The following is a 110,005-nucleotide window of genomic DNA, read 5'->3' as shown; positions in this document are numbered from 1 at the left end:
GCGGGTCCAGCATGTCGGGCTATACGCTGTGTACTTGAGGGCTAACCTCACTGTACGGGCTTGTATGGCGTTTTAGTATTAGGACTTGCTAAGTTGTCTCGTGATTTACGGGGTTCAGACCCATTAGCAATTGCTTGCGTCACAGAGACATTAGGAGACTCATACAGCGCGTTCAGCGTGAAGGGGCAACTGCCTTGCTTCCGTTTCTTCACCGCAACCAGTGAAGCGTTTACGGGCGCCATAGGTCGAACACCCCCTACAGCCAACCACAATTTAATTATAACAGCACGTACCTAATTTTTTGCAATTCTAGTATTTGCTCTAAATAGGTGAGCGCCCGAATAAGTCACTCACCTATTTGAGACAATCAGGCAATCACGTCAGCCTGAACTAGCGGTGTTTGTTCTGCGTGAACATGAACTCTGAACCCCTCGAATGGTTCGTCATCCTTATCCGTCTGTATTAGCCGCAACTGTACAAGGAATCGATGGAAGTCAGTCGTATCACCACGTGTGTGTGTCCGAAAGCGATGGTTTTTATCTTCATCGCCATTGTCGTCCATCGTGCTTTGACCGAGCGAGATTATCACTGAACCTGTAGCCGTCTGGTTCGCGATCTCGACCACATGTGCCACCCGATGATACGTGATCACAAAACGACTGTTCGTTACCGGGCAGTCGGCCTGATATGGCTCATCATCCAGTAATGCAAGATCGGCAATATCCGGGGTGATCCGAACAAACTCCTCATAAGTCGGATCATCTCGCTCTATGCCATCCTCGTATTCACGTTCTGAAAGCACCATGAACAGTCTGACTGCCGCAAGACTCACTCCGAGTTCGTTGAAGCCATCTGCTATCTGCTCCATTAGGTCACCGGATACTTGAGTTTGAAAACTGTTGCAGCGCCAGCCTCAAGCAGTGCCACGTGCAGCAAACGGCTGTAATCGTTCATTGCCGGATAACAAGCAGTTCCGTATATCGTGCTTAGCCGGATTTTGCCCTTTGTACCCAACATCACGCCCGCATCGAATTCCTGAAACAACTCATGCAATTCGGCATCAGTCGTATTATCCGGGATATTGTACCATTGTTCCAATACGCTTCCCGTTGACCAACTTGATACTGCTTTCCACACCGTAGTCTTGCTATGCGGAGATTGCGTCTTGCATCTATGACGCTTACGCACGACACTCCAGTCTTCCCCGAAATTGCGCTCCGTTACGGACGCTTCAATCTGGAATTCGCGTGCGCTCATCGTCCTAAACAGGAGTTCTTTGACTTCCTGTTGTGTCAGAGGGGTATCTAGGTTCATTGCGTGTCTCTCATTTCGCTCAAATCGTACAAGGGTGCCAAAACGAGGTAAGCCGGGCACAAACCCGGCTTAGTCCGTGAACTTTTAATGTTGCGTTACAACGCAGGGTTAATCGATCATCGCTTCCAACGAGCACTAGCCCCGCATGTTCCAGGTGGGTCTTGTGGCTGCATCGCACAACAAAGCACGCTCACGATCGACAAAATCATCACACACTTCCCATGTGACAACCACATTTGCTTCGCGGCACAGCGCTTCGTTTATCTTTGCGTTTGTCCGGCATTTTTGCAGTTGTCCCCCGGAAAATGGGTGGCGCGGTGATACATTACCGTACTGCGTAGATAACCGATTATGAAGATTTGCAGCACGGCCAATGTAAACGAGCGTTTCGTCAACGAATATTCGATAAATTCCGGGCTTCTTTGGTGCTGAAACTCTAAATGAGCAATAGTAGACGTCGTGTGTGGGGCTCAGTGTGTAGCCGTTTCTATTCGTGAAGCGATCTTGAGGACGCAGATTCGTAACCCCTGTGATCCGCTGATGGGTTATTTCCTCGATGGGGTCTGTCACTAGCATGTCTCGCGCTTCCATAGTCCGCACGCTATAGAATTCGTCCAAACGGTACAACCGTGCAGTGAGTATGCTAGTTAAGCATCTGTGTTTGCTTCGGGCTTGATTTCGATGGCGTCGATGACCTCTCCCTCAAGCATTTGGTGTCGACGGTTCGCTTTCAGTAGGAAGTCGTCAAAGCCGGTTAAATCGTGCTCGTGCTTATGCTCGTGCTTTGTCGTGGCCTTAGCCAGCACGTATGACATCATCGCCTCGATGGCCTTCACGACGCTTGCCTCGTTCTTCCCGTTGTAGGCGATATCCTCCAGACGGTCGATCAACTCTGGCAGTTTTTGCCGGATACGTGCCTTGAGCGCATCGTCTTCAAGAGGGCGTCCCTTTGGATTTCCGCTTTTTCCCTTTTGAAAGCCTTGGCGTTTCAATCGCTCTCTATGCTCATCAGTTATCTCCCGCTTCTTCGCCATCAATCCACCATCTCTCTTCCGCCCAACTGCTTTTGAAATTCTCGGGCATCATCCTCGTATGTGAAATCCACAACGAATGATTGTTCGGTTATTCCGTGTATGGTGAAATCCGATCCCAGATTGGATCGGATCCAGTTCCCGTATGCGGCATCCACGAATGCCTTAGTCGCCTCCACCTTGCTCATATTTGCATTGCCGTCTGCGATTCTTGATATGCGATTGCTCTTGTATCCGTTCGCTATTTGCATATAGATTTTCATGCTCTATGTTCCCGCTTAATTCGCTTTACCGCTTATTTAATCAAAACCGACTAATCACGCGGCCCACGCATATAGGAGACCCATAATGAGTATCGATATTCGGGCAATGTTTAAGGCCAAGAAGGCTGAGGCACCCGCAAAGGGGCAGCGTGACGCAATCTCGCTGTTCAAAGGTTCAGCACGGACACAGATCAAGAAGATCGAGGAACTCAAGAAGGACCCACTCGCAACTATCGCGGCCACGAACTGGTTTAAGCGCTACGATGGTGGCTATCGCTTGCAGTTGGGCAGGAAGCCGCTGGAACTTGATGGTGCCAGGTACTGGCAGGTCAGCGATCTGGACGAAGCGCTCGCATTGTTCGAGGGAGCAATCGAATTGGCCGACACGGATCAGGAGTTCCAAGAGGCCATTCGAAGCGCGAAGAAGCCGAAAGAAGTTGATCCGGCAAAGCCAAAGCGCGGACGCAAGCCGAAAACAGCATAATAAGATGGCCCCGATTTGGGGCCATTTTCATTTGAGGCCCAATATGAGAGGGCGCCAATAAATACCACCGGATACAATAACCGGTTGATATTTAATGGCATTAAACACAGAGCAACAGGCGCTATTGCAGCGCCTGCTTGATAGATGGCGCGTCGATATTGCAGGATTTGCACACGACGTATTCGGGTCAAAACTAAGACCCAAGCAGATTGAGTTCTGCCAAGCCTTCCAAGCAAACAGACGAGTTACATTCAAAGGCGGCGTTGGTTTCGGCAAAACGCACGTTCTTGCGATCATAACGTGGTGGTCGCTGTTCTGTCATGATCGCGTGAAAGTCACGATCTTCGGGCCGAACGAAGCGCAGTTGAAATCCGGCGTATGGAACGAACTGCAAAGCCTCTATGGCCGCATCGACGGCCAATCCCTGAAAATCTTCAAAGATGCATGGGATGTAACCGCAACACGCATCAGCCGAAAAGCGAACCCAGCGGACTGTTACGCGGAGTTTCGCTTAGCCAGTAAAGATAACATCGCTGGTGCGCGCGGTATTCACGCAGACAATAATTTCATCCTCGTTGACGAGGCGACTGGTGTTCCAGACGAGGTATTTGAAGGTGCGCTAATAAACCACCTCACCACGGATCTCAATCCGAAACTGATCCTCATCAGCAACCCGAACGCCACGAGTGGTTTCTTCTGGCGGACGTGGAACGATGACGAAATCAGCGACATGTGGACGAAAGTTCACGGTCGCATGGCTGATAATCCGAACCTGACGCCGGAAGAACTGCGAAATGCCGAAAAGCAATACGGGGGTAAGGGTACAAACGGGTATCTCATTCACGTTGAGGGGGATTTCCCATCGGATACCGATGATGGTTTGATCGCTTCGGAGTTGATCAACCAAGCCATCGACAACGAATTCGTTATTCCTAGCCCAAAGCGGCCGGTGATCTGGGGTATCGATCCTGCTGGTCCCGGTAAAGACAGAACCGTAATCATCAAACGGCATGACAATCGAGTTATCGAACAACCGATTGAGCGCCGTGGGTTCACGATCACCCAGTTAGCGTATCTGATCCGCGACATGTATCAGGCGCTACCTCAAGCGCAGCGGCAGAGCGTCATTATGGCGGTGGACGCTAATGGGCTTGGCCGAGGTCTCTACGATACGTTACGCGAATTTGGGCTTCCTGCGCGCGCCGTGACTACACAGAGCAGCCCGACAAAGGGAAGAGACGCAAACGGCAATAGCAAGTTTGCAAAACTGCGCGATCAATTGTGGTGGGAGGTGAAAGAGTGGTTTGCAACGGAAAACGTGAGCATTCCGAATTGTATCCCTCTTATTCGCGAATTGAAATCACCAACATATGATTACGACGCAAAGGGATCAATCAAAGTCGAAGGCAAAAAGGAAATGAAGAAGCGACTAAAGATGTCACCTGACTACGCAGATGCGCTGTGTCTGACATTCGCGGTCGATGAAACAAGATACGTTGGAAAATACAGTTGGTCTAAGCCAATCGATTATGGCGACCTGAGACATTTGGAGTGATCCCACTAAATACGAAGTGCACAAAAACAAGACCGTGAAAAGCGGCAAAGGACGACATGGAGAAGAAGAAAAAGAACTCGCTAAGCGAGCAAGATATTGCATCCAAAGTTTCCGTGATGCTCCAAGACGCGGTCGATTTCTCGACCAGCCATATCGCAAACAAGCATGAGCAAGCGCTAAAACTGTATAAGCGTGATCCGCTACCGGGCGATGAGAAACTTCATGGCCGTTCGAAGTGGGTAAGTCCTGATGTGATGGAGCGCGTTGATTGGTCAGTGGCGTCGATGACGCGCTTGTTCGATTCAACGGCAATGCCAGTTCAGTTTATGCCGAATGGCCCAGAAGACGAACCGCTAGCCGTACAGATGACCGACGCTTGCAACTTCGTTGCTCGCTCCAAGAACTCGCATGTCGCGGTGTTGGAACCTTGGCTGAAGAATGGATTCATTACGGGCCTCGGCATAACGATGGTCGAGTTTCGCACATGCAGGGAAGAAGGCTTGCCTGAATTGCTCAAGGGCGTTCCTGACGAGCAACTGGTCCAACTGACGCAACAGGAAGAAGCAGGCCAGATCATCATCGTCGAAGCAGGGGAGCCATACTCGGCCTTGCCTCCGATGCCTGATCCGAATGTCGCATCTGAAATGTCACAGATCGTCCAGGCTATGGCACCGATGGTGCGCGACTTGAAAATCCGTCGCATCAAGAACATGCGCCACATGGATATCACGAATCTACCGCCAGAGGATTTCATCGTCTCGAAGGACGCGCAGTTTGATCGTGAGCGCAACGAAGAGCCCACGGCTTCCGTGATTGACTGAATAGGCTTCCGGCTGTCGGTCAGAACTTTTGCTTTGCCCGCTTCGGCATAAAATAGGCTCGGATCTTGACGAGCGCTTCGGCGACGGCAACGGCATCCTGACGGGTCGCGTTCCGTTTTGCCTCGCCGAGCTTGCGGATGGGCGCGACGATATCCCCAGTGACGGCATGACCTCCAAGGACGGGCTGCCAAAGCTTGGGCGCGTACCTTGTTCCCAATAGAAAGCAGAGGTCCCAAGCGAAGGGATCAAAGGTTTGATCATCGATCTTGGTGAACCTGGGCCGATGATCTTTCGGCGTTTCGGCGAGGCTTGCCGATATCCGGTTGTATTCCGCAACGATGGTCTGGACGGCTCGATGCTCGGTTGTTTCCATTGGCAGGTTCAGGGCATCCGGGCCAGTCAGCTCCGGGATCCACTGACGCGGGTCGATAAACCTCGGGCCGATGATGAGAGCCGTGAGATAGCCGTCGAGGCCGCTCATCGACCAGATCGGCGAGACTGGACGGCGTGCCCTGATAAACGCCTCGAACGCCTCGTCATCGAGCTTCGGTCGTGCCGTAGCCCCTTGGCTGTTCTGTGTCATGCCGCCCGTCGCTCCTGATCTGCAATGCTCTCGCGGTTGGCCTTCCAGGTCCATGGAAAGAGCGTATCCATCTGGTTCGCGGTCACCTTGCCGGAGATGATGCGCTCGAGCACGTCGGCAAGCCAAGCTTCGGGGTCTACACTATTGAGCTTTGCCGTGTTGACGAGCGATGCGAGGACCGCGAACGTCTTGCCACCGCGTTCGCTGCCCACGAACAACGAGTTCTTCCTCGTCAGAGCCACCGATTTCATCGAACGCTCGACCACATTGGAGTCCACTTCGATCCGGCCATCCTCCAGGAAGGCTGCCAGTCCGTTCCAGTGGTTGAGCGTGTAGGTGACGGCCTTGCCAAGCGCCGATTTCGACGACACCTCGTCGCTCAGTTCGGTGAGCTGGGCCTTCAGTTCGCTCATGATGGGCGCTGCCTCGCGACGCCGCACCGTGAGCCGGGTATCGGCATTTTCGCCGCGCAGTTTCGCTTCGATCCGATAGAGCTCGGCAATCCTGGCAAGGATCGACAGGGCCTCAGCAGACCCGGTCATCTTGACGATTTCGACGAACTTGCGTCGGGCATGGGCAAGGCAGAAGGCCAGCCGCATGGGAGCGACATTGCTCCTCCCCCGGCGCTTGGCCAAGGTTTTATAGGCTTGGTACCCATCGACCTGGAGCACGCCGGCAAACGACGACAATTGCCCCTCGACCTCGCGCGCGCTGCGGCTTTCGGCAAAAGTATAGGCCACCGCCGGCGGCGCCGGACCATTCCATGGCCGATCGTCGACCGCCTGCGCCCAAAGTTGGCAGACCTTGGTTCGCTTACGCCCCGGATCAAGCCGCGGGAGCGGCGTCTCATCACAGAACACCCTTGGCTGGGAGCGGATGAAGGCAAGCAGCGCGTCATAGAGAAGCTCAAGCCACCAGGCGACCCGCGTCACCCAGGCCCCGAGCGTGCCGCGATCGATGATCACGCCGCAGGAGGCAAGCATCTGCGCCTGGCGATGAAGCGGCAAATGCCAGGCGAACTTCGAAACGGCGACATGGGCGGCAAACGCCGTGGTCACCATGCCGCCGTCCATCACACGCGCCGGCGCTGGCGCTTGCACAATGGCACTCTCGCAGGCCCGGCATGCGTAGCGCGGCCGGATCGTCCGCTTCACCCGGACAACCGCCGGCACGATGTCGAGCGCCTCACTGACGTCCGTGCCGATGCAATGCAGCTCGAACGAGCAGCACGGGCAAATCTTGCTCTCCGGCTCGATGAGCTCTTCATACCGTGGGAGATGCCTGGGTAACCGGCCGATGTTGCGCGCCGGCGATCGCCGCTCCTGCTTTCGGCCGTCAGCCACGGGTGCAACATCGTCATTGGCCGCCGCGGGAATGTCGCTGAGATCGCCAAGCTCAAGCGTCGCCTGCTTCGGGTCGATCGCCGTCATCTTCTCCGATTTCGGCCCAAAGAGCTGCCGCTCCAGGAAGGCAACGCGCGCCTTGAGGTCGGCATTCTCTGCATCGAGCGAGAGAATGATTCGGCTCAATTGCGCGGCATCCTGAGGTAAAGGGTCGGGTCGAAGCGGCATGGCAGACCCTAGCACATGACCCTGAATCTTCAAGCAAATCCAATAGGATCAGCCTGCTTTCGTTGGCCGCTTTACGGTGTTTCGCCTGACCCGCGTCCAGTCGATACCGGCCAGCAAAAGGGAGAACTCCTGGCTACTCATCTGCATCGCGCCATCACGGATCGGTGGCCAAACGAACGTGCCAGCCTCCAGCCATTTCGTCGCCAGGATCATGCCTGATCCGTCCCAATAAATGCAGCGCAGGCGATCGAGACGCTTGGCGCGGAACACGAACACGTCACCACAGTAGGGATCAGCTGCAAGCGCTGACGCCACCAGCGCAACAAGCCCATTCATGCCGCGCCGGAAGTCGACCGGCTGCGTCGCCACCATGATCTTCACTCCACCAGGCGAAAGTCCAATCACCGGCGTGCTCGCAACGTTGCCACGATCGCCTGCGCCAATTCGGGCGCCACCGAGCCGATCACGGTCATACGCGCGCCAGCAATCTCGATCTCAATACGCCCCGCGGCGTCATGGGCGACATCCGACGGCGAGTTCTCGCAAGACGTTCTATCGCCAACCACCGTCACCGGCACGAACATGGCCTGCTGTGCGCCGGCTTGCGCGGATCGTCGAGAGGTCAGCCCGGCTTCGCGCCGCCAGACGTTCAGCAGGCCGCGATTGACGCCCCAGCGCCGGGCGATCGCCGAGATGTTCACGTCAGGTTCTGCACTTTCGGCAAGGATCCGCGCCTTCTCCTCGTCGGTCCAATTCCGCCGCTGGCGTCGACCCGTGATCACCTCGATCCGACGATACTTTCCCTCATGCCTGGCTTCATGCATGCCTTCATCCATGGCTTCAAGCATGGCATCAGCGCGATCTTCGACCATCCCGTTCCGCTCCTATCGGTGAAGGAGCTGTTCTCGCGGCCGCGATCGCAAAAGGAAAGGTGGGGTGTTCGTCGCGCTCACGTTTGATCAGCAGACCGGCGGCATCAAGGCTCGCCTGCAGGGGCATAGACGCATCATTGCCCGTGCCGATCTTATCGAGCAGGGCTTTGACGCCGATAAAGTCGCTCGCATTCCCACAGCCCATGACAAGTCTGAGGGCATTGCAATGGAACGTGCAAGCCAGACCGACTATGATCAGGGCGTTAGCGAAGTCGAAGAAGATGTAACCGTTTATGAGGTGTACACGCGCATTGCCATCGATGACGTAAAGCGCCGGCACTACCGTATCACGCTCGGCGGCGACATTCTCAGTTCACCCGTGTTGCTCGCGTATGAGGAAGTAAGCAAGTTCTATCCCTACGCGGCTTTTTGCCCGTTTCCGATCCCAAACACGCTATTCGGCTACGGCATCGCTGATCGTATTGGTGATGACCAAATCTTGGTTTCCAAGATGCAACGCGGTGTCCTGAACAGCCTTAACCTGCATATTGATCCCATTAAGATCGTAAATCCTGAAACCACCAGCATTGACGATACCCTGAATGTGTTTCCCGGCGCTGTCATTCGGTCCAGCGATCCGAGTGGTGGTATCTCGTATAACCAGCCACCATTTTCGGGTGCCGCTGCAATGCCGGTGATCGATCAAGTCAAGAACGGCTTGGATTTCGTAACAGGTGTCGGCGGTGGCATGCAGGCCGTCAATGCAAGCGACTTGCAGAACACGACAGCGACGGCGACAAGCCAACGCGCAAACTCGTCTCAGTTGTTCGTGGAAATGATTGCTCGTCAGTTCGCGGACACGGGCTATCGCTACTTGTTCAAGGTGCTGATCGATCTCTTTGTGCAGTACCCGGAGGATGCACAAGCATACATCACGCGCCTCACGAACCAGTACGTCCCGATCAAGGTGGACGAATGGGATCCAGATATGGACGTGACAACGACCGTTGCGTTCGGCGTGCTGAACAAGGACTTCAACGCTGCAACCCTTCAAATGATACTGGGTCAGCAGCAAAGCCTATTGCAACAGGGGTCGCCGATTGTGGCGCCTCAGAATGTCTATTCGACATTGACTAAGATCGTTGAGAATGCCGGTTTCAAAAACCCATCTGCCTTCTTTGTTGATCCTTCGACGGTTCCACCTCCGCCGCCACCGCCGCCGCCAGTTGATCCGAATGCGGGCCTTATCGAGGTCGAGCGCGTTAAGGCCGAGTTGAAGGCCCAGGCAGAAGCAGCAGCACGTGAGTTCGATTTGATCCGTTTGCGTGTTGAAGATGATCGCAAGCGTGACGAGATGGCACAGGACTTCGCACTTAAGCAGGCTGAAATTCAGGCCAAGTATGCGGCGCAAGTCGATATTGCTCGTATCCAGATGGCGCAAGCCGCGCAACGCAATGACGTTGATCTCGCTATCCAGTCTCAGCAAGCGCAGCAGGCAGCGTTAGAGCAGCAGGCACAAGCACAACAGCAGGCCGAAGCACAAAGGCAGCAGCAGGAACAGGCAGCACTAGCGCAGATGCAGCAGATGCCACCGGAAATGATGATGCCGCAACAAGGAATGCCACCACAAATGTAAGTGAGGAAATATGAACGAAGAAATTATGGAGCGTGGACGTATCGCGAAATCGATTGCTGACAACTTAGAATTCAAAAAACTGATCGAGGAAATCAAGATGGACCTGTTCTATCAGTTCTCACAAACCGGTGTCATAGACGAGGAAAAGAAACAGGAAATAAACCTCACGATGGCAGGATTCAATCTACTCGTAAAGAAGATTAACACGTATATTTCATTGGCGAATTTCGAGGCTCAAAAGCCTTCTGCATCGGATTGAGCGCAATAATCGTATAATCGCATAAATACCCGCATGAACAACAAACATGTGAGGTATACATGGAATTGACCAACAATCCCGCTGAGGGAACTGGTTATACGCCGCAAGAAGCGGCAGACCAAATCGCAGACATTTTGGACTCCAATGGAACAACCGAAATTGTAGATGCTGATAACGAGATTGAAGAATCTCAAACCGTTGACGAAACTGATGAAGTTGAATCTGAACTCGACGCTGATCACGGTGAGCAGGACGAGACAGAAGCAGAAGTAGGCGACGAGGAATCCGAAGAAGCAGAGACTTCCGAACCTGATCCGAGCGAAATCGTATTTGACCTAGATGGCGAAGCGATCACCCGCGACGAAGCACGCAAAGGATATCAGCGACACAAGGATTACACGCGAAAGACACAGGAACTTGCTGAACAGCGCAAAGCGTATCAATTACAGCAATTTGATGGTTCACAAATTCGCGAACAAGTCTCGCAAGCACTTAATGGACTCATGCAGCAAGTCGCTGTCGAGTTCCGTGGGATGCAAGAACCAGATTGGGCTTATTTGGCAGAAAATGAGCCGGGTGAATACGTTCGTGAAAAGGAACGTTGGTCTAAGCGAGAGGCTGCGGTCAAGCAATTGTACGATGCGCAGCAGGAAGTCGCACGTAAGAATGCGGAATACGAACAGTTTCAGCGTGGAGAAGCAATCAAGAACGCACGCGAAGAACTGATTAAGCGTTATCCAATTGAATTTGGTGATGCAAAGACGGCTAAGAAAACTCTGGACACGGTAACTTCGTATTTGTCCGAAAACGGATTTAGTGCGGAGGAAATCAACAATACGGCAGATGCTCGTATCATTGATCTCGTTTATCGCGCGTACAAGTACGATCAAATCCAGAACAAAGTTCCCACTGCCGTTAAACGGATCGAGCAGAAGCCAGCGCTTACAGCACCGGGCAATACTCGTCAAAAGGCATCGACACAATCAGACGCATATAAGCGCGACTTGAACAGACTTAAAACTACGGGATCGTTCAATGATGCGGTCTCCGTAATCAGCAGACTACTATAACAAGGAGAAGCCAAAAATGGCCACACTAACTACAGGTGACGTGAAACACGTCCGCGAAGACCTCGCAAATGTAATCAGCATGATTTCCCCTGAAAAGACACCCTTCAAGACGGAAATCGGTAAGACAAAGGCAACGTCAACACGCCACGAATGGCTTTCTGACGAACTCGCAGCGGCTAACAAGGACAACGCAGCAGCAGACGGTGCAGCAGCAGCAACGGCTAGCGGTTCTGGTCCTGCTCGTCTCGGCAACTACACTCAGATTTTCACCAAGTCTCTCAGCGTTTCCGGCACGTTGCAGGCAGTGAATACGGCTGGCACCAACAACGAACTTTCGCGTCAGGTCACAAAGGCTGGTTCTGAAATCAATCGAGATATTGAAGCGGCCATTGTTTCGGCTAATGGCTCTGTCGCATCCGGCACACGTAAGTTGGCTGGTGCCGAGGCTTGGATCAAGACAAATGCTCTTCACAACGGCGCTGGTGCAACCGCTGGCTTCGATTCCGTTACTGGAGTTGTCGGTTCAGTTACCGCAGGTACAGCACGCGCAATTACCGACGAGTTGATCAACGATGTTGCTCAGAAGGTATGGGCTGCTGGTGGTGATCCAACGAAGGTAATTGCTCCGGGTAAAATCAAGCAGGCAATTTCTAACTTGGCTTCGGGCAACGGCGTTTGGAACATGGATGCGTCGAAGGCGACTATCTATGCAGGCGTTGATTACTATGTTTCTGATTTTGGTCGTCACCAGATCATCCCGCATCACTTCATGTCGCAATCGACAGTGATCTTCTTCGATCCCTCTCTATGGAATCTCGCTACGTTGCGTTCGCTCAAGATCAACGATCTAGGCCGTTCTGGTGATAGCACTGAGAAGCAGATGGTTGTTGAAGTGACGCTAGAATCGCTCAACGAAGCCGGTAACGGAAAGATCGCAGATATCGATCCGACGCTGGTTGTTGCCCCAGAAGAACCAGAGGAATAAGAACCTCAAATGTGCTCCCGGCCAACGAGCCGGGAGCATCATAAAAGCCAATAAAAACAATAATGAACGAGGCTAATGATGGATATCAATGAACTCGAATTTGGTGATCTAGTTCTCGATGGGCAGACACTCGTTTACGAAGACACTGCTGATTACACGATCTATCTCATTCGTGAAGGCGACTACATTCGCATTAGACGCGATTTCAAAAACGTTCGCGCCGTGCTTGAAGCCAATGCACGTGCAGCAGCCGAATTCAATTCCACCGGACAACTAGGCGAATTCGTGAAAGTCGCGAGCGTGCCAGTTGGCATGCATTATCAATGGGACCAAGAAGGCATTCTTGACGATCCCGTTGCTCTAGCACGCCGCCTGAATGACGCGGATTTTAGCAAGGTTCGTACGAATAATTTGAGGGTGTAACGATGACACTCTCAACTTATGTCGATCTACAAAACACGGTTCAGGAATATGCAATTCGCCCAATTCCGGTTGCCTCGCTCATCGAACGAGCCGAGGCAGACTTACAGCCGGTTCTAAAACACTATCTGATGGAAAAGACCATCGAGACGAATACGGCTTTGGGCACTGTGCCGTTTCCCGTCGATCTTGTTGAGTTTCGCACCATTTGCGTTGATGGCGTCGTAGCGAAGCCCATTAGCCCGTACAACGCGGTTCTTTATCCGGGTGAAGTTGGGTACTATTTCAGTGGTAGCAACGTCGTCCTGGCGCTCCAGAAGCAAGGCCCTGTTGATGTAGTGCTCGACTACTACGGTCGCTTTGAACCACTGTCCGATGAAAATCCCACAAATTGGCTCCTTACCAAATTCCCATCCGTATACCTGCACGCAACGTTAGCGCGTGCTTATCGATACCTACGTGATCCAGAGGCCGAGGCAGGGGAGAAGGCAAGTCTGGGCGATGCGCTCGGCACTGTTGCCGCTGACCATGCCCGCGTAACACGAAGCGGCAACGCAATCATCATGGAGGGGCGTCCATGGTAATTGATGGTGTGTTCGGCCCATGGCGTCCTGATTTGCCGGTTCTCGATAATCCCGGTGTCATCACTGCTCGTAACGTCACGCCCGGTATCGGCAATTCGGCCGGGGCCGTTACGTATTACCCTTTGCGACGTGCAAACCTGTATTCGGCAACCACATTGTCCAATCGACCGATCGGCACGATTGTTGCGCAGGATAAATTCAAAAATGCTAAAGTGTATGCGGGTGATGCTGGTGATCTCTACAAGATCAATCCGTCAGACCGATCATGGGTAAGCATTGGCCGTACTGGCGGATATACGACGACAGAAGGGGAGCGTTGGAACTTTGCCGATTTCGGTAGCCTCGTCATCGGAACCAATTTCTCCGATGATCCCCAATACATCAACAAGAACGACGATATCCAGTTCGACGCCCTAACGACGCTTACGCGTGGTCGCCATTTGGCAATCGTGCGTGACTTCCTCGTTATCGGCAACACCTATGACGGTCTGGATGGTGAAGTGCCGTTTCGTGTTCGCTGGTCCGCATTCGGCAATCCATTCGATTGGTCTTTCTCGCAGCAAACCCAAGCCGATTTTCAGGACATTTTCAATGGTGGTGCTGTTCAGCACATCGTTGGTGGCGAAGCCGGTTGGATTCTCTTGCAGAATGCAATCGTGAAAATGACCTATATAGGCGCACCATTGATTTTCCAGTTTGACGAAGTCGTCACCGGTAAAGGATGCGCAGTTCCAGAGAGCGTGATCACCGTTGAGGGAAGAACCTTTTTCCTGTCAGCAGATGGCTTCTACGTATTGCAGGGCGATCAGATTGCACCAATCGGCGCAGGAAAGGTCGACAATCATTTCCTTGGGACTGTCGATACGAGCCAATACAAATACATGACCGTGGCGAGCGATCCCGAAAACACGCTGGTCTATTGGATGTATTCGAGCCTCGAATCCGTTGATGGCGTTCCTGATAAAATGATCATCTACAACTATCAGACCGGTGAATGGTCAGAGGGTGATGCAACAGTCACCTATATATTCAATTCCCAAACACTGCCTTGGACAATTGAGCAGTTGGATATCTACGGCACCATTGAAGAGGTGCCTGCAAGTTTTGATAGTCCGATATGGTCAGGCGGAAACGCAATGCTGTGGGGTATGGATATTGACGGAAATATCTATGCATTTGGTGGTGACAACATGCGTGGCATCATCGAGACGCAGGAGCAGTTTCTTAGTGAGTTGATTAAGCGCGGTAGCAAAGAGCCAATACGTGGTGATGTTACCTTGATCTCAGGCGTTCGACCCCTAACGCATGGTGAAGGCGAAATCCAAGTTCGCGCGGGATATCGAGATAGTCCAAATGCTTCGACAACATACACGAGTTTAAAGCAGATCAATTCACAGACGGGATTTGCATACTTCCGGCATACAGGACGTTTTCATCGTGTGCGCATTGCGCTTGATGGCGATTGGGAAAGTGCAATGGGATATCAATTAGAGGCGACGGTCACAGGTCAACGATGATCGTGAAATAATAGAAAACACGTAAATACGGGAATAAAGGCTAAAGATGCAGGCATTGAGAAATCCAAATGATCCAAGACAGATACAGGAAGTCGTGAATAACGTTGTGAAGCAGTTCGACAACTACGGTTTCGTAGCGCTTCGCGTATCACAGACGACGACAGTGATCATTAATGGAAAGATCAATAGCGGTAGCCTCGTAGTGATTCAACCAATTGGATCATTGGCGGCGGCTGCATATGCATTAGGAACAACATATGTCAGCGCAGTTGGCGACGGTCAGTTCACGATCACACACCCTAGCGCAACGACAGAGCGTAAATTCGGATACGTAATTCACGGAGTGTAATGGCAGTAACGAAGGTAGATACAGCAGAGCAATTTGACACGGAATATCCTCGTGTTCGCGACTGGCTACTGGAAGCACTAAGGTATACCCGAAATTCGATAACAGAGGTTGATCTTCTCAAGTCACTATATGACCGAGACTATCAACTTTGGACAACCGAAAATGCCGCGTGTGTCACTTCGATAACGGAGTGGGAAGGCAACTCGGTTTGTTGCTTGTTCCTCATAGGCGGAAACAAAGGCTGCGCCATGCGTGAAATTCTTCACGTGGGGCAACCAGTCATCGAAGCGTATGCACGTAAGCACAACTGCAAAGGTCTGTTCGGTATCGGGCGTGTGTTTTGGGGGCGAGTTTTACCGCAGCACGGATTCATTGTGAAAGGTGATCAATACTTTAAGGAATTGTAATTATGGCGAGCACACCAAAGGAAACAACAACAAAAACAGAACCTTGGGATGGTGCGAAGCCATATATCCTAAAGTATCTTGATCAAGCCGATAAACTCTACGACGAGGGAAAGCCTGAATATTATCAGGGTCAAACCTATGCCGATCAGAGCAAGGCAACGCTGGACGCGCAAAAACTAACCGAGAAAACTGCGCGTCAGGGAACTGATCTTTTCGGAAACGCTCAGAACGTCGCGAACGGCGTCATGACGGGATCCGCATATAGCGGTCAGTCCGGTAAAACACTCGGTCAAGGTCAGGCCTGGGTGAATCCGGCACTCAGTATGCAGCAGACCCAAGCGCAGAATCTTTCTGGTTCGAATAACCCGGCTATGTCGATGCTACAGCAGACCGCTAACGGGGATTTCCTAAATAGCAATCCATACTTGGATCAGGCGATTAGTAACGCGAACGCGCCGTTAATCCAGCAATTCAAGACGCAGATTGCACCGGGTATCGATAGCAAGGCGGCACTGGCAGGCCGAACAGGCTCAGGTGCTGCGTCATTCCTGCGTAATGATGCAGAAAGCACTCTTGCAAATGCAATGAGCAAGAACGCTTCTGATATCGCGTATCAGAATTACGGAAATGAGCGCACGAACCAACTCAATGCGCAGAACTCGATTGGCAATTTCTATAACACTGATGTCGGAAATCAGATCAGCGCCAATCAGGCGATTGCGGGCACGGCCGCGCAACAGCAGGGTTTGCGAATGGACGCGGCAAATAGTCAGTTTCAGAACGAGAATGCACAAGCCAATACGCAACTTCAAGCGGCTGGAATGTCCGACTATCTACGTGGCCTTGATTACTACGATGCTGATAAACTTGCAGGCGTTGGTGCACAGAAAGATGCTTGGAATAATATGGTGAAGCAGGCTGATATTGCGCAGTGGGACTATCAGCAAAATCAACCACTCAACAACATCGCTAATATGATCAATTTGGCAAATGGTGGTGGCTACAATAACCAGACAACGCCGGTCTACTCGAACAGCGGCGCACAGGTACTCGGTGGCTTATCAAGCATTCTCGGCTTGTTCATGTCTGATATTCGTAGCAAGCGCATTCTTTCGCATGTTGGCGAAACACCAAACGGCATTCCTATGTACCAATTCGTGTATCGCGAAGACCCGGAGCAGAGAATCTACATCGGTCCAATTGCTCAGGAAATGCAAGAAATCAAGCCCGACTCGGTCGTTGAAATTGATGGAACTTTGTTCGTTGATCCACGTGCATTTGAGGAGGCTCCGACATGGCACTAACACTTACAGAATTGTTGAAACGCCTCACTGGCGGCGCATCTAATGGTGGCGACAGTAGGGCGCCAATTGAACAGGTCGCGCTCGGATCAACGAGCGTTCCGACAAAACCGCAGGAAGACAGCGGTTTGTTCTCGCAGTTGTTTCCCTCTGATCCGGCAAAGAAATCCGCACTTGGACGTTCATTGCTGCAAGGTGGTGCTGGCATGATGATTGCCGGCGGGCCATCACGTAACCCTACTAACCTCCTGCAAGCGATTGGTGCTGGTCTCGCATCTGGTGGGGCCGCGTACGACACAGCGCTTGAGGCAGGACAGAAGCAACACGCCGAACAGGTCAAACTTGCTCAGGCAAAGAAACTCCAAGACATGCAGGCTAGCCTGTTTGGTGGTGCTGGCTCGGCTGGAGCGCCTTCTGGCGACAACGGCGATTTCGGCTACAGCATCGCTGAGTTGAAAAAGTACCTCCAATACCAGATCGCAGCAGGCGACGATGCTGGCGCTCGTGACACACTCGGCATGATTCAGAAGTTGCAGCAGGAAGCAGCAAGCAAGGGCATGGTTGTCGGGGAAGGCGGAACGCTTGAAGCGGCTCCCGGTTACAATGAGGGTCTTGGCGCAACTGAAGAAGTGAAAGCCGGTGGTCGTGTTCGTGGTGAAGAGGCTCATCGCCAGACCGACGATATTCGCGAATACAATCTTTACGTCGAACAGACTGAGGCGGCGGGTGGCGTGCCAGACGATTTCACAACGTGGATGCGTGCCGGTAAGGCAGCAGGCGCGATGAAGATCAATATGGGTGAGAACTCTAACAAATTCGGTGAGAAGTCAGACGAGGAAGCGGCAAAGCGCATTGCGGGCTATGTCGAAGAAGGAGCAAGCGCACCTCAAATGATCGGTGACATGCAACTGTTGATCGATCTTGGAAAGAACATCGGAACAGGAAAGATCGCAGAATTCAAACTTGCGTTGGGTCCATATGCGGAAATGGCCGGTATCAAGATTGATGGTCTCAGCGATGCGCAAGCCTATGACGCAGTGACTTCGCGTCTAGCGCCGCAGATGCGTCCAGCGGGTGCCGGTGCAACGTCTGATTTCGATGCAAAGCAATATTTGAAGAGCATTCCATCGCTCGGCTTAACGCCGGAAGGCAATGAGATCATTGCAGGGACAATGCAGTCGGTCGCACAGAATAAGTTGGATGCAGCCGAGATTGCGGCACGTGCACAACGTGGTGAGATTTCTTGGCAGGATGCAGAGACGCAAATTCGTGCTTTGCCTAATCCGTACGAGCGTTTCAAGCAGTTCCAAAAGGAGCAGAAGCAAGGGAAGTCCGATAAGAAGAAGGACAAACCGGTTGAGGCAGATTCAAACGGAAACATTAAACCGGGTTACGAGGAAGATGGGTATATTTTCCAGGGTGGTGATCCGGGTGATCCGAACAATTGGATATCAAAGAACCTGCTATAAAAATAAGAATAATAGGGTGATGATTTGGCAATCAATGACAATGCGAGATATGCATACCGATATCTACAAGAGCGTTATAAATTAACTCCGGCTCAAGCCGCTGGTGTCGTCGGCAATCTCGTTCAGGAGAGCGGTTTACGTACAAGCGCTCGTAATCGTGGCGATGGCCGCGATGGCTCTGATAGTATCGGTATCGCGCAATGGAACGGCGAGCGTGCCAGAAACCTCCATGCATTTGCCAAAGATGGCGGTCGCGATGCCGGTAATCTCGACACGCAACTCGATTTTCTCATGCATGAGTTGAATGGCAAGGACGGCAAGTACGGCGCTGGATCGGAAAGTGCGGCATATCAGAAACTCATAAATTCGCAGACGCACACGGACGCCACTAAAGCGTTCATCGGGTACGAAAGGCCGCAAGGATGGTCAGCGAAGAATCCCACTGGTGGACATGGTTGGAAAAACCGGCACGATTATGCCGGTCAAATTCTCGGTTTGTCGCCCGATGAGATCGCAGCAGCACGTGGGACTAGCAGCGAACTAGGTCCGGAAACAGCAGCGGCGATTGCTCCATCGTCTGGTGAAGCAATCCAGCCCGTACAGACCACCGAGACAATCGAGCCCGAAGAAAAGAAGGGCCTTTTCGGCATTACATTGCCGGATGAAATCGCAGGCATCAATACAGAAACGGGCATTGGTGCGCTCGGTGATCTTGCCAAATTGTTTGCTGCTCAAGATGCATCGGTGAACCAGCAAGCCCCACGTGGTGGCCGTGCTGGGTCCCAAAATGTTGAACTTATGCAAGCCAATACAGGCGGCTTGCTTGGCGGTAATGCGCAGGGCCAGCAGCAAGCGCAGTTGATGCCGTGGGAAATGGAATTGATGCGGTTGCGACAGAAGATGGGAAGTGCCGGCGGCCTTGGTGGTCTCGGTGGTATGAGAGGGTTCGTGTAAATGGCTGGTCCTTGGGAAAAATATAAGAAGCAGACACCGGCTATTCGGGTCGAAGAGGAAATCACCGAAGTTCCAGCGGGTAAGCCTTGGCTAAAATATCAGATGCGGGAACAAGTGGAGCCAGAGGTTGAGGCGGAACCAGTAGAGCAGGGGATGCTGTTGCCGATCAGCAAGGACGCCGATGGCAACACGCGCTTCGACAGTGATGCTGGTTTGCTCGGCGCTTTGAAGCGCTCCTTCATGCTGCCTGGCGAGGTCATGGACGGTAAAGTCGATCCATTGAGCCCAGAGGGCGTCGAGCGAGCGTTTGAATTCTCAAGCACGCTAACTCCGGCTGGCGCTGCTCAACGCGCTGTAGGGCGCTCTGTGCGTCAAGGAGCGCGTATTGCGAAGGAACAAAAGGGTACACTTGGCGAGCGTATGCTAGTGGATCGTGCCGACGATCCAACGCTTGCCGGTAAGCGCGCCGATGATTTCGCGAAAATTAGTGCAGAACCTACAGCGGGCATGGTCTCCAATTCCGAGCGTCTTGCCACTCGTGAACATGTGCTTGCCGGCACGCGCCAAGGCAAAGAAATTCAGAAGCGCATTGAAGGTGCGTTCGGCGCGATGGACAACGAGTTTGATCGTATCGTTGAGGGAACGGCCGGTGCATCAAATAACGGAACTGGTATTGCTCGTTCTCGTCAGGAACTCGGCACGCTCCTACAGGATCAGGCCGAGGCAGCAAAGCAGGCTGGTTTCGCTCGCTCTAAGCAGTTGTACGACGATGTCACTGACAAGGCCGGTGGCGTGAATGCCGATGGCACACACGTTAACGAATATCTCAAGCAACTTACAAAGCAGAAGAAGGGTCTCAGCAATAGCGACAAACTCGCATACGGTTCTGAACTCGACAAGACGATTGCGCAGACAAAGGCGATTGTCGATGACATCAAGAATGGTAAAGTTGATATAGGCAAATTGCGTGAGGTGCGTACTCGCGTTTCCGAACAATTGTACGATAAAGAGATTTCATCCGATAAACGCAAATTGCTTTCCGGTTTCCGCGACACATTGACGAAGGAAATGGAACTAACAGCGGAGAAGGCTGGACCAGAAGCGCAACAGGCTTTCCGCAAAGCAAATAACCAATATCGACGCCAGATCGATCCCGAAACAGGTTTCGGCAAAAAATCACCAATCAACACGCTCGCTAATATGCAATCACCTGAGAAGGTTGCTGGTTGGGTAATGCAGCAGGGCAAAGAGGGTGGAACACGTATCAACACGTTGCGTCGTCAAATTGACCGTGCCGAGGGGAAAGAGGCATGGGACGCGCTAACATCGAATGTCGTTGACCGAATGGGACGCAAGATCGACAGCGATGGTGTCGAGGCATTCGACGCAAGCAAGTTCGTTCGCGAGTGGAATTCGTTGTCTCCCGAGGCAAAAGACGCCTTGTTCAAGGGAACCGCTCGCCAACAGTATCGTGAGGATCTAGATCGGCTTTCTCGTGTTGCGGACACCATGGGGAAATACAATCGCAAAGCGAACCATTCGAATACGGCGAAACACCAAAGCATGGCATCGGAACTCAATCCCTTCGATGCGCAATTCCTGCTTAGTACGGTAGTCGGTGGAGCAACACTGGGGCCATGGGGTGTCGCTGGTGCTGCGGCAGGTCAAGTAGGCCGAAAGGCAGCAGCGGCAGGAGCAAGATCGTACAATGCGAGATTGCTTACCGATCCCAAGACCGTAAAGTGGCTAGCAGATATTCCGAAAGCGGAAATGGCTAAAGGCGGTCTTCGCGCTCACGTTGGAAAACTACGCGATATCGCTCGCGATGAGGCTCCGGGTTCAGCGCTGGCAATCGCAATTAGCGAGTATCTGCGCGACGTAGGCATAGAGGACTGAAGACACGCAGTTTCGCATAAATATCAATGATCCAAGAATCAAAAATAATAATGGTGATCAATGGCAGACCTAACTTCGAGTTCCTGGAATCAGGAAGACAATCTAAATATCAGTTCCCCGCCAAACGGTATGCCGACCGGCTCAAAGCCAAGCGAACTTGCGCCGACGCTTCGCGCGATTATGGGAGGAACAAAGCGAGCGTTCGACCATATCAATGCGATGGTTGTTTCTGCGGGTACTGCTACTGCATTTACACTCACTTACGATGTTGCGATTTCCGCATACACGAAGGGCGAAATCTTCACCTTCTTTGCACATTTGGACAACACTGGTGCCCTTACCCTAAACGTTAGCGGAAGAGGTGCACGTGCTGTCGTTCGCAATGATGGTGCTGCGCTTACAGCAGGGCAGATCAAAGCGGGACAATCGGTAATGGTAGTCTACGACGGAACGAGTTTTCGTCTTCTAAGCCCATTGTTCAATAATCCGACATTCACCGGTACTTTGACTGTACCGACCATCAATTCAAGCGGTCAGATTACGGCAGGCACGTTTAGCGGTGACGGCGCGGGCGTCACCAATGTTGACGCGGCAACAGTTGACGGCATTTCTCCCGCATCCATCGTCCAAACTTCAAGAACCCTCACTGCTGGAAATGGCTTAACAGGTGGTGGTAACCTTAGCGATGATCGCACCGTTACACTTGGAACCCCCGGAACCATCACCGGCAGCACGACAAATGCTGTAACGAGCACAAGCCACACGCATTCTCTCACCCTAGTCAACAGTGATATCACTGGTGCACTCGGCTATAACCCTGCATCTGGTGCGCGAACTGTATCGGCGGGCAATGGGCTGACAGGTGGCGGAACGCTGTCAAGTGATCCGACGATCACGATGGGAACTCCGAGCAACATTACGAACAGTTCGTCAAACAGCGTGTCCGGCACAAGCCATACCCATGCATTGGGCTTTACGGCTGCTGAAGTTTACACCGGCTCCGCTCAAACACAGACGAATTTACCAGTGGGTCACGTTGTAACGGCGCGCACGTCTGGTGGCACCACGCGGAATGCGACCGCTAATATTCGCCTCGATGAGAGCGACAACGCCAGATACACATCGACCGGTTCAGGGTCAGCATTGACCGGAACTTGGCGAGCGAGAGGTTTGTCGACCAGCAACGATCACATTTTTCAAAGGACAGCATGATGATAGAGAGCGCTAATACGGGTGTTTTGCACGAAGTTTTCCAAGTACGGGCAACGAGCGATCAAGATGCTTATCTGCTTGACGTGGATTTGACTGATATGAACGGAGAACGTTATCGCTGCAACTACGTGAGTAGACCGGGTGATGAACATGGATTAAATCCGGCCATTCAACAGTGGCTCGTTGACAACAAGGGCTCATATGAGATTGTAACGTATGTGCCGCCGACATCGGAGGAAATCCGTGCGAGCATGTCTCCGCTAACTCGCGTAGCGTTTCGTACAGCCTTCAAAAATGCGGGAATGACAACCGCTGTTATCGCCGCTGCGATCTTTTCCGTCGAAGACGAGAGCGAGCAGGAAGATTTGCAGATTGCGTGGGAAGACAGTGTTTCGTTCCAGCGTCTTGATCCGCTCGTGCTTCTGATCGCTGATCGTACAGGCAAGACCCCGCAACAGATCGACGCTATTTGGACGGCGGCAGTTTAAGCGGCTGCTTGGAGTTTCGTGTGAACGTCCTTCGCTTGCGCTATTTCGGCTTCGCTCGCTCCATCTGCGCGCATGACCTTCTCAATCTCGGAGAACGGCATTGCTGCACCATTGACCGTTGTGATCAACGTGCCTTCACGATCAAACATGTAAATCCGGGTATACCCGCCGACGTAGACAAACGCGATCTGTTGGGAGAAGTTCACGACAATGCGTGATATGAACTTGCGCAGCGAATTCGAAACCCTTGCCCGACTCTCATATACTTCTGCATCGCTTCCAGATGGCCATGTAGCGCGTTCCATTGCAATTCTGCTGCTGACATCGTGAAGTGCTGCTTGCTGTTCCGCGAGCGAAGACTGGCGTTTTATTAAGTCGCTAAGTTGCGCTTTTTCATCTTCGATCCCTCGTCGAAGTCCGATAGTTCGATCTTTAATCCGAATACGTTCATCACGATCATTTGTGATTTCGGCGAGGTCGAGCAAGTTTTCTCTGCGTTGTTCAAGATCGGTGATTTTGGCTTCAGCCTTCGCAATCATCAATGACAGTTCGCTTGAACTTAGCGTAGCGGCATTCGAACCGAAAATGGCGTCGGATTGGAACTCGGCAACGTGATCGAGAATAGCGTTTTCCAGCGCGTTATAGCGAAACATCTTCGCTCCTGCTTCACACGTTGCACCATGCGTTCGCTGTTGCATACAGCCGTAATAGGAGTGTCGGTTGTGCTTACGGCCACCGTAGTACATTTTCAGCACATTGCCGCACGCAGAGCACGCCGTATTGCGTGCAAACAGATTGGAGAAACGTTCGCCCTTTCGGCCTGAATTCGGGTGCGTCGGTCGGTTACGTTGAACCCTCCAAAACTGCTCCTCGCTGATCACAGCCGGGTAATAGTTCTTGATTGGCTCACCCATCACCACACGCTTACCATCGATTTCTTCGAACAGCGTCAACGTACCGATACAGGTTTCGTCCTTGATGATCCGTGCAATTGCTGCATCACGCCATTGCTCTTTTGGATTGATGCCACGACGTAGAACCGGGCGTTTCTCCTGATTCATGATGCGAGCGATCTTGTGTGTTCCGATCCCCATTTCGATCAGATCAAAAATCCGCTGTATCGTCGGACCGTGCTGGTTGATTTCATATCGCCATTCGGAACTGTCTCCGATCCGAATTTGATCGATCCATCCGGCGATGTTCTTATTGTAGATGGCATTACCCGCCAACGCGTCTTCTTTGCGTTTACGGATGCGCTCCTTCGCTCGAAACGACTTGGTTGCGCTTTCCTCATGCGCTCGACTCATGATCGTCAGCGAAATGATAAGTTGGGTGAAATCCTTGTCTTCGCTGTAGACGGCTCCGTCGATCAGCGTGACAACGGTAATACCGGCCTTCAAAAGATTGAGAAGTTGAAGTTGCGCATCGATGACTGCTTCGCGAGACAGACGGTCGAGACTTTCAACAATCAGGAACGATCCTTTATCGACATCGCCCCGTTTGACGAGTTCGAGAAATCCACCGAGCGCCCCGAACTTGACGTGCTTGCCGTGATAGCCCGATCCGACGTCTTGCAGCGTCTCATCAAGTTCCAGGTCATGTGTGTCGGCGTATTCACGCGCAGCACGTATCTGACGGTTCAAGCCATCACCGGCTATTTGACCGGCTGACGAGATACGTATGTAGGAATAGGCTTTCGGCTTGATTTGCATCGTCTTTCCCTGCTTGGGCGCAAGCATATGCGCGGGGCGTTAAAAATGCGCTGCTGGTCGTGCACACAATCCAACAACTAGGGAACTCGGCAAATGGAAACATGCGCAGGAGACCTGGGACATGCTGCAATTCGGCCTGCGCCTCGGCGACGATCCGCGCGTGCTGGTGACGACGACGCCCCGGCCGGTGCCGCTTTTGCGGGGGCTGGCGGGCGATCCGAAAACCGCGGTGCGGCGCATCCGCACCGACGACAATGCCGGCAATCTCTCGCCGGGCTTCCTTGCGGCGATGGCGGAGCGCTACGGCGGCACGCGGCTGGGGCGGCAGGAACTGGACGGCGAGCTGATCGCCGACCGCGAGGACGCGCTGTGGAACCGGGCGCGGCTGGAGGGGATCCGCCAGCGCAATCCCGGGCCGCTGTCGCGCATCGTGGTGGCGGTCGATCCGCCGGCGACGGCCTCGGCGGCCTCCGTCTGCGGCATCGTCGTGGCGGGGCTGGACGGGGCGGGGCGAGCGGTGGTGCTCGCCGACTGCTCGGTGACGGGCGCAAGCCCGGCGGGCTGGGCGGGCGCCGTGGTGCGCGCCTTCCGGCGCTTCGACGCGGACCGGGTGGTCGCGGAGGTCAACCAGGGCGGCGACATGGTGACGGCGATGCTGAGAAGCGTCGACGCCAACCTGCCGGTCGCAACCGTGCGGGCGACGCGCGGAAAATTCCTGCGCGCCGAGCCGGTGGCGGCGCTCTACGAACAGGGGCGGGTGGTCCATGCGGCCGCCTTTGCCGAGCTGGAGGACCAGATGTGCGATTTCGGGCCGGACGGGCTCTCCTCCGGCCGCTCGCCGGATCGGCTCGACGCGCTGGTCTGGGCGCTGACGGCGCTGGTGCTGGAGCGCGCCGGCGAACCGCGGGTGCGGGGGATTTGAGATGGCAATCGACCGCAAGGCCTTTTTCGACGCGGCGCGCGGGACGCTCTATGGCGGACGGCTGGCGAGGGCGCAGGTCGCGGGGCTGACGGCGCTGCTCGACCGGTTCGAGCAGGGCGGCGAAACGCGGGACCGGCGCTTTCTCGCCTATATGCTGGCGACGGCCCATCACGAGACCGGCGGACGCCTGCAGCCGGTGCGCGAGACCTTCGCGGCGACGGACGAGGCGGCCATCGACCGGCTCGACCGGGCCTTTGCCGCCGGGCGGCTGCCGCAGGTCTCCGCGCCCTACTGGCGGCGCGACGGCGAGGGGAAGAGCTGGCTCGGGCGCGGGCTCGTGCAGATCACCCACCGGCGCAACTATGCGCGGCTGGCGGTGCTGACCGGCATCGATCTCGTCGGCCGGCCGGAGCTTGCGACGGAGACGGCGGCGGCGGTCGAGATCCTGTTCGTCGGCATGCTGCGCGGGGCTTTTACCGGGCGGCGGCTCGCCGATCATTTCTCCGATGCGAGGGCCGACTGGGTCGGGGCGCGGCGGATCGTCAACGGGCTCGACCGGGCGGAGAAGGTGGCGGGCTACGGGCGGGCGTTTTTCGCGGCGCTTGGCGGGTAGCGGGCGGCACACCGTCCAACCCATTGGCGAATCGACACAATCGGAGGGCACCATGAAATTACCATCCTTTCTCTCCCGGCAGCGCCGGGCGGCCGAGACGAAGGCGTCGGGCTTTTTCGCGCTGACGGCCGAGGGGCGCGCGCACTGGTCGTCCCGCTCCTATGCCTCGCTGTCGCGCGAGGGGTTCATGAAGAACCCGGTGGCGCACCGGGCGGTGCGCATGATCGCGGAAGCGGGGGCCTCCGTGCCCTGGCTCGCCTATCGGGGCGAAGAGGAGCGGCCGGACGAGCCGTTGCTGTCGCTGCTGTCGCGGCCGAACGGGCGCCAGGCGGGGACGGATTTCTTCGAGACGCTCTACGGGCACCTGCTGCTTTCCGGCAACGCCTTCGTGGCGGGGGTGCGGGTGGGCGAGGATCTGCGCGAACTCCATCTGCTGAGGCCCGACCGGATGCGCATCGTCGAGGGGCGGGACGGCTGGGCGGAGGCCTATGAATACCGCGTCGGCGGCCATGTGCGCCGGCACGCTGCGGGCGAGGGGCAGGCGATCCTGCATCTGCGCCTCTTCCATCCGCTCGACGACCAGCTGGGCTTCGCGCCGCTGGAGGCGGCGTCCATGGCGCTCGACCTCTCCAATGCGGCGGCGATCTGGAACAAGGCGCTGCTCGACAATTCGGCGCGGCCCTCCGGGGCGCTGGTCTACCAGCCGAAGGAGGGCGGCAACCTGACGCCCGACCAGTACGGTCGGCTGAAATCGGAGCTGGAGGAGGGCTATTGCGGGCCGGCGCGGGCCGGGCGGCCGATGCTGCTGGAAGGCGGGCTCGACTGGAAGGCGATGGGGCTTTCCCCGCGCGAGATGGATTTCGTCGAGGCGAAGAACGGGGCGGCGCGCGACATCGCGCTCGCCTTCGGCGTGCCGCCCATGCTGATCGGCATTCCCGGGGATGCTACCTATGCCAATTACCAGGAGGCCAACCGCGCCTTCTGGCGGCTCACCGTGCTGCCGCTCGTGCAGCGCACGGCCGCGGCCTTCGCGGGGTGGTTTTCCGAAGGGGCAAATGACGGGCTGCGGCTGGTGCCGGATCTCGACCAGGTAAGCGGGCTGGCGGACGAGCGCTCGGAACTGTGGGCCCGGGTGGGCGCGGCGGGGTTCTTGACGGACGAGGAGAAGCGGGGGGCGGTGGGGTATTGAAGGGGGAGGGTGGCGCTCTACCCCCCTCTGCGATTTCATTGCTCAAACAAACGTTTACGGCACCTGCGTGAATCGTTTTGGCATCAACCGGACTCGACCTGTGAAAACCCTGACCCGGTTTGTGAAAGACGCGCCGCAAGGGATTCAAAAGACTCGCTAATCGACCCGGCCTTCCGTTGCGGAAAGCCGGCGCTTTTGGCCGCGTGCGGCCTGATGTCTCGGATTTCCATAATAATCTGAAAGGCTTAACAATGGCTGACTTCGGAAACGACGGCGGGCTTTGGACGGCCCGGGTGATCGGCGCGTCGGCGGGCGCGGCCGTCTCGCTCATCTATCTCCTGCCGAAGAGCCGCCGCGAGGCGGCGTGCCGGTTCCTCACCGGGCTTGCCTGCGGCCTCGTCTTCGGCGGGCCGGCGGGGCTGTGGATCGCGGTGCGGCTCGGCATTGCCGGCTATCTCGGGCCGGCGGAGGTGCTTGTGACCGGCTCTGCGGCGGCCAGCCTTTCGGCCTGGTGGGGGCTGGGGGTGCTGGCGCGGCTGGCGGAGCGGATGAGGCAGTAGCCAATAGGCAGTAGGCAGTAGGGAATTGGTGGTTGGGCCGCGCTGCGCCCATCCCTACCGCCTACTGCCTACTCCCCCCTTCCATCATCGGAGAAAACCATGATCACCGACGACCTGCCGGTCTGGCGGACGAAGAAATATGCCGATCTGACGCTGGCGGGCGTTTCCGGCGACGGGGCGTTTTCCGGCTATGCGAGCCTCTTCGGCGAGGTGGACCTCGGCAAGGACGCGATCGCGCCGGGCGCCTTTGCCCGCTCGCTGGAAAAGCGCGGCGCTCGCGGCGTGCGCATGCTGTTCCAGCACGATCCGGCCGAGCCGCTCGGGCGCTGGCGAACGATCCGCGAGGACGGGCGCGGGCTCTATGTCGAGGGCGTGCTTTCGCCCGGCGTGGCGCGGGCCCGCGAGGTGCTGAACCTCATGAAGTCGGGCGCGCTCGACGGGCTTTCCATCGGCTTCCAGACAGTGCGCTCGAAGACCGACCGGACGAGCGGCGTGCGCCGCATCCTGGAGGCCGACCTCTGGGAGATCTCGATCGTCACCTTTCCCATGCTGCCCTCGGCGCGGGTGTCGAACGTGAAGAATGCGCGGTGGTTCCGCGACCGGGAGACCGAGCTGGTGCGCCTCATGCGCCGGGCGGCCCGGATGATGAAACGATAGGCTTTGTTTTTACCGCATTATCCGACGCCGAAGCGGTTTCGCTTCGGCTGGAAATGCTAACCCGAAAAGGAAGACAGCATGGAGACCCAGAAGACCGCGCCGGAAATCAAGGGCGTGCCGGAAACGATGACCGCCGCCTTCGACGATTTCATGGAGGCCTTCGAGGCCTTCAAGGAGACGAACGACCGCCGGCTCGGCGAGATCGAGCAGAAGCTGACCGCCGACGTGGTGACGCGCGACAAGGTGGAGCGCATCAACCGCGCGATGGACGAGCACAAGCGCGTCATCGACCAGCTGGCGCTGAAGAAGGCGCGCCCGGCGCTCGGCGGCGGCGAGGGGAGCTTCGAGGCGGGCGAGCACAAGGCGGCCTTCTCCGCCTATATGCGGCGCGGCGACGAGAGCGCGCTCAGGGCGCTGGAGGGCAAGGCCATGTCGGTCGGCTCGGCGGCGGACGGCGGCTATCTCGTGCCGCCGGAGACCGACACGGAGATCGGCCGCCGGCTTTCCGCCGTCTCGCCGATCCGGGCGCTGGCGACCGTGCGCCAGGTCTCCGGCACGGTGCTGAAGAAGCCGTTCGCGACGGGCGGCATGGCGGCGGGCTGGGTAGCGGAAACCGCCGCGCGGCCGCAGACGGGCAATGCGCAGCTCGCCGAACTCTCCTTCCCGACCATGGAGCTCTACGCCATGCCGGCGGCGACGGCCGCGCTGCTCGACGACGCGGCGGTGGACGTGGAGGGCTGGATCGCCTCGGAGATCGACACGGTCTTCGCCGAGCAGGAGGGCACCGCCTTCGTTACCGGCGACGGCACCAACAAGCCGAAGGGTTTTCTCGGCTACACGGCCGTCGCGGACGCGAGCTGGAGCTGGGGCAATATCGGCTATATCGCGACGGGCGCGGCCGGAACCTTCAAGGCCACGAGCCCCTCCGACACGCTGTTCGACACGGTCTATTCGCTGAAGGCGGGGCACCGGCAGAACGGCACCTTCGTGATGAACCGCAAGACGCAAGGGGCGATCCGCAAGTTCAAGGATGCGGACGGCAACTATCTCTGGCGCCCGCCGGCCTCGGCGGGGCAGGCGGCCTCGCTGCTCGGCTTCGCCATCGCGGAGACGGAGGACATGCCGGACGTGGCGGCCGGCAGCCTCTCCATCGCCTTCGGCGACTTCCGCGCCGGCTACCTCGTCGTCGACCGCACGGGCGTGCGCGTGCTGCGCGATCCCTATTCGGCGAAGCCCTATGTGCTGTTCTACACGACCAAGCGCGTCGGCGGCGGGGTGCAGAATTTCGAGGCGATCAAGCTGGTGAAGTTCGCGGAGAGTTGAGCGACCCCATCCAACAGCGCCGTCATCCTTCGGGTCGAGCCCGAGGATGACGCAAAGTGTGCACCGGCGGCGTTCCCTGACGCCGGTGCCGGCGGGCGCGGTTTCCTCCCGGCCGCGCCCGCATCCTTTTCTCCATCGCGAAGGACGATCATGACCATTGCGGAACTGTTGCCGCCGGCCGTGGAGCCGGTGACGCTTGCCGAGGCGAAGGCGCATCTGCGCCTCGATACGGCCGACGAGGATGCGCTGGTCTCGGCGCTGATCCGCGCTGCGCGCGAATATCTGGAGGCCGCGACCGGGCTTTGCCTGATTGCGCGGCCGTTGCGGCTCTATCTCGACGACTGGCCCGAAACGCGGGTGATCGGGATTGCCAGGGGGCCGGTGCAAACCATCGAGACGGTGACGGTTTATGACCTTGCCGGGCTGCCGGTCGATGTCGATCCGGCGGGCTATGTGCTCGACGGTGCGGCGCGGCCGGCGCGGCTGGTGCTGCCGGCGCGCCCGGCGACGGAGCGTGCGGTCAACGGCATCGAGATCGATTTCACGGCCGGCTTCGGCGAGAGCGGCGCGGATGTGCCGGACGGGCTGAAGCGGGCCTTGCTCTTGCATGTGACGGCCATGTTCGAGCTGCGCGGGGTGCTTTCGCCTCAGGACCAGCCGGGCACGGTGCCGGCGGGCTACGACCGGCTGGTCGCGCCCTACCGGCTGCGGAGGCTGTGATGGCGAAGGCAAGGATCATCGATCCCGGCGCGTTCTCCGCGCGGCTGACGCTGGAGGGGCCGGTCGAGACGCCGGACGGGCAGGGCGGCGCCGAACGCGGCTTTGCGGCGCTGGCGACGCTCTGGGCGGCGATCGAGCCGGTGGCGGCGCGGGCGGACGAGGCGGCGGGCACGCTGCCGGTGTCGGTGACGCACCGCATCCGGCTGCGGCATCGGAGCGACCTTGCCGGCGGCATGCGGCTGCGCAAGGGCGGCCGCATCTTCGCCATCCGCGCCTTCCGCGATCCGGACGAGACGGGGCGCTATACGCTCTGCGATTGCGAGGAGATCCGGCCATGAGCGCGGCATCGGCCCTGCAGACGGCGATCTTCGCGAGGCTTTCGGGCGATGCGGCGCTGACGGCGCTGGTCGGCGCGAACGGCATCACCGACCGCAGGCCAGACCGGCCGGCGGCGCCGCTGCTCGTCATCGAGGGCATCGACAGCGCCGACCATTCGACGGCGAGCGAGGCGGGCGAGGCGCATGTGGTGACGCTGGAGGCCTGGTCCGAGGCGGCGGGGCACCGAGAGGTGCAGGCGATCGCCGCGGCGGTGCGCGCGGCGCTTCACGACGCGGCGCTGGCGCTCGCGGGGCACCGTCTCGTCCTCATCTTCCACCGCGATACGCGGCTTGGCCGCGACGGCAAGTCCCGCTTCCACCGCGCGCACATGCGCTTCCGGGCGGTGACGGAGCCGGAGGACTGACATCCTATTTTCGGAAAGGACCTTGCCATGGCGGCACAGAAGGGGCGGGAGCTCCTCATCAAGATCGACAACGGGGCGGGCTTCGTCACCGTCGCGGGGCTGCGCTCGAAGCGGCTGTCGTTCAATGCGCAGCTCGTCGACGTGACGGACGCGGAATCGGCGGGGCGCTGGCGCGAACTCCTCGGCGGGGCGGGCGTGCAGCGCGCGGCGCTGTCGGGCGCCGGCATCTTCAAGGACCAGGCCTCGGACGCGCTGGTGCGCGCGCTGTTCTTCGCCGGCACGATCGCCGCCTGGCAGATCGTGATCCCGGATTTCGGTACGGTCGCGGGGCCTTTCCAGATCGCGGCGCTCGACTATTCCGGGGCGCATGACGGCGAGGTGGTCTTCGAGATCGCGCTGGAATCGGCAGGCCTCCTCACCTTCGGGGCGCTCTGATGGGCGCGCGGGCGAACCGGCACCGCGGCGAGATCGAGGCCGTCCTCGACGGCGAGCGGCGCGTGCTGTGCCTGACGCTGGGGGCGCTGGCGGAGCTGGAGACGGCCTTTGCCGTCGACAGCCTGACGGGGCTGGCCGAGCGCTTCTCCTCCGGGCGGCTGAAGGCCGACGATCTCATCCGCATTCTCGGCGCGGGGCTGCGCGGCGGCGGCAACCTCTTTTCCGACGAGGACGTGGCGGCGATGGCGGCGGCGGACGGGCTCTCCGGTTTCGCGCGCATCGCGGCCGAGCTGCTGCAGGCGACCTTCGGCGCGGAGGCGCGGCCGGAAAACCCTCCGGGGCCGCATCCGGGCTGAACGGGGAGAGGGCGGCCTTTCCCTGGGAGGCGGCGCTCCATGCCGGGCTCGGCCGGATGCGGCTTTCCGCAAAGGATTTCTGGGCGATGACGCCGCGGGAACTCGCCTTTGCGCTCGGCACGCTGCGGCCCCTGCCGCCGGCGCCGGGGCGCGATGCGCTCGCCGCGCTGATGCGCGCCTTTCCCGACCACAAGGAGTGAACCATGGCGGATATGGACGACAGGCCGCTTGCCGGCACGCTGGACGATGCCGGGCAGCTTGCGGCGGTCTTCGACGACCTGGAGGCGCGTTCGCGCTCCTTCGGATCGGCGCTGACGAATGCGCTGAAGGGCGCGGTCGTCGACGGCAAGGGGCTGGAGGGCGTGCTGCGGGGACTGGCGCTGCGCATGAGCGACATTGCGCTTTCCGTGGGGCTGAAGCCGCTGGAAGGGTTCTTGTCGACCGGCTTTTCCGGGCTGCTCGGCGGCGCGACGCCCTTCGCCAAGGGCGGGGTCGTCGCCTCGCCGACCTATTTCGGCACCGGCGGCGGGCTCGGGCTGATGGGCGAGGCGGGGGCGGAGGCGATCCTGCCCCTGAAGCGCGGGCCGGACGGGGCGCTGGGCGTCGCCGGCGAGGGCGGCGGGACGCGCATCGTCTTCAACGTGACGGCGCAGGATGCGGCGAGCTTCCGCAAGTCCGAAGGGCAGATCGCGGCCATGCTGACGCGCGCCGTGGGGCGCGGGCAGCGCAGTTTGTGAGGGCGAAGCCCCTCATCCGGCTGGCGGGACCGTCACCCCGAGGGGCAGGGCTATCGCGTATGGAATTCGATGTTGCCACACCCCCTTCTCCCCCGCGGGGAGAAGGTGCCGGCAGGCGGATGAGGGGGATGGCGGAGGCGTAAACGATCCGTCAGAGCCACCCCCTCATCCGACCCTTCGGGTCACCTTCTCCCCGCTGGGGAGAAGGGACGAGCGGCGCCGTCGAATTGCATAGGCGATGGTCCTGCCCCTCGGGGTGATGGTCGGGGCCGGGACATATACGGAGAGATGGGCATGGCAGGGTTTCATGAGGTGCGGTTTCCGCTGCGTGTCGCGCTCGGCACCAGCGGCGGGCCGGTGCGGCGGACGGATATCGTCAGCCTTTCCAACGGGCGGGAGAACCGCAATCGCCGCTGGCACGATGCGCGGCGGCGCTACGATGCGGGCTCGGGCGTGCGCTCGCTCGCCGATCTCTATGCGGTGCTCGCCTTCTTCGAGGCGCGGGCGGGGCAGTTCTTCGGCTTCCGTTTCCATGATCCGGTGGACCACATGTCCTGTGCGCCGGGCGGGGCGGTGAGCGCCGCGGACCAGGAGATCGGCACGGGGGACGGCGCGACGGCGGCCTTCCAGCTCGTCAAGCGCTATGCGGATGCCGGCGGGGAGACGGTGCGCACCATCGACAAGCCGGTTGCCGGCACGGTCGTCGTCTCGGTGGCGGGCAGCGTGCGGCCGGCGGCGGACTATACGGTGGACCATGCGACGGGTGTCGTCACCTTCAAGCCGGGCAAGATACCGGCTTCGGGCGCCATCCGGGCGGGCTATGCGTTCGACGTGCCGGTGCGCTTCGACACGGACCGCATCGACATCGACCTCGCGCAGTTCGATGCCGGGCGCATTCCGTCCATCCCGCTGGTGGAGATAAGGCCATGAGGACGATCCCGGGCGGATTGCAGGCGCATCTCGACGGCGAGGCGACGACGCTGTGCCATGCCTGGCGGGTGACGCGGCGCGACGGCGCGGTGTTGGGCTTCACCGACCACGACCGCGACCTTGCCTTCGGCGGGCTCGCCTATCTGGCGGCGAGCGGCTTTGCGGCAAGCGAGACGGAGGACGGCAACGGGCTTTCGGCCGAGGGCGGCGACCTCTCGGGCGGGTTTTCGGCAGAGGCGATCCGCGCCGGGGACCTTTCGGCGGGGCGCTATGACGGGGCGAAGGTCGAGGTCTATTGGGTCAACTGGCAGAACCCCGCGCAGCGGCTGCTGCTGCGCACGGCCGAGCTTGGCGAGGTGCGGCGCGAGGGCGGGCTTTTTCGCGCCGAACTGCGGCGGCTGACGCACCGGCTCGACCAGGTGCGCGGGCGCATCTACGGGCATCGCTGCGATGCGGTGCTGGGGGACGGGCGGTGCGGGAAGGATGTTTCCGGGGCGGCCTTTCGCGCGGCGGCGACGGTGGATGCGGCGCTGGACGACATGCGGCTGCGGGTGAGCGGGCTTTCCGGCTTTTCCGAGCGGTTCTTCCGCTACGGGGTGCTGACCTTCACGAGCGGCGCGGCGGCGGGGCTGACGGCGGATATCGAGGACCAGCGCAAGGTTTCGGGCGGCGACGAACTGACCTTCTGGCTGCCGGTGCCGGCCGGGGTGGCCGCGGGCGATGCGATGCAGGTGACCGCGGGGTGCGACAAGCGCTTTGCCACCTGCAAGGCGAAGTTTGCCAACGGGCTGAATTTTCGCGGGTTTCCGCATATGCCGGGCAGCGACTTCACCTACGGCTATGCCGATGGCGAGACGGTGCATGACGGGAGGCCGCTCTATGCGTGAGACGCTGCGGGGTGAGAGGCCGGGACAGGATACCGGCGGTCGCGTCGTCGCGATCGCCCGCAGCTTCATCGGCACGCCCTACCGGCACCAGGGCGCGCTGAAGGGGGTCGGCTGCGATTGCCTCGGGCTGGTGCGCGGGGTCTGGCGGGAGCTTTACGGGGCGGAGCCGGAGGTGCCGGGGGCCTATGCGCCCGACTGGGCGGAGCGGGCGGGCGAGGAGCGGCTGCTGGAAGCGGCGGCGCGGCATTGCGGGGCGGCGCTGCCGATCCCGGCGCTGCGGCCGGGCGATCTTCTCGTCTTCCGCTGGCGGGCGCGCGCGGCGGCGAAGCATGCCGGCATCGCGGTACCCGACGGACATTTCATCCATGCCTACGAGCAGGCGGCGGTGATCGAATCGCCGCTCGTGCCCGCATGGCGGCGGCGGATCGCCGGCGTCTTCCGTTTTCCGGAGATTTCCTGAGCCATGGCGACACTTCTCTTCCAGGCCGCGGGCGCGACGCTCGGCGGCCTCTTCGGGCCGTTCGGCGCGATGCTCGGCCGGGCCGTCGGGGCGCTGGCGGGCTCGGCGGTCGACCGCTCGCTGTTGGGCGGCATGACGAGGATTCCCGGCGCGCGGCTGAACGACGGACGCGTGCCGGGGGCGGAGGAAGGCACGGCGATGAGCCGCGTCTACGGCACGGCGCGCGTCGGCGGCACGCTGATCTGGGCGACGCGCTTCGAGGAGGACGTCTCCGTCGAGCGCGCGGGCGGCAAGGCGAGCGGGCCGCGGGTCGAGACCTTCAGCTATTTCGCCAATTTCGCCGTCGGCGTGTGCGAGGGGCCGATCGCCGGCATCAGGCGCGTCTTCGCGGACGGGCGGGAGATCGACCTCACCGGTATCGAGATGCGCGTCCATCGCGGCACCGCAGACCAGGCGCCCGATCCGCTGATCCTCGCCAAGCAGGGCGCGGATAACGCGCCGGCCTATCGCGGGCTTGCCTATGTCGTCTTCGAGCGGCTGCCGCTCGACACGTTCGGCAACCGCATTCCCATCCTGCAGTTCGAGGTGCTGAGGCCGGTCGGCTCGCTGGAGGGCAAGGTCCGGGCGGTGACGGTCATTCCGGGGTCGAGCGAGCACGGCTACGATCCGGAGCTGGTGACGGAGAAGATCGCGGCCGGCAAGGCGCGCAACATGAACCGCAACACGCTGGTGGCGGCGACGGACTGGGTGGCCTCGATCGACGAATTGCAGGCGCTGTGCCCCGGCCTCGAACGGGTGGCGCTGGTGGTCGCCTGGTTCGGCACGGACCTGCGGGCCGGTGCGTGCCGCATCCTGCCGGGGGTGGAGGTTTCCGGCCGGCAGGAGGAGAGCAAGCCGTGGAGGGTCTGCGGCATCGCGCGGGAGGACGCCTATGTGGTGAGCCGCATCGAGGGCCGGCCGGCCTATGGCGGCACGCCTTCGGATGCGAGCGTCATTGCGGCCATCCGTGACCTGAAGGCGCGGGGGATCGAGGTCTATCTCTATCCCTTCCTGATGATGGACGTGCCGAGCGACAACACGCTTGCCGATCCCTATGGCGGCGCGCGGCAGGCGCCCTATCCCTGGCGCGGGCGCATCACCTGCCATCCGCAATCCGCCGACGGCACGGCCTCGGCGCGCAGCCAGGTGGATGCCTTTGTCGGCGCGGCGGGGGCTGGGGGCTTTTCCGTTTCGGGCGAGGAAATCACCGGGCCGGCCGGCGACGAGGGGTTCCGGCGGCTGATCCTGCACTATGCGCTGCTGGCGGAGGCGGCGGGCGGGGTGGACGGGTTCCTGATCGGCTCGGAAATGCGCGGGCTGACCTGGCTGCGCGACGGGAGCGGGGACTTTCCCTTCGTCGAGGCCCTTTCGGACCTTGCCGGCGACGTGCGGGCGATCCTCGGGCCGGGCACGAAGATCACCTACGGGGCCGACTGGAGCGAATATTTCGGCTACCGGCCGCCGGGCGGCAGCGGCGAGGTGCGCTACCATCTCGACCCGCTCTGGGCATCGCCCGCGATCGATGCGGTGGGCATCGACAATTACATGCCGCTCTCCGACTGGCAGAATGCCGATACGCTCAACGGCAATCCGGACGGGTTTCGCCATTCCGAGGACATGGCGGCCATGCGCGCCATGATCGCCGGCGGCGAGGGGTTCGATTGGCATTATCCCGACGCGGCGGCGCGGGCAGCGCGCGAGCGCGTGCCTATCACCGACGGCATGGCGGGAAAGCCCTGGGTGTTCCGCTACAAGGATATCGAGAACTGGTGGGGCAACCGGCATTGCGAGCGCGGGCCGGGCGGGGCGGAGCTTTCCGGCCACACCGCCTGGGTGCCGCGCTCCAAGCCGATCTGGTTCACCGAACTCGGCTGCCCGGCGGTCGACAAGGGGGCGAACCAGCCGAATGTCTTCGTCGACCCGAAAAGCGCGGAGAACGCGCTGCCCTACCATTCCGGCGGGGCGCGCAACGACGCGGTGCAGCGGCGCTTCCTCGATGCGCACCATGGCTGGTGGCAGGGCGGCGGGCCGGAGGCGGGCATGGTCGATCCGGGCCATGTCTTCCTGTGGACCTGGGATGCGCGGCCCTATCCGGCCTTTCCCGAGGACACGGCGCTCTGGTCGGACGGGCTGAACTGGCAGCGCGGGCACTGGCTGAACGCGCGGCTCGGGGCCGGGACGGTGGCGGATGTCATCGCGGCGATCCTGAAGGATCACGGGTTTTTCGATTTCGACGTTTCGGGCGTTTCGGGCGATCTTTCCGGCTTCGTGCAGGCGGAGCAGACCTCGGCGCGCGCGCTGATCGAGCCGCTGATGGAGGCGTTCCAGATCGATGCGCTGGAGGCGGGGGGCAGGCTCGTCTTCCGCTCGCGGCTGAGATCCGCCCTGCCGCCGGTGGAGATCGCTGTTCTCGCCGAGCGGCCGGAGGAGGCGCCGTTCGAGGAGAGCCGCGGGCATGCCAGCGATTTCGCCGGCGAGGCGATCCTCGACCATTTCGACGATTCGGGCACCTATTCGCGCGTGACGGCGCGTTCGCGCCGCATGGCGGGGGAGAACGACCGCGTGCTGCGGCTGGCGCTGCCGGCGGTGCTGCATGCGGGGGCGGCCGCGGCCAGCGCCGAGGCGGCGCTGCGCGACCAGCGGGCGGGGCAGCGGCGTCTGACCTTCCGCCTGCCGCCGACCGCGATGGACGTGACGCCGGGCGATATCGTGCGGCTCACCGACGGGCCGGAAGGACGCTTCCTCGTCACCGGCATCACGGACGGCCTGGTGCGCGAGGTGGAGGCGCGGGCGATCGCGGCCGGGGACAGCCCGGCGCCGCTGCTTCTCGACGGCCGCGGGCGGCCGGTGAGCGGGGCGGGACCGGGGCCCGGCGATGCCTTCGCGCCGGACGTCGTCTTTCTGGATTTGCCGGTCATGGGATCGGGCGGGGCGCAGGATTTCGCGCGCGTCGCGGCCTATGCGCAGCCCTGGCGGTCGATGATCGTATCGAGTTCCGGCGGCAGCGAGGGCTATCGCAGCCGCGTGCGGCTGGACCGGCCGGCGCGGATCGGCACGCTGGCCGAGCCGCTTATGACGGGCGTCGTCGGCAGGTTCGATGCCGGGCGGGCGATCGAGCTGGACCTGCCGTTCGGCGGACTTTCCGCGGTGGACACGCTCGCCATGCTGAACGGTGCGAACCGGGTGGCGATCGCGGCCGGCAACGGGGCCTGGGAAATCGTCGGCTTTGCCGGGGCGACAGAGATTTCGCCGGGCCGCTGGCGGCTCACGGGGCTGCTGCGTGCCCTGCACGGCACGGAGGATGCGATGGCGGCGGGCCATGCGGCCGGGGCGCGGGCGGTGGTGCTGGACGATGCGGTCCTGCCGCTCGGGCTCGACGTGGAGGAGGTGGGGCGGCTGTCGAACTGGCTCGTCGAGCCGATCGGCATGACGCCGGGACAGGCGGGGCCCTTCGCCTTTGCCGGCGGCGAGCGGGCGCTGACGCCGCTGGCGCCGGTGCATCTGCGCGGCATTCGGGGTCTCGACGGAGTGGTGCGGCTGTCGTGGATCCGGCGCGGGCGGATCGATTCGGACGGCTGGACGGCCGTGGACATCCCGCTCGACGAGCCGGTGGAGGCCTATCGCCTCGATATCCTCTCCGGCGAGACGGCGGTGCGCAGCGTCGAGACCGCGGCGCCGGCCTTCACCTATCCCGCCGACCAGGAACTGGCCGATTTCGGCGCGCCGCAGGCGGCGCTCTCCATCCGCGTGCGCCAGCTCGGCCGGGCCATTCCGCTCGGCCTTGCGGCGCGGGCGACGATCATTCTCTGAAGGAAGGAAAGACCATGAACGACGATGCAAAAGCCTGGTATCTGTCGCGCACCGTCTGGGGTGCGCTGATCGCGATCCTCGCCTCGCTCGCCAATGCGGCGGGCGTCGAGGTGACGGCCGGGGACGAGGGGGAACTGGCCGATCTCGTCGTGGCGGCGGCGGGCACATTGGGCGGGATCGTCGCGCTCTACGGGCGGATTTCGGCGCGCCGGCGCGTGCGGTGAGGCGGCTCGACGATCCACAGGGCATTCATTTGCCATTCAGCGAGGATCGTTTATTGCTTGCATCACACTGATCCACACCCGAAAGTATATTCATGGCCTCGCCACTTCTCATAACCGCCCTTGCGGCCAGCCTGATCCTGCCGGGTCCCGTCGAGACGGGTGCCCTGCGGGACGTCGTCGCGGTCGCCGGCGATTGCAGCGACGCGGCCGCGCAGGTGGTCGCCCAGACGGGGGGCGAACTGCTCTCGGCGCAGCCGAAGGGCGATACCTGCGTGGTGACGGTGCTCGTGCCCGGCAAGGGCAATGCCCGGCCGCGCAAGGTGACCGTGCGCGTGCCGATGTAGGGCCGCCGGGCCTTTCGTGATGGAACGAGAGAGATAGGAAAGAGGGCGGATGCGCATCCTGGTGGTCGAGGACGACGTCAACCTGAGCCGGCAGCTCAGCGAGGCCCTGAAGGAATCAGGCTATGTGGTGGACCAGGCCTTCGACGGCGAGGAAGGCCACTATCTCGGCGACACCGAGCCCTATGACGCCATCATCCTCGATATCGGCCTGCCGGAAATGGACGGCATCACCGTTCTGGAAAAATGGCGCGCCGACGGCAAGGCCATGCCCGTCCTCATCCTGACCGCCCGCGACCGCTGGAGCGACAAGGTGGCCGGCATCGACGCCGGCGCCGACGACTACGTCGCAAAGCCCTTCCATGTCGAGGAGGTGCTGGCCCGTATCCGCGCGCTGATCCGCCGCGCGGCGGGCCATGCGAGCCCGGACATCGTCTGCGGGCCGGTGCGGCTCGACACGAAGGGCTCCAAGGCGACGGTCAACGGCGAGACGCTGAAGCTGACCTCGCACGAATACCGGCTGCTTTCCTACCTCATGCACCACATGGGCGAGGTGGTGTCGCGCACCGAGCTGGTCGAGCACATGTACGACCAGGATTTCGACCGCGATTCCAATACGATCGAGGTTTTCGTCGGGCGCCTGCGCAAGAAGATCGGCGTAGACCTGATCGAGACCGTGCGCGGCCTCGGCTACCGGATGCAAGCCCCCGCCAATGGCAAATAAGGCCAGGCGCTCCCGCTCGCTCACCTTCCGCGTCCTTCTTCTCGCCTCGCTGTGGGCGGCGGTCGCGCTCATCGTCATCGCCGTGGTCATCTCGACCCTCTACCGCCAGAGCGCGGAGAAGAGCTTTCGCGATCTCCTGCGCGCGCAGCTCTACAACGTCATCAATTCCGTCTCGGCGGACGAGGAGACGCGGCTGACCGGCACGCCGCAACTCGGGGACCTGCGCTTCTTCCAGCCGCAATCGGGCTGGTACTGGGTGGTCGAGCCGATCGGCGGGGCGCTGGCGAGCGAGACGCTGACCTCGTCCTCGCTCGGCACGGGGAGCATTCCGATCCCCGATACGGACAGTATTCCCTTCGACACGCGCTACGAGCGCTTCTACACGACCATCGATTCCTTCGGCAACGAGGTGGAGGTGGGCGAGACGGAAGTGGTGCTCGACGACGAGGGGCGCACGGCGCGCTTCCGCGTCGTCGGCAATCGCGACGTGCTGGAGGGCGATATCGACGACTTTTCCGGCAGCCTCTATCTGGCGCTGGCCGGTTTCGGTGTCGGCAGCCTGCTCCTCAACGCGGCGGCGATCCTCATCGGCCTGAAGCCGCTCGACCGGGCGCGCAAGGCGCTGGAGAAGATCCGCGCGGGGGAGAGCGAACAGCTCGACGGCGATTTTCCAAGGGAAATCCTGCCCTTGGCGAGCGAAGTGAATGCGCTGATCGACAGCAACCGGCGCATCGTCGAGCGGGCGCGCATGCAGGTCGGCAACCTTGCGCACTCGCTGAAGACGCCGATCGCGGTCCTGCTCAACGAATCCCGGCTGCTCGCCGCCCCGCAGGGCGACCTCGTGCGCACGCAGGCCGAGGCCATGCAGAGCCAGGTGCAATCCTATCTCAACCGCGCCCGCATCGCCGCCCAGCGCGAATCCGTGCTGGCGCGCACCGAGGCGCAGGCCGTGCTGGAGCGGCTGGTGCGCGTGATGCGGCGGCTCAATGCCGAGCGGCAGTTTCCGCTGCGCGTCGATCCGCCGGGGCTGGTGCTCGCGATGGAGCAGCAGGACGTCGAGGAGACCGTCGGCAACCTCCTGGAGAACGCCGCGCGTTATGCCCGCACGACGGTGGCCGTGCGCGCCTTCATGGCGCCGGCCGAGGTGCGCGGCAACGACGACGCGCGCCGGAACTGGATCGTCATCGAGGTGGAGGACGACGGGCCGGGGCTGGAGCCGGGCGAGATCCGCGAGGCGATGAAGCGCGGCAAGCGGCTGGACGAGAGCAAGCCGGGCACCGGGCTCGGCCTTTCCATCGTCAGCGAGATCGCCTCGGAATACCACGGAACCTTCGGGCTTTCACGCGGGGCCCGCGGCGGACTTCTGGCACGGCTCGTGCTTCCGGCCATCACAAAGGATGTTGCCTGAGGCCGCGGACAATGCAACAAGAGAGGGCTCGCGACTATGAGGATCGCGGGATGGACGACGTGGCGGGGCGGGGTGCCGCTTCCCGAACACCTCCAGCGTGAGCACGCTGCGGTCTTGCGACCGGACATGCGTGAAAACAGAAAGCTAGAGCGTTTTTACCGGCGGGTGAAGGCGCTCTCTCATGAAGAGAGACGGTCCCAGCGGATGAAGACGGGTTTGCGCGGCGCCTTTTTCCCCCTCCTTCTGGCAACAGCGACGGTTTCGGGATGCACGACCACGTCGGGCGGCACCGGCGGCACGGCCGTTCCGGCCGGAGCGGGCGTCTATATCACCGCGCTGCAGGGTGGGCTCGTCAGCCGCAATGCCGGCGGCGCGCAGCTTTCCAAGGCGGACATGCAGCGGGCGCTGGAAGCCGAATACCGCGCGCTGGAGGCCGCGCCAGGCGGCCAGCCGGTCGTGTGGCAGGGCAAGGGCGTCAGCGGATCGGTGGTCGCGGCCGCGCCCTACCAGGTCGGCTCGCAGAACTGCCGGCAATACAGCCACACGCTGACCGTCGACGGCCGGGACACCGCGACGCGCGGGGCGGCCTGCCGCAATGCGGACGGGGCCTGGGCGCCGCTGTCGTAGGCCAGATCGGCCGGCAGTTGCGGCGAAACGCCTCAAATTCACGTCATCGTTCCCTGGGGAATTGGAAACGTCCGCGTGTTCCAGTATTTGAACGGTCATGTTCTTCTGGATTCTCGTCGCCATCCTGACGGCCGCCGTGGCCGCCGTCCTGCTCCTCCCCCTGCTGCGCCGGCCACCGGCGGCGGCGGGCGACGCCGGCCATGACGTCGAGGTCTACCGCGACCAGCTCGAGGAGCTGAAGCGCGACGAGGCGACCGGGCTCATCGGCGCGAACGAGGCCGAGCTTGCCCGCGCGGAGGTCGCGCGCCGGCTGATCGCCGCCAGCAAGGCGGAGGCGAAGGGCAAGGCGAGCCCGGCCGAACGCCGCAACCGGCTGGCGCAGGTCTTCGTGATCGTGCTGCTGCCGGCCGTCGGCCTCTGTCTCTACGTTACGACCGGCCGGCCGGATCTTCCGGCCCAGCCGCTCGCCGAGCGCCTTGCCAATCCCGGCAGCGACATCTCCATCCTCATCGCCAAGGCGGAGAACCACCTGGCGCGCAATCCCGACGACGGCGCGGGCTGGGACCTGCTGGCGCCGATCTACTATCGCAGCGGCCGGGTGGAGGATGCGGTAAACGCCTTCTCCCAGGCGATCCGCCTGCTCGGGCCGACGCCGGAGCGGCTGGACGGCTATGCGGAGACGCTGATCGCCCGGTCGAACGGCATCGTGACCGCCGAGGCGCGCGCGCGGCTGGAACAGTCGCTGACGCTGCAGGCGGACAATCCGCGCGCCGAATACTACCTGGCGCTGGCGCTGGAGCAGGAGGGCAAGCGCGCCGAGGCGCGCGCCGCCTTCGAGGCGATGGCGAAGGACGCGCCGGCCGATGCGCCCTGGCTGCCGCTCGTCAACCGGCATATCGCCGGGCTTGCCGGGGGAGAGGGCGGCGAAGTCGCCGGCACGCTCGGCAATCCCACGGCGGACGACGTGGCGGCCGCTCAGGACCTGTCGGCGGGCGACCGGCAGCAGATGATATCGGGCATGGTGGAGAGCCTTGCGGCGAAACTTCAGGAAAATCCCGACAATATCGAAGGATGGACGCGCATCATCCGTTCCTATGTTGTGCTGGATCAAAGGCCGAAGGCTGAAGCCGCGCTACAGACGGCGCTGAAGACCTTCCCGGCCGACAGCGCCAACGGCAAACAGCTTCTGGCGCTTGCCCGGGACCTATCGATTTCGGCTGAGGGCAGCACACCATGACACGCAAGCAGAAACGTCTGGCGGTGATAAGCGGCGGCATCGCCTTCCTGGTGGCGGCGGTATTGCTCGTCATGTTCGCCTTCAGCCAGTCGATTGCCTATTTCTACGTGCCGGGGGACCTGGCCAAGGCCAATGTGTCGCCGGGGACGCGCATCCGCCTCGGCGGGCTGGTGGAGGCCGGCACGGTGAAGCGCGGCGAGGGCTCGACGATCACCTTCACGGTGACGGACACGCTTTCCACGGTGCCGGTGACCTATACCGGCATCCTGCCGGACCTCTTCCGCGAGGGGCAGGGCGTGGTGGCGGAAGGCGCCTTCGGCACGGACGGGCTGTTTACGGCCGACACGGTGCTCGCCAAGCACGACGAGACCTACATGCCCAAGGACGTCGCGGACCGCCTGAAGGCGCAGGGCGTCGAACTATCCGGCAAGGAAACGATCAAATGATCATCGAGCTCGGACACTATGCCCTGATCCTGGCGCTGGCGACCGTCATCGTCCAGTCGATCCTGCCGCTGGTCGGCACGATCCGGGGCGACCGCGCGCTGATGGCCGTGGCGCCCGCCGCGGCGCTGGCCGGCTTCCTGCTCGTGCTGTTCTCCTTCTCGGTGCTGACCTTCGCCTATGTCGTCTCCGACTTCTCGGTGAGCAATGTCTGGCAGAACTCCCATTCGCTGAAGCCGGCGATCTACAAGATCACCGGGGTGTGGGGGAACCATGAGGGCTCGATGCTGCTCTGGCTCCTCATCCTCGTCTTCTTCAGCGCGCTCGTCGCCACCTTCGGCGCCAACCTGCCCGAGCGGCTGCGCGCCAATGTGCTCGCCGTGCAGGGGCTCGTCTCGACGGCCTTCGCGCTGTTCATCCTGCTCACCTCCAACCCGTTCCTGCGGCTGCAGCCGGCGCCGGCCGAGGGGCAGGACCTCAACCCAGTGCTGCAGGATATCGGCCTCGCCATCCACCCGCCGCTGCTCTATCTCGGCTATGTCGGCTTCTCCGTCAGCTTCTCCTTCGCCATCGCGGCGCTGATCGACGGGCGGATCGACGCGGCCTGGGCGCGCTGGGTGCGGCCGTGGACGCTGGCGGCCTGGAGCTTTCTTACCGCCGGCATCGCCATGGGGTCCTACTGGGCCTATTACGAACTCGGCTGGGGCGGCTGGTGGTTCTGGGACCCGGTGGAGAACGCCTCCTTCATTCCCTGGCTCGCCGGCACCGCGCTCCTCCATTCGGCGCTCGTCATGGAAAAGCGCGAGGCGCTGAAGATCTGGACGGTGCTGCTCGCCATCCTCACCTTCTCCATGTCGCTGCTCGGCACCTTCCTGGTGCGCTCCGGCGTGCTGACCTCGGTGCATGCGTTCGCCACCGACCCGACGCGCGGCGTCTTCATCCTCGCCATCCTCGTCTTCTTCATCGGCGGCGCGCTGTCGCTCTTCGCCTTCCGGGCGGCGACGCTGAAGGCCGGCGGGCTCTTCGCGCCGATCTCGCGCGAGGGCGCGCTCGTCCTCAACAACCTGATCCTGACGACGGCGGCGGCGACGGTGCTGACCGGCACGCTCTATCCCTTGGCGCTGGAAGCGCTGACGGGCGAGAAGATCTCCGTCGGCCCGCCCTTCTTCAACCTCACCTTCGGCCTCCTGATGCTGCCGCTCCTGCTGGCGGTGCCGTTCGGGCCGCTGCTCGCCTGGAAGCGGGGCGACGTCTTGGCGGCCGGCCAGCGGCTCTTCGCGGCGGCGGGTATCGGCCTCGTCTTCGCGGCGGTGGTCCTCTACATCCAGAACGGCGGGCCGGTGCTCGCCTATTTCGGCCTTGCCATCGGCTTCTACATGATCGCCGGGGCCATCACCGACCTGTGGCTGCGCGCCGGCATCGGCAAGGTGGCGCGCAACGTCGCCTTTCGCCGCTTCGTCGGCCTGCCGGGCTCGGCCTTCGGCACGGCGCTCGCCCATATCGGCATCGGGGTGACGGTCATCGGCGTCATCGCGGTGACGGCGTTCGAGACCGAGCATGTCGTCGAGATGAAGCCCGGCATGCAGGTGGAGGCGGGCGGCTACACGCTGACCTTCGACGGCATGCGCCGCGGGCAGGGGCCGAACTATTCCGAGGAATCCGGCCACTTCACGGTGGCGCGCGGCGGCGTCACCGTCGCCGACGTGTGGTCTTCCAAGCGGCTCTATTCCGCCCGCCGCATGCCGACCACGGAAGCGGGCATCCGCACTTTCGGGCTCAGCCAGCTCTACGTCTCGCTCGGCGATGCGATGGCCGACGGCGGCATCGTCGTGCGCGTCTGGTGGAAGCCGATGATCCTGTGCATCTGGATCGGCGCGCTGATCATGATGGCCGGCGGTTTCGTCTCGCTTTGCGACCGGCGGCTGCGCGTCGGCGCGCCGCAGAAGGTGCGCAAGGTCAAGCCCGTGCTGGAGGCGGCGCAATGATGCGCCGCCTGCTCCTCGCCGCGGCCTTCCTCCTTGCCGCTTTCCCGGCCTTCGCGGTGAACCCGGACGAGGTGCTGGCCGATCCGGCGCTGGAGGCGCGGGCCAGGGCGCTCTCGGCCGAACTGCGCTGCATGGTGTGCCAGAACCAGTCGATCGACGATTCCAATGCCGAGCTTGCCCGCGACCTTCGCCTTCTCGTGCGCGAGCGGCTGAAGAACGGCGACAGCGACGAGGCGGTCATCGACTATGTCGTCTCGCGCTACGGCGAGTTCGTGCTCCTGAACCCGCGCCTGCGCGGCGAGACGCTGCTGCTCTGGGGCGCGCCGATCGTGCTCTTCCTCGCGGGCGCGGCGGCGATGGCGCTCTTCGTGCGCAAGCGTGGCGGCAAGCCGACGGGAACGCCGCTTTCCGAGGCGGAGAAGGCCGAGCTGGAAAAGGCTCTGGAGTGAGGAATCGGGGATGAGGCAGTAGGCAGGAAGATATTCCTACTGCCTACTGCCTTCCTTCCCAACATTACCAAAAATTCATGCTGCGGATAGTGCGCTGTAATGTGCACGGGCCTATCTCTTCGTCATCGGCTGCGAACGCAGCCATGAAATGAGAGAAAAGGTGCAAAGAATGTCCAAGATTTCAGCATTCCGTCCGGGCCTCAAGACCGTCCTGAAGACGACCACCGTCGCCGGGCTTGCGGCCGTCATGCTTGCGACCGGCATTCCCGCGCGCGTCACCGAGAGTTTTGCGGAGGCCGTTTCCGTCGAAGGTCCGCAGGTCGCGAGCTTCGCCGATGTCGTGCAGGCCGTCTCGCCGGCCGTCGTTTCCGTTCGCGTCCAGTCCGACGTCAAGCCGGCCAACGACGAGAGCAATTTCAGCTTCAACTTCGGCGGCCGGGGCTTCGACGATCTTCCCGACGATCATCCGCTGAAGCGCTTCTTCCGCGAATTCGGCGGCCCCGACCAGTTCCACGGCGACCGCGGACCGGATCGCCGCTTCGGCGATCGTGGCGACCGCCGCGGCCGTGACCGCAAGCCGCATCTGCGCCCGACCTCGCAGGGCTCCGGCTTCTTCATCTCGGAAGACGGCTACATCGTCACCAACAATCACGTCGTCAACGACGGCAGCGCCTTCACGGTCGTGATGAACGACGGCACCGAGCTCGACGCCAAGCTCGTCGGCAAGGACAGCCGCACGGACCTCGCGGTCCTGAAGGTCGAGGAGAAGGACAAGCGCAAGTTCACCTATGTGAGCTTCGCCGATGACAGCCAGATCCGCGTCGGCGACTGGGTCGTTGCCGTCGGCAACCCGTTCGGCCTCGGCGGCACGGTGACGGCCGGCATCATCTCGGCCCGCGGCCGCGATATCGGCTCCGGCCCCTATGACGACTACCTGCAGGTGGACGCCGCCGTGAACCGCGGCAATTCGGGCGGCCCGACCTTCAACCTCAACGGCCAGGTCGTCGGCATCAACACCGCGATCTTCTCGCCGTCGGGCGGCAATGTCGGCATCGCCTTCGCCATTCCCGCCTCCGTCGCCAAGGGCGTCGTCGCCGACCTGATGAAGGACGGCAAGGTCGAACGCGGCTGGCTCGGCGTGCAGATCCAGCCGGTGAGCCGCGACATCGCCGATTCGCTCGGCCTTGCGGACGCCGCCGGTGCCCTCGTCGTCGAGCCGCAGGCCGATTCGCCCGGCGCCAAGGCCGGCATCCGGAAGGGTGACGTGATCACGGCGCTCGACGGCGAGCCGGTCAAGGATCCGCGTGACCTCGCCCGCCGCGTGGCCGATATCGCCCCCGGCAAGAAGGTCGAGCTTTCGGTGTGGCGCGACGGCCAGTCCGAGACGATCGCGGTCGAGATCGGCACGCTGGCCGGCGAGCAGATCCAGGCGGCGGCCGGTGCGGAGGAAGCCGAACCGGAAGCCCCCGCCAGCGAGCAGGCGCTTGCCGACCTCGGCATCTCGGTCACCCCCGACGACAAGGGCCTGACGGTTTCCTCCGTCGACCCGGATTCCGACGCCAGCGACCGCGGCCTGAAGCAGGGCGACCGCATCACCTCCGTCAACAACCAGCCCGTCAAGTCTGCCGACGACGTGGTGAAGGTGCTCGACAGTGCCCGCAAGGACGGCCGCTCCAAGGCGCTGTTCCAGATCGAGACCAATGACGGCAGCCGCTTCCTGGCGCTGCCGATCGACCAGGGCTGAGCGGCTCCGTAATCCGCTTTTCGGCGCCGCGAAATCGCAAGGTTTCGCGGCGCTGCCATATCGGGACCGCGCACTCTGGCCAAGTCCCGCCGAACATGCTGTAAGGTCCTGGCGATGAAGATATTGATTGTGGAAGACGATCTGGAGGCGGCGGCCTATCTCTCGAAGGCCTTTCGCGAGGCGGGCATCGTGCTCGACCATGCGAGCGACGGCGAAAGCGGGCTCTTCCTCGCCACGGAAAACACCTATGACGTGCTGGTCATCGACCGCCTGCTGCCGCGCCGCGACGGCCTGTCGCTGATCTCGGAACTGCGCCGCCGCAACATCCATACGCCCGTGCTCATCCTCTCCGCGCTCGGCCAGGTCGACGACCGCGTGACGGGGCTGCGCGCCGGCGGCGACGACTACCTCCCGAAGCCCTACGCCTTCAGCGAGCTTCTGGCGCGCGTGGAGGTGCTCGGGCGCCGCAAGGGCACGCCGGAGCAGGACATGGTCTATCGCGTCGGCGATCTCGAACTCGACCGGCTGTCCCATACGGTCAAGCGCGCCGGCCGGGAGATCCTGCTCCAGCCGCGCGAATTCCGCCTGCTCGAATACCTGATGAAGAATGCCGGCCAGGTGGTGACGCGCACCATGCTCTTGGAAAACGTCTGGGACTACCATTTCGACCCGCAGACCAACGTCATCGACGTCCATGTCTCGCGGCTGCGCTCGAAGATCGAGAAGGACTTCGACCAGCCGCTGCTGCGCACCGTGCGCGGCGCCGGATACATGATGAAGGACGAGGCGGCGGGCTGACCCCATGCATAGACTGCTCGGCAGGCTCACCGCCCTCTATCGCACGACCGCGGTGCGGCTGTCCGCGGTCTATCTTCTGCTGTTCGCCATCTGCGCGGCCTTCCTCGTCTTCTACGTCTCCTCCATGTCGGAGCGGCTCCTGCGCCAGCAGATGCGCGAGGCGGTGACGCAGGAGGTCGAGCAGATCGAGCGCGTCTTCGAGAACAACGGCATGAACGGCCTCCTGCGCACGCTGGAGCGGCGGGCCCGCCAGCCGGGCGCCAATCTCTACATCATCGCGAGCCCGACGGGCGAGGTGCTGGCCGGCAACGTCGCCTCGCTGCAGCCCGGCGTACTGGATGCCGAGGGCTGGACGGAGACGCCCTTCCGCTACCAGCGCTTCCAGGAGGAGGCGCGCGGCAACAAGCGGCCGATGGCCTATGCGCAGGTCATCGTGCTCACCAACGGCCTGCGCGTGCTCGTCGGCCGCGATCTCGGCGAACCGGAGAATTTCCGCTATCTGGTGCGCCAGGCGCTGATGGTGGCGCTCGGCGTCATGGGCTTCGGCGCGCTCGCCATCTGGTATCTGATCGGGCGCAATGCGCTGAAGCGCATGGACCGCATGTCCGGCGCCAGCCAGCGCATCATGGCGGGCGACCTCTCGCAGCGCCTGCCCACCAGCGGCTCGGGCGACGAGTTCGACCGGCTGTCGGAATCGCTCAACACCATGCTCGGCCGTATCGAGAAGCTCGACGAGGGCCTGAAGCAGGTCTCCGACAACATCGCCCACGACCTCAAGACGCCGCTGACCCGGCTGCGCAACAAGGCGGAGGCGGCGCTTGCCGGCGGCGAGCAGGCGGATTACCGCACGGCGCTGGAGGAGATGATCGGCGAATCCGACCAGCTCATCCGCACCTTCAATGCCCTCCTGATGATCTCCCGCGTCGAGGCCGGCCAGGCGCCGGCGGAGATGAGCGCGATCGACATCAGCGGCATCGCCCAGGACAGCGCCGAGCTTTACGAGCCCGTGGCCGAGGACAGCGGCCTCAGGCTGGTGACCGGGGTTGCCGAAGGGGTCGAGGTCAAGGGCAACCGCGAGCTGGTCGGCCAGGCGCTCGGCAACCTCATCGACAATGCGATCAAATATGCCGAGGGCAGCGGCGGCGAGCCCGATATCCGCATTTCCCTCGAACGGCGGGAAGGGGAGGTCGTGCTCTCGGTCGCCGACAACGGCCCGGGCGTGCCCGACGACAAGCGCGAGGACGTGGTGAAGCGTTTCGTGCGGCTCGACGCCAGCCGCTCCAAGCCCGGCACGGGCCTCGGCCTTTCGCTGGCCGGCGCGGTCATGGAAATGCACCACGGCCGCCTGGAGCTCGACGCGACCCATGTCGAACGGGAAAACAATCGGGGGCTGACGGTCAGGATGGTTTTCCCCGTCGTTGCGGACTGATACACCTTTTCGCGCCGGCCTTTCATCGGCCGGGCGAGGCGAGGAGACATCATGAGCGCAACGGCAACGACGCGGTTTTCCGATCTTTTGGCGAGCCCCGTGCGGCCTCTCAGCCAGACGGAGGCCAAGTCGGTTCTGTCCGATCTCAAGGACTGGGGCAGGGACCACGCCGCCATCGCCCGGCTCCTTGCCGAAGAGGGGCCGCTCAAGGATTTCATCGTCGCGACCCTGTCGCTCTCGCCCTATCTACGCGACACGGCCCGCATCGATCCCGGCCTGCTCGCCCGCGCGCTCGAAGAGCCGATCCTTCCCGCCGTGCAGGCCGCCATCGACGGCGCCCGCAAGGCCTGGCGGGCGGACGACGGCGAGGTGACGGAGGCCGTGCTGATGACGCGGCTGCGCCGTGCCAAGCGCGAGGTCGCCTTCTTCACCGCCCTTGCCGACCTTGCCCGCATCTTTGACGCGCGGCGTACCACGGCATTGTTGACGGATCTTGCCGAGGCGACCACCTCCGCCGCCATCGACCACCTGCTTTTATCGGCGCATGAGAGCGGCAAGCTGAAACTGCCCGACCCCGCCCGCCCGAGCGAGGGTTCCGGCCTTATCGTGCTCGGCATGGGCAAGCTGGGCGCGGCGGAGTTGAATTACTCCTCCGATATCGACCTCGTCGTCTTCTTCGATCCGATGGCCGGCATCGCCGTCGATCCGAGCGAGGCCGTCGAGACCTTTTCCCGCCTCGTGCGCCGGCTGATCCGCATCATGCAGGAGCGCACGGCGGACGGCTATGTCTTCCGCACGGACCTGCGCCTGCGTCCCGATCCCGGCGCCACGCCGCTCGCCATCTCGGTCGATTCGGCGATGCTCTACTACGAGGGCAGGGGGCAGAACTGGGAACGCGCCGCCTTCATCAAGGCAAAGCCCGTCGCCGGCGACATCAAGGCCGGCGAAGCCTTCCTCAAGGACCTCACCCCCTTCGTCTTCCGCAAGTATCTCGACTATGCGGCCATCGCCGACATCCATTCGATCAAGCGGCAGATCCATGTCCACAAGGGGCACGGCGAGATCGCGGTGAAGGGCCACAATGTCAAGCTCGGCCGCGGCGGCATTCGCGAGATCGAGTTCTTCGTGCAGACGCAGCAGCTCATCGCCGGCGGGCGCGTTCCGGCGCTGCGCCTGCGCGCCACCGAGCCGATGCTGGCGGAACTGGCCAGGGCGAACTGGATCGACACGGCGACGGCCGAGGAACTGACGGAGGCCTACTGGTTCCTGCGGGACGTCGAGCACCGCATCCAGATGGTGCGCGACGAGCAGACCCATGTGCTGCCGGAGACCGAGGCCGAGCTGAAGCGCATCGCCTACATGCTGGGCTTTGCGGACACGGCCGCCTTCTCCGCCCGGCTGGTCGAGGTGCTGAAGACCGTGGAGCGGCGCTATGCGGCGCTGTTCGAGCAGGAGGCGAAGCTCTCCTCCGAGACCGGCAATCTCGTCTTCACCGGCCAGAAGGACGATCCGGACACGCTGGAGACGCTGAAGCGCCTCGGCTTCGAGCGTCCGGCCGACATTTCCCGCACCATCCGCACCTGGCACTACGGCCGCTACCGCGCCACCCAGTCCGTCGAGGCGCGCGAGCGGCTGACGGAACTGACGCCGGAACTGCTGCGCGTCTTCGGCAAGAGCAAGCGGGCCGACGAGGCGTTGCTGCGCTTCGACAATTTCATCTCCGGCCTGCCGGCGGGCATCCAGCTCTTCTCGCTGCTCGGCAACAATCCGGCGCTGCTCTCCCTCATCGTCAACATCATGTCCTCGGCGCCGCGGCTTGCCGAGGTGATCGCGGCAAAGCCCCATGTCTTCGACGGCATGCTCGATCCGGGGCTGCTCGCCGAACTGCCGACCCGCGCCTATCTCTCCGAGCGCATCGACGGTTTCGTCTCCGGCGCGCGGCATTACGAGGAGATTCTCGACCGCCTGCGCATCATCGCCGCCGAGCAGCGCTTCCTCATCGGCATCCGCCTCTTGACCGGCGCGATCACCGGAAAGCAGGCCGCCCGCGCCTTCACCCATGTCGCCGATCTCATCGTGCAGGCGGCCTTCAAGGCGGTGCTGGAGGAAATAGAATCGGCGCACGGCAAATTCCCCGGCGGGCGCGTCGCGCTGGTCGGCATGGGCAAGCTCGGCAGTTTCGAGCTGACGGCGGGCTCGGATATCGACCTGATCCTGCTCTACGAGCACGACGGCGACGCCTTCGAATCGGACGGCGCCAAGCCGCTCGACAACGTGAAGTATTTCACCCGCATCACCCAGCGGCTGATCGCGGCGCTCTCCGCGCCGACCGCCGAGGGCGTGCTCTACGAGGTCGACATGCGGCTTCGCCCCTCCGGCAACAAGGGGCCCGTCGCCACCCGCATCACCGCCTTCGCCAAGTACCAGGCCGAGGAGGCCTGGACCTGGGAGCACATGGCGCTGACCCGCGCGCGCGTCCTGTGCGGCGACGAGAGCCTGGTGCGGCAGGCCGAGGAGATCTTCCGTGGCGTGCTGGGCCGCACGCGCGATGCCGGCAAGGTCGCCAGGGATGTGGTCGAGATGCGCACGCTGATCGACGAGGAGAAGCCGCCGAAGGACATCTGGGACCTGAAGCTCATCGCCGGCGGGCTGATCGACATCGAGTTCATCGCCCAGTTCCTGGCGCTGGTCGCGCCGGCGCGGGGCATGGCCCAGCCGGAGGAGGCGCTGCCGACGGGCGACGTGCTGGCCCTCATCGGAGAGGGCATGATGGACCCGAACGACCTCGACACGGTGCGAAGGGCGCTTGGCCTCTATACGGAAATCTCGCAGATCGTGCGCCTCAGCGTCGACGGCGGCTTCGACCCGAAGGAAGCTCCCGCCGGCCTCGTAGACCTCGTCTGCCGGGCCGGCGACTGCCCCGATCTGCGCACCTTGGAGGCGGAGATACGGCGTGTCTCGAAGGCGGTGCGGAAGATCTTTCAGGGGGTCGTGAAGGGATAGCGACGGGTTCGGGAAGGCCTCCCTCCAACTTCTCCTCCGTCATCCTCGGGCTTGACCCGAGGATCCACGCGTCACGGTACATGTTGCGTTTGTGGCATGGATCCTCGGGTCAAGCCCGAGGATGACGTGGGCGGGTGGGGTCGCGGCCTCAGGCCGCCGCCAGGTGCAGCGCCGCCAGGCGTTCCCGGTCGGGGATGCGGACCGAAATGATCGTGCCCTTGCCCTCGGCGGAACGGATGCGCATGGCGCCGCCGTGCAGGTGGGCGAGCGAGCGGGAGATGGCGAGGCCGAGGCCGGAGCCGCCCTTGCTCTTGGCATACTGGCTCTGCACCTGCTCGAAGGGCTGGCCGATCTTCTGCAGCGCGGATTTCGGGATGCCGATGCCGGTATCGGCAATCGTCAGCGTGACGGCGCCGTCGACCCTTCGCGCCCGCACCTTCACCCTGCCGCCGGCATTGGTGAACTTCATGGCGTTCGACAGGAGGTTCAAGAGGATCTGCTTCATCGCGCGCCGGTCGGCGACGGTCAGGAGCCGGTCGGGGCAGGCCTGCTGCACCGCGATATGCTTCTTCTCGGCCTGGAGCATGGTGAGGCGCAGCGTTTCCTCGATCAGCGGGGCGAGGTCGACCGTCTCGCAGCTGATGCGCATGTGGCCGGCCTCGATCTTCGACATGTCGAGGATGTCGCTGATGACGTTGAGCAGGTGCTTGCCGCTCTCGTGGATGTCGCGGGAATATTCGCGGTACTTGTCCGAGCCGATTGGGCCGAACATCTGGTTCTGCAGGATCTCGGAGAAGCCGAGGATGGCGTTGAGCGGCGTGCGCAGCTCGTGCGACATGTTGGCGAGGAATTCGGATTTTGCCCGGTTGGCCGCCTCGGCGCGGTCCTTTTCCGCCTGGTAGTTGGCATTGGCGAGGGAAAGTTCGGCTTTCTGCCGCTCCAGCTTGGCGCGGGAAGCCGAGAGGTCGCCGATGGTCGCCATCAGGCGGCGCTCGGATTCGCGCAGGCGCACCTGGTGGCGCTTCATCATGGTGATGTCGGTGCCGACGGAGACGAGGCCGCCGTCGCGGGTGCGCCGCTCGTTGATCTGCAGCCAGCGCTCGTCGGCAAGCTGCACCTCGCTGGTCTGCGAGGCGCCCGTGCCGTCGGCATCCGCGATGCGCCGCTCGATGACCGGCCGGGCCGCCGCGGCATGCACCGTCGCCCGCTCCGTGCCGGGAACGAGCACGTCGTCGGGAAGGCCGTAGGCCTGCTGGTAGTGCGCGTTGCACATGACGAGCCGGTCGCTCTTGTCCCACAGCACGAACGCCTCGGAGGTGCATTCGATCGCGTCGGCGAGGCGCTGGTCGGCCTCCTGGTAGCGCTGGGCGAGCCGGTGCTGCTCGGTCACGTCCATGGCGATGCCGATCATGTGCATGCGGCCGGAGGCCATGCGGATGAGCTGGGCGCGGGCGCGCAGCCACACATAGTGGCCTTCGGCATGGCGCATGCGGAACACCTGGTCGACCTGCTTGGCCTCGCCGCGCGCGACGGCCCGGGCGACCTGGTAGATGCCGTCGTCGTCGGGATGCATCAGCCTTGCGGCATCGCCGAAGGACAGCACGCTGTCGCGCGCCTGCATGCCGAGCATTTCATACATGGAGCGCGACCAGAACAGACGCCGGCTCGACAGGTCGAAGTCCCACAGGCCGCAGCGGCCGCGGGCGAGGGCCGTCTCGACGCGCAGGTTCGATTCCGCGAAGATCGCATCCGCGTCGCGCGCGCGCTTTGCCTGGATGTAATAGGCATAGAGGATGACGAGCAGGATCGCCGAGATGCCGGCAAACAGCGTGACGTTCAGTGCCACCTCGTCGCGCCAGAAGGTCGCGATCTGTCCCAGCGGATTGGCGACGACGACGAAGCCGCCCTTCTTGGGCATCTGCACGAGCGAGGCATAGTAATCCTGGCCGTCGATGCGGGTGCGGAAGACGCCGGCCGGATCGCCGAAATACTGGGTTGCCGCCAGCTCCGGCGCGAACCGCGCGAGCGACAGGCCGACATAGCGCGCCGCCCCCAGCGAGGCGCCGAAGACATGCCCCTTCTCCGCCACGAAGAGAACCAGCCCGCCCGGCTGCATGCGGTCCTGCGGCAGGTGCAGCGACAGCGCCGCCTCGACCGCCATGCGGTCGGATTTCGCAAGGCTGTCGGCCATCGGCCCGGAGAACACCGCCTCCACGGCCATCGCCGTCAGCGAGGCCGTGTCCCTTACGGCGGCCTCCATCCGGTCGTGCTCGACCAGGATGCCGCCCAGGCGCGAAATGGCCACCACGAACAGAAAGGCGATGATCAGGATCGGTATCGATCGCTTCAGCACGGGCTCGGCCCGTGTCAGATGCCGTGCGGCTGGCCCGGCGAAGATCTTCGCCTGTCCCGTCAGCTCATCTTCCCAGGCCGCCATTCCCGGAAATTTGAGGTGAGTCCACCCGCCGGCTGCGCGTCCTCGTTGCGCGTCCGTCATAATCCCCAACCTTATACCTTCTCGCGATTCGGCGCGCCGCTCGCCCGAACCTGTCCTAATGAATCAATTGTGATTCGGCTTGTCCAGAGGAAAAGGTAACCAAGTCTTAACCATTTCTTATGGTTGGGAAATTGGGGTTCGGTCGCCCCTTATCCCTTCAGCATGCGCTCCACGATATCCGAGACGTCCGAGGACAGTCTCTCCCCGGCGGCGACCGTGCGCAGCGCGTTGCGCGCATGGTCGGAGCGGCCATCCTCGAGCGCCCGCCAGGAGCGCATGGAGGTGAGGATGCGGGCGGCGAGCTGCGGGTTCTTCGGGTCGATCTCCAGGATCTGCTCGGCGAGGAAGCGATAGCCCGCGCCGTCCGCCCGGTTGAAGCCGGTCGGGTTGGAGAAGGCGAAGGTGCCGACGAGCGCGCGCACGCGGTTCGGGTTCGCCCTGTTGAAGTGCGGGCTTTCCATCAGCGCCCTGACGCGGTCCAGCGCGTCGTCGCCCGGAATGGTCGACTGGATGGAGAACCACTTGTCGATGACCAGCGCATTGTCGGCAAAGCGGGCGCGGAAGGTTTCGAGCGCCGCCGCCGTCTCCGGCGCGTCCGGGAAGCGATGGGCGAGCACGGTGAGGGCCGCGCTGAGATCGGTCATGTTGTCGGCGGCGGCGAAGGCTTCCGCGGCGCGGGCCGGCGTGCCGTCGGCGACGGCGAGATAGGCGAGCGCCGCATTGCGCAAGGCCCGCCGGCCGGCGCTCATCGCATCCGGCGTGAAGGCGCCGCTGGTGCGGTGGTCCGTAAAGAGCGCGGCGAAGACGGCGGGATCGCGGTTCGCCACGAAGGCGAGCACGGCTTCGCGGCCGGTGCGGATGGCGTCCGGGTCGTTGTTGCTGGCGAGTTCGCGGGCGATGTCGGATTCGGAGGGGAGGGCGAGCGCCTGCGCCCGGAAGGCCGGCTCCAGCGCCGCGTCGGCCGCGATGGCGATCAGCGTGTCGGCAAGCACCGGGTCGGCCTCGACCGCTTCGCCTCCCCGCGCCTTGCGCGCCGCCGTAACGAGGTTCGGCAGGGCGAGGTCGTTCAGCGCCTGCCAGCGGGCGAAGAGATCGCTGTCGTGGCGGGCGATATGGGCAAGATCCGCGGGCGCCTGCTCGAAATGCAGGTTGATCGGCGCGGAGAAGCCGCGGTTGAGCGAGACGACCGGGCGCGAGGCGATGCCGGAGAAGGCCACCGTCTGGCGGCGCTCCTTGAGGTGCAGCACGTCGCCGGTCACGTCGGCGCCGCTGACGGCGCCCGGCAGCGCTTCGGAACCATCGGCGGAAAGAAGGCCGAAGCGCAGCGGAATGTGCATCGGCTCCTTGGCGGCCTGGCCGGGCGTCGGCGGGATCATCTGTTCCAGCGACAGCGTGAATTCGCCCTTGCCCTGGTCGTAGCTGGACGAGACGCTGACGAGCGGCGTGCCGGCCTGGGTATACCAGAGCGAGAACTGCGCGAGGTCGACGCCGTTCGCCGCCTCGAAGCATTTGACGAAATCCTCGATCGTCGCGGCATCGCCGTCGTGCCGTTCGAAATAGAGGTCCATGCCCTTCTTGAAACCGTCCCTGCCGACGATGGTCGCGATCATGCGCGTCACCTCGGAGCCCTTTTCATAGACGGTCGTCGTGTAGAAGTTGTTGATCTCGCGGTACTTCGTCGGGCGCACCGGATGGGCGAGGGGGCCGGCATCCTCCGGGAACTGCTCGGACTTCAGGTGCCGCACCTCGGCGATGCGCTTGACCGCGCGCGAGCGCTGGTCGGCTGAGAATTCGTGGTCGCGGTAGACCGTCAGGCCTTCCTTGAGGCAGAGCTGGAACCAGTCGCGGCAGGTGACGCGGTTGCCCGTCCAGTTGTGGAAATATTCGTGGGCGATGATCGCCTCGATGTTCGCATAGTCCTGGTCGGTGGCGATCTCGGGATCGGCGAGCACGTATTTGTCGTTGAAGACGTTGAGCCCCTTGTTCTCCATGGCGCCCATGTTGAAGTCGGAGACGGCGACGATCATGAAGATGTCGAGGTCGTATTCGCGGCCGAATACTTCCTCGTCCCATTTCATCGAGCGCTTCAGCGCATCCATCGCATAGGCCGCGCGCGGTTCCTTGCCGTGCTCGACATAGATCTTCAGCGTCACCTCGCGGCCGGACATGGTGGTGAACGTGTCCTCCACCACGCCCAGGTCGCCGGCGACCAGCGCGAAGAGGTAGGAGGGCTTGGGGTGCGGATCGAACCAGGCGGCGAAATGCTTGCCTTCGCCATAGCCGGCACCGCCGAGGAAGTTGCCGTTGGACAGGAGAAGCGGGCAGCCTTCCTTGTCGGCGATGATGTTGACCGTATAGACGGCGAGCACGTCCGGCCGGTCGGGGAAATAGGTGATGCGGCGGAAGCCCTCGGCCTCGCACTGGGTGCAGTAGACGCCGTTGGTGCGGTAGAGGCCCATCAGCTGGGTGTTGGCCTCCGGGTTGATCATCGTCGTGACGGTGATCTCGAAGGGGGCCGTCGCCGGCAGGTCGCGGACCGTCAGGCTGTCGGGCGTGGCGTCGTAGCGCGCCTTGTCCATCTCCATCTGGTCGAAGAGCAGGCTCGTCATGACGAGCTCGTCGCCGTCGAGGACCAGCGGGGCGGCGGGGTCGACGCCCTCGCGGCGGTGGAAGATCAGCCGCGCCTCGACCTTTGTTTCCGTCGGATCCAGTTCGAAGGTCAGGTCGACGCGCTCGAGAACGAAGTCGGTCTGGCGATACTCTGCCAGATGAATGATCCGGCCGTTCTCTGTCCGCATGATATGTCCTGCTCGTTGCCGTCCGGCCGTATCGTTTTCGTACAACGCTACGGGCAGTATGGACGGTCTGCCCCCAAATTCCATGGATTGATAAGCTTATTGGCTTAACATCTCATTTCCATGAGACCTCAAATTGCAATTTTATGCCGTATCGGGACAGTCGAACCCCGTCGCCGATCCGATCAAAATTATCCGCGACGCATCACCAGAATTGATCCCATCCGGCAAGCGATCCGGCTACACTCCGGCCCAGCCTGACCCGGTTCTCCGGTCCCTCCGCAACGCCCGATGCCACGGCCTGCCGGCCGTGACGAGTTCTCCATGGACACGCAATACCCCAACCCCATGCGGGGCATTTCGCTCAAGGTCACGTCCGTGGTGATCTTCCTGTGCATGTCCGCCCTCATCAAGGCGGCCGGCAAGGATATCCCGGCCGGGCAGATCACGTTCCTGCGTTCCGCCTTCGCCATGGTGCCGATCGTCGTCTTCCTCGCCGTGCAGGGCCAGTTGCGCGATGCCTTCCGCACCAACGACATCTTCGGCCATTTCAAGCGCGGCTTCATCGGCATCCTGTCGATGGGCTTCGGCTTCTACGGCCTCGTGCACCTGCCGCTGCCCGAATCGATCGCGCTCGGCTATGCGCTGCCGCTCATCACCGTCGTCGTCGCCGCGGTGTTCCTGAAGGAGAATGTCGGCATCTATCGCTGGACGGCGGTGCTGGTGGGGCTTCTGGGCGTCGCCATCATCAGCTGGCCGCGCCTGACGCTGTTCCGCGAGGGCGGCATCGGCTCCTCGGAGGCGATGGGCGCGCTCTCCATGCTGGCCTTCGCCATGCTCGGCTCCATCGCCATGGTGCTGGTGCGCAAGCTGGTGCAGACCGAGCGCACGCCGACCATCGTGCTCTATTTCTCGCTGTTCGCGTCGGTCTTCTCGCTGGGCACGCTGCCCTTCGGCTGGAACGCGCTCGGCTGGCCGTCGCTCGGCCTGATGGCGCTGGCCGGCTTCTGCGGCGGCATCGCCCAGCTCCTGCTGACCGCGAGCTACCGCTATGCGGATGTCTCCACCATCGCGCCGTTCGAATATATCTCGATCGTGCTCGGTCTCATCATCGGCTATGTCGTGTTCGGCGACGTGCCGACCGAGACCATGCTGGTCGGCACCGCCATCGTCGTGGCCGCCGGCATCTTCGTCATCCTGCGCGAGCACCATCTCGAACTGAAGCGCCGGGCGGTCCTGCGCCACCAGACCCTTCAGGGATAGGCATCAGCGCCATTCCGGCGTCGTCGTGTCCTCGATGCGCGCCTCCGTCGCCGCATCCGGCTGGAGCGCGGCGGCGGCGGCATCGGCGCCGAGCGGCTGGGCGGCCATCGCCTGGTAGTCGGTCTTGACCACGAGGCCGTCGTTCTCCTCGCGCCGGCTGATGCGCCAGGCGGCATAGGCGCCGTAGAGCAGGAAATAGGTCGCCAGCACGACGAAGAGCGCGCCCGGCCCGAACCGGTCCATGATCGGGCCGACCATGATGGGGCCGGAAATGGTGCCGACGCCGTAGACGATCATCATGCCCGAGGAGACCTCGACATATTCGTCGGGCTGCGCGCGGTCGTTGGCATGCGCCACGTTCAGCGCATAGATCGGGAAGATGACCGAGCCGACGAAGGCGGCGACGACGTAGAGCAGCGCCGGCGGCCCGCCGGCGACCGCCGCCATGGCAAGGCAGGAGATCATGCCGACCGCGCCGCAGGCCACCATGACGAGGCGGCGGTCCATCCGGTCGGAGGCGCGGCCGATCGGGATCTGCGAGAGGGCGCTGCCAAGGAGCACGCAGGCAAGCAGCGTCGCGCCTTCCGCCGTGGAAAGCCCGCTGCGCTGCGTGAACACGCCGCCGAGATTGAGCCAGGCGCCGGACATCGCCCCGGCGAGGAAGGCGCCGACGACGGCGACCGGCGAGCGCCGGTAGAGTTTGGCGACATCGAAGCGCGCCTGCGTCGGCGGGGCCGGCAGCGGCGAGGAGGTGAGCGCCGTCGGCAGGAGGGCGACGGAGAAGATGATGCCGCAGAGGATGAAGAGCGAGGTATTGGACGGGTCGCCGAGCGGCACGAGATATTGCCCGCCGATCGTGCCCACCATGGTCGTGATCAGGTAGACGGAGAAGATCGAGCCGCGGTTCTCGTTGGTCACGCGCTCGTTCAGCCAGCTTTCGATGATGAGGTAGCTGCCGGAAATGGCAAAGCCGGATATGGCGCGGAACGCCATCCAGGCGCGCCAGTCGACGACGAGGGCGCAGAGCAGGATGCCGATGGCGAGCAGCGTGATCAGCGCCACGAAGACCCGCACATGCCCGACCAGCAGCACGAATTTCGGCGTGACGATGCAGGAGAGCGTGAAGCCGATCGTATAGCCCGTCGCGATCATCGAGATCGTCTGCGTCGACCAGCCCTCCGCGACGGCGCGCACCGGCACGACATAACTCTGAAGCCCGAAGGCCACCATCATCAGGAGAGTGGACAGCATCAGGCTGAGAATGGAGACGAGGCTCGCCAGCATGGGGGCTCCGGGAGAAGGCGCGTTCGGTGTCGGAGTGTCGCTCTATTGCGCCGGACGCGCGCTGTCCACTGCGACAGCGGCTGGCGTAAAGCGAGAAGATTGCCTGGTGGGTTCGGGACGTGGCGAAATTCCCGATAAAGTTGTGTTATGAAGAGCTGCCAAGGTGGACCTTGGCATCATGAAAGGAGCTGAGACGCTTGAAATTCCGGCTTACAGTTGTCGTTAGGGTATTGGGTTGGCGCCTGACACTAACGATGACTCGATAAGAAAACGGGGATCGGGCTTCGGCCCGGTCTCCACCGGAGGAAAGGGCGTCTCACCTCCTCACGACGGAGACAATAGCACAGCGCCGGCCGCCTTCAAAGTCGCACAGGACTATTTTGCGTCGCCGGAGCGGGCGGGAAACGCGGGCTGGTTGTGCTATGAGGAGGCGCCAGGCCAAAAAAGCCGCGGCAAAACGAAAGGAGGTGAGACGTTTGCGAATCCGGCTTACGCTGACGATCAGGTTCAGGACTTGGCGGTTCACCCTGACGATCAGCTAAGAAAACGGGGATCGGGCTTCGGCCCGGTCTCCACCGGAGGAAAAGGCGTCTCACCTCCTCACGACGAAGACAGTAGCACAGCGCCGGCCGGCTTCAAAGCCGTGGCCGGGCTCAGGTCGGCAGGAAGGCCTTGAGCGGGTCGCGTTGCGCGGCATCGCGCGGCAGGGAAGCCAGCACGGAATATTCCCGGGCGGCGTTCACGGCGGCGCGGATATCGGCAATGTCGGACATCAGCTTGCGAAAGGCGGCCATGGCGTGGCTCCGGGGATCGGTCGGTCTCGAAGAGCGCGGGTCCGCGCCTTGCATCGGTTCAGCGCTGGATGAACTCGGCGAAGAGTTGGACGGGGCGGTTGATGCGGGCGAAGCCGGCGGCGGTGAGCTGCTCGTTGGCCGGGGCGGCGATGCCGCCGAAGTCGTGTCCGGTGCGCAGACCGGAATGGCGGAGCGTCTCGAAGCTCGAATGGATGGGCCGAAAGCGGGCGGTCATGAATCGATTCCTTAAATCCTGTCCCTCCCGTATCGTCATATTGCGCCGCAGCATCGATTTTGCAATGCGACATTCTGCCCGGCAGATATGTGCAAATCGCATGACTGCTGAAACATTTTGTTCATGCTTGCGGCATGATTCTGGCGGGCCTGCCGATCAATCGCAAGGCTTGAGGGCTAAGCCATTGAAAAACATGAAGTTGACTCTGGTCGTCAGCCCCTGAGCCCTGCACGGAAAGCAAGCAGGTCCTGCCAGGCGAGGCGCTTGCTGACCGGGGCGGTCACCAGATCCTGCGGGTGCAGCGTCGCAAAGGCCGCAATCGTGCGGCCGGAAACCGCCACTTCCCGCCATTCTCCCCGCAATTGATGGATTGTGTCGTTGGAGCGCAGCAGGAAGCGCGCGGCGAAATTGCCGAGGATCAGCAGGTGATTCGGTTCGGCGAGCGCGATCTGCCGCTCGATGAACGGCCGGCAGATATCGGCCTCGCGCTGCGAGGGCGGGCGGTTGCCCGGCGGACGCCAGGGAACGATATTGCTGAGGAGGAGATCGGCCCGGTCGAGCCCGATGCCCGCGAGCATGCGATCGAGCATCGCGCCCTGCCGGCCGGAAAAGGGCTGGCCGTCGCGGTCGTCGTCGGCATTCGGCATGGCGCCGATCACCATGACAGACGGTTTCGCATTGCCCTCGGCGAAGACGAGGCAGCGGGCGCTGGTCTTCAGGTTGCAGCCGTTGAAGGCCTCCATCGCCGTGCGCAATTCGTCCAGCGAGCGGGCGTTGCCCGCCGCGAATTCGGCCTCGGCCACCGCCTGGCTGTCCGGTATCGCGACATTGGGCAGGGCATTTTGCTGGGGCGCGGGGGCCGCGGCGCGCGTCGGCTCCTGCCGGGCCGGCACCAGCCGGGCGCTCTGCTGCGGGGAGGGGGCGGTTTCCCGCGCTGCCTGCAGGCCGCGCGCCGCGCGCATCGCCTCGAATTCGGCGATGCGGTCGACGGCCTCTTCCTCCAGCAGCCATTCGACGCCGGCATCCGCATAGAAATGCAGGAGCGATCGAAGCTGTGCGGGGTCGAGGGCGTTCGCGGTGGTCATGGCCGTACCTTAGCGAAGCGGCTTGCCGGAGGAAAGCGCCGCCGTCATCTTCAGGCCGCCCATTGCGCCACGTCGTCGCTCTCGCCGATCAGCGCAAGGCCGTGGGCGATCGACAGCAGTTCGCCGCCGCTCTCGATGCGGTCCGCGTCGAAGCGGCGGGTGAAGATGCGCCTGACGGCCGGCACGAAGGAGGTGCCGCCGGTCAGGAACACCTTGTCGATGGCGCCGGGCGCGATGCCGGTCTTGTCCAGCACCTCGTCCAGCGCACGCTCGATGCGGGCGAGATCCGGCGCGATCCAGTCCTCGAAATCGCTGCGCCTGACCGTCTTGCGGCCGGCGGCGCCGAGCGGGGCGAAGTGGAATTCCGCCTCGTCCGCCGCCGACAGCGCCATCTTGGTGGCCGAGATCGCCTGGTAGAGCGGATAGCCCTCGTCATGCTCGACGAGATCGATGAAGAGTTCCAGCTTCTCCGGCGCGAGCGACGAGCGGACCAGCGACTTGAGGTCGGCGAATTCGCGCGTCGTCTTGAAGATCGAGAGCTGGTTCCAGCGGGCGAAGTTGGCATAGTAGCCGGACGGCACCTCCAGCACCTTGTCGAAGCTCTTGAAGAAGCTGCCCTTGCCGATCTCCGGCGCGACGAGGCGCTCGATCATGCGGGAATCGAAATGGTCGCCCGCGATGCCGACGCCCGAATGGCCGATCGGCCTTGCCGTCAGCCGGCCGGCCTGCCGCTCGAAGCGGATCAGCGAATAGTCCGTCGTGCCGCCGCCGAAATCGGCGACCAGCACGGTGGCGTCGCTCTTCAGCGTCTGCGCGAAATAGTAGGCGGCCGCGACGGGCTCGTAGACATAGTGGATCTCCGGAAAGCCGAGCCGCGTCAGCGCCGCGTTGTAGCGTTCGAGCGCGAGCGCCGGGTCGGGGCTCGCGCCGGCGAACTGCACCGGCCTGCCGGCGATGACGCGCGAGACGTCCGCCGGCCATCCGTCGCCCGCATAGGCCTTCAGCCGGCGCAGGAACACCTCCATCAGGTCGTCGAAGGCATGGCGGCGGGCAAAGACCAGCGTGCCCTGGAAGAGGGCGCTCGCGGCGAAGGTCTTGATCGACTGGAGGAAGCGGCAATCGCCGGGATTGTCGATGAACTGGCGGATCGCGGCCTGTCCCGCCTCCACCTTCAGCGCCTGCGCGCCGACGACGGGATCCTTCATGAAGGACAGCGCCGTGCGCATCGTGTCGGTGACGCCGACGCTGCTGGTGAAGGTCATGGACCGTGTCGCCGCGGCGTCTTCGGAAAGCGCCAGAACCGTGTTCGTCGTGCCGAAATCAAGCCCGAGTGCCCGCGCCATCGCCGTGCCCCTCCGATCGTCGAAAATGTGTTGAAGCGGGGCGTAAGCCCCGCGCGAAAGGCGCGTCGGCGCGCCCGGAAATGGGAGAGCGCGCCAGATGGCACAGGCGGGCGGGGAAGGCAAGGGGGGAGGTATGATTGCCCCTCGGCCTGATCTTCTCCCCGAGGCGGGAGGCCTATTGCCTATGGAGTTTGGCGTTGCCCCATCCCCTTCTCCCCCGTGGGGGAGAAGGGAGAACGGCAACGGTTTCCTTCCATGTGCGATGGGCTGCCGGACGAGGGTTGGCCCCCGATGCCTCAGACCGACCGCGCCGCCCCGCCGTCGCAGCGGATGAGGCTGCCGGTGACGTAGCTGGCCGGCGCGCTGCACAGGAAGGCGGCGGTGGCCGCGAATTCCTCGACCGCGCCGTAGCGCCGGGCCGGGATCGCCCGTTCCGAGGCGGCGCGCACCTCCTCCACGCTCCTGCCGCTGCGCTCGGCGGCGGCGGTGTCGAGGCTCTTCAGGCGGTCCGTCATGATGCTGCCGGGCAAAAGCATGTTGCTGGTGATGCCGTATTCGGCGACCTCGCTTGCCAGCGTCTTCGACCAGCCGGCCAGCGCCGGGCGCAGCGTGTTGGACAGCGCCAGGCCCGGGATCGGCTCGATGACGCCGGAGGAGGCGACCGTCAGGATGCGCCCCCATCGCTGCTCCTTCATGACGGGCAGCAGCCGGTTGGTGAGCGTGATGATGCGCAGCACCATGGACTGGAAGTAGCCGGCCAGCTTTTCCGGGCTCATGTCCTCGGTGGAGCCGGGCGTCGGCCCGCCGGAATTGTTGACGAGGATATCGACCCCGCCGAGCTTTTCCCGCACCGCCTGCATCAGCGTCTCGACGACGTCCTCGTCGCTAAGATCGGCCTGCACCCAGTCGGCCCGCCCGGGACCTTCCGCATTGATGGCCGCGCAATTCTTCGCCAGCGTCTCGACGCTGCGCCCGCACAGGAGGACATGCGCGCCTTCGCGGGCGAGCGCTTCGGCAATGCCCTTGCCGAGGCCGCGGGAGGAGGCGAGGACGAGGGCGCGCTTGCCGGAAATTCCGAGATCCATGGGGTCTGTCCTATGTTCGGGGCGTATCGGTGCGATAGGGCACCTTGCCCGGATTGAAGAGGTTTTTCGGGTCGAGCGCGGCCTTGACGGCCTGCGCCACGGCGCGGCGCGATGCATTGCCGTAGCTCAGATAGGCACGGCGCTTTTCCGTTCCCACCCCGTGCTCGGCGGAAAAGCTGCCGCCGAGGTCCGCAATGCCGGCATAGACCGCGTCCTCGATCGGCGCCTTGGGGCCCGGGGCGGAATAGCCATTGCCGATGACGGAAATGTGCAGGTTGCCGTCCGCTATATGGCCGTAGACATAGGCGTCCAGGCCGGGATCGACCGCTTTCAGCCGCTGCCGCAGGCCGGCGACATAGCCGTCGAGCGCGCCCGGCGGCACGGAGACGTCGAAGGAGGAGGCGGCCGGGAAATGCCGGTACATGAAGTCGCCGTCCTCGCGCAGCGCCCAGAAGCGCCGTGCCTGGTCGAGCGAGGCGGCGACGGTGCCGCAGGTCAGCCCGTGCGCCTCCCAGAGGGCGGCAAGGCCGTCCTCCAGCGCCGCGCGGGCTTCCGTCTCGCTGCCGGCGGAGATCTCCATCAGCAGGATCGCCGGCGTATCGGCCTCCAGCCAGCCGAGGTCGAAGCCCTTGTCCGCCGCGCTGTCACGCAGATAGCGCTGCCACATCAGTTCGGCGCCTTCCAGTTGCAAGGCGGGCCGGCCGCGGAAATGGGCGATGAGGGCGAGGGCGGCCGTGGCATCCGGCACGCCGACGAGCGCGGTGGCGCGCATCGGGTTGAAGCTTTCGAGCTTCAGCACGGCGCGGGTGACGAAGCCGTAGGCGCCTTCCGAGCCGATGAGCAACTGCTTGATGTCAGGCCCGGCGCTGACCTTCAGCACGCGCGTCAGGTCGCAAAACAGGCTGCCGTCCGGCATCACCGCCTCGATGCCGAGCACCTGGTGGCGCATCACCCCGTTGCGGAAAGCGAGGATGCCGCCCGCATTGGTGGCGATCATGCCGCCGATGGTGGCGCTGCCGCGCGCGGCGATATCGATGCCGGGAATGAGGCCGATCTCCGCCGTCGCCTCCTGCAGGGCCTGGAGCGTGACGCCGGCGCCGACCGTGACGGTGCGGGCGAGGGGATCGATGGCCTCGATCCGGTCGAGGCGGGCGGTGGAGAGGATGAGCTCGCCCGGCTGGCTGACGCTGCCGCCGACGAGGCCCGTGCGCCCGCCCTGCGGCACGACGGGCACGTCGTTTTTAATGCACCAGCGCACCACGGCGGCCGCCGCCTCGGGCGTTGCCGGCACGGCCATGGCGCCGGCGCCGAAATTGCTGGCATGCTCGCCGGGATGCCGGTCCGCCAGCCGGTCGCCGCCGATAAGGTGGAGCGCATCGCCGAAATCGTTCAAGTCGCGTTGGAGGGATCGGATAATCTCGGACATGTTCCCGTTTCCTCTGCCGATGGGCCGGCTCGAATGCGTAGTGCGGGGGGAAGGCGGAATCAAGCAGGCAAGGGGCGACGCCGACGGTAATCGATTGACGTTCACGTTAAGGTCAATAAACTTCCGGCCCTGTCATGACGTCATGCGCAAATGCAGGGAAAGTCTGTCGCAGAACGGCTCGACAAGACTTTCGGCATTTGTCATGACAGGCCGACCCGAGGGAATTGCCGCGGCTTTTGAGGGGTTGCGGGGTGGAGAGACGAATGAGCGAACACATGGACCTGCCCGAACGCGAAAGCATGGAATTCGACGTGGTGGTCGTCGGCGCGGGACCTGCGGGCCTGTCTGCTGCGATCCGGCTGAAGCAGGTGAACCCCGACCTTACCGTCGTCGTCTTGGAAAAGGGCTCGGAAGTCGGCGCCCATATCCTCTCCGGCGCGGTCGTCGATCCGATCGGCATCGACCGCCTCCTGCCCGACTGGCGCGAGGATGCCGACCATCCCTTCAAGACCGAGGTGACGGACGACCACTTCCTGCTGCTCGGTCCTGCCGGTTCCGTGCGCCTGCCGAACTTCGCCATGCCGCCGCTGATGAACAACCACGGCAATTACATCGTCTCGCTCGGCAATGTCTGTCGGTGGCTGGCGACCAAGGCGGAAGAGCTCGGCGTCGAGATCTATCCCGGCTTTGCCGCGACCGAAGTGCTCTACAACGACGAGGGCGCCGTCATCGGCGTCGCCACCGGCGACATGGGCATCGAGCGCAATGGCGAGCCCGGCCCGAACTACACCCGTGGCATGGCGCTCTTGGGAAAATACACGCTGATCTCGGAAGGCGTGCGCGGCTCGCTCGCCAAGCAGCTGATCCAGAAATTCGATCTCCAGAAGGATCGCGAGCCGCAAAAATTCGGCATCGGCCTGAAAGAACTCTGGCAGGTCAAGCCCGAGAACCACAGGCTCGGCCTCGTGCAGCACTCCTTCGGCTGGCCGCTCGGCATGAAGACCGGCGGCGGCTCGTTCCTCTATCACCTCGAAGACAACATGGTCGCCGTCGGCTTCGTCGTGCATCTCAACTACAAGAACCCCTATCTCTTCCCCTTCGAGGAGTTCCAGCGCTTCAAGACGCATCCGGCGATCCGCGGCACCTTCGAGGGCGGCAAGCGGCTTTCCTACGGTGCGCGTGCCATCACCGAGGGCGGCTACCAGTCGGTGCCGAAGCTCTCGTTCCCGGGCGGTGCCTTGATCGGCTGCTCGGCCGGCTTCGTCAACGTGCCGCGCATCAAGGGCAGCCACAACGCCGTTCTCTCCGGCATCCTCGCCGCCGAGAAGCTGGCGGATGCGATTGCGGCGGGCCGGGCCAATGACGAGCCGATCGAGATCGAGCAGGGCTGGCGCGACAGCGCCATCGGCTCGGACCTGAGGAAGGTGCGCAACGTCAAGCCGCTGTGGTCGAAGTTCGGCACGGCGGTGGGCGTGGCGCTCGGCGGCCTCGACATGTGGACCAACACGCTCTTCGGCTTCTCCTTCTTCGGCACGCTGAAGCACGGCAAGACGGATGCGCAGTCGCTCGAACCCGCCGCAAAACACCAGCGCATCGACTATCCGAAGCCGGACGGCGTGCTGACCTTCGACCGCCTCTCCTCGGTGTTCCTGTCGAACACCAACCACGAGGAGGACCAGCCGGTCCATCTGCAGGTGAAGAACCCGGAACTGCAGAAGACGTCGGAACTCGACGTCTATGCCGGCCCGTCCACGCGCTACTGTCCGGCGGGCGTCTACGAATGGGTGGAGAAGGACGGCAGGCAAGTCTTCGTCATCAACGCGCAGAACTGCGTGCACTGCAAGACCTGCGACATCAAGGACCCCAACCAGAACATCAACTGGGTGCCGCCGCAGGGCGGCGAAGGGCCGGTCTATCCGAACATGTGAGGAGTGGGGAGCCGGCCAATCCGCCGGCTCTTCCCCGCCACGCTCGGTCCTCGATTTTTCGCAGTTTCCTTCGACTTCCGCTTAGCTTTCCAACTCCAACTTCATTTCCACCTTCCCTTCCTCCATCCTCCTCCCTCTCTTCCGTCATCCTCGGGCTTGACCCGAGGATCCACACCCCCGGGCAGGCCCTGACTTCGTGGCATGGATCCTCGGGTCAAGCCCGAGGATGACGGAGGTTGGGGAGAGTGTCTGTGGACACATGTCCTCATGCGCATGTCCGCGCTCGCCCTTCCGTCAGCGACGGGCGAGGCGGGGAGGATTGCGCGTCTGCGGACATACGGCCCGCTTCCGATGCCGCCCTTTTCCCGCCACGCCCCTTAACGCTCTCTGCAACCCTCGCGGGCCGCTTAACGCTCGATTAACCATAACCGCATAATTTCCGGCCCTGAGGACGAAAATTCAAGGGGCTTTAACCATGTCGATTTCCCGCCGCGGATTCCTGCTCGGCGCATCCGCATTGCTCGCCGGCTGCGCGACGAACGGCACCGGCGACCGCGCCAATTACGGCGACCGGCTGGACGAGAAGTTCCCGCTGAAGGCGATTCCGCTCGACAAGATCAAGCCCGACCTGCGCCGCCAGGAAGTCGCCTATGCCACCGGCCATGCGACCGGCACCGTCGTCGTCGACACGCCGGCCCGCCGGCTCTACTACGTGCTCGGCAACGGCCGGGCGATGCGCTACGGCATCGGCGTCGGCCGGCAGGGCTATTCGCTGGCCGGCAACGCCACTATCGGCCGCAAGGCGGAATGGCCGACCTGGACGCCGACGCCGAACATGATCCGCCGCGACCCGAAGAAGAACCTGAAATATGCCGGCGGCGTGCCCGGCGGGCTCAACAATCCGCTCGGCGCCCGCGCCATCTACCTCTACCAGAGCGGCAACGACACGATGTTCCGCATCCACGGCACCAACCAGCCGTGGTCGATCGGCGAGGCCATGTCGAGCGGCTGCGTGCGCATGCTCAACCAGGACGTGATCGACCTTTACGCCCGGGTGCAGCCCGGCGGCCGCGTCCACGTCATCCAGGGCCGCCGCCAGGCCTGACGGGCAACACGGTTGCGACATCGCGCCTTTGCGGGCGAAAAGGACGGGTCGGCTTTCGCCGGCCCTTTTTGCGTTTTCATTCTTTGAAAAAGCTGAATTGCATCATAACATTGCCGTTGCGGCCCAATGCTTGGACAAAGTCGGGGCCGTCGCGCGAATTTGACCTTTCCATGACGCATAGGGGTCAATGGCAGACGCATTCGTAGCGGCATTCGAACCCGTAGCTGCAAAAGTCGAGGCTGCGGTATCGTGGAAAGAGAAGGCCCTCGACTGGCCCTGTCCAAGAAGGATCCGCATGGGATCACGGGCCCGGCGCCGGCGGTGCAGCGGGCCCTTGTCGGCACAATGACACCGCCGAAATGAGGGAACGGATATGAAACATCTTCTTGCTTCCACCTGCCTCGTCGCCGGCCTCATGGCCATGACGGGTGCGGCGCGCGCCGAATGCGGCGACGTGACCATCGCCAGCATGAACTGGCAGAGCGCCGAGGTTCTCGCCGCGCTCGACAAGTTCATCCTCACCGAAGGCTATGGCTGCAACGCCGAGGTCATCGTCGGCGACACGGTTCCGACCATCACCTCGATGATCGAGAAGGGCGCGCCGGACCTGGCGCCCGAAGGCTGGGTCGACCTGCTGCCGGACGTCGTCAACCGCGGCATCGAGGAAGGCAAGCTGATCGGCGCCGCCGTGGCGCTTTCCGACGCCGCCGTGCAGGGCTGGTGGATCCCGAAATACGTCGCCGACGCCCATCCCGACATCAAGACGATCGACGACGCGCTGAAGCATCCCGAACTGTTCCCGGATCCGGAAGACAGCTCCAAGGGCGCCGTGCACAACGGCCCGCAGGGCTGGGGCGGCACGGTGGTGACGAGCCAGCTCTACAAGGCCTATGGCGGGGAAGCGGCGAACTTCACGCTGGTCGACACCGGTTCGGCCGCCGGCCTCGACGGCTCCATCGCGAAGGCCTACGAGCGCAACGAAGGCTGGGTCGGCTACTACTGGGCGCCGACCGCCCTTCTCGGCAAGTACGAGATGGTCAAGCTCGACCACGGCGTGCCCTATGACGCCGCCGAGTGGAAGCGCTGCAACACGGTCGCCGATTGCCCGGACCCGAAGAAGAACGACTGGCCGAAGGACAAGGTCCAGACGCTCGTCACCAAGAGCTTCTCCGAGCGTGCCGGCGCCGAGGTGATGGACTATCTCAACAAGCGCGCCTGGTCGAACGATACGGTCAACAAGCTGATGGCCTGGATGACCGACAACCAGGCGAGCGGCGACGACGGCGCCAAGCATTTCCTGGAGGAGAACGAAGCCCTCTGGAAGGACTGGGTCTCGCCGGACGCGGCCGAGAAGATCAAGGCCGCTCTCTGATCGGCGGCCGATGAACGGGGCGGCGCGTCGCGGGCGCGCCGCCCTTCGCCTTCGTTTTAGCGCATGCCTTTGGTGCAAATCGCCGCGCACTTTCCCTCGGCATGCTTCAGGGTAGGCTCATATAAGCCGGCGCAAGACCGGCCGGAGCCGAAGGGGATCGACATGGACTGGTTTACGAAATTTCCGACGATGGACGCGGGCGCCTTGCGCGACCTCAAGAAGCTGATCGACGAGGGCTTCCGCGGCTTCACGCGCGCTTATGGCGACAGCATCGAATCGATCTTCGTGCCGCTGCAGCATTTCCTGATCTGGTCGGAACGCTTCATGACGCGCACTCCCTGGCCGATCATCCTGCTGCTGATCGCCGTCATCGCATGGTTCGCCAGCCGCAACTGGAAGATCGTCGCCGGCACGATCGCGACGCTTCTGGTGATCGGCTATCTCGACATGTGGGACGATACGATGAAGACGGTCTCGATGATCTTCGTCTGTACCGTTCTGTCCATCGCCATCGGCATTCCGATGGGCATCCTCATGTCGCGCTCCGACCGGCTGCAGAACGTGATCAACCCGATCCTCGACGTCATGCAGACCATGCCGAGCTTCGTCTATCTCATCCCGGTCGTCATGCTGCTCGGCATCGGCAAGGTGCCAGGCCTCATCGCCGTCGTCATCTACGCCATCCCGCCGATGATCCGCCTCACCAATCTCGGCATCCGCCTCGTCGACAAGGATGTGCTGGAAGCCGCCGACGCCTTCGGCTCGTCGAGCTGGCAGAAGCTGAAGAACGTACAGATGCCGCTGGCGATGCCCACCATCATGGCCGGCATCAACCAGACGATCATGATGGCGCTCGCCATGGTCGTCATCGCCTCGATGATCGGCGTGCAGGGCCTCGGCCAGCCGGTGCTGAAAGCCATCTCCAACCAGTATTTCACGCTCGGCATCTTCAACGGCCTCGCCATCGTCGGCATCGCGATCATCTTCGACCGCGTCAGCCAGGCCTTCGGCAAGCGCCTCCAGAAGCACCGCGAGATCATTCACGGTTGATCCGACCGCCACGCGCGAGGGAAGGCGCCCCGGCGAAAGCCGCGGGCGCTTTTTCTTTTCGACGAGGAGAACCGCCCCGACGAGCGGCGTCGGGGCGGTTGGGACGGCCGGAGAGGCAGGGCCGTCCGGGGCGTGGCTCCGGAGAGGGGGAGCGACGCCCGGCCTGTCGTCAATGCGCGGCGGCGACAGGCGCTTTGCCGGATTTCCAGGCGACGACCATCAGCGCGCCAATGACGGTGATGTGCTCCATCACCACGTAGAACTCGATGGTGCGCAGCGGCTCCTGCATGGTCCAGAAAGTGTGCGCGATGGGGATGGTGAGGGCGGTGAAGACGGCAAGCATGCCGGCGCCGAGCCAGGTCCAGCGGTTGGCGATGATCAGCGCGGAGCCGGTAAGCTGGGTGGCGGCGGTGGCGATGTTGAAGAGGACCGGCGGCTCCAGGCCGAAATGCGCCATCTCGGCGACGCCGGCGTTGAAATCGGCAAGTTTCGCGATGCCGGAGAGCCAGAACATCGAAGTGAGGATCGTGCGGGCGAGGAAGCCGAAGATGCGGCTGCCGGTGATGCTTTCGATAAGCGCGGACATGCAATGTCTCCAGGAGCGTTCATGGGCCTGCGGAGTGTCTTTCGACCGTTCTCCGATTGCAACCCGCCGTTTCATTCGTCGTGTTCGGCGGGTTGCGATGGCCTATTTCTACCAGAGTCCCGGCCGAGCCCTGTCACCCCGGTAACAGGCGCGCAAACGAAGACGGCGCCCGGAGGGGCGCCGTGCAGTTCGTTCCGGTCGTGTCGGTTCACTCGGCCGGGCAGGCCGGTGTCGCCGCGGGCTCGGCCTTTTCCAGCGCTAGCGAGACGAGGAAGACGCCGAAGCCGACGACGGCGGTCGCCGCGCCCACGAAGCCCATCGAGCCGTAGCCGTAGCCGGCGCTGATCGCCATGCCGCCGAAGAGCGCGCCGAGCGCGTTGGCGACGTTGAAGGCGGAGTGGTTGAGCGCGGCGGCGAGCGTCTGCGCGTCGCCGGCCACATCCATAAGCCGCGTCTGCAGCGCCGGGCCGACGACGAAGCTGCAGCCGATGAGGAAGCAGCAGACGGCGAGCAGGACGGGGTTCTCGGCCGTCAGCGACAGGCTGACCAGCACGAAGAAGTAGAGCGCCAGCGACCAGCCGATGGTGCGCATCAGCGAGAGGTCGGCAAGCTTGGCGCCGAAGATGTTGCCAACGATCATGCCGCAGCCGAAGATGGCCATGATGACCGGCACCATGCCGACATTCAGCCCGGCGACCTCGGTGACGATCGGCGAGATGTAGGAGAAGACCGCGAACATGCCGCAGAAGCCGCTGGCGGCGATGCCGAGCGTCAGCCAGACCTGCTTGCGCTTCAGCGCGCCGAGCTCCGTCAGCGCGTTGATGCCCTTCGGGGCCTTGTCGCGCGGCAGGAAGACGGCGATGAGCGCGACGGTCAAAAGGCCGGTGATGCCGACCGCGATGAACATGAACTGCCAGTCGAACAATTGGCCGAAGAAGGCGGCGAGCGGCGTGCCGATCAGCGTGGCGACGGTAAGCCCCAGCATGACCTTGCCGACCGCCTGGGTGCGCCTGTTGACCGGCACCATGGAGGCGGCGACCAGCGCGGCGACGCCGAAATAGGCGCCGTGCGGCAGGCCGGACAGGAAGCGGAAGAGGATGAAGCTCTTGAAGGTGGGCGCGATGGCGCTGGCAAGGTTGCCGGCGGCAAACAGGCCCATCAGCACCAGCAGCAGGTCGCGCCGGCGGAACCGCGCGCCGATGACCGCGATGACCGGCGCGCCGACGACCACGCCGAAGGCATAGGCGCTGATGACGTAGCCGGCCTCGGCCGTCGTCACGCCGAAGGTGGCGCCGACATCCGGCAAGAGGCCCATGATGGCGAATTCGCCGGTGCCGATGCCGAAGCTGCCGACGGCGAGCGCCAGGATGATGAGGGTGACGGTGAGCGACGAAAGCGGCGGCTGCCCGGAGGAGAGGGCGGCAGGGGGCAAGGCATGTTCGGACACGGGTGGCTCCGCAGGAATGATCCACGCGCGGACGATCGGCGACAGACCCGGCACGGGCGGCCACTCCTCCTGGCTGCTGATGCTGTGTGGTCCGGCCGGCAGGGCCGCGATGGGGAAAGACGATGCGGCCGGCCGGCGTACTCCCGACGCAGGCGACCGGGCGGCAATATATCAGAGAAGGCGGCGCTGCCTACTGCGATTTTTCACCTCCTCGCGGATTTGGCCGGGGTGCCGCGCTCACGAATTCTTGCAGTGTGTTTCGCGCCCGCCCGCTAATCGCCGCTTTCTGGCTTATCTAATGGATCGAATTCATCCACCGGGCGTTCTCGGCCTAGATGCGGAGTATGCGAATGAGAGTACAGGCGATATTCAACAGGGACGGAGGGACGTTCCGCACCACCGACATGGAGGCCTATGCCCGCCACGCGGAAAAGGTCTTCTATGAGGCGGGGCACCACCTCGACTGCGATATCGTCGAGGGGGCCGATATCGAGATGGCACTCACCCGCTGCGCGGAGCGCACGGATCTCGACGCGATGCTGGCCGGCGGCGGCGACGGCACGGTCTCGGCCGCGGCCGGCCTTGCCTGGCAGAGCAAGATGCCGCTCGGCATCGTCCCCGCCGGCACGATGAACCTCTTTGCCCGCTCGCTGAACATCCCGCTCGACATCTGGCAGGCGATCGACGCGCTGGCGGACGGCGACATCGCGGCGGCCGATATCGGCACGGCGGACGACCGGGCCTTCGTGCACCAGTTCTCCGCCGGCCTGCACGCCCGCATGGTGCGCCTGCGCAACGCCATGACCTACCGCTCGCGCCTGGGCAAGATCGTCGCCAATACCCGCGCTGCCGTCGGCGTCGTCTTCGATCCGCCGGAATTCGAGGTGGAATTCAACGTCGACGGCGTCGAGGAGCACCGGAAGGTCTCGGCCATCAACGTGTCGAACAACCGTTTCGGCGAGAACGGCCTGCTCTATGCCGACGACCTCACCGGCGGCCATCTCGGCTTCTACACGACGAAGCCGCTGAAGCCGGCGGGCGTGGCGAAACTCGCCTTCGACATCCTGCGCGGAAAATTGCGGGAAAATGCCGACGTCATCGAAATGACCGGCACGGAGGTCGACCTGCATTTCCCGAGGGTCGACCGGGCGATCAACTGCGTCATCGACGGCGAACTCCTGCCGATGGACCGCGACGTCTCGATCCGGCTGCATCCGGGCGAACTGAAGGTGATGGTGCCGAAGGTGCAGGCGAAGGCCATGGCGACGGCCGAGCCGGCGGCGGCTTGAGGGGTAGCGTCTGGGGGTGCCCTACGAACGGCCATTGTTTGAGGAAAACGGCACGGCCTATCTCCTTCTCCCCGCTTGCGGGGAGAAGATGGCCGGCAGGCCGGATGAGGGACGGGCGGTGCTCTAAATCCGCGGCAGATAGGTCTGGTAGTCGAAATCCGACACCGTGCGCAGGTAGACGATCGCCTCCTTGCGCTTCGTATCGCCGTAGAGCTTCTGATACTCCGCCCCGAAGGCGTCCTTGATGAAGGGCGAGGCGGAGAACTCTTCCACGGCCGTCAGGAAGTCGTGCGTCAGGCGCTTGGCGTCGGGCGCTTCCTTGCCCGGTTCCGTCACCGGGCCCGGATCGAGCTCGTTGTCGAGACCGAGCAGGATGCCGCCGAGGATGGCCGTCAGGAGCAGGTAGGGGTTGACGTCGGCGCCCGCCACGCGGTGCTCGACGCGCGCGGCCGGGCCGTCCTTGTCCGGAATGCGGATGGCGGTGCCGCGATGGCCGAAGCCCCAGGTGAGATCGACGGGGGCGAAGGAGCCCGGCTGGAAACGGCGGTAGGAATTGGCGAAGGGCGCGAAGACGAGCTGGGCGTCGCGCATCGTCTGCAGCATGCCGGCGCAGATGGACTTCAGCTTCACCGGATCCCCGCCCCGGGCGTCGAGGATGTTCCTGCCGTCCCCGTCGATGACGCTGCAATGCACATGCAGGCCGGAGCCGGCATGCTCGGCATAGGGCTTCGCCATGCAGGTGGATTTCAGGCCGAAGCGGGGCGCGGCCTGTTCGGCGATGCGCTTGAGGTAGATGCAGTCGTCGGCGGCGGCGAGCGCATCCGGCCGGTGCAGGAGGTTGATCTCGAACTGGCCGGGGCCGAACTCGGCCGTCGTCGCATCGGCCGGCAGGTCCATGGCCTTCGCCCAGGCCCGTACGGTCTGGAGATAGCCGTCGAGCGCATCCGTCGCGCGCATGTCGTAGAGCTGGAAGCCGTTGGGCTCGCCGCGATACATCAGCGCCGCCGGCGGGCGCGGCTTGCCGGTTACGCGAAAATCGTCCTCCACCACGTAGAATTCCAGCTCCGTCGCGACGACGGGCGTCAAACCCCTGTCTTCGAAGCGCTTCAGCATGCGGGCGAGAATGGCGCGCGGGTCCATGAAGGAGGCGGTGCCGTCGAATTCGTGCATGGTGGCCAGCACCTGACGCGAGCCTTCCGGCGCCCAGGGCATGGCGGCAAGCGAGCGGCGGTCGGGAATGCACACGCCGTCCGGGTCGCCGACGGAAATGGAAAGGCCCGTTATGTCGTCATTGTCGTCGCCCCAGATGTCGAGCGACTGGGTGGAAGAGGGCAGGCGCACCGAACCGTCCCAGATCTTCTTCTCGCCCTCGGGCGGAACCTGCTTGCCGCGCAGGTCGCCGTTCATGCCGACGAGGAGGATTTCGATACGGGCCGGGGCATCGGTGGGTGCATTGGCGGGCGGCGAACCGGCTGCCTTCTTGTCGTTTGTCATGGTGCCTGCTTCGGTTTGGCGGGAAGCATGGACAAGAAATTTTGCTTGCGCCCGATCTCTTGCCAAATGCCTGTTGTATGGGCATTTTCGTAACCCATTCTGTCCCGCCGTTCAATAAGGCGAGGCCTACCACCAGGGATGTAGTCAAATGTCGAACAGCAGTGCAGCAGCCGTATCCAACCTCGGTGCCCTCGATGCCGCCCATCATCTTCATCCCTTCTCGGACATGAAGAAGCTGAACGCGACCGGCACGCGCATCATCGAACGCGGCGAGGGGTGCTACATCTTCGACAACCACGGCAAGCGCTATCTCGACGGCTTCGCCGGCCTCTGGTGCGTCAATATCGGCTATGGCCGACGCGAGATCGCCGACGCCGTCCTGCGCCAGATGAACGAGCTGCCCTACTACAACACCTTCTTCGGCACCACGACGCCGCCGGCGGTGCTGCTGGCGCAGAAGATCACGTCGCATGCCGGGCCGAACATCAACCGCGTCTTCTTCACCGGCTCGGGCTCCGAGGCCAACGACACCTGGTTCCGCATGGCCCGCGTCTATTGGGGCGCCGTGGGCAAGCCGACCAAGAAGGCGGTCATCGCCCGCAAGAACGGCTATCACGGCTCCACCGTCGCCGGCGCCTCGCTCGGCGGCATGAAGTGGATGCACGAGCAGGGGGATCTCCCGATAGCCGGCATCCACCATATCGACCAGCCCTTCTGGTATGCCGAGGGCGGCGACCTGTCGCCGGAGGAATTCGGCCTGAAGATGGCCCGCCAGCTGGAGGAGAAGATCGACGAGCTCGGCGAGGACAATGTCGCCGCCTTCGTCGCCGAGCCGATCCAGGGCGCGGGCGGCGTCATCGTGCCGCCGGCCACCTACTGGCCGGAAATCGCCCGCATCTGCAAGGCGAGGAACATCCTGCTCGTCGCCGACGAGGTGATCTGCGGCTTCGGCCGTACCGGCCACTGGTTCGGCCACCAGCATTTCGGCGTCGAGCCGGACCTCGCGCCGATCGCCAAGGGCCTATCTTCCGGCTATCTGCCGATCGGCGGCGTCATGGTCTCCGACCGCGTCGGCAATGTGCTGGTCGAGGAGGTCGGCGACTTCAACCACGGCTTCACCTATTCCGGCCACCCGGTCTGCGCCGCCGCGGCGCTGGAGAACCTGCGCATCATCGAGGAGGAAAAGCTCGTCGAGCGCGTGCACGACGATATCGGCCCCTATCTTGCCGCGGGCCTGAAATCGCTGGAGGACCTGCCGATCGTCGGCGAGGTGCAGCAGGTCGGCCTGATGGCCGCCGTGCAGCTCGCCGAGGACAAGTCAACCCGCAAGCGCTTCGAGGACAAGGAAAAGGCCGGCGTCACCGTGCGCAACCATTGCCTGGAGAACGGCCTCGTGCTGCGCGCCACCGGCGACCGCATGCTCTTCTCCCCGCCGCTCGTCATCACCCGTGCGGAAGTCGATGAGATGATCGACATCACCCGCAAGGGGCTGGAGCATGCCTGGAAGGTGATGACGGCCTGAGACGATTCAAGCGATCCGAAGGCCGAGATGCTCGGCCATCGGATTAAAATCCCTGTCGGCATGGAGCAGGCTATGGCCGTGCTCCATGCAATAAGTGCCGATGATGAGATCGGCGGTCTTGCGGATGGTGATGCCTTTTGAACGAAGAAGGCGGAAGTTCGCGGCTGCTTTCACTGCAATTTCCGGCGAAAGCATCGTGACGTGCGCGAAGGCCGCCAACTCCTTCTGCAGGTAAGTCGCATGCTTATCGCTGCGAGCGCCGCGCAGAACTTCCAGTAAGACGATATCGCCAACGATGATTTGCGCCGGGTTCGAAATTGCCCTGAGCCGCATGACCTCGGGCGTGTCACGGTCATGGATCAGCGCGATCCAGACGGAACTATCGACAGCGATCATTCCGCAGCGTCTGGAAGCAATTCTTCGTCCGGATCGATATCCGTGCGCATCTCGTCGAGGTCACCCTCCCAGCCCAAGCCGCGAAGGTTTTCGAGAGCGTCGCGGCGTTCCCAATTTTGCACGAGTTCACGAAGCGCGAGATCCACGATGGCCTTCTTCGTGGGCAGGCCGGTGAATTCTTTCGCTTTCGCAATCAAATCGTCATCGAGATCGATGTTCGTGCGCATGGCAACCTCGCATGTGTATGAAACACGAAAATCATACACCAAGGCGAGATCGCTCACAACATCACTGAAACGCCGTCTCGAAGAAGCTTCTGAGCTTGCGCGAGTGCAGCTTCTCCGTCGGCATGCCGGCGAGCTTTTCCAGCGCCCGGATGCCGATCCGCAAATGCTGGTTCACCTGGGTCCGATAAAACGCCGTCGCCATGCCGGGCAGCTTCAATTCGCCGTGCAGCGGCTTGTCGGACACGCACAGCAGGGTGCCGTAGGGCACGCGGAAGCGGAAGCCGTTGGCGGCGATGGTGGCCGATTCCATGTCGAGCGCGATGGCGCGGGACTGGGAGAGGCGCTTGACCGGGCCGCGCTGGTCGCGCAGTTCCCAGTTGCGGTTGTCGATCGTCGCCACGGTGCCGGTGCGCATGATGCGTTTCAGGTCGTAGCCTTCGAGGCCCGTCACCTCTTCCACGGCGCTTTCCAGCGCCACCTGCACCTCGGCCAGCGCCGGGATCGGCACCCAGACCGGCAGGTCGTCGTCCAGCACGTGGTCCTCGCGCACATAGGCGTGGGCGAGCACGTAGTCGCCGAGCGTCTGGCTGTTCCTGAGGCCCGCGCAATGGCCGAGCATCAGCCAGACATGCGGGCGCAGCACGGCGATATGGTCGGTGATCGTCTTGGCGTTGGAGGGGCCGACGCCGATATTGACCAGCGTGATGCCGCCATGGCCCTTCTTCTTGATGTGGTAGGCGGGCATCTGCGGCAGGCGGGCGAGCGTGAGGTCCGTTTCCGGCTTGTCGGCGCCGGCGGGCGTGACGATGTTGCCGGGCTCGACGAAGGCCGTATAGCCGTTGCCGCCCTCGGCCATCTGCTGGCGCGCCCAGGCGCAGAACTCGTCGACATAGAACTGATAGTTCGTGAAGAGCACGAAGTTCTGGAAATGGTTGGCGCTCGTGGCCGTGTAGTGGCTGAGGCGGGCGAGCGAATAATCGACGCGCTGCGCGGTGAAGGGCGCAAGCGGCGAGGGTTCGCCCGGGCCGGGCTCGTAGGCGCCGTTGGCGATCTCGTCGTCGGTGGTGGTGAGGTCCGGCGCGTCGAACAGGTCGCGCAGCGGCAATTCGATGCCCTCGGCGATCTCCGCCTCCACATAGGCGCCTTCGCCGAAGGCGAAATGCAGCGGGATCGGCGTCGTCGATTCCGACACGACGACGCGGACGCCGTGGTTGCGCATCAGGAGGCCCAGCTGTTCCTTGAGATAGTGGCGGAAGAGTTTCGGGCGCGTGATGGTGGTCGTGTAGACGCCGGGCGAGGCGACATAGCCGTAGGACAGGCGGGAATCGACATGGCCGAAGCTGGTCGTCTCGATGGAGACCTGCGGGTAGCAGGCGCGGAAGCGATTGTCGGGCGTGCCGCTCCTGCCGAGCGAGACGAAGGCGTCGGTCAGGAAGGCCGTGTTGCGGTCGTAGAGGGCCTGCAGGGCATCGACGGCGGCCGCCGGATCCTCGAAGGATTGCGGCTCGTAGCGCTCGGGCGTTGCGAAGGAAAGGGGCTTCGGAGAGAAGATTCGTTTGCTCATGAATCACTATAGGTGCTGTTTTTCGACAAGCAAACGACAACTTCGGCGCGTCCGCAAGCCCTGGAGCATTTCCGGTGAACACGGGTTAACCGGAAATGCTCCATCTCCTTGTTTTTGCCGCATTGTCCGGCGCCGAAGCGACTTCGCTTCGGCTGGAAATGCTCTAGCGCGGCCCCGCCAGGATGATGCCGGCGCCGACGAGGGCCAGCGCCGCGCCGAGGGCGTCGAAGCGGTCGGGGCGAAGCCCTTCGGCAAGCCAGAGCCAGAGCAGGGAAGCGGCGATATAGACACCGCCATAGGCCGCATAGGCGCGGCCGGCAAAGGCGCTGTCGACCTGCGTCAGCAGCCAGCCGAAAAGCGCGAGCGAGGCCATGCCGGGCAGGAGCCAGAGGACGGACTTGTCGAGCCGCCACCAGGCCCAGAAGGAAAAGCACCCGGCAATCTCGGCCAGCGCGGCGAGGGAAAAGACGAGGAGGGATTTCATCCGCGGGCTCCGGGCTTCAACGATCGCCGTGCGGCTGAAGCCCTTTCCGGATATCGGGCGGCGGGAAGGGAGAAGCGCTGGCCCGGCCGGTTTAACACGGATCGGGGAGAGGGAAGGCGGAAACTCAGCTCATCGACTGGCGCTGGAGCGTGACGAAGAGGACGAGGCCCGCCCCCTGCTTTTCGATGCCGAGACCGCCCGCATTGCTCCAGGCGAGCGCACCGACGGGGGCGATCATCATCGCCGAGAGGGCGAGGATGCGCAGGGCGGTGGCGCAGGTATGGGCAAGGGCGGTCGTCATCTCGGCGTGTCCAGGTCTTTTAAGAGGAAATCAGAGCGAGGCGCGGCACATGTCCGGCGTCACGCAGGCGACGAGCTTGCCGGTGGTGTTGTGCGTGCTGCGGCGATAGTCGGTCTCGACGGCGGCGGCGAGCATGATCGCGAAAATGGCCATCAGCAGGGTGATGATCGTCAGGCGGCGTGCGAGGATGTCCATGGTGTCGTCCCTCATTGAAATGTTTCAGCATGGCCCTTGTCGCATTGCGGGACTGAACGCTCCCTGAGGGGGCGGTTCATCTCCCGTTCAGGAAAGCTGTGATCGCGCCTTGGGGCAGGCCCCCGCACCGTGTGAAAAAACGCGTCGGGAAAAAGCGGACCGTTTCGCGTGGTTAGCGAAAGGTTGAAATCGGCGGTTGAACAATCGGTAAATTTTTACGCGAATGCCGTGGTTTCCAGCGGGTGCGATGTTTAACGAAAACCCAAGTTTACCAAGCGTTTGGACTTTGTTCGTCTCAAATTAAGCATGCATTTTAAGCGCATTTTGAAAGGCCGGCGGCATAGTGGAGCCATAAGACGAGCAGGGAAAACCCGCCGGCAAAACTCCGAAGGAAGACCAAGGCCGCTGAAGACGGCAGGCGCCCAAGGAGGCCCGAAAGGGCAGGTAAAACAGGACGATACGAGCAGAAACCAGGTAGACAGGGACAATCGAAATGGCACGCTTTGACTTTCAGAACACCGAAACGGCCGCCATGACGGGCGGCGAGAACCGCGCCGAGATGTTCTGCGACATGGGCCTCATGTATGCCACCGGCCGCGGCTGCGCCGTCGACGTGGTGCAGGCGCACAAGTGGCTCAACATCGCCGCCATCAAGGGTTGCGAACGCGCCGCCGAGCTGCGCGCCGACCTTGCCGCGACGATGACCAAGACCGACCTTGCGCTGGCGCTGCGTGCAGCGCGCGAGTGGATGACGGTTCATTGATAGGGGGTAGCCAGTAGGCAGTAGCCAATAGGGAACAGGAAGGCTCCACGGTCAAAAGAAAAAGTCTCATCCGACCGCGACCGACCGAGTTCCACCGCCTACTGCCTACTGCCTATTGCCTCCAACACCTGCGGCAACGCCTCCTCCAGCAACGCCATGTCCATGTCCGGCCCGACGCTGATGCGGATGCATCGGTTGAGGGGGGCGATGCCCGGCATGCGGATGAAGACGCCGTGCTCCATCAGGCCCTCGACGATGGCGCGGGCGTGGGTGCCGTCCCGGCCGCAATCGACGGTGACGAAATTGGTGGCGGAGGCGAGGGGCGCAAGACCGTTGGCGCGCGCGATCCGCGCGATGCGCTCGCGGGAGGCGGCGATGCGGGCGACGACGTCCGCAAGATAGGCCTGGTCCTCCAGCGCGGCGAGCGCCGCCTGGATCGAAATCCGGGCCATGCCGAAATGATTGCGGATCTTGTCGAAGGCCTGCGCATTGCCGAGCGTGCCGATCGCATAGCCGATCCGCGCGCCGGCAAGGCCGTAGGCCTTCGAGAAGGTGCGCATGCGCAAGATGTTCGGCTGGCCGATCAGGGCGTCGACCGGCGGAACGGTGCCCGCCGGCGCCGTCTCGCCATAGGCCTCGTCGAGAACGAGCAGCGTCGTTTCCGGCAGCGCCCGCGCGAAGGCGACGACGCTGCCGGCGTCCCACCAGCTTCCCATCGGATTGTCCGGATTGGCGAAATAGACGAGCGGCGCATTTTCCCGGCGCACGGCCGCGAGCAGGCCGTCGAGGTCCTCCCGGTCGCCGGCATAGGGCACGGTGACGAGCCGCCCGCCGAAGCCGTTCACATGATAGTTGAAGGTAGGATAGCCGCCGAGCGAGGTGACGACCGGCGTGCCCGGGTCGATGACAAGCCGCGCGATCTCGCCGAGCAGCCCGTCGATGCCGCCGCCGATGGCGATATTGTCGCGGGAAATGCCGTGGTGAAGGGCAAGCGCCTCGCGCAGGTCGAAATTCTCCGGATCGGCATACATCCAGGTCGCGCGGCCGGCGGCGCTGATCGCCTCAAGGACGGACGGGGCCGGGCCGAAGCCGCTCTCGTTGGCGCCGATGCGGGCGCGCACGGCAAGGCCGCGATTGCGCTCGATGGCCTCCGGCCCGACGAAGGGCACGGTTGCGGGCAGCGACTGGGCGAGGGCGGTGAAGCGGGAGAATGCGGACATGGGCCTGCCTGGGATCGATCGACGCGGATGCGGGACGCCGGAATCGGTTTCCCGGCGGGCACCCTAGCCAATAATGCGAGGCGGGGAAACGCTCAGGTGATCGCCGAGCCGATGCCGACCTTGTTCTCGACGCCGACCATGTAGGGCCGCTCCGTCTGCTTCAGCCGGCCGGTGATGCCGCCGGTGAAGTAGTCGGACCGCACGATCATGCGCAGCAGTTCATCGTCGATTTCCTTGATGAACTGCACGCCGATGCGGTTGTCGTTGCGGTAGACTTCCGCACAGCCGATGCGCGAGGCGACGCCGACGATGGAAAGGTAATAGTGCAGCGGCAAGCCGATCGTCGTGCCGACCGTGAAACTGGCGCCGCCGAGCGATATGTCGATCAGCCTGCAACTGCGTGTCTTGGGCGCCATCAGGTCGAAACCGACCGTCATCAGCATGCCCTGCCGGTTGACCGCGAACCGTTCCCATTTGCGCTCGTAGAGGCCTGCGCCTGCGCGCTGCTTGGCGTCGTCATTCATTGCCGCTTCTCCCAAAGAGGACGTCATGTCCGACCGAGACGGGGCAGAGTGTCGCAGGCGATTGTTTTGTTTGGTTGAAACAAATGCTTAAAAGTTTAGACGTCGCCCTTTTCGGCCGGGCGGCCGTTCAGGCGTCGTGATCGTGCGGCGCATGGCCGAGCACGAGGCCGAGGAAATCCGCGTCGAGGAACATGTTGAAGCGTACCACCAGCTCCTCGCCGTCGCGCTTGAACTCCGTGCAGGGGATCTCGTCGCGGATGCCGTGGATCTCCAGGTAGAAGTTCTCCGGCAGGGTCAGCGCCTTGTTGATGGAGAGCATCGCGCCGGCGCTGGAAATGCTGCGGATGAGGCAGGTATAGCGCATCGCCGTGCTGAGATGGTGGCCGATCGGCGTAACGAACCCCGGCCTGTCGATGCGATACTGGACGAAGCTGCGCTTGGGGTGGCGCAGGCGAAGCTGGTCGTGGACGTGTTCGAGGGGCATGGCTCCCTCCCGCTCCTGTGGCTCGTTGCCGAGTGTACCGAAACGGGATGGACAAAACGTGAAGACGGCCGCACGCATTCGAACGAGCGGCCGCCGAAGCGGGGCTTACTGGAAGGCCTGGAGGCCCGTCTGGGCACGGCCGAGGATGAGGGCGTGGATGTCGTGCGTGCCCTCGTAGGTATTGACCGCCTCGAGGTTCATGACATGGCGGATGACGCCGTATTCGTCGGAGACGCCGTTGCCGCCGTGCATGTCGCGCGAGACGCGGGCGATGTCGAGCGCCTTGCCGCAATTGTTGCGCTTCATCAGCGAGATGAGTTCGGCCGGCGCGCGGTGCTCGTCGAAGAGGCGGCCGAGGCGCAGCGCCCCCTGCAGGCCGAGCGAAATCTCGGTCTCCATGTCGGCGAGCTTCTTCTGGATGAGCTGGGTGGCGGCGAGCGGCTTGCCGAACTGCTTGCGGTCGAGCGTGTACTGGCGAGCGGCATGCCAGCAGAATTCGGCCGCGCCCATGGCGCCCCAGGCGATGCCGTAGCGGGCGCGATTGAGGCAGCCGAAGGGACCGGCAAGGCCGGCGACCTCGGGCAGCAGGTTCTCGTCAGGCACGAAGACGTCCTGCATCATGATCATGCCCGTCACCGAGGCGCGCAGCGAGAACTTGCCCTCGATCTTCGGCGTCTCAAGGCCCTTCATGCCGCGTTCCAGCACGAAGCCCTTGATCTTGTCGTCATGCGCGTCGGATTTCGCCCAGACGACGGCGACGTCGGCGATGGGCGAATTGGTGATCCAGTTCTTGGCGCCGGAGATCAGGTAGCCACCGTCGACCTTCTTGGCGCGGGTGATCATGGAGGAGGGGTCGGAGCCATGGTCGGGCTCGGTGAGGCCGAAGCAGCCGACCCATTCGCCGGAGGCGAGCTTCGGCAGGTACTTCTTGCGGGTCTCTTCCGTGCCGTAGGCGAAGATCGGGTGCATGACGAGGGAGGACTGCACGGACATGGCCGAGCGGTAGCCCGAATCGACGCGCTCGACTTCGCGGGCGACGAGGCCGTAGGAGACATAGTTGGCGCCGACGCCGCCGTATTCTTCCGGGATCGTCGGGCCGAGCAGGCCGAGTTCGCCCATCTCGCTCATGATCTCGCGGTGGAAGATCTCGTGGCGGTTGGCCTCGGTGACGCGGGAGGCGAGCTTGTCGTCGCAATAGGCGCGCGCCGTGTCGCGGATCATGCGCTCTTCGTCAGTCAGCTGGTCTTCGAGGAGGAAGGGGTCCGCCCAGTCGAAGGGGGCCATCCTGGCGCGGGCCTGCTCAGGGGTGGCGCTGTGGTGCTCGCTCATGGATGTCCTCCTGTCGCGGTTTCGTCGTTGCAGAAGTGCTACATCAGCTTGCCCCTTACCGAAAGGCCGGGAACGAAAGGGAGCGGCAAAGGCTTTGGCTATTTGTGAATGCCCTCATGAGTCCGGAGAATGAGCCATCCCCCACCTTTTTCCCGTTTTGCCTTGATCCCGCCGTGCCGGATGAGCAAATAACCTGACGATGGGCAATTCCACGAAAGAGAGGCCAGGCATGCGGGACCGCTTCAAGCGATCGGTCGAGCGGCTGCTGCCGACCGAAGCGCGGCTGGGCGACCTGTTCTGGCCCTTCAACCGCAATCCCGAGCGCAAGGCGCCCGCCACCCGCCGCCGTCCGGCCGGCGCCTCCGCGATCGAGGAGGTCGCCGGCTTCGGCAGCAATCCGGGCTGCCTCCTGATGTTCGAGCATATTCCGCAGGGTCTTCCGGCGGGGCGGCCGCTCGTCCTGGTGCTGCACGGCTGCCGGCAGGATGCCGAAAGCTATGATCGCGCGGCCGGCTGGGCGTCGCTCGCCGAAGAGCGCGGCTTCTCGGTCGTCTATGCCCAGCAGCGCGAGGCGAACAATCCGCGGCGCTGTTTCACCTGGTTCCGGCCGAGCGAGGTGACGCGCGACCGCGGCGAACTCATGTCGATCCGCCAGATGGTCGCCTATGCGACCGAACGTGCGGCAAGCGATCCGGAGCGCATCTTCATCACCGGCCTTTCGGCCGGCGGGGCGATGACGGCGGCGATGCTCGCCAACTATCCCACGCTCTTTGCCGGCGGCGCGATCATCGCGGGCCTGCCCTTCGGCGCCGCGCGCGACGCCACCCGCGCCTTCGACGCGATGGGCGAGGCGCCGGAAAGGAGCCCGCGCGAATGGAGCGACCTGGTGCGCGCCGTCTCCCCGCGCATCGCGCGCAGGCCCGCTATCTCCATCTGGCACGGCACGGCGGACGACACCGTTGCGCTGTCGAACGGCCTCGCGCTCGTCGAGCAATGGCGCGACCTCTACCGCCTGCCGAAGGAGGCCTTCGTGGAAAAGCGCATGAAGGGCAGTCGCACGCGCATCTGGCCGGACAAGGAGGGCAAGCCGCTCGTCACCTTCCACGAGATCGACGGCATGGGCCACGGCACGCCGGTGGAGCGCGGCGAGGGCGGCGGCTATGCCGCCGCGACCGAGCCCTTCATGCTGGAGGTCGGCTTCTCCTCGACGCTGGAGATCGCGAAAGCGTGGGGCCTGACGCGCCGGTGGAAGCGGTAGCCGCTCAGGCGAGCAGCCACTCGTGCTCCCTGGCATTGTGGAATTTCCACACCCGCTTCGGCCCGGCCATCACGTTGAGATAATAGAGGTCGTAGCCGTGGATGGTGGCGCAGGGGTGGTAGCCCTTCGGCACCAGCGTCACGTCGCCGTCCTCCACCGCCATCGCCTCGTCGAGCGAACGGTCGTCCGTATAGACGCGCTGGAAGGCAAAACCCTGCGGCGGGTTGAGGCGGTGGTAGTAGGTCTCCTCCAGGAAGCTCTCGTGCGGAAGGTTGTCCTGGTCGTGCTTGTGCGAGGGGTAGGACGAGGTGTTGCCGCTCGGCGTGATCACCTCGACGACGAGCAGCGAATGGGCAGAATCGTCGTCTTCCGGCATGATGTTGTGGACATGCCGGACATTCGAGCCCTTGCCGCGGCTGATCTTCGGATGCGTGCCCGGCGGAATGGCCTTGGCCTTGTAGTCGCCGCCGCCCGGGGCCGAGCAGACGGCAAGTTCCAGGTCCGTCTCCGCCGTGACCGACCAGTTGGAATTGGCCGGGATGTAAAGCGCGTGCGGCGCGCCGTCGAAGGGGCTCATGCGCTCGCCGAGAATGCCGAAATCCTCGCCCGCCGCCGTCGCCTTGCCCTTGCCGGAGATCCACACGAGGCAGACCTCGCGGCTTCCCGTCTCGGCCGCCAGGATCTCGCCCGGCTTCATGCGGTGCAGGTCGAAGCCGACATAGGTCCAGCCGGCGCTTTCGGGCGTCACATGGCTGACGCGGCCATGGTTGCCTTCGGGTTTGATGATGAGGGTCGACATGGGCTTCTTCCTTTCGGTCGGCATCGGGGGAGGGTTATCCTTTCGGAAACCCTTCCGTCTCCACGGTATAGCCCGCCGCCGTCATGACGCGCATCAGTTCCGCATGGCCGACCTCGGCCATCTTCTGCGGCGGCGCCTTGCGGGGATCCTGCTCCGCCTCGACGACGAACCAGCCTTCATAGCCATGATCGGCGAGGCGCTGGACGATGGCGCCGAAATCGAGCGAGCCGTCGCCCGGAACGGTGAAGGCGCCGAGCGCCACGGCATCGAGGAAGGATTGCTTCGTGCGGTCAAGCCCATCGACCACCGACTGGCGGATGTCCTTGACGTGGACGTGGTTGATGCGGGCGTGGTGGTTGTCGATGGCGCGCAATACGTCGCCGCCGGCAAAGGCGAGATGGCCGGCATCGAGCAGCAGCGGAATGCCTTCGCCCGAATTCTTCATGAAGGCGTCGAGTTCCGGCTCGGTCTCCACGACGGCGGCCATGTGGTGGTGGTAGGACAGCGGCATGCCCTGGTCCGCACACCATTCGCCGAATTCGGTGAGGCGGCGGCCATAGGCCTTCATCTCGTCGTCGGAAAGGCGCGGCTTGGTGGCAAGCGGCCTGGAGCGGTCGCCCTGGATCGAGCGGCCGAGCTCGCCATAGACGATGCAGGGCGCGTTGACCGCCTTGAACAGCTCGATCATCGGGGCGATGCGGTCCTTGTTGGCCGAAAGCTCCTCGTCGACCAGCGTGCCGGAGAACCAGCCGCCGCACAGCGTCACGTCGGCCGCGCGCAGGATGGGCAGCATCTCCTGCGGATTGCCCGGGAAGCGGCGGCCCTGTTCCATACCGGTGAAGCCGGCGCTGCGCGACTGCCGCAGGCATTCTTCCAGGGACACGTCGTCGCTGAGTTCCGGAAGATCGTCGTTCCACCACGCGATGGGCGACATGCCGAGTTTGGCTTTCATGATCGTCTCCTTGGGGGGAAGCGGGGCTTCCCTTGCATCGTCATTGTCTCTTCCCTCTCTTTCGTCATCCTCGGGCTTGACCCGAGGATGACGAAAGAGAGGGCGTTATCTATCCTAACCGATCCGCTGGGCTTCGAGCGCCTTCACATAAGCCTCGCGTGCCGTGTTGACCTCGTCGCGCGCGCTCACTTCCGGCACCGCGACATCCCACCAGTGGCCGCCGTCCTTGGTGGTGACCAGCGGGTCCGTGTCGATGACGATGACGGAGGTGCGGTCGTTGCCCTTGCTTTGCTGGATGGCCGTTTCGAGGTCGGCGATGGAGGAGACCTTGACGGCGACCGCGCCCATGCTCTCGGCATGCGCCCGGAAGTCGATGTCCGGCATCGTCTCGATCATCGAGTCCTTCAGGAGGTTGTTGAAGTTCGCGCCGCCGGTCGCCATCTGCAGCCGGTTGATGCAGCCGTAGCCGCGGTTGTCGAGCACGACGATCGTCAGCTTCTGGCCGAGCATGATGGAGGTCGACAGCTCGGAATTCATCATCATGTAGGAGCCGTCGCCGACCATGACGACCACATCGGCCTCCGGCCGCGCCAGCTTGACGCCGAGGCCGCCGGCGATCTCGTAGCCCATGCAGGAGAAGCCGTATTCCATGTGGTAGCCGCCCGGCCTGTGGGCCTGCCACAGCTTGTGCAATTCGCCCGGCAGGCCGCCGGCCGCGCAGACGAGGACCGAATTCTCCCCGCCGATCGTGCGCTGCACCGCGCCGATGACCTGCGCATCGGAGGGCAGGGCCACGTTGGTCGCCGCGGTCGCTCGGTTTGCGGCGGCCAACCAATCCGCCTTGCGGGATTTCGCGGCTGCCTCCACGGCGGCCGGGGCCTTCCAGCCGCCGAGCGCCTCGGAAAGCAGCGTCAGGCCCTCGCGCGCATCGGCGACGAGCGGCTGGCTGTTGTGCTTGGCGGCATCGAAGGCGGCGGTGTTGAGGCCGATCATCGTCACGGCGTCGTTCTTGAACAGCGCCCAGGAGCCGGTGGTGAAGTCCTGCATGCGGGTGCCGACGGCGAGGATGACGTCCGCCTCCTCGGCAAAGGCATTGGCGGCCGAGGTGCCGGTGACGCCGATCGAGCCCATGCAGAGCGGATGGTCGTCCGGCAGCGCCGATTTGCCGGCCTGGGTGACGGCGACCGGAATGCCGTGCATGCCGGCAAAGGCCTTCAGCTCGGCGGTCGCCTGCGCATAGAGCACGCCGCCGCCGGCGATGATCAGCGGCTTTTCCGCCTTGCGCAGCGTGGCGATGGCGGCGGCAAGCTCGTCGCTGTCCGGCCGCGGGCGGCGCTGCGTCCAGACCTTCTCTTCGAAGAGGCTCGCCGGATAGTCATAGGCTTCCGCCTGCACGTCCTGGCAGAGCGAGAGCGTCACCGGGCCGCAATCGACCGGGTCGGTCAGCACCTGCATGGTGCGCTTCAGCGCCGGGATGATCTGCTCGGGCCGGGTGATGCGGTCGAAATAGCGCGAGACGCAGCGGAAGGCGTCGTTGACCGAGACGGTGCCGTCGCCGAAATTCTCGATCTGCTGGAGGACCGGGTCGGGAATGCGGTTGGCGAAGACGTCGCCGGGCAGGAACAGCACGGGCAGGCGGTTGACATGGGCGACGCCGGCGGCGGTCACCATGTTCAGTGCGCCGGGGCCGATGGAGGTCGTGCAGGCCATGAAGCGCTGGCGGAAGCTCGCCTTGGCGAAGGCGACGGCGGCATGGGCCATGCCCTGCTCGTTGTGGGCGCGCAGCGTCGGCAGGTCCTCGCGCACCTGGTAGAGCGCCTCGCCCATGCCGGCGACGTTGCCGTGGCCGAAAATGCCCCAGACGCCGGCGAAGATCGGCACCTTCCTGCCATCCACGACCGTCATCTGTGCCTTCAGGAAATGCGCGACGGCCTGCGCCATCGTCAGCCGGATCGTCTTTGCCATGGTCTTCCTCCCAAGCTCTTTGTTCACAGGCCGCGCGTCCTCAGCCAGGCATCGGTCAGCGCGCGGAAGCGGCCGGCCATGTCGGCGATCGCCGCCTCGTCGTCCATCTTCCCGGCCATCCAGGCGCGGGCGGCATCGATGAAGATCGTGCGGCCGACGGCGAAGCCCTTGACGGCCGGCGCCACCCTCGTTGCCTCGAAGGCCTTCACCAGTTCCTCGGTCGGCGCTTCGAGGCCGAGCAGCACGATACCACGGCAATAGGCGTCATTTTTGGCGATCACCGCCTCGATGTTCGCCCATGCGCCGCTGGAGGCCTGCGGCTCCAGCTTCCACCAGTCCGGCTTGATGCCGAGATCGTAGAGCTCCTGCAGCGCCGTCGACACCGTATCATCCTTGAGCGGCCCGTTCTTGCCCGCGATGATCTCGATCAACAATTCGCGCCCGACGCGGCGCGCGGCCTCGAAAAGCGTGCGCAGCTTCTCCTGCTGCTCGCTCTTGAGCGCGGCCGGATCGTCGGGATGATAGAAGCACAGGCACTTGATGCAATGGTCGAGCGGCCATTCGACGAGCTGCGAGCCGATGTCCTGGCTGAACTCGAAGCGCAGCGGCTTGGAGCCCGGCAGCTCGACCGGCCGGCCGAGCCAGGAGAAGTTCTGCGTCGCGGCGTCGAAGAAGGCGTCGCGGCCGAAGCGCTCGTCGATCAGCATGCCGTAGCCGGGGCGCCCGTCCGCGACCCGCGCGGCTGCCTTGACGGTGAGGCGCTTGAATTCGGAAATCTTCTCGTGCGGCACGCCAAGTTCGTCGGCAACGTCGACGAGCTGCATGCGGTGGTCGCAGGCAAGCGCCATCAGGAGCGGAATGTCGTCCTGCTTGCGGTTCGTTGCCCAGTGGATGTGGTTGATCGCTTCGTCCTTGCGCAGCGCCCGGTGCCTGCTGCCGTTGGCGAGGAAGAAGGAAAGCTCCTCCCAGCTCGGATATTCCGGTGAGCAGAGCAGGCGGGAAACGGCGAAGGCGCCGCAGGCGTTCGCCCAGGTGGCGGAGGTCCTGTGGTCCTCGCCCTTCAGCCAGCCGCGCAGGAAGCCGGACATGAAGGCATCGCCTGCGCCGAGCACATTATAGACCTCGATGGGGAAACCATCGCCGACCACGCCGTCTTCCAGATCGTCGGAGATCGGGCCGTCATAGACGATGCAGCCCATGGCGCCGCGCTTCAGCACGATGGTTGCCGGCGAAACCGCGCGGATCGCCTTCAGCGAAGACAGCACGTCGTCGGCGCCCGAGGCGATCATGATCTCTTCTTCCGTGCCGACGATGAGGTCGCAATCCGGCAGCACGGATTTCATGATGGCGGAGACGTGGTCGGACTTCACATAGCGCTCGAAGCCTTCCGCATGGCCGGCGAGGCCCCAGAGGTTCGGGCGGTAGTCGATGTCGAAGATGACCTTGCCGCCGCTCTCCCTGGCGATGCGGATCGCCTTGCGCTGCGCGGCCTCGGTGTTGGGGCGGGAGAAATGCGTGCCGGAGACCAGCACCGCGCGGGAGGAGCGGACGAAAGCCTCGTCCACGTCGCCCTCGTCGAGCGCCATGTCGGCGCAGTCGGTGCGCACGAAGATCATCGGCGAGACGCCTTCGGCCTCGATGGCGAGCAGGACGAGGGCGGTCAGCCGCTCCCTGTCGGTCCTGATGCCCTCGACGTTCACGCCTTCGCGGGCGGACTGCTCGCGGATGAAGCGGCCCATCTGCTCGTCGCCGACGCGGGTGATGAGCGCGGACCTCAGGCCGAGGCGGGCGGTGCCGATGGCGATGTTGGCCGGGCAGCCGCCGACGGACTTGGCGAAGGAGGCGGTGTCCTCCAGGCGCGTGCCGAGCTGCTGGCCGTAGAGATCGACCGACGAGCGGCCGATCGTGATGACGTCGAGCGTCTTGTCCCGGCCCTGACCCTGGTCCGTGTGCGGCATGTCTTCCTCCCGGTCTCGCGGCGCCGTCATTCGGAGTGCGGCGGTCCGTGCGGAAAATGAAACATGAATTCCATTATTATGTCAATTCGGAATATTCATTCCGTTTCTATTCCGCACATTTCACTTCGAGGAGCGCCTGAAGCTGCGCCGCTTTTCGGCGATGGCGACCGGCAGCGCCATGGCGAGCGCCATGGAGGCCGAGAGCGAGCGGAAGCCGGCATAGTCGGCCTCCGATACCTCGAACCAGTGGGTGGCGGAGGCGGCCAGCGGCGAGAAGACCGAGTCGGTGATGGCGACGATCGGCACGCCGCGGGCGGCCAGTTCCTGGGCCTGCGCCAGGCTTTCGGCGGCGTAGGGGGCGAAGCTGGCGGCGATCACGGCATCCTTGCCTGTGGCGAACTGGGCCATCTCGGCGTCGATGCCGTTCGGCGAGGCGATGATCTGGTGGCGGATGCCGAGCTTGCCGAGGGCATAGGCGATATGCGCCGTCAGCGGATAGGAGCGGCGCTTGGCGACGAGATAGATCGTCTCGGCCCGCGCCAGAAGCTCGACGGACCTTGAGAAGGTCTCGCCGTCGATGGTGCTGGCGAGCCGTGCGACGGACTGGCTGGCGGCGGTGAGGAAGCCGGAGAGCAGCTCCGTGTCGCTGTTGGAGGCCGGGCCGGCCTCCAACGAGAGAAGCCGTTCCTCGTAGGAAAGTGTCCTGTCGCGCAGCCGGGCGCGAAAAACGTTCTGCAGGTCGGAAAAGCCCTCATAGCCGAGGTGATGGGCAAGCCGCACCAGCGTGGAGGGCTGCACGTCGGCGGCCGTCGCGATGCTCGCCGCCGTGCCGAAGGCCATCTCGTCCGGATTGGAGAGCGCGTAGGCCGCCACTTGCGCCAGGCGCTTGGGCATGCTCACCTTGCGCTCGATGATGACGCTGCGCAGGCTGTCGAAATCGCGCGGTACGCGCGCAAGGGCCGCTTCGGTGCTGTTCATGAATCCGTCCTCCTCGTGCGGCCATTCTGCGTCAAATGAAATAAATATTCCATATTGCCAGAAAAGATAGTTTTCGTTCCAAATCTTTCCGGCTATGCATGGTGCCGGAGACGCCCATGTGGCGAGATATAGAGCAAATCGGCTGCGGATGCGTAGCGGTTTTGCGGGCCGCATTCGCGTGGAAACGGAAACCCGGCAGAGGGAGGAGACGGCATGAAGGCCCTTGGAATAGGACTGATCGGCACCGGCTACATGGGCAAGTGCCATGCGCTCGCCTGGAACAATGTCAGCGCGGTCTTCGGCGACGTGGAGCGCCCGCGCCTCGTGCATCTGGCCGAGGCCAATGCGGAGCTTGCCGCCAGCCGCGCCCGCGAATTCGGCTTTGCCCGATCGACCGCCGACTGGCGCGCCCTCCTTGCCGATCCCGAGGTCGACGTGATCTCGGTGACGACGCCCAACCAGTTCCATGCCGAGATGGCGATCGCCGCGCTGGAGGCGGGAAAGCACGTCTGGTGCGAGAAGCCGATGGCGCCGGCGCTGGCCGATGCCGAGCGCATGCTCGCCGCCCAGCGTTCCTCCGGCAAGGTCGCGGTGATGGGCTACAACTACATCCAGAACCCCGTCATGCGGCACATCCGCTCGCTGCTCGACGAGGGCGCGATCGGCACGGTCAACCATGTGCGCGTCGAGATGGACGAGGATTTCATGGCCGATCCCGAGGCGCCGTTCTACTGGAAGAGCGAGGCCGCCTCCGGCTATGGCGCGCTCGACGATTTCTCCGTGCACCCGCTGTCGCTGCTGTGGAGCCTGTTCGGCCATGTCGAGGCGGTGATCGCCGCGCTGGCAAAGCCCTATGCCGACCGCCCGCTGAAGGACGGCGGCCGCCGTGCCGTGGAGAACCACGACATCGCCAGCGTGCTCATGCGTCTTCCCGGCGGCATTTCCGGCGTGCTGATGGCCAACCGCTCGGCCTGGGGCCGCAAGGGCCGCATCGCGTTGCAGGTCTACGGCTCGAAGGGCTCGATCCTGTTCGACCAGGAGCGCATGAACGAGTTCCAGCTCTATACGGTGGACGGCCGCGCGAGCGAGCAGGGCTTTGCCACCATCCTGACGGCCCCGCATCACAAGCCCTACGACCGCTTCATTCCGGCCCCCGGCCACGGCCTCGGCTTCAACGACCTGAAGGTCATCGAATGCCGCGAGCTGATCGCCGCCATCGCCGGCATGGCCTCGCATTCCATCGACTTCAACCATGGCCTGCGCATCGAGAAAACCGTGCATGCCATGGCGCAATCTTTCCGCGAGAGCCGCTGGGTCGAGATCGCCGCGGCGTGATTTTCGGCGGCCGGACCAAAAAAATCCGGCCAGCCGCACATTGAAACGGTGGGGGCCATACGTAATACTCTCGGCAATAATGCCGGAGGGAAGGGCATGAGAAAGCAAATGCAGAGACGCTGGGCGCCGGTCCTCTTCGTCTCGATTGCTGTCGTCGCGTTCAATGCGGGCGCCGCCGAGGCGAAACGCGTTGCACTGCTGATCGGCAATCAGAAATATGAAGAGACCGCCCAGCTCAACAACCCCGCCAACGACGTGGAGCTGATGCGCGCCTCGTTCGAAGGCGCGGGTTTCGATTCCATCAAGACCGTCCACGATCTCGACCGCTCCGCCATGGTGAAGGCGCTGCGCGAGTTCGAGGACGACGCGGTGGATGCGGAAATGGCCGTGATCTACTATTCCGGCCACGCCATGGAGATGAACGGGATCAACTACCTGATCCCCGTCGACGCGGCGCTGAAGAGCGACCGCGACGTCGAGGACGAGAGCGTGGCCATCGACCGCGTGCAGCGCTCGCTGGAGGGGGCCAAGAAGCTAAAACTCTTCATTCTCGATGCCTGCCGCAACAATCCGTTCTCCGCCTCGATGACGCGGTCGATCGGCACGCGCGCCGTCACGCGCGGCCTTGCCCGCGTCGAGCCCGAATCGGCCGACACGCTGATCGCCTTCGCCTCCAAGGCCGGCACGGTGGCGCTCGACGGCGAGGGCATGAACAGCCCCTTCGCGACGGCGCTCTCGAAATATTTGACGGAACCCGGCCTCGACGTGCGCATCGCGCTCGGCAAGGTGCGCGACGAGGTGGTGGAGGCCACCAACCGCGAGCAGGAGCCCTTCGTCTACGGCTCGCTCGGCGGCGCGCAGATCTTCCTCAACATCAAGGAAGTGAATATCAACGTCACCAACAGCGGCAACACGCAGGAAATCTCGCCGAACGGGCAGTCGGAAGCGGCCGCCGACTGGCAGAACATCCGCGACCTTGCCGACGAGGACCTGATCAACGCCTTCATCGCCAAGCACGGCAAGGACCCGGTCTACAAGATGCTGGCGGAAAAGAAGCTCGCCAGCCTCAAGGAGGCCACCCAGAACGAGGGCCAGGATGCCGCCGGCATCGCATGGGAGGCCCTCAAGGGCTCGACCGACGCGGCGGCGCTGCAGCGCTTCATCGAGCGCTACCCCGACAGCCAGCACCGCGGCGATGCCGAACAGCTCATCGCCGCGCTGGAGCCGAAGAAGGGCCTCAGCGTCGATCTCGCATCCAAGGAGACGCCCGCCTCGCGCGACTGTTTCCTTCTGGCCGGCGAGCCGCAGTCGCTGCCCGGCTTCATGGGCGTCAACTTCCTGAAGATCGACGCCAAGCGGGCGCTCGCCGCCTGCGCGCAGGCCGTCAACGAGAACCCCTCCGACGGCATGCTCGTCAACCTGCTCGGCCGCGCGCACGACGCCGACCGCAACTATGTCGAGGCGCGCCGCAACTACGAGAAGGCGATCGAGCTCGGCAACATGTATGCCATGACGAACCTCGCCTGGTTCTCGATCTACGGCACGGATGGCCCGGTCGACGTCGCCAAGGGCCTGTCGATGTTCGAGAAGGCCTCGACGGCGGGCAATTCCTACGCCCAGGCCTCGCTCGGCTGGCTCTACCGCGAAGGCTATGGCGGCACCCGCCAGGACTATAACGAGGCGGTGAAGTGGTATCAGCAGTCTGCCAACCAGGGCTATGCCAACGCCATGGCGACCATGGGCTGGTTCTACCGCGAAGGCCTCGGCGTCTCGCAGGACTACGTCCAGTCGCTGAGCTGGTATCGCAAGGCGGCGGATGCCGGCGACGCCAACGCCATGTCCTCGCTCGGCTGGGCCTACCAGAACGGCCTCGGCACGGCGCAGAACTATGCGGAGGCCAAGGTCTGGTACGAGAAGGCCGCCAATATCGGCGATTCCTACTCGATGGCCTCGCTCGCCTGGCTCTATGACGTCGGCAACGGCGTGAAGCAGGACTATGTCGAGGCCCGCTACTGGTACGAGAAGGCCGCAAACGCCGGCAGCGCCTATGCCATGGGCAACCTGTCGCGCCTCTACGACCAGGGCCTCGGCACGCCGGCCGACGCCAAGGAAGCCGTCCGCTGGGCGGCCGCCTCCGTGGAGAGCGGCGATGCCAACAAGCTGAAGGAGCTGAAGGACAATCCCGGCAACTTCACGGTCGCCTTCCGCAAGGAGTTCCAGAACCTCCTGAAGGAACGCGGCTATTACAGCGGTTCCTCCGATGGCGAATTCGGCGCTGCGACGCTCGCTGCCATCGACAAGCTGGCGGTCGGCCGCAACGACGCCAGCACGCTGACGAACAGCAACACGACGACGGGCACCCTTACCGACGGCAACCAGTCGACGGTGACCCTCGGCGGTTCGGATGTCGACCAGTGCTACGAGCTGGCCGGCGAACCGAACCTGCGCCCGGGCTTCCTCGGCAAGCTCTTCACGCAGATCGACTACGGCCGGGCGATCCCGGCCTGCGACGCCGCGCTCAGCGCCAATCCGTCCGACAATTCGATCCGCAACATGCTGGGCCGTGCCCATGATGCTGCGAAGAACTTCCCGAAGGCACGCGAGCATTACCAGAAGGCAGCCGACGAGGGGAACCTCTACGCCCTGACCAACCTTGCCTGGTATTCGATCTACGGCACGGACGGCCCGGTCGACATGGCCAAGGGAACCCGTATGTTCGAGCAGGCCTCGAATGCCGGCAATCCCTATGCCCAGGCCTCGCTCGGCTGGCTCTACCGCGAGGGCTACAACGGCACGCGCAAGGACTATGACGAGGCCATCAAGTGGTATCGCAAGGCCGCCGAACAGGGCTATGCCAATGCGCAGGCCACCATGGGCTGGTTCTACCGCGAGGGCCTCGGCACGGCGCGCGACTACAATGCCTCGCTCGACTGGTATCGCAAGGGCGCCGAGGGCGGCGACGTCAACGCCATGTCCTCGGTCGGCTATGCCTACCAGTCCGGCCTCGGCGTTCCGGTCGACTATGTCGAGGCGCGCAAGTGGTACGAGAAGGCCGCGGCCTTCAACGACTACTATTCGATGGCCTCGATCGGCTGGCTCTACGACCTCGGCAACGGCGTGAAGCAGGACTATGCCGCGGCCCGCGACTGGTACGAGAAGGCGGCGAACGGCGGCAACACCTACGCCATGGGCAATCTCTCGCGCCTCTACGACCAGGGCCTGGGCACGCGCGCCAACGCCAGGGAGGCCGCCCGCTGGGCCGCCGCCAGCGTCGAGGGCGGCGACCAGGGCAAGCTGCAGGAACTCAAGGGCTCGCCGGCGAACTTCACGCCGCAGTTCCGCAAGGAGTTCCAGCAGATCCTCAAGGATCGCGGCTACTATAGCGGCCCGATCGACGGCGACTTCGGCACCTCGACGCAGAACGCGATCGACCGCCTGGCCGCCCGCACGTAAGCAACACAGCGCCGGTCCAGCAACCGGAAAGAAAGCCGCCGGCGTCCGGAAGGACGCCGGCGGCTTTCGTTCGGATGCCTGTTGCCTCGCCGGGCTGATTCTGTCGGCAGCCGGCGCAAGAGCCGGCGCGCGGCAGCGCTTGCCGGCAGTGTTTTTCCAGGGATTACAACAAGAAATGCCGCACGCGTTGCTGGCGCGTGCGGCATGACAAGCTCGGATGCGCCCCTGTGCCGGGGGCGGAGCTTAGAGCAGGAAGTCGCTCGAATAGTAGCGCGTGAGGCCGGCGTCAATCTCGAAATCGGCGCGGCCGTCGCCATCGACGTCGCCCGAGATGATCGTGCCCGAATAGCGCAGCTCGCCCGCTTCGCCGGAAAACGCGCTCTTTCCGAGGAAGGTGAAGGCGTTGTTGCCGCTGCGGCCCGTATCGGCGTCGATCGCCCTGAGGTCGATGACGTCGTCCTGGCTGTCCGGCTTGAAGTCGTCGATCACGTCGCGCTGCGAGCCGACCTTGCTGTCGGAGATGCGGGTGAAGCGGAACGTATCGGCGCCGGAGCCGCCGACGAGGAAATCGTTGCCGCTGCCGCCCTCCAGCCGGTCGTTGCCCGAGCCGCCGACCAGATCGTCATTGCCCGAACCGCCGTAGAGCCGGTCGTTGCCGCTGTCGCCGTAAAGGTCGTCATGGCCGCTGTCGCCGTAGAGGATGTCCTTGCCGGAGCCGCCATAGAGCCGGTCGTTGCCGCCGAGCCCCTCCAGCTGGTCGTTGCCGTTGCCGCCGCGCAGCGTGTTCTTGCCCCCGGTGCCGATCAGCGTGTCATGGGAACGGGTGCCCGTGGCGTTTTCGATGCTGGTCAGCTCCTCGTTGCGCCCGTCGACGGCCTTGGCAAAGCCCCTGTCGAGATCGACATAGATGCCGCGGCCCTCTTCGCTCGAGGAATCCTGCAGCGAGTAGTTGACCGTGTCCGTGCCGGAGCCGCCGTTGAACGCGTTGCGGTAGCCGACCGAATAGAAGGTGTCGTTGCCGCTGTCGCCCCAGTAGTCGCTGGCATAGGTCTTCACTTCGAACCGGTCGTTGCCGTCGCCGCCGTGGACCTTGTCATATTCGCCGCTGGCCTTGGCCGCGCCGCTGTGCTTGTAGACGTCGTTGCCGGAGCCGAGAAAGATATCGTTGCCGCCTTCGAAGCTGTTGCGTACCAGATCGTTGCCGCTGCCCGCCTCAACATAGTTGAGGCCGCCCCGGTCGTCGGTACGGTTCAGAACGATTTCGTCGTCGCCGCCATAGGTGTAGATTTCCACTTCGGCGCGAGAGTTCTGGACGACGTAGTCATCTCGATTCGTGCCCCTATATACATAGGCCATGTCCTCGTTCCTTTCTGCAACTGCGTGCCGTTGTCCGACTTCTAGCGCCGGCAAGCTGAACCGCTGTTGAACAAAGTGGGGACGCAGAAGGCATTTTCGAGGCCGTGCGGAAAAATTCCGTGGCACAGGCCGCGGCCTGTCGGCGAGGCATCGCCCGCTACGGCGGCCCCATCTTCGAAATGTGGGCAAAAAATCGAAAAAAGCCTTGCAATCGCAAGCTTTGCCGCATAGTGAAACCGCGAGCGGAGAGGTGGCCGAGTGGTCGAAGGCGCTCCCCTGCTAAGGGAGTATACCGGAAACGGTATCGAGGGTTCGAATCCCTTCTTCTCCGCCAGTTTCATTTCCTAGGGCGTTGTAATCCATCAATAAACTGACGCCGGAAATAGGCCTTCCCCACACTTTTCCCCACTTCACATTTCCGTGATCAGTTTTGCCCGCTTGTTTGAGGTGAGCGATGATTCGTTAATTTCCGCGTGCAGCGTATCTGGGCGCTTTGCCACCTTGATTAATCTTGATTGTTTTCAAAGCATGGATTGTGATGATGCCCGGGAGCAGGACGTGAGGGTGGAGCGGGCAATGTCGGGTGACAAAGAATGAGCATTCTAGACTGGACCACGCTTCGCCAGGTTGCTGGCCAGGGCTACGGCGACGGCATTGTGTGTCTCGCAACTATCGCCGTCGTTGAACGATCAAACAGAACGGAGGTTATCGCGCCTCTGGAGGACGAAGAGGCCGGACGTGCGGCTAAGCTGCTCATCGATGGCGCACTCTTCCGTCTACAAATGTTCGTTGTTCGAGCATTTGGCATTGTCCGCAAGGATGACCGCCACCTCAGAGCAGCAATCGAGTTTCTTGAGCGCCCAGGACGCTTGGATGAAGAACGATGGCCTGAGCGGCGAGCAGATCTCGAAGAAGCCATCCGATTATTTAAACAGGTAGCGTCAGATCCTGCGCTTGATCGCCTGAAGCATCTCCGAGACAAGCAACTGGCCCATTTTTCAGAGATGAAGCCTCAGTTTCCGCTTCCTACCTACGATGACCTTTTCGGCGTCACCCGGAAAACGGCGGAAGTGTGGGAGAAGCTTTCCTTTGGCGCCGGCACCGTCCTGATTAAGCTAGACCATCAAATCGATGCGTACCGGGAGAGCGCTGAGGCATTTTGGGGGAAATGGGACGGCGGCGCGCTATGCCGATGACAAAGCAAAGCGCGATTTGTCGAGCCATGACGCAACACCCCTCTGGTTCGATAAAGCAGGATGCAACGGAAGGGCGCGGGAGTCGAGCGAAGGGGCTACATTAAGCGCACGCGGTTGCCGCCCGCATACTCCATGCGCTTGTCATGGACGAGGCTGTCGAGCGCGCTGACAATTTGCTGCTCGGTGAAGCCTGCCGCCACAAGGGTAGGTCCGACGAGATAGAGGTCGATCGCATTGTCAGGGGTGCAGCCGGCGGCGATCAATTCGGCCATCACGGCTTCCTTGCAACTGGAGTGGGCTGTCTTGCTCCGCTCAGTCATCCGCCTTACCTCCTAATGTGTCCTGCGGGCATATTTAGGAAAAGGTGCACTCGGCGTCGAGAAATCCGCACAAGGCCCAGCGCATTCACTCCCCAGTCTTGGGGGCTGGTGACAATTTGGGGTTCACCTGTTTTCTCTCCTGCTTTAGCAGGACTTTCGATGCTCGAAGCCAACCAGCGGGCGGTAAATCTCGCCTTTTCACTCGGGGCCAGGCTCGTTTTTTGATTTCCAACGATATTTTTTCAAACGATGCCCCGCGCACGCAACACGCGTATCTCCCCCGGAACCCCAGACAGCCATCAGTCGATATTCACGAGAAAATTCAACAGCGCAAATTCACATACGGCCTACCTTATCCCCGCCGACTCTCACAAATATACGATTGCGCGTGAACGCGACTGATAGCGACGCCATAGATTTGATTGGAAGCGAAAGAGGGCGCCAATTGACAACCTCCGCGGACTGTGGAATTCGCAAATGCAACGTGGGGGCCATACATGGGATTTGCAGAGCGTAAGCCGATTTACGAGGCTATCGAACACGAGCGAAATACGAAGATCATTTCGTACGTGACAAGCGACCGGGCAAACGCCGAGACGCAAATTGGCGCCGACTGCATCGACATCTTCGTTGACGCTCTAGATGCCATTGGACCGACGAAGAAGATATCGCTCCTGCTTCATACCAATGGCGGGAATACCGCCGCGGCGTGGCGCCTGGTCAACCTCATCAAGACGTTCTGCGATGAGTTTGAAGTCCTCATCCCGTACAAGGCCATGAGTGCGGGAACTCTCATATCTCTCGGCGCCAGAAGCATCGTGATGACGAAGCAAGCGGCATTGGGTCCAATTGATCCTAGCCTGATACATCCTCTCGGCCCTCAGGTCGGCAACGGGAACCAATTGGCTCGCGTGCCGGTAAGTGTCGAAGCCGTGCGCGGCTTTCTCGATGCGGCTCAGGTGGACTTGAATATAAAGAACGAAAACCTTCTGGGGCAGATCCTCAACGACCTATCCAACAAGGTCCATCCGCTCGTCCTCGGCGAGATTTTTCGGTCTCGGGCCCAAATTCGCTTCCTTGCTGAGAAACTTCTTAACGAACACATGAAAGATTCGGAAAAGGTTCGCGCGATAGTGGACTTCCTGTGCGCCGACTCCGGAAGCCATGACTATACGATCAACAGACGGGAAGCGGCCGCACTCAGTTTGCCCGTGGAAAAGCCAAGCGCGGAATTCTATGACCAGCTCAAGGCAATCCACAAGGATTATAGCGGAGAGATGGAGCTTTCCGTGCCGTTCAATCCGATGACCTTCGTAGCGCCGAGTTCGGCCGCCAATTATCAGATGGTCCGAGGTCTGGTCGAGAGCGTGAATAACGGTTCCTTTGGGTTCGTCTCAGAAGGGACAATGTTCCGGACTACGGTTGCGACACCGGCAGGTCCGCAGGAACAATTGCAGGATCAACGCGTATTCGAAGGATGGAGGGCGCTATGAACACGTTTTACGCAAATACGGACGCTTCCAATATCTACCGCGACAGCACCGGCCTTACCACCATTCGCATGGACAGCACGAGCGATACAGGCAGTCTGCTCGAAATCATGCGAGACGCTGTTCTCGTAATTGGCAATCCATGCCGGGAGTCCTCACAAGAGAAGATCCCCGATAGCCCGCGCGGGTCGATCGACGCCTACAGCCGAGGCTGATCGCCGATCAGTTCAGAACGCGCTCATTCCGTGGCGCCTTGCCGACCTCGAAGCCGTTTCTTCTCCAGGTGGGCCACACACGGCAGCCGGAGCCGCAGGGGCAGAAGCACAGCATTGTCGTGCAAACGACAAGTTGTCGTTTGCAGAGGCGACGGCGAAAGCAACTGGTCGCGATAATCGGACGGTGCAGCGCGAGGCAAAATGGTTATCTTTGTGTGGGTTATAGACCTTGCCCGTTCAGGCGGGTAGCATCTCGCCATGCGCAACATGACCGCCTCCGCCTTTCTGCTCCTCCTAATGTCTTCAACGCCATCAGCGGCCGATGTTGTTGTTTGCGAAGGCGACGATTGCACGGTGGTTAGTGGCGGCGAGGCGAGGAAAATGAGTTCTGAAGAGGTGCGGGCCAAACGCCGATCCGAGGCGGCATCAGCGATATTAGGTATCGATTGCTCTCTCGCGGACGTTCCGCCAGCCTGCAAATACGCGGTGAAGAACCTTCTAGACAATTTTCGATGAACTAGCACCACGGCCGGCGCTTCCCTGTCCAGCGCCTAGCATGCCCCATGGTGATAAGCAGCTCTCCGACGTAGTGAACTCGTTCGGGCGCTCGTTCGTCACGAATGCGGATATATATGACCGTCTCCCTTCTTCGGCGCCGAGGCAGGCGGCGCGCGGTACGCAAGCCGGCAATGCTGCGTGCAGTAAGGTTTGGTCGCCGCTGTCCTCTCGCCGCAGAACAGATGCAACTCGGAAAGGCTGGCATCGTTTACCGGCCAGCGGCAGGCGTGCCGGTCCAGATCGGCCAGGCGGCGCGGCACCGGGGCAGCCGGCATAGCGGGGACGGCGCTCATGTGCGCCTCCGGGTCTTCGGGTCGATCTGGTCGACGATCCACAACCCGGCGTCGGCCACAAGCTCGCCAGCCCCGGCAATGACTTTGGCGGCTTTCAGGAGGCCGATTGCAATGAGGAGGGCAATGAGCTTCATCGGCCTGCGCCTCCCCGAAAATCGTAGATCAGCGGCGGCCGCGGCGTGTCGGCGTATTCGCCGGCCCGCTTGGATGCTGCCGGCGAGGCTTCAATCAGGCGCAGCGCCGTTGCCACGCCCTCACCCGACCATTGGCGCGTTGGCAACTCCTCCTCATAGCCGGACCAGTCGGCATCGCCGTTTTCCTCAAGGTCGCAATCACCGTCCAGCATGTCGAGCAGGGCAATCATCTCCTCGATGTGGCGCTCCAGTTCGGAACGGCGGAAAGTCTCCAGCGCGGCCATCACAGAGCCTCCCCTTCCTCAAGGTCGCTCCACATGGATTTTGCCAGCCAGAGGCTTGCCGAGAAGCGTTCGTCGGCGCCAAGGGCGGCATATGCGGCCGTCGCCCGTACCTTGATGCCGAGACCGGCCGGCGTGCGGGCTCGGGTCTGCGACATGTCGTAGATGACGCGGCGCAAGGCTCCGTCCGCGTTGCGGTGAGCTTGCAACGCAGCAGCCATCCCGCTCGCCTGCAGGGCCGCATCCGTGGCGGTCTCGAATTCGATGGCAAGGCGATACTGCCTGTCGATGCTCTTCGGCATCTTCTGGCCCCTGAAGTTCCGCTCCAGGGCGTAGGACGAGATGATGCGCACGCGCCGGCCGTCAGCCCCTTTCACGTCTTCGAGCTTGGGCGAGGCCGGATCGCGGTAGAAATCGGAGTACGCCCCACCGTCGAAACGCTCGTGTTCGCTACCGGAAATCTCAGCCGGCAATGCGGGGGCCATGGCGCGGAAAACCGGCTGCAGTTCGGAAACCCGCTCGCTGGTGGCGAAGTAGTCGGCATGAGCTGCCTCAAACCGTGCTCCGAGGCGGAGCAGTTCGGGGTTCTCTTCGGGAGCGCTCGCCGCCGCGACCGGGGCAGCAGCAAGCGCCGAGGCGGCGGCAACGCCGCCCATGCGGGACAGGAAGAAGCGACGGGAAAGGTTTGCGGGCATAGCTTCGCCGGCAACCGGAACGGATTCGTTCGGCATAGTAGTCTCTCCATGGGAATAGGTTCAGGTCAGGATTTTGCGGAACCGGGCGTCATGCCTACAACTGCGAGAGTCGCATCGATAAAGCGGGCCATAGCGCCAAGGGAGCCGCCTTTGTCGCGCATGTAAGACGCCATACCGTCGTCCTGGATCTGGAGGGCTTCAGCCTTCACGCGCAAACCGGCGACGGTGTAAGCCGGCTCATAGGAAACATCGGTGCACGCCCGATCCAGTTCAGCCTTGGCGGTTTTGATCCGCTGCTTGACTTGCTCGACGCCCGAGGCCTTGATTAGGCGCGCCGTCTCGGCGAAATACTCCTCCGAAAGACGGAGCTTGCGGCGATATTTTGAGAGTACCCGGGCCTGTTCGGCGCGGTTCCGTGAGAGCGCCTTCTCGGTCTTGCCGGTGCGCGGTTTCTCCCATTTGTCGATGACGTCCTGAAACCAATCCGGATCGTGCACGGTAAAGCAGGCTCTCGGGTACTCCTCCCGCCATTTGCGTTTGGCCCGCGTGAAATCGCTGGTATCTCGGACGATGATGCGACCGGCGATATCGCGTTCTGCTCCCGCCGTATGCCTGTCTGCGTGGGCGTGTCCAAGGATTTCCTCCGGCGCCAGCGGCCACAGGTGCCGCCACTCGTCGGCGAGCCATTCAAGGGCGTCCTCTGCCGCGACAACCTCCGCACGGGCGGCGAGGAACCGGTCATAGGCGGCCAACAACTCGGGATTTTCGTCCCGGGCCGTCTGGGTGGGGATGGCGCCGGCCGCAGCGCCGGTCGGGATGGATACAGCGGCAAGGCCGCCAAGGAAGGTGCGACGGGTCGTGGTCATCTATGCGGCCTCCTGATTGCTGGCGAGTGCCAGGGCTTCGATTTCCGGGATGATGGCGGCAGGGTTGCCCGCGAACTGGTGAGCGCGGGCTTTGATGAGAAGGCCGGCGAAGCAGGCGGGACGGATCGGCGCGATGGCCTGTGCCAGATCCTCCAGCTTCCCGTACAGCTCATTGACGTGGTGGACGGTGCGGCCGGTGACGGCGAACCGATGCTCGGACCACGCCGAGGAGCCGTAGGCCATGCCGGCATCGGCCGCGGTGCGGTCGGCTTCGTGCTGGAGCGCGGCAAGCTGAGACTGTGCGGCGCGGTAATCGGCCATGAGGGCGGCGAAGGTGGCGCCGAGGCGTGCGAGCGCTTCCGTCATGCGGGTGCCCTCCACTCTACGAGGCCAGGAAGGGATGAGAGGAGAGCGGCCGTCACGTCGTCTTCCAGCCTGCCATTATTTTCCGCGGCGAGGCGGTGCAGGAAATCAGCTTTGATTTTGGCCTCATATGGCCATTCGGGACGGAATGCGGCGATAGCCTGTTCCGCTTCGTTAAGGCGCCCACCGACTTCGAATTGTGCGGCGAATGCTGCTTCGCGCTCCGGAGTGTCATACCCGGTGTCATCCGTGCGGCGCATGGCGTCGGTTAGCTCGTCCACCCGCTGCCAATAGGTGGCGAGCAGGAGATAAATCGACGTGGGCTTTTCCATTACGCTACCTCCAATGTTGCGAGTTCCGCCGACAAGGCGGCGCGCTCGGCACCGATGCGGACACCGAAGGGCTTGCAGTCGAGGGTGAGGATTTCGGCCTTCAGGGCGTCGATGCGGGCGACCACAGCGGCGGCCAGCCTCGCCTTGGCGACCTGGGCTTTGGCATGCTTCCATTCCGCCTTGAGGCAATCACCGAACCGGACGATGGTGCCGCGCAGGTAGGGATTGCTGGCGACATACGCCACGGCGCGGCGATAGTGCGCCCATGCGGCTTTCATGATCTGCGAGAGGTTGAACTTAGGCATAGCTGGGGCGTTTGCCCGAACGGTGGTTCCCGGCATCGTCGTTTCCTGTTTGTCATTAACCTTAACCTGTGTTTCATACACTATTACAGAAACTGTCGTTGTGAACGTGTTTCTGTGTGTGGTAAACATTTTCTCATTGATCGGAGACAGAGATGCTGACCACTGGCAATCAATTGAAGGCCGCCCGCGCACTGGCTGGGGTGGAGCAGACCGAGCTTGCATCGGCTGCGAATGTCCATGTGAACACCATTCGGAGCATGGAGGCTTCAGCAGCGTCCAGCATCTCTGGCCGGGCCACGAATGTTCAGGCGGTACAGCGGGCGCTCGAAGGGTTCGGGATCGAATTCCTCAACCACGGCAATCCCGGCGTTCGCCTCGCCGGCAAGAAAGAGTGAACGATGGCGGCAGCACCCGCGAAGGGCCAGAAGACCCAGGCTTTGTATGCGCTTCACTGGTTGCCTGATCTCTCGCCATCAGCCCGCCGCGTTGGCGCGTGGCTTGTCTGGCACGCAAACGCGACGACGGGCAGATGCGACCCCGGGCAAGCAAGAATCAGACGTGAGACGGGACTTTCACGGCGAAGTGTTCAAACCGCCGTTCAGGAACTTGTTTCGTCCGGCCTCATTTCCCGACGTTTGCGCAACCAGAACAGTAGCGCCTATCAGATCCAGTGGACTGCGCTCGCTGACCATGTCGCCTCATATGAGGCACGCGCCCGTGACGGCGTCGAGGTCGTGGAACAACAAAAACGGCGGAGACCAGGCGCAGAAACTTGCGCCCCCCTGGCGCAGAAACTTGCGCCTACCCAGGCGCAAGAAATTGCGCCCAAACCCTCGGAAGGGAACACTGGTAATGAACACGTGTTCCGGGTCGGCACCATTCATTCGAATGGCGCGAACACTGATGTCTCAGACGATGACGTTGCCCAGAAAGTTCTGGCAATCAGAGAGAATCATGCCTTCGTAGCCGTATTAGATCGGGAGATCAAAAATGGGAGGCTGTTCAGCAGGCAGTTGGCTGACCTCCTGTATGGTCGCCTCGATCAAATACATATGGATGGCGACCATACAAGCGATCCAGTCGCAGGACGTGCCTATCGGCTCCTTGAAACGGTGATTTGCTGGGAGGATGCAGCGTGACGGAAATCATTCCATTCCCGGGCCGGCAGCGAGTAGGCCATGCACGGAAAATTGCAGGCATGCTCAAGAACGCGCGGTCAGAGCGGGAGGCCCATCACATCATCGGCCGTGCGGTTGAGACGTTTGAGCGCCAGATGGTAGCGGCCGCAATCCCGTGCGCGCACGTCGCTCGAGAACGGCATGACTACCTTGTGGCGATCGATCTTCAGTGCCGGCAGAATGGCTCGATGTGGACGCCTGTCGCCCAGCCCACACAAGACCAAGGTGCAGACCGGCGCCGAACGTAACCGCAAACCGCAAAGGCCCCAGGAGGGTCACCCCCAAAACCCCCGAAATAGGCCGCAATTGACTAACGCTCCGCGTGTGAGATTATTTCGGCCTTCGGCAAGGATGGTGTCAATGACGGTGCTGACCTTGGCCATGGTGGCTTACTCCGATTACGTGGGACGCGGAGAGGGAACAATCGTGCGGAGGATGACGATATCCTTGCTGTCGGGGCTCGTATCGATACCCATAGCCTCCGCTTCCCTATAGGCGGCCTCTTCCTCACCCTGGTTGGTGACGAGCCGGACAACGCGGGGATAGGGCCGGTCTCTCGACGCGGCGGTTGCCTCCAGCTTTTCGAGCCGGTTCAGAAGATTGGCGCTCATTTCTTCGTCATCCTTTCTTCAAGTGCAGCGACACGGGCGGCAAGCTCGCTCGTCTCGATAGCCTTCCGATGGGCCTCCAGGAGCGTGACGACGGTGGCGCCCTCATCCGGGGAGATTTCGCCGCCTGCGACCTGGCGCGTGATGGCGGCCACGGCGTCGGGCAGATCCTCGGCGGTATTGACCTCGGGGAGGTCGAACGTCAGACGAGCGCCTTTCCGCGCCGGCCACACACGGTCGAGGATGGTCCGCGCCGCGGTTGCATCACCCTCTTTTGCCTTCTCTACCATGGCCAACACGATTGCCTCGGCCTCGCCTTCGCCGAGGGCGTCGAGAGCCATCAGCGCTTTCGGGCGCGAACCGGCACGGCGCCCTCTCGGGTTGCCAGACTGACCGGGCTCAAATCGCTTGCCTTTTGGCGGCGTGTTTTCTCTCGTCATACCCTGCTAGTGCCCCTGTTTTGGCAGACCTATCGCACCGGAACC

113 protein-coding genes, 1 tRNA gene and 1 pseudogene (1 of these 115 running past the window's edge) are annotated in these 110,005 nt (G+C 63.1%); 66 read left to right on the top strand and 49 right to left on the bottom strand.

Features of this window, described 5'->3' with window-relative positions; all coding sequences use genetic code 11:
• Window positions 1-367 precede the first annotated feature (367 nt).
• From AB3G45_RS19670 to AB3G45_RS19655, 4 genes are all read right to left on the bottom strand, one after another.
• Window positions 368-868, bottom strand: a complete 501-nt coding sequence (locus tag AB3G45_RS19670; protein ID WP_367832140.1) for a hypothetical protein — start codon at window positions 866-868, stop codon at window positions 368-370.
• Window positions 868-1,314, bottom strand: a complete 447-nt coding sequence (locus tag AB3G45_RS19665; protein ID WP_367832139.1) for a hypothetical protein — start codon at window positions 1,312-1,314, stop codon at window positions 868-870. The genes AB3G45_RS19670 and AB3G45_RS19665 overlap by 1 nt, the downstream gene beginning before the upstream one ends.
• A 647-nt stretch (window positions 1,315-1,961) precedes the next feature.
• The gene (locus AB3G45_RS19660) at window positions 1,962-2,348 is read right to left on the bottom strand and encodes a DUF5681 domain-containing protein (protein ID WP_367833627.1); all 387 of its coding nucleotides are present in this window, start codon (window positions 2,346-2,348) and stop codon (window positions 1,962-1,964) included.
• Window positions 2,348-2,608 carry a hypothetical protein gene (locus AB3G45_RS19655; RefSeq protein ID WP_367832138.1) on the bottom strand — a complete coding sequence of 87 codons (261 nt, stop codon included), beginning with the start codon at window positions 2,606-2,608 and terminating at the stop codon, window positions 2,348-2,350. The genes AB3G45_RS19660 and AB3G45_RS19655 overlap by 1 nt, the downstream gene beginning before the upstream one ends.
• Before the next feature lie 85 nt (window positions 2,609-2,693).
• Here AB3G45_RS19655 and AB3G45_RS19650 point away from each other — a divergent pair, with 85 nt between their 5' ends.
• From AB3G45_RS19650 to AB3G45_RS19640, 3 genes are all read left to right on the top strand, one after another.
• The gene (locus tag AB3G45_RS19650; protein ID WP_367832137.1) at window positions 2,694-3,092 is read left to right on the top strand and encodes a hypothetical protein; all 399 of its coding nucleotides are present in this window, start codon (window positions 2,694-2,696) and stop codon (window positions 3,090-3,092) included.
• Between the two features lie 94 nt (window positions 3,093-3,186).
• A complete protein-coding gene (locus AB3G45_RS19645) occupies window positions 3,187-4,647 on the top strand; it encodes a terminase family protein (RefSeq protein WP_367832136.1) in 1,461 nt (486 codons plus the stop codon).
• Window positions 4,648-4,703: 56 nt separating this feature from the next.
• Window positions 4,704-5,468: a hypothetical protein gene (locus tag AB3G45_RS19640; RefSeq protein ID WP_367832135.1), complete on the top strand. Its 765-nt coding sequence runs from the start codon at window positions 4,704-4,706 to the stop codon at window positions 5,466-5,468.
• Window positions 5,469-5,487: 19 nt separating this feature from the next.
• Here the strand turns inward: AB3G45_RS19640 and AB3G45_RS19635 are convergent, their stop codons facing one another.
• Genes AB3G45_RS19635 through AB3G45_RS19620 form a run of 4 tightly spaced genes read right to left on the bottom strand, consistent with a single transcriptional unit; the run spans window position 5,488 to window position 8,494 of the window.
• Window positions 5,488-6,051, bottom strand: coding sequence for a YecA family protein (locus AB3G45_RS19635; protein WP_064334525.1), 564 nt, complete (start codon window positions 6,049-6,051; stop codon window positions 5,488-5,490).
• Window positions 6,048-7,622: an IS66 family transposase gene (locus tag AB3G45_RS19630; RefSeq protein WP_160788236.1), complete on the bottom strand. Its 1,575-nt coding sequence runs from the start codon at window positions 7,620-7,622 to the stop codon at window positions 6,048-6,050. Before AB3G45_RS19630 ends, AB3G45_RS19635 begins: the two co-directional genes overlap by 4 nt.
• Before the next feature lie 48 nt (window positions 7,623-7,670).
• Window positions 7,671-8,027, bottom strand: coding sequence for an IS66 family insertion sequence element accessory protein TnpB (gene tnpB, locus AB3G45_RS19625; protein ID WP_160788235.1), 357 nt, complete (start codon window positions 8,025-8,027; stop codon window positions 7,671-7,673).
• Window positions 8,024-8,494 carry a transposase gene (locus tag AB3G45_RS19620; protein ID WP_160788234.1) on the bottom strand — a complete coding sequence of 157 codons (471 nt, stop codon included), beginning with the start codon at window positions 8,492-8,494 and terminating at the stop codon, window positions 8,024-8,026. Before AB3G45_RS19620 ends, tnpB begins: the two co-directional genes overlap by 4 nt.
• Window positions 8,495-8,558: 64 nt before the next feature.
• Between AB3G45_RS19620 and AB3G45_RS19615 the strand changes: the two genes are divergently transcribed.
• The 14 genes from AB3G45_RS19615 (at window position 8,559) to AB3G45_RS19550 (ending at window position 23,041) form a co-directional block, all read left to right on the top strand.
• Window positions 8,559-10,130: a hypothetical protein gene (locus AB3G45_RS19615; RefSeq protein WP_367832134.1), complete on the top strand. Its 1,572-nt coding sequence runs from the start codon at window positions 8,559-8,561 to the stop codon at window positions 10,128-10,130.
• A 10-nt stretch (window positions 10,131-10,140) separates the two neighbouring features.
• The gene (locus AB3G45_RS19610; RefSeq protein WP_367832133.1) at window positions 10,141-10,389 is read left to right on the top strand and encodes a hypothetical protein; all 249 of its coding nucleotides are present in this window, start codon (window positions 10,141-10,143) and stop codon (window positions 10,387-10,389) included.
• 59 nt (window positions 10,390-10,448) lie between these two features.
• Complete coding sequence (locus AB3G45_RS19605) at window positions 10,449-11,459, top strand: hypothetical protein (RefSeq protein WP_367832132.1); 1,011 nt, start codon at window positions 10,449-10,451, stop codon at window positions 11,457-11,459.
• A gap of 16 nt (window positions 11,460-11,475) precedes the next feature.
• Window positions 11,476-12,444, top strand: a complete 969-nt coding sequence (locus AB3G45_RS19600) for a DUF5309 family protein (protein ID WP_367832131.1) — start codon at window positions 11,476-11,478, stop codon at window positions 12,442-12,444.
• Between the two features lie 78 nt (window positions 12,445-12,522).
• The gene (locus tag AB3G45_RS19595) at window positions 12,523-12,867 is read left to right on the top strand and encodes a hypothetical protein (RefSeq protein WP_367832130.1); all 345 of its coding nucleotides are present in this window, start codon (window positions 12,523-12,525) and stop codon (window positions 12,865-12,867) included.
• A 2-nt stretch (window positions 12,868-12,869) separates the two neighbouring features.
• The gene (locus AB3G45_RS19590) at window positions 12,870-13,448 is read left to right on the top strand and encodes a hypothetical protein (protein ID WP_367832129.1); all 579 of its coding nucleotides are present in this window, start codon (window positions 12,870-12,872) and stop codon (window positions 13,446-13,448) included.
• The gene (locus AB3G45_RS19585; protein ID WP_367832128.1) at window positions 13,442-14,965 is read left to right on the top strand and encodes a hypothetical protein; all 1,524 of its coding nucleotides are present in this window, start codon (window positions 13,442-13,444) and stop codon (window positions 14,963-14,965) included. Before AB3G45_RS19590 ends, AB3G45_RS19585 begins: the two co-directional genes overlap by 7 nt.
• Before the next feature lie 348 nt (window positions 14,966-15,313).
• Window positions 15,314-15,721 (top strand): hypothetical protein, encoded by a 408-nt coding sequence (locus AB3G45_RS19580; RefSeq protein WP_367832127.1) that lies wholly within the window; start codon window positions 15,314-15,316, stop codon window positions 15,719-15,721.
• A 2-nt stretch (window positions 15,722-15,723) separates the two neighbouring features.
• The gene (locus tag AB3G45_RS19575; protein ID WP_367832126.1) at window positions 15,724-17,025 is read left to right on the top strand and encodes a tail fiber domain-containing protein; all 1,302 of its coding nucleotides are present in this window, start codon (window positions 15,724-15,726) and stop codon (window positions 17,023-17,025) included.
• Entirely contained in the window at window positions 17,016-18,491 is a 1,476-nt protein-coding gene (locus AB3G45_RS19570) for a hypothetical protein (protein ID WP_367832125.1), read from the top strand. The genes AB3G45_RS19575 and AB3G45_RS19570 overlap by 10 nt, the downstream gene beginning before the upstream one ends.
• Window positions 18,492-18,515: 24 nt before the next feature.
• Entirely contained in the window at window positions 18,516-19,445 is a 930-nt protein-coding gene (locus AB3G45_RS19565; RefSeq protein WP_367832124.1) for a phage tail tip lysozyme, read from the top strand.
• A complete protein-coding gene (locus tag AB3G45_RS19560; protein WP_367832123.1) occupies window positions 19,446-21,341 on the top strand; it encodes a hypothetical protein in 1,896 nt (631 codons plus the stop codon).
• Window positions 21,342-21,401: 60 nt separating this feature from the next.
• A complete protein-coding gene (locus tag AB3G45_RS19555) occupies window positions 21,402-22,553 on the top strand; it encodes a hypothetical protein (RefSeq protein WP_367832122.1) in 1,152 nt (383 codons plus the stop codon).
• Window positions 22,550-23,041: a hypothetical protein gene (locus tag AB3G45_RS19550; protein WP_367832121.1), complete on the top strand. Its 492-nt coding sequence runs from the start codon at window positions 22,550-22,552 to the stop codon at window positions 23,039-23,041. The genes AB3G45_RS19555 and AB3G45_RS19550 overlap by 4 nt, the downstream gene beginning before the upstream one ends.
• Here the strand turns inward: AB3G45_RS19550 and AB3G45_RS19545 are convergent.
• Window positions 23,038-24,753 carry a recombinase family protein gene (locus AB3G45_RS19545; RefSeq protein WP_367832120.1) on the bottom strand — a complete coding sequence of 572 codons (1,716 nt, stop codon included), beginning with the start codon at window positions 24,751-24,753 and terminating at the stop codon, window positions 23,038-23,040. The genes AB3G45_RS19550 and AB3G45_RS19545 overlap by 4 nt on opposite strands.
• A gap of 82 nt (window positions 24,754-24,835) precedes the next feature.
• Between AB3G45_RS19545 and AB3G45_RS19540 the strand changes: the two are divergent.
• From AB3G45_RS19540 to AB3G45_RS19395, 30 genes and pseudogenes are all read left to right on the top strand, one after another.
• Window positions 24,836-25,675, top strand: a pseudogene (locus AB3G45_RS19540) (terminase family protein); the annotation flags it as partial.
• A 1-nt stretch (window position 25,676) separates the two neighbouring features.
• Window positions 25,677-26,288 carry a glycoside hydrolase family 19 protein gene (locus AB3G45_RS19535; protein ID WP_367832119.1) on the top strand — a complete coding sequence of 204 codons (612 nt, stop codon included), beginning with the start codon at window positions 25,677-25,679 and terminating at the stop codon, window positions 26,286-26,288.
• Window positions 26,289-26,340: 52 nt separating this feature from the next.
• Complete coding sequence (locus AB3G45_RS19530) at window positions 26,341-27,477, top strand: phage portal protein (protein WP_367832118.1); 1,137 nt, start codon at window positions 26,341-26,343, stop codon at window positions 27,475-27,477.
• A gap of 251 nt (window positions 27,478-27,728) precedes the next feature.
• A complete protein-coding gene (locus AB3G45_RS19525) occupies window positions 27,729-28,037 on the top strand; it encodes a DUF6107 family protein (RefSeq protein ID WP_367832117.1) in 309 nt (102 codons plus the stop codon).
• 99 nt (window positions 28,038-28,136) lie between these two features.
• A complete protein-coding gene (locus AB3G45_RS19520) occupies window positions 28,137-28,694 on the top strand; it encodes an HK97 family phage prohead protease (protein WP_367832116.1) in 558 nt (185 codons plus the stop codon).
• A 78-nt stretch (window positions 28,695-28,772) separates the two neighbouring features.
• Window positions 28,773-30,017 carry a phage major capsid protein gene (locus AB3G45_RS19515; protein WP_367832115.1) on the top strand — a complete coding sequence of 415 codons (1,245 nt, stop codon included), beginning with the start codon at window positions 28,773-28,775 and terminating at the stop codon, window positions 30,015-30,017.
• Between the two features lie 150 nt (window positions 30,018-30,167).
• Window positions 30,168-30,737: a head-tail connector protein gene (locus AB3G45_RS19510; protein WP_367832114.1), complete on the top strand. Its 570-nt coding sequence runs from the start codon at window positions 30,168-30,170 to the stop codon at window positions 30,735-30,737.
• On the top strand, window positions 30,737-31,075 hold the full coding sequence (locus AB3G45_RS19505; protein WP_367832113.1) for a phage head closure protein: 339 nt from the start codon (window positions 30,737-30,739) through the stop codon (window positions 31,073-31,075). Before AB3G45_RS19510 ends, AB3G45_RS19505 begins: the two co-directional genes overlap by 1 nt.
• Entirely contained in the window at window positions 31,072-31,479 is a 408-nt protein-coding gene (locus AB3G45_RS19500) for a DUF3168 domain-containing protein (protein WP_367832112.1), read from the top strand. Before AB3G45_RS19505 ends, AB3G45_RS19500 begins: the two co-directional genes overlap by 4 nt.
• 27 nt (window positions 31,480-31,506) lie before the next feature.
• On the top strand, window positions 31,507-31,914 hold the full coding sequence (locus tag AB3G45_RS19495) for a phage major tail protein, TP901-1 family (protein ID WP_367832111.1): 408 nt from the start codon (window positions 31,507-31,509) through the stop codon (window positions 31,912-31,914).
• Window positions 31,914-32,270, top strand: a complete 357-nt coding sequence (locus AB3G45_RS19490) for a gene transfer agent family protein (protein WP_367832110.1) — start codon at window positions 31,914-31,916, stop codon at window positions 32,268-32,270. Before AB3G45_RS19495 ends, AB3G45_RS19490 begins: the two co-directional genes overlap by 1 nt.
• A complete protein-coding gene (locus AB3G45_RS19485; RefSeq protein ID WP_367833625.1) occupies window positions 32,267-32,470 on the top strand; it encodes a rcc01693 family protein in 204 nt (67 codons plus the stop codon). Before AB3G45_RS19490 ends, AB3G45_RS19485 begins: the two co-directional genes overlap by 4 nt.
• 12 nt (window positions 32,471-32,482) lie before the next feature.
• On the top strand, window positions 32,483-33,007 hold the full coding sequence (locus tag AB3G45_RS19480) for a phage tail tape measure protein (protein ID WP_367833624.1): 525 nt from the start codon (window positions 32,483-32,485) through the stop codon (window positions 33,005-33,007).
• A gap of 294 nt (window positions 33,008-33,301) precedes the next feature.
• Window positions 33,302-33,937: a TIGR02217 family protein gene (locus tag AB3G45_RS19475; RefSeq protein ID WP_367832109.1), complete on the top strand. Its 636-nt coding sequence runs from the start codon at window positions 33,302-33,304 to the stop codon at window positions 33,935-33,937.
• A complete protein-coding gene (locus tag AB3G45_RS19470; protein WP_367832108.1) occupies window positions 33,934-34,824 on the top strand; it encodes a DUF2163 domain-containing protein in 891 nt (296 codons plus the stop codon). Before AB3G45_RS19475 ends, AB3G45_RS19470 begins: the two co-directional genes overlap by 4 nt.
• Window positions 34,817-35,284 carry an NlpC/P60 family protein gene (locus tag AB3G45_RS19465; RefSeq protein WP_367832107.1) on the top strand — a complete coding sequence of 156 codons (468 nt, stop codon included), beginning with the start codon at window positions 34,817-34,819 and terminating at the stop codon, window positions 35,282-35,284. Before AB3G45_RS19470 ends, AB3G45_RS19465 begins: the two co-directional genes overlap by 8 nt.
• Window positions 35,285-35,287: 3 nt before the next feature.
• A complete protein-coding gene (locus AB3G45_RS19460) occupies window positions 35,288-39,133 on the top strand; it encodes a glycoside hydrolase/phage tail family protein (protein ID WP_367832106.1) in 3,846 nt (1,281 codons plus the stop codon).
• Window positions 39,134-39,147: 14 nt separating this feature from the next.
• Window positions 39,148-39,357: a hypothetical protein gene (locus AB3G45_RS19455; RefSeq protein ID WP_367832105.1), complete on the top strand. Its 210-nt coding sequence runs from the start codon at window positions 39,148-39,150 to the stop codon at window positions 39,355-39,357.
• A gap of 92 nt (window positions 39,358-39,449) precedes the next feature.
• Window positions 39,450-39,701, top strand: coding sequence for a hypothetical protein (locus AB3G45_RS19450; RefSeq protein ID WP_367832104.1), 252 nt, complete (start codon window positions 39,450-39,452; stop codon window positions 39,699-39,701).
• A gap of 49 nt (window positions 39,702-39,750) precedes the next feature.
• Window positions 39,751-40,422 carry a response regulator transcription factor gene (locus AB3G45_RS19445; RefSeq protein ID WP_244769970.1) on the top strand — a complete coding sequence of 224 codons (672 nt, stop codon included), beginning with the start codon at window positions 39,751-39,753 and terminating at the stop codon, window positions 40,420-40,422.
• Window positions 40,412-41,830 carry an ATP-binding protein gene (locus tag AB3G45_RS19440; RefSeq protein ID WP_367832103.1) on the top strand — a complete coding sequence of 473 codons (1,419 nt, stop codon included), beginning with the start codon at window positions 40,412-40,414 and terminating at the stop codon, window positions 41,828-41,830. Before AB3G45_RS19445 ends, AB3G45_RS19440 begins: the two co-directional genes overlap by 11 nt.
• Before the next feature lie 204 nt (window positions 41,831-42,034).
• Window positions 42,035-42,457, top strand: coding sequence for a hypothetical protein (locus AB3G45_RS19435; RefSeq protein ID WP_367832102.1), 423 nt, complete (start codon window positions 42,035-42,037; stop codon window positions 42,455-42,457).
• A gap of 97 nt (window positions 42,458-42,554) precedes the next feature.
• On the top strand, window positions 42,555-43,694 hold the full coding sequence (gene ccmI, locus AB3G45_RS19430) for a c-type cytochrome biogenesis protein CcmI (protein WP_367832101.1): 1,140 nt from the start codon (window positions 42,555-42,557) through the stop codon (window positions 43,692-43,694).
• A complete protein-coding gene (ccmE, locus tag AB3G45_RS19425) occupies window positions 43,691-44,140 on the top strand; it encodes a cytochrome c maturation protein CcmE (RefSeq protein WP_367832100.1) in 450 nt (149 codons plus the stop codon). The genes ccmI and ccmE overlap by 4 nt, the downstream gene beginning before the upstream one ends.
• On the top strand, window positions 44,137-46,122 hold the full coding sequence (locus AB3G45_RS19420; RefSeq protein WP_367832099.1) for a heme lyase CcmF/NrfE family subunit: 1,986 nt from the start codon (window positions 44,137-44,139) through the stop codon (window positions 46,120-46,122). The genes ccmE and AB3G45_RS19420 overlap by 4 nt, the downstream gene beginning before the upstream one ends.
• Window positions 46,119-46,571 carry a cytochrome c-type biogenesis protein CcmH gene (locus AB3G45_RS19415; protein ID WP_367832098.1) on the top strand — a complete coding sequence of 151 codons (453 nt, stop codon included), beginning with the start codon at window positions 46,119-46,121 and terminating at the stop codon, window positions 46,569-46,571. Before AB3G45_RS19420 ends, AB3G45_RS19415 begins: the two co-directional genes overlap by 4 nt.
• 169 nt (window positions 46,572-46,740) lie before the next feature.
• The gene (locus AB3G45_RS19410) at window positions 46,741-48,315 is read left to right on the top strand and encodes a Do family serine endopeptidase (RefSeq protein WP_367832097.1); all 1,575 of its coding nucleotides are present in this window, start codon (window positions 46,741-46,743) and stop codon (window positions 48,313-48,315) included.
• A 114-nt stretch (window positions 48,316-48,429) separates the two neighbouring features.
• Entirely contained in the window at window positions 48,430-49,113 is a 684-nt protein-coding gene (locus AB3G45_RS19405) for a response regulator transcription factor (RefSeq protein WP_367832096.1), read from the top strand.
• A 4-nt stretch (window positions 49,114-49,117) separates the two neighbouring features.
• Complete coding sequence (locus AB3G45_RS19400) at window positions 49,118-50,542, top strand: ATP-binding protein (RefSeq protein WP_367832095.1); 1,425 nt, start codon at window positions 49,118-49,120, stop codon at window positions 50,540-50,542.
• Between the two features lie 51 nt (window positions 50,543-50,593).
• The gene (locus AB3G45_RS19395) at window positions 50,594-53,545 is read left to right on the top strand and encodes a bifunctional [glutamine synthetase] adenylyltransferase/[glutamine synthetase]-adenylyl-L-tyrosine phosphorylase (protein WP_367832094.1); all 2,952 of its coding nucleotides are present in this window, start codon (window positions 50,594-50,596) and stop codon (window positions 53,543-53,545) included.
• A 148-nt stretch (window positions 53,546-53,693) separates the two neighbouring features.
• Here AB3G45_RS19395 and AB3G45_RS19390 read toward each other — a convergent pair whose 3' ends face one another.
• Entirely contained in the window at window positions 53,694-56,051 is a 2,358-nt protein-coding gene (locus AB3G45_RS19390; RefSeq protein ID WP_367832093.1) for a PAS domain-containing sensor histidine kinase, read from the bottom strand.
• Between the two features lie 140 nt (window positions 56,052-56,191).
• Window positions 56,192-58,840: an aminopeptidase N gene (gene pepN / locus AB3G45_RS19385; RefSeq protein ID WP_367832092.1), complete on the bottom strand. Its 2,649-nt coding sequence runs from the start codon at window positions 58,838-58,840 to the stop codon at window positions 56,192-56,194.
• Between the two features lie 321 nt (window positions 58,841-59,161).
• On the opposite strand from pepN, the gene AB3G45_RS19380 reads away from it, so the two are divergent.
• A complete protein-coding gene (locus AB3G45_RS19380) occupies window positions 59,162-60,100 on the top strand; it encodes a DMT family transporter (RefSeq protein ID WP_367832091.1) in 939 nt (312 codons plus the stop codon).
• Between the two features lie 3 nt (window positions 60,101-60,103).
• Here AB3G45_RS19380 and AB3G45_RS19375 read toward each other — a convergent pair whose 3' ends face one another.
• The 7 genes from AB3G45_RS19375 to AB3G45_RS19345 form a co-directional block, all read right to left on the bottom strand.
• Window positions 60,104-61,384: an MFS transporter gene (locus tag AB3G45_RS19375; protein WP_367832090.1), complete on the bottom strand. Its 1,281-nt coding sequence runs from the start codon at window positions 61,382-61,384 to the stop codon at window positions 60,104-60,106.
• 653 nt (window positions 61,385-62,037) lie between these two features.
• Window positions 62,038-62,178, bottom strand: coding sequence for a hypothetical protein (locus tag AB3G45_RS19370; RefSeq protein WP_367832089.1), 141 nt, complete (start codon window positions 62,176-62,178; stop codon window positions 62,038-62,040).
• 58 nt (window positions 62,179-62,236) lie between these two features.
• Window positions 62,237-62,413, bottom strand: a complete 177-nt coding sequence (locus tag AB3G45_RS19365; RefSeq protein ID WP_367832088.1) for a hypothetical protein — start codon at window positions 62,411-62,413, stop codon at window positions 62,237-62,239.
• A 212-nt stretch (window positions 62,414-62,625) separates the two neighbouring features.
• Window positions 62,626-63,498: a uracil-DNA glycosylase family protein gene (locus AB3G45_RS19360; RefSeq protein WP_367832087.1), complete on the bottom strand. Its 873-nt coding sequence runs from the start codon at window positions 63,496-63,498 to the stop codon at window positions 62,626-62,628.
• A gap of 50 nt (window positions 63,499-63,548) precedes the next feature.
• Window positions 63,549-64,841 (bottom strand): Hsp70 family protein, encoded by a 1,293-nt coding sequence (locus tag AB3G45_RS19355; protein ID WP_367832086.1) that lies wholly within the window; start codon window positions 64,839-64,841, stop codon window positions 63,549-63,551.
• Window positions 64,842-65,137: 296 nt separating this feature from the next.
• Entirely contained in the window at window positions 65,138-65,926 is a 789-nt protein-coding gene (locus AB3G45_RS19350) for an SDR family oxidoreductase (protein WP_367832085.1), read from the bottom strand.
• A gap of 10 nt (window positions 65,927-65,936) precedes the next feature.
• Entirely contained in the window at window positions 65,937-67,352 is a 1,416-nt protein-coding gene (locus tag AB3G45_RS19345) for an FAD-binding oxidoreductase (protein ID WP_367832084.1), read from the bottom strand.
• Window positions 67,353-67,615: 263 nt separating this feature from the next.
• Between AB3G45_RS19345 and AB3G45_RS19340 the strand changes: the two genes are divergently transcribed.
• The 4 genes from AB3G45_RS19340 to AB3G45_RS19325 all read left to right on the top strand — a co-directional run bounded on the left by AB3G45_RS19340 (window position 67,616) and on the right by AB3G45_RS19325 (window position 72,807).
• Window positions 67,616-69,280 carry a 4Fe-4S dicluster domain-containing protein gene (locus tag AB3G45_RS19340; protein WP_367832083.1) on the top strand — a complete coding sequence of 555 codons (1,665 nt, stop codon included), beginning with the start codon at window positions 67,616-67,618 and terminating at the stop codon, window positions 69,278-69,280.
• A gap of 475 nt (window positions 69,281-69,755) precedes the next feature.
• The gene (locus AB3G45_RS19335) at window positions 69,756-70,385 is read left to right on the top strand and encodes a L,D-transpeptidase (RefSeq protein ID WP_367832082.1); all 630 of its coding nucleotides are present in this window, start codon (window positions 69,756-69,758) and stop codon (window positions 70,383-70,385) included.
• A gap of 373 nt (window positions 70,386-70,758) precedes the next feature.
• Entirely contained in the window at window positions 70,759-71,757 is a 999-nt protein-coding gene (locus AB3G45_RS19330; protein WP_367832081.1) for an ABC transporter substrate-binding protein, read from the top strand.
• A gap of 162 nt (window positions 71,758-71,919) precedes the next feature.
• A complete protein-coding gene (locus tag AB3G45_RS19325) occupies window positions 71,920-72,807 on the top strand; it encodes an ABC transporter permease (RefSeq protein WP_367832080.1) in 888 nt (295 codons plus the stop codon).
• A 169-nt stretch (window positions 72,808-72,976) separates the two neighbouring features.
• On the opposite strand, the gene AB3G45_RS19320 is transcribed toward AB3G45_RS19325, so the two are convergent.
• Together AB3G45_RS19320 and AB3G45_RS19315 are read right to left on the bottom strand one after the other, a co-directional pair.
• Entirely contained in the window at window positions 72,977-73,393 is a 417-nt protein-coding gene (locus AB3G45_RS19320; protein ID WP_367832079.1) for a DoxX family protein, read from the bottom strand.
• 208 nt (window positions 73,394-73,601) lie between these two features.
• Window positions 73,602-74,840, bottom strand: coding sequence for an MFS transporter (locus AB3G45_RS19315; protein WP_367832078.1), 1,239 nt, complete (start codon window positions 74,838-74,840; stop codon window positions 73,602-73,604).
• Window positions 74,841-75,190: 350 nt separating this feature from the next.
• On the opposite strand from AB3G45_RS19315, the gene AB3G45_RS19310 reads away from it, so the two are divergent.
• Window positions 75,191-76,129 (top strand): diacylglycerol kinase family protein, encoded by a 939-nt coding sequence (locus AB3G45_RS19310; protein WP_367832077.1) that lies wholly within the window; start codon window positions 75,191-75,193, stop codon window positions 76,127-76,129.
• Between the two features lie 123 nt (window positions 76,130-76,252).
• Here AB3G45_RS19310 and AB3G45_RS19305 read toward each other — a convergent pair whose 3' ends face one another.
• A complete protein-coding gene (locus AB3G45_RS19305; RefSeq protein ID WP_367832076.1) occupies window positions 76,253-77,623 on the bottom strand; it encodes a glutamine synthetase family protein in 1,371 nt (456 codons plus the stop codon).
• Window positions 77,624-77,771: 148 nt separating this feature from the next.
• Between AB3G45_RS19305 and AB3G45_RS19300 the strand changes: the two genes are divergently transcribed.
• Window positions 77,772-79,145, top strand: a complete 1,374-nt coding sequence (locus tag AB3G45_RS19300) for an aspartate aminotransferase family protein (protein ID WP_367832075.1) — start codon at window positions 77,772-77,774, stop codon at window positions 79,143-79,145.
• Window positions 79,146-79,151: 6 nt separating this feature from the next.
• On the opposite strand, the gene AB3G45_RS19295 is transcribed toward AB3G45_RS19300, so the two are convergent.
• The 6 genes from AB3G45_RS19295 to AB3G45_RS19270 form a co-directional block, all read right to left on the bottom strand.
• Window positions 79,152-79,541, bottom strand: a complete 390-nt coding sequence (locus tag AB3G45_RS19295) for a PIN domain nuclease (protein WP_367832074.1) — start codon at window positions 79,539-79,541, stop codon at window positions 79,152-79,154.
• Window positions 79,538-79,768, bottom strand: coding sequence for a type II toxin-antitoxin system VapB family antitoxin (locus tag AB3G45_RS19290; protein ID WP_367832073.1), 231 nt, complete (start codon window positions 79,766-79,768; stop codon window positions 79,538-79,540). Before AB3G45_RS19290 ends, AB3G45_RS19295 begins: the two co-directional genes overlap by 4 nt.
• A 61-nt stretch (window positions 79,769-79,829) precedes the next feature.
• Window positions 79,830-81,332 (bottom strand): AMP nucleosidase, encoded by a 1,503-nt coding sequence (locus AB3G45_RS19285; protein WP_367832072.1) that lies wholly within the window; start codon window positions 81,330-81,332, stop codon window positions 79,830-79,832.
• Window positions 81,333-81,495: 163 nt separating this feature from the next.
• Complete coding sequence (locus tag AB3G45_RS19280) at window positions 81,496-81,816, bottom strand: YnfA family protein (protein ID WP_367832071.1); 321 nt, start codon at window positions 81,814-81,816, stop codon at window positions 81,496-81,498.
• A gap of 124 nt (window positions 81,817-81,940) precedes the next feature.
• The gene (locus AB3G45_RS19275; RefSeq protein WP_162852968.1) at window positions 81,941-82,117 is read right to left on the bottom strand and encodes a hypothetical protein; all 177 of its coding nucleotides are present in this window, start codon (window positions 82,115-82,117) and stop codon (window positions 81,941-81,943) included.
• Between the two features lie 30 nt (window positions 82,118-82,147).
• Window positions 82,148-82,312, bottom strand: a complete 165-nt coding sequence (locus AB3G45_RS19270) for a hypothetical protein (RefSeq protein WP_367832070.1) — start codon at window positions 82,310-82,312, stop codon at window positions 82,148-82,150.
• A 493-nt stretch (window positions 82,313-82,805) separates the two neighbouring features.
• Between AB3G45_RS19270 and AB3G45_RS19265 the strand changes: the two genes are divergently transcribed.
• Complete coding sequence (locus AB3G45_RS19265) at window positions 82,806-83,075, top strand: SEL1-like repeat protein (protein ID WP_367832069.1); 270 nt, start codon at window positions 82,806-82,808, stop codon at window positions 83,073-83,075.
• Between the two features lie 98 nt (window positions 83,076-83,173).
• Here AB3G45_RS19265 and AB3G45_RS19260 read toward each other — a convergent pair whose 3' ends face one another.
• The 4 genes from AB3G45_RS19260 to AB3G45_RS19245 all read right to left on the bottom strand — a co-directional run bounded on the left by AB3G45_RS19260 (window position 83,174) and on the right by AB3G45_RS19245 (window position 86,632).
• The gene (locus AB3G45_RS19260; protein WP_367832068.1) at window positions 83,174-84,295 is read right to left on the bottom strand and encodes a pyridoxal phosphate-dependent aminotransferase; all 1,122 of its coding nucleotides are present in this window, start codon (window positions 84,293-84,295) and stop codon (window positions 83,174-83,176) included.
• Between the two features lie 92 nt (window positions 84,296-84,387).
• Complete coding sequence (locus AB3G45_RS19255) at window positions 84,388-84,819, bottom strand: PilZ domain-containing protein (protein ID WP_367832067.1); 432 nt, start codon at window positions 84,817-84,819, stop codon at window positions 84,388-84,390.
• Window positions 84,820-84,946: 127 nt separating this feature from the next.
• Window positions 84,947-85,303 carry a hypothetical protein gene (locus AB3G45_RS19250; protein WP_367832066.1) on the bottom strand — a complete coding sequence of 119 codons (357 nt, stop codon included), beginning with the start codon at window positions 85,301-85,303 and terminating at the stop codon, window positions 84,947-84,949.
• A gap of 105 nt (window positions 85,304-85,408) precedes the next feature.
• Window positions 85,409-86,632: an acyl-CoA dehydrogenase gene (locus tag AB3G45_RS19245; protein WP_367832065.1), complete on the bottom strand. Its 1,224-nt coding sequence runs from the start codon at window positions 86,630-86,632 to the stop codon at window positions 85,409-85,411.
• A gap of 229 nt (window positions 86,633-86,861) precedes the next feature.
• Here AB3G45_RS19245 and AB3G45_RS19240 point away from each other — a divergent pair, with 229 nt between their 5' ends.
• Entirely contained in the window at window positions 86,862-87,890 is a 1,029-nt protein-coding gene (locus tag AB3G45_RS19240; RefSeq protein ID WP_367832064.1) for a PHB depolymerase family esterase, read from the top strand.
• A 4-nt stretch (window positions 87,891-87,894) separates the two neighbouring features.
• Here the strand turns inward: AB3G45_RS19240 and iolB are convergent, their stop codons facing one another.
• From iolB to AB3G45_RS19215, 5 genes are all read right to left on the bottom strand, one after another.
• Complete coding sequence (iolB, locus tag AB3G45_RS19235; RefSeq protein WP_367832063.1) at window positions 87,895-88,689, bottom strand: 5-deoxy-glucuronate isomerase; 795 nt, start codon at window positions 88,687-88,689, stop codon at window positions 87,895-87,897.
• A gap of 34 nt (window positions 88,690-88,723) precedes the next feature.
• Entirely contained in the window at window positions 88,724-89,641 is a 918-nt protein-coding gene (iolE, locus tag AB3G45_RS19230; protein ID WP_367832062.1) for a myo-inosose-2 dehydratase, read from the bottom strand.
• Between the two features lie 114 nt (window positions 89,642-89,755).
• Window positions 89,756-91,606, bottom strand: a complete 1,851-nt coding sequence (iolD, locus tag AB3G45_RS19225) for a 3D-(3,5/4)-trihydroxycyclohexane-1,2-dione acylhydrolase (decyclizing) (RefSeq protein WP_367832061.1) — start codon at window positions 91,604-91,606, stop codon at window positions 89,756-89,758.
• 23 nt (window positions 91,607-91,629) lie between these two features.
• A complete protein-coding gene (gene iolC / locus AB3G45_RS19220; protein WP_367832060.1) occupies window positions 91,630-93,564 on the bottom strand; it encodes a 5-dehydro-2-deoxygluconokinase in 1,935 nt (644 codons plus the stop codon).
• A gap of 120 nt (window positions 93,565-93,684) precedes the next feature.
• The gene (locus tag AB3G45_RS19215) at window positions 93,685-94,542 is read right to left on the bottom strand and encodes a MurR/RpiR family transcriptional regulator (RefSeq protein WP_367832059.1); all 858 of its coding nucleotides are present in this window, start codon (window positions 94,540-94,542) and stop codon (window positions 93,685-93,687) included.
• Window positions 94,543-94,755: 213 nt separating this feature from the next.
• Here AB3G45_RS19215 and AB3G45_RS19210 point away from each other — a divergent pair, with 213 nt between their 5' ends.
• Together AB3G45_RS19210 and AB3G45_RS19205 are read left to right on the top strand one after the other, a co-directional pair.
• Window positions 94,756-95,877, top strand: coding sequence for a Gfo/Idh/MocA family protein (locus tag AB3G45_RS19210; protein WP_367832058.1), 1,122 nt, complete (start codon window positions 94,756-94,758; stop codon window positions 95,875-95,877).
• A 108-nt stretch (window positions 95,878-95,985) separates the two neighbouring features.
• Complete coding sequence (locus AB3G45_RS19205; protein WP_367832057.1) at window positions 95,986-99,330, top strand: caspase family protein; 3,345 nt, start codon at window positions 95,986-95,988, stop codon at window positions 99,328-99,330.
• 243 nt (window positions 99,331-99,573) lie between these two features.
• On the opposite strand, the gene AB3G45_RS19200 is transcribed toward AB3G45_RS19205, so the two are convergent.
• Complete coding sequence (locus AB3G45_RS19200) at window positions 99,574-100,686, bottom strand: calcium-binding protein (RefSeq protein ID WP_367832056.1); 1,113 nt, start codon at window positions 100,684-100,686, stop codon at window positions 99,574-99,576.
• A gap of 244 nt (window positions 100,687-100,930) precedes the next feature.
• Between AB3G45_RS19200 and AB3G45_RS19195 the strand changes: the two genes are divergently transcribed.
• Both AB3G45_RS19195 and AB3G45_RS19190 read left to right on the top strand, forming a co-directional pair.
• Window positions 100,931-101,020 (top strand) — tRNA-Ser (locus tag AB3G45_RS19195).
• A 259-nt stretch (window positions 101,021-101,279) separates the two neighbouring features.
• Window positions 101,280-101,882: a hypothetical protein gene (locus AB3G45_RS19190; protein ID WP_367832055.1), complete on the top strand. Its 603-nt coding sequence runs from the start codon at window positions 101,280-101,282 to the stop codon at window positions 101,880-101,882.
• Window positions 101,883-101,977: 95 nt separating this feature from the next.
• On the opposite strand, the gene AB3G45_RS19185 is transcribed toward AB3G45_RS19190, so the two are convergent.
• Window positions 101,978-102,154 carry a hypothetical protein gene (locus AB3G45_RS19185; RefSeq protein WP_367832054.1) on the bottom strand — a complete coding sequence of 59 codons (177 nt, stop codon included), beginning with the start codon at window positions 102,152-102,154 and terminating at the stop codon, window positions 101,978-101,980.
• Window positions 102,155-102,699: 545 nt separating this feature from the next.
• Here AB3G45_RS19185 and AB3G45_RS19180 point away from each other — a divergent pair.
• The 3 genes from AB3G45_RS19180 (at window position 102,700) to AB3G45_RS19170 (ending at window position 104,423) form a co-directional block, all read left to right on the top strand.
• Window positions 102,700-103,695 (top strand): hypothetical protein, encoded by a 996-nt coding sequence (locus AB3G45_RS19180; RefSeq protein ID WP_367832053.1) that lies wholly within the window; start codon window positions 102,700-102,702, stop codon window positions 103,693-103,695.
• Window positions 103,692-103,907 carry a hypothetical protein gene (locus AB3G45_RS19175; protein WP_367832052.1) on the top strand — a complete coding sequence of 72 codons (216 nt, stop codon included), beginning with the start codon at window positions 103,692-103,694 and terminating at the stop codon, window positions 103,905-103,907. Before AB3G45_RS19180 ends, AB3G45_RS19175 begins: the two co-directional genes overlap by 4 nt.
• A 258-nt stretch (window positions 103,908-104,165) precedes the next feature.
• A complete protein-coding gene (locus tag AB3G45_RS19170; protein ID WP_367832051.1) occupies window positions 104,166-104,423 on the top strand; it encodes a hypothetical protein in 258 nt (85 codons plus the stop codon).
• Between the two features lie 98 nt (window positions 104,424-104,521).
• Here AB3G45_RS19170 and AB3G45_RS19165 read toward each other — a convergent pair whose 3' ends face one another.
• Genes AB3G45_RS19165 through AB3G45_RS19130 form a run of 8 tightly spaced genes read right to left on the bottom strand, consistent with a single transcriptional unit; the run spans window position 104,522 to window position 107,770 of the window.
• The gene (locus AB3G45_RS19165) at window positions 104,522-104,800 is read right to left on the bottom strand and encodes a GcrA family cell cycle regulator (protein WP_367832050.1); all 279 of its coding nucleotides are present in this window, start codon (window positions 104,798-104,800) and stop codon (window positions 104,522-104,524) included.
• Window positions 104,755-104,892, bottom strand: coding sequence for a hypothetical protein (locus AB3G45_RS19160; RefSeq protein WP_367832049.1), 138 nt, complete (start codon window positions 104,890-104,892; stop codon window positions 104,755-104,757). The genes AB3G45_RS19165 and AB3G45_RS19160 overlap by 46 nt, the downstream gene beginning before the upstream one ends.
• Window positions 104,889-105,176 carry a hypothetical protein gene (locus AB3G45_RS19155; RefSeq protein WP_367832048.1) on the bottom strand — a complete coding sequence of 96 codons (288 nt, stop codon included), beginning with the start codon at window positions 105,174-105,176 and terminating at the stop codon, window positions 104,889-104,891. The genes AB3G45_RS19160 and AB3G45_RS19155 overlap by 4 nt, the downstream gene beginning before the upstream one ends.
• Window positions 105,176-105,904 (bottom strand): hypothetical protein, encoded by a 729-nt coding sequence (locus tag AB3G45_RS19150; RefSeq protein WP_367832047.1) that lies wholly within the window; start codon window positions 105,902-105,904, stop codon window positions 105,176-105,178. The genes AB3G45_RS19155 and AB3G45_RS19150 overlap by 1 nt, the downstream gene beginning before the upstream one ends.
• Before the next feature lie 29 nt (window positions 105,905-105,933).
• Window positions 105,934-106,734, bottom strand: a complete 801-nt coding sequence (locus tag AB3G45_RS19145; RefSeq protein WP_367832046.1) for a hypothetical protein — start codon at window positions 106,732-106,734, stop codon at window positions 105,934-105,936.
• Complete coding sequence (locus AB3G45_RS19140) at window positions 106,735-107,100, bottom strand: hypothetical protein (protein ID WP_367832045.1); 366 nt, start codon at window positions 107,098-107,100, stop codon at window positions 106,735-106,737.
• The gene (locus AB3G45_RS19135; protein WP_367832044.1) at window positions 107,097-107,429 is read right to left on the bottom strand and encodes a hypothetical protein; all 333 of its coding nucleotides are present in this window, start codon (window positions 107,427-107,429) and stop codon (window positions 107,097-107,099) included. Before AB3G45_RS19135 ends, AB3G45_RS19140 begins: the two co-directional genes overlap by 4 nt.
• Window positions 107,429-107,770, bottom strand: a complete 342-nt coding sequence (locus AB3G45_RS19130) for a hypothetical protein (RefSeq protein WP_367832043.1) — start codon at window positions 107,768-107,770, stop codon at window positions 107,429-107,431. The genes AB3G45_RS19135 and AB3G45_RS19130 overlap by 1 nt, the downstream gene beginning before the upstream one ends.
• Window positions 107,771-107,886: 116 nt before the next feature.
• Here AB3G45_RS19130 and AB3G45_RS19125 point away from each other — a divergent pair, with 116 nt between their 5' ends.
• The 3 genes from AB3G45_RS19125 to AB3G45_RS19115 are packed head-to-tail and all read left to right on the top strand — an operon-like array spanning window position 107,887 to window position 109,160.
• Window positions 107,887-108,129 (top strand): hypothetical protein, encoded by a 243-nt coding sequence (locus AB3G45_RS19125; protein ID WP_367832042.1) that lies wholly within the window; start codon window positions 107,887-107,889, stop codon window positions 108,127-108,129.
• 3 nt (window positions 108,130-108,132) lie between these two features.
• Window positions 108,133-108,873 carry a helix-turn-helix domain-containing protein gene (locus AB3G45_RS19120; protein WP_367832041.1) on the top strand — a complete coding sequence of 247 codons (741 nt, stop codon included), beginning with the start codon at window positions 108,133-108,135 and terminating at the stop codon, window positions 108,871-108,873.
• Window positions 108,874-108,932: 59 nt separating this feature from the next.
• Window positions 108,933-109,160: a hypothetical protein gene (locus tag AB3G45_RS19115; protein WP_367833623.1), complete on the top strand. Its 228-nt coding sequence runs from the start codon at window positions 108,933-108,935 to the stop codon at window positions 109,158-109,160.
• A 150-nt stretch (window positions 109,161-109,310) separates the two neighbouring features.
• On the opposite strand, the gene AB3G45_RS19110 is transcribed toward AB3G45_RS19115, so the two are convergent.
• The 3 genes in view from AB3G45_RS19110 to AB3G45_RS19100 are tightly spaced (at most 29 nt apart) and all read right to left on the bottom strand, a layout consistent with a single transcriptional unit that may run on beyond the window.
• On the bottom strand, window positions 109,311-109,523 hold the full coding sequence (locus AB3G45_RS19110; protein WP_367832040.1) for a hypothetical protein: 213 nt from the start codon (window positions 109,521-109,523) through the stop codon (window positions 109,311-109,313).
• Window positions 109,520-109,960: a DUF5681 domain-containing protein gene (locus tag AB3G45_RS19105; protein ID WP_367832039.1), complete on the bottom strand. Its 441-nt coding sequence runs from the start codon at window positions 109,958-109,960 to the stop codon at window positions 109,520-109,522. The genes AB3G45_RS19110 and AB3G45_RS19105 overlap by 4 nt, the downstream gene beginning before the upstream one ends.
• 29 nt (window positions 109,961-109,989) lie before the next feature.
• Window positions 109,990-110,005 carry the 3' portion of a hypothetical protein gene (locus AB3G45_RS19100; protein WP_367832038.1) on the bottom strand. 3,386 nt of this gene lie beyond the right edge of the window, so only the last 16 of its 3,402 coding nucleotides appear in the window; its start codon lies beyond the right edge, outside the window; it ends in the stop codon at window positions 109,990-109,992.

Origin of the sequence: Shinella sp. S4-D37, assembly GCF_040812195.1 — a bacterium.
In the GTDB taxonomy this organism is placed as follows: domain Bacteria; phylum Pseudomonadota; class Alphaproteobacteria; order Rhizobiales; family Rhizobiaceae; genus Shinella.
The sequence above is the reverse complement of the archived record's forward strand: the minus strand, read 5'-3'. Positions and strand labels throughout refer to the sequence as shown.

What these genes read in the sequence shown, in the direction of transcription:
- AB3G45_RS19670 (WP_367832140.1), bottom strand. Translation starts at nt 868, where the DNA reads ATGGAGCAGATAGCAGATGGCTTCAACGAACTCGGAGTGAGTCTTGCG.
- AB3G45_RS19665 (WP_367832139.1), bottom strand. Translation starts at nt 1,314, where the DNA reads ATGAACCTAGATACCCCTCTGACACAACAGGAAGTCAAAGAACTCCTG.
- AB3G45_RS19660 (WP_367833627.1), bottom strand. Translation starts at nt 2,348, where the DNA reads ATGGCGAAGAAGCGGGAGATAACTGATGAGCATAGAGAGCGATTGAAA.
- AB3G45_RS19655 (WP_367832138.1), bottom strand. Translation starts at nt 2,608, where the DNA reads ATGAAAATCTATATGCAAATAGCGAACGGATACAAGAGCAATCGCATA.
- AB3G45_RS19650 (WP_367832137.1), top strand. Translation starts at nt 2,694, where the DNA reads ATGAGTATCGATATTCGGGCAATGTTTAAGGCCAAGAAGGCTGAGGCA.
- AB3G45_RS19645 (WP_367832136.1), top strand. Translation starts at nt 3,187, where the DNA reads ATGGCATTAAACACAGAGCAACAGGCGCTATTGCAGCGCCTGCTTGAT.
- AB3G45_RS19640 (WP_367832135.1), top strand. Translation starts at nt 4,704, where the DNA reads ATGGAGAAGAAGAAAAAGAACTCGCTAAGCGAGCAAGATATTGCATCC.
- AB3G45_RS19635 (WP_064334525.1), bottom strand. Translation starts at nt 6,051, where the DNA reads ATGACACAGAACAGCCAAGGGGCTACGGCACGACCGAAGCTCGATGAC.
- AB3G45_RS19630 (WP_160788236.1), bottom strand. Translation starts at nt 7,622, where the DNA reads ATGCCGCTTCGACCCGACCCTTTACCTCAGGATGCCGCGCAATTGAGC.
- AB3G45_RS19620 (WP_160788234.1), bottom strand. Translation starts at nt 8,494, where the DNA reads ATGGTCGAAGATCGCGCTGATGCCATGCTTGAAGCCATGGATGAAGGC.
- AB3G45_RS19610 (WP_367832133.1), top strand. Translation starts at nt 10,141, where the DNA reads ATGAACGAAGAAATTATGGAGCGTGGACGTATCGCGAAATCGATTGCT.
- AB3G45_RS19605 (WP_367832132.1), top strand. Translation starts at nt 10,449, where the DNA reads ATGGAATTGACCAACAATCCCGCTGAGGGAACTGGTTATACGCCGCAA.
- AB3G45_RS19600 (WP_367832131.1), top strand. Translation starts at nt 11,476, where the DNA reads ATGGCCACACTAACTACAGGTGACGTGAAACACGTCCGCGAAGACCTC.
- AB3G45_RS19595 (WP_367832130.1), top strand. Translation starts at nt 12,523, where the DNA reads ATGGATATCAATGAACTCGAATTTGGTGATCTAGTTCTCGATGGGCAG.
- AB3G45_RS19590 (WP_367832129.1), top strand. Translation starts at nt 12,870, where the DNA reads ATGACACTCTCAACTTATGTCGATCTACAAAACACGGTTCAGGAATAT.
- AB3G45_RS19585 (WP_367832128.1), top strand. Translation starts at nt 13,442, where the DNA reads ATGGTAATTGATGGTGTGTTCGGCCCATGGCGTCCTGATTTGCCGGTT.
- AB3G45_RS19580 (WP_367832127.1), top strand. Translation starts at nt 15,314, where the DNA reads ATGGCAGTAACGAAGGTAGATACAGCAGAGCAATTTGACACGGAATAT.
- AB3G45_RS19575 (WP_367832126.1), top strand. Translation starts at nt 15,724, where the DNA reads ATGGCGAGCACACCAAAGGAAACAACAACAAAAACAGAACCTTGGGAT.
- AB3G45_RS19570 (WP_367832125.1), top strand. Translation starts at nt 17,016, where the DNA reads ATGGCACTAACACTTACAGAATTGTTGAAACGCCTCACTGGCGGCGCA.
- AB3G45_RS19560 (WP_367832123.1), top strand. Translation starts at nt 19,446, where the DNA reads ATGGCTGGTCCTTGGGAAAAATATAAGAAGCAGACACCGGCTATTCGG.
- AB3G45_RS19555 (WP_367832122.1), top strand. Translation starts at nt 21,402, where the DNA reads ATGGCAGACCTAACTTCGAGTTCCTGGAATCAGGAAGACAATCTAAAT.
- AB3G45_RS19550 (WP_367832121.1), top strand. Translation starts at nt 22,550, where the DNA reads ATGATGATAGAGAGCGCTAATACGGGTGTTTTGCACGAAGTTTTCCAA.
- AB3G45_RS19545 (WP_367832120.1), bottom strand. Translation starts at nt 24,753, where the DNA reads ATGCAAATCAAGCCGAAAGCCTATTCCTACATACGTATCTCGTCAGCC.
- AB3G45_RS19535 (WP_367832119.1), top strand. Translation starts at nt 25,677, where the DNA reads ATGGCAATCGACCGCAAGGCCTTTTTCGACGCGGCGCGCGGGACGCTC.
- AB3G45_RS19530 (WP_367832118.1), top strand. Translation starts at nt 26,341, where the DNA reads ATGAAATTACCATCCTTTCTCTCCCGGCAGCGCCGGGCGGCCGAGACG.
- AB3G45_RS19525 (WP_367832117.1), top strand. Translation starts at nt 27,729, where the DNA reads ATGGCTGACTTCGGAAACGACGGCGGGCTTTGGACGGCCCGGGTGATC.
- AB3G45_RS19520 (WP_367832116.1), top strand. Translation starts at nt 28,137, where the DNA reads ATGATCACCGACGACCTGCCGGTCTGGCGGACGAAGAAATATGCCGAT.
- AB3G45_RS19515 (WP_367832115.1), top strand. Translation starts at nt 28,773, where the DNA reads ATGGAGACCCAGAAGACCGCGCCGGAAATCAAGGGCGTGCCGGAAACG.
- AB3G45_RS19510 (WP_367832114.1), top strand. Translation starts at nt 30,168, where the DNA reads ATGACCATTGCGGAACTGTTGCCGCCGGCCGTGGAGCCGGTGACGCTT.
- AB3G45_RS19505 (WP_367832113.1), top strand. Translation starts at nt 30,737, where the DNA reads ATGGCGAAGGCAAGGATCATCGATCCCGGCGCGTTCTCCGCGCGGCTG.
- AB3G45_RS19500 (WP_367832112.1), top strand. Translation starts at nt 31,072, where the DNA reads ATGAGCGCGGCATCGGCCCTGCAGACGGCGATCTTCGCGAGGCTTTCG.
- AB3G45_RS19495 (WP_367832111.1), top strand. Translation starts at nt 31,507, where the DNA reads ATGGCGGCACAGAAGGGGCGGGAGCTCCTCATCAAGATCGACAACGGG.
- AB3G45_RS19490 (WP_367832110.1), top strand. Translation starts at nt 31,914, where the DNA reads ATGGGCGCGCGGGCGAACCGGCACCGCGGCGAGATCGAGGCCGTCCTC.
- AB3G45_RS19480 (WP_367833624.1), top strand. Translation starts at nt 32,483, where the DNA reads ATGGACGACAGGCCGCTTGCCGGCACGCTGGACGATGCCGGGCAGCTT.
- AB3G45_RS19475 (WP_367832109.1), top strand. Translation starts at nt 33,302, where the DNA reads ATGGCAGGGTTTCATGAGGTGCGGTTTCCGCTGCGTGTCGCGCTCGGC.
- AB3G45_RS19470 (WP_367832108.1), top strand. Translation starts at nt 33,934, where the DNA reads ATGAGGACGATCCCGGGCGGATTGCAGGCGCATCTCGACGGCGAGGCG.
- AB3G45_RS19465 (WP_367832107.1), top strand. Translation starts at nt 34,817, where the DNA reads ATGCGTGAGACGCTGCGGGGTGAGAGGCCGGGACAGGATACCGGCGGT.
- AB3G45_RS19460 (WP_367832106.1), top strand. Translation starts at nt 35,288, where the DNA reads ATGGCGACACTTCTCTTCCAGGCCGCGGGCGCGACGCTCGGCGGCCTC.
- AB3G45_RS19455 (WP_367832105.1), top strand. Translation starts at nt 39,148, where the DNA reads ATGAACGACGATGCAAAAGCCTGGTATCTGTCGCGCACCGTCTGGGGT.
- AB3G45_RS19450 (WP_367832104.1), top strand. Translation starts at nt 39,450, where the DNA reads ATGGCCTCGCCACTTCTCATAACCGCCCTTGCGGCCAGCCTGATCCTG.
- AB3G45_RS19445 (WP_244769970.1), top strand. Translation starts at nt 39,751, where the DNA reads ATGCGCATCCTGGTGGTCGAGGACGACGTCAACCTGAGCCGGCAGCTC.
- AB3G45_RS19440 (WP_367832103.1), top strand. Translation starts at nt 40,412, where the DNA reads ATGGCAAATAAGGCCAGGCGCTCCCGCTCGCTCACCTTCCGCGTCCTT.
- AB3G45_RS19435 (WP_367832102.1), top strand. Translation starts at nt 42,035, where the DNA reads ATGAAGACGGGTTTGCGCGGCGCCTTTTTCCCCCTCCTTCTGGCAACA.
- ccmI (WP_367832101.1), top strand. Translation starts at nt 42,555, where the DNA reads ATGTTCTTCTGGATTCTCGTCGCCATCCTGACGGCCGCCGTGGCCGCC.
- ccmE (WP_367832100.1), top strand. Translation starts at nt 43,691, where the DNA reads ATGACACGCAAGCAGAAACGTCTGGCGGTGATAAGCGGCGGCATCGCC.
- AB3G45_RS19420 (WP_367832099.1), top strand. Translation starts at nt 44,137, where the DNA reads ATGATCATCGAGCTCGGACACTATGCCCTGATCCTGGCGCTGGCGACC.
- AB3G45_RS19415 (WP_367832098.1), top strand. Translation starts at nt 46,119, where the DNA reads ATGATGCGCCGCCTGCTCCTCGCCGCGGCCTTCCTCCTTGCCGCTTTC.
- AB3G45_RS19410 (WP_367832097.1), top strand. Translation starts at nt 46,741, where the DNA reads ATGTCCAAGATTTCAGCATTCCGTCCGGGCCTCAAGACCGTCCTGAAG.
- AB3G45_RS19405 (WP_367832096.1), top strand. Translation starts at nt 48,430, where the DNA reads ATGAAGATATTGATTGTGGAAGACGATCTGGAGGCGGCGGCCTATCTC.
- AB3G45_RS19400 (WP_367832095.1), top strand. Translation starts at nt 49,118, where the DNA reads ATGCATAGACTGCTCGGCAGGCTCACCGCCCTCTATCGCACGACCGCG.
- AB3G45_RS19395 (WP_367832094.1), top strand. Translation starts at nt 50,594, where the DNA reads ATGAGCGCAACGGCAACGACGCGGTTTTCCGATCTTTTGGCGAGCCCC.
- pepN (WP_367832092.1), bottom strand. Translation starts at nt 58,840, where the DNA reads ATGCGGACAGAGAACGGCCGGATCATTCATCTGGCAGAGTATCGCCAG.
- AB3G45_RS19380 (WP_367832091.1), top strand. Translation starts at nt 59,162, where the DNA reads ATGGACACGCAATACCCCAACCCCATGCGGGGCATTTCGCTCAAGGTC.
- AB3G45_RS19375 (WP_367832090.1), bottom strand. Translation starts at nt 61,384, where the DNA reads ATGCTGGCGAGCCTCGTCTCCATTCTCAGCCTGATGCTGTCCACTCTC.
- AB3G45_RS19370 (WP_367832089.1), bottom strand. Translation starts at nt 62,178, where the DNA reads ATGGCCGCCTTTCGCAAGCTGATGTCCGACATTGCCGATATCCGCGCC.
- AB3G45_RS19365 (WP_367832088.1), bottom strand. Translation starts at nt 62,413, where the DNA reads ATGACCGCCCGCTTTCGGCCCATCCATTCGAGCTTCGAGACGCTCCGC.
- AB3G45_RS19360 (WP_367832087.1), bottom strand. Translation starts at nt 63,498, where the DNA reads ATGACCACCGCGAACGCCCTCGACCCCGCACAGCTTCGATCGCTCCTG.
- AB3G45_RS19355 (WP_367832086.1), bottom strand. Translation starts at nt 64,841, where the DNA reads ATGGCGCGGGCACTCGGGCTTGATTTCGGCACGACGAACACGGTTCTG.
- AB3G45_RS19350 (WP_367832085.1), bottom strand. Translation starts at nt 65,926, where the DNA reads ATGGATCTCGGAATTTCCGGCAAGCGCGCCCTCGTCCTCGCCTCCTCC.
- AB3G45_RS19345 (WP_367832084.1), bottom strand. Translation starts at nt 67,352, where the DNA reads ATGTCCGAGATTATCCGATCCCTCCAACGCGACTTGAACGATTTCGGC.
- AB3G45_RS19340 (WP_367832083.1), top strand. Translation starts at nt 67,616, where the DNA reads ATGAGCGAACACATGGACCTGCCCGAACGCGAAAGCATGGAATTCGAC.
- AB3G45_RS19335 (WP_367832082.1), top strand. Translation starts at nt 69,756, where the DNA reads ATGTCGATTTCCCGCCGCGGATTCCTGCTCGGCGCATCCGCATTGCTC.
- AB3G45_RS19330 (WP_367832081.1), top strand. Translation starts at nt 70,759, where the DNA reads ATGAAACATCTTCTTGCTTCCACCTGCCTCGTCGCCGGCCTCATGGCC.
- AB3G45_RS19325 (WP_367832080.1), top strand. Translation starts at nt 71,920, where the DNA reads ATGGACTGGTTTACGAAATTTCCGACGATGGACGCGGGCGCCTTGCGC.
- AB3G45_RS19320 (WP_367832079.1), bottom strand. Translation starts at nt 73,393, where the DNA reads ATGTCCGCGCTTATCGAAAGCATCACCGGCAGCCGCATCTTCGGCTTC.
- AB3G45_RS19310 (WP_367832077.1), top strand. Translation starts at nt 75,191, where the DNA reads ATGAGAGTACAGGCGATATTCAACAGGGACGGAGGGACGTTCCGCACC.
- AB3G45_RS19305 (WP_367832076.1), bottom strand. Translation starts at nt 77,623, where the DNA reads ATGACAAACGACAAGAAGGCAGCCGGTTCGCCGCCCGCCAATGCACCC.
- AB3G45_RS19300 (WP_367832075.1), top strand. Translation starts at nt 77,772, where the DNA reads ATGTCGAACAGCAGTGCAGCAGCCGTATCCAACCTCGGTGCCCTCGAT.
- AB3G45_RS19295 (WP_367832074.1), bottom strand. Translation starts at nt 79,541, where the DNA reads ATGATCGCTGTCGATAGTTCCGTCTGGATCGCGCTGATCCATGACCGT.
- AB3G45_RS19290 (WP_367832073.1), bottom strand. Translation starts at nt 79,768, where the DNA reads ATGCGCACGAACATCGATCTCGATGACGATTTGATTGCGAAAGCGAAA.
- AB3G45_RS19285 (WP_367832072.1), bottom strand. Translation starts at nt 81,332, where the DNA reads ATGAGCAAACGAATCTTCTCTCCGAAGCCCCTTTCCTTCGCAACGCCC.
- AB3G45_RS19280 (WP_367832071.1), bottom strand. Translation starts at nt 81,816, where the DNA reads ATGAAATCCCTCCTCGTCTTTTCCCTCGCCGCGCTGGCCGAGATTGCC.
- AB3G45_RS19275 (WP_162852968.1), bottom strand. Translation starts at nt 82,117, where the DNA reads ATGACGACCGCCCTTGCCCATACCTGCGCCACCGCCCTGCGCATCCTC.
- AB3G45_RS19270 (WP_367832070.1), bottom strand. Translation starts at nt 82,312, where the DNA reads ATGGACATCCTCGCACGCCGCCTGACGATCATCACCCTGCTGATGGCC.
- AB3G45_RS19265 (WP_367832069.1), top strand. Translation starts at nt 82,806, where the DNA reads ATGGCACGCTTTGACTTTCAGAACACCGAAACGGCCGCCATGACGGGC.
- AB3G45_RS19260 (WP_367832068.1), bottom strand. Translation starts at nt 84,295, where the DNA reads ATGTCCGCATTCTCCCGCTTCACCGCCCTCGCCCAGTCGCTGCCCGCA.
- AB3G45_RS19255 (WP_367832067.1), bottom strand. Translation starts at nt 84,819, where the DNA reads ATGAATGACGACGCCAAGCAGCGCGCAGGCGCAGGCCTCTACGAGCGC.
- AB3G45_RS19250 (WP_367832066.1), bottom strand. Translation starts at nt 85,303, where the DNA reads ATGCCCCTCGAACACGTCCACGACCAGCTTCGCCTGCGCCACCCCAAG.
- AB3G45_RS19245 (WP_367832065.1), bottom strand. Translation starts at nt 86,632, where the DNA reads ATGAGCGAGCACCACAGCGCCACCCCTGAGCAGGCCCGCGCCAGGATG.
- AB3G45_RS19240 (WP_367832064.1), top strand. Translation starts at nt 86,862, where the DNA reads ATGCGGGACCGCTTCAAGCGATCGGTCGAGCGGCTGCTGCCGACCGAA.
- iolB (WP_367832063.1), bottom strand. Translation starts at nt 88,689, where the DNA reads ATGTCGACCCTCATCATCAAACCCGAAGGCAACCATGGCCGCGTCAGC.
- iolE (WP_367832062.1), bottom strand. Translation starts at nt 89,641, where the DNA reads ATGAAAGCCAAACTCGGCATGTCGCCCATCGCGTGGTGGAACGACGAT.
- iolD (WP_367832061.1), bottom strand. Translation starts at nt 91,606, where the DNA reads ATGGCAAAGACGATCCGGCTGACGATGGCGCAGGCCGTCGCGCATTTC.
- iolC (WP_367832060.1), bottom strand. Translation starts at nt 93,564, where the DNA reads ATGCCGCACACGGACCAGGGTCAGGGCCGGGACAAGACGCTCGACGTC.
- AB3G45_RS19215 (WP_367832059.1), bottom strand. Translation starts at nt 94,542, where the DNA reads ATGAACAGCACCGAAGCGGCCCTTGCGCGCGTACCGCGCGATTTCGAC.
- AB3G45_RS19210 (WP_367832058.1), top strand. Translation starts at nt 94,756, where the DNA reads ATGAAGGCCCTTGGAATAGGACTGATCGGCACCGGCTACATGGGCAAG.
- AB3G45_RS19205 (WP_367832057.1), top strand. Translation starts at nt 95,986, where the DNA reads ATGCAGAGACGCTGGGCGCCGGTCCTCTTCGTCTCGATTGCTGTCGTC.
- AB3G45_RS19200 (WP_367832056.1), bottom strand. Translation starts at nt 100,686, where the DNA reads ATGGCCTATGTATATAGGGGCACGAATCGAGATGACTACGTCGTCCAG.
- AB3G45_RS19190 (WP_367832055.1), top strand. Translation starts at nt 101,280, where the DNA reads ATGAGCATTCTAGACTGGACCACGCTTCGCCAGGTTGCTGGCCAGGGC.
- AB3G45_RS19185 (WP_367832054.1), bottom strand. Translation starts at nt 102,154, where the DNA reads ATGGCCGAATTGATCGCCGCCGGCTGCACCCCTGACAATGCGATCGAC.
- AB3G45_RS19180 (WP_367832053.1), top strand. Translation starts at nt 102,700, where the DNA reads ATGGGATTTGCAGAGCGTAAGCCGATTTACGAGGCTATCGAACACGAG.
- AB3G45_RS19175 (WP_367832052.1), top strand. Translation starts at nt 103,692, where the DNA reads ATGAACACGTTTTACGCAAATACGGACGCTTCCAATATCTACCGCGAC.
- AB3G45_RS19170 (WP_367832051.1), top strand. Translation starts at nt 104,166, where the DNA reads ATGCGCAACATGACCGCCTCCGCCTTTCTGCTCCTCCTAATGTCTTCA.
- AB3G45_RS19160 (WP_367832049.1), bottom strand. Translation starts at nt 104,892, where the DNA reads ATGAAGCTCATTGCCCTCCTCATTGCAATCGGCCTCCTGAAAGCCGCC.
- AB3G45_RS19155 (WP_367832048.1), bottom strand. Translation starts at nt 105,176, where the DNA reads ATGGCCGCGCTGGAGACTTTCCGCCGTTCCGAACTGGAGCGCCACATC.
- AB3G45_RS19150 (WP_367832047.1), bottom strand. Translation starts at nt 105,904, where the DNA reads ATGCCGAACGAATCCGTTCCGGTTGCCGGCGAAGCTATGCCCGCAAAC.
- AB3G45_RS19145 (WP_367832046.1), bottom strand. Translation starts at nt 106,734, where the DNA reads ATGACCACGACCCGTCGCACCTTCCTTGGCGGCCTTGCCGCTGTATCC.
- AB3G45_RS19140 (WP_367832045.1), bottom strand. Translation starts at nt 107,100, where the DNA reads ATGACGGAAGCGCTCGCACGCCTCGGCGCCACCTTCGCCGCCCTCATG.
- AB3G45_RS19135 (WP_367832044.1), bottom strand. Translation starts at nt 107,429, where the DNA reads ATGGAAAAGCCCACGTCGATTTATCTCCTGCTCGCCACCTATTGGCAG.
- AB3G45_RS19130 (WP_367832043.1), bottom strand. Translation starts at nt 107,770, where the DNA reads ATGCCGGGAACCACCGTTCGGGCAAACGCCCCAGCTATGCCTAAGTTC.
- AB3G45_RS19125 (WP_367832042.1), top strand. Translation starts at nt 107,887, where the DNA reads ATGCTGACCACTGGCAATCAATTGAAGGCCGCCCGCGCACTGGCTGGG.
- AB3G45_RS19120 (WP_367832041.1), top strand. Translation starts at nt 108,133, where the DNA reads ATGGCGGCAGCACCCGCGAAGGGCCAGAAGACCCAGGCTTTGTATGCG.
- AB3G45_RS19115 (WP_367833623.1), top strand. Translation starts at nt 108,933, where the DNA reads ATGCTCAAGAACGCGCGGTCAGAGCGGGAGGCCCATCACATCATCGGC.
- AB3G45_RS19110 (WP_367832040.1), bottom strand. Translation starts at nt 109,523, where the DNA reads ATGAGCGCCAATCTTCTGAACCGGCTCGAAAAGCTGGAGGCAACCGCC.
- AB3G45_RS19105 (WP_367832039.1), bottom strand. Translation starts at nt 109,960, where the DNA reads ATGACGAGAGAAAACACGCCGCCAAAAGGCAAGCGATTTGAGCCCGGT.